108 protein-coding genes, 1 tRNA gene and 2 pseudogenes (1 of these 111 cut by a window edge) are annotated in these 112,823 nt (G+C 70.7%); 47 read left to right on the forward strand and 64 right to left on the reverse strand.

What is annotated here, in order from left to right; all coding sequences use genetic code 11:
• Positions 1-158: 158 nt before the first annotated feature.
• Positions 159-692: a YbhB/YbcL family Raf kinase inhibitor-like protein gene (locus HHX41_RS06140; protein ID WP_182905120.1), complete on the reverse strand. Its 534-nt coding sequence runs from the start codon at positions 690-692 to the stop codon at positions 159-161.
• 135 nt (positions 693-827) lie between these two features.
• Here HHX41_RS06140 and HHX41_RS06145 point away from each other — a divergent pair, with 135 nt between their 5' ends.
• On the forward strand, positions 828-1,526 hold the full coding sequence (locus HHX41_RS06145) for a GntR family transcriptional regulator (protein WP_182905121.1): 699 nt from the start codon (positions 828-830) through the stop codon (positions 1,524-1,526).
• A gap of 98 nt (positions 1,527-1,624) precedes the next feature.
• Here the strand turns inward: HHX41_RS06145 and HHX41_RS06150 are convergent, their stop codons facing one another.
• Positions 1,625-2,212 carry a hypothetical protein gene (locus tag HHX41_RS06150; RefSeq protein WP_182905122.1) on the reverse strand — a complete coding sequence of 196 codons (588 nt, stop codon included), beginning with the start codon at positions 2,210-2,212 and terminating at the stop codon, positions 1,625-1,627.
• 92 nt (positions 2,213-2,304) lie between these two features.
• On the opposite strand from HHX41_RS06150, the gene HHX41_RS06155 reads away from it, so the two are divergent.
• Positions 2,305-3,078, forward strand: coding sequence for an SDR family NAD(P)-dependent oxidoreductase (locus tag HHX41_RS06155; RefSeq protein ID WP_182905123.1), 774 nt, complete (start codon positions 2,305-2,307; stop codon positions 3,076-3,078).
• Between the two features lie 7 nt (positions 3,079-3,085).
• Here HHX41_RS06155 and HHX41_RS06160 read toward each other — a convergent pair whose 3' ends face one another.
• Positions 3,086-3,742 carry a response regulator transcription factor gene (locus HHX41_RS06160; protein WP_182905124.1) on the reverse strand — a complete coding sequence of 219 codons (657 nt, stop codon included), beginning with the start codon at positions 3,740-3,742 and terminating at the stop codon, positions 3,086-3,088.
• Positions 3,732-5,804 carry a histidine kinase gene (locus HHX41_RS41600; protein WP_182905125.1) on the reverse strand — a complete coding sequence of 691 codons (2,073 nt, stop codon included), beginning with the start codon at positions 5,802-5,804 and terminating at the stop codon, positions 3,732-3,734. The genes HHX41_RS06160 and HHX41_RS41600 overlap by 11 nt, the downstream gene beginning before the upstream one ends.
• A gap of 233 nt (positions 5,805-6,037) precedes the next feature.
• Here HHX41_RS41600 and HHX41_RS06170 point away from each other — a divergent pair, with 233 nt between their 5' ends.
• Positions 6,038-6,667 carry a hypothetical protein gene (locus HHX41_RS06170; RefSeq protein ID WP_182905126.1) on the forward strand — a complete coding sequence of 210 codons (630 nt, stop codon included), beginning with the start codon at positions 6,038-6,040 and terminating at the stop codon, positions 6,665-6,667.
• Positions 6,668-6,680: 13 nt separating this feature from the next.
• Here HHX41_RS06170 and HHX41_RS06175 read toward each other — a convergent pair whose 3' ends face one another.
• The gene (locus tag HHX41_RS06175; protein ID WP_182905127.1) at positions 6,681-7,541 is read right to left on the reverse strand and encodes a helix-turn-helix domain-containing protein; all 861 of its coding nucleotides are present in this window, start codon (positions 7,539-7,541) and stop codon (positions 6,681-6,683) included.
• 102 nt (positions 7,542-7,643) lie between these two features.
• Between HHX41_RS06175 and HHX41_RS06180 the strand changes: the two genes are divergently transcribed.
• Both HHX41_RS06180 and HHX41_RS06185 read left to right on the forward strand, forming a co-directional pair.
• Positions 7,644-8,339: an SDR family NAD(P)-dependent oxidoreductase gene (locus tag HHX41_RS06180; protein WP_182905128.1), complete on the forward strand. Its 696-nt coding sequence runs from the start codon at positions 7,644-7,646 to the stop codon at positions 8,337-8,339.
• 323 nt (positions 8,340-8,662) lie between these two features.
• Positions 8,663-8,986 (forward strand): beta-Ig-H3/fasciclin, encoded by a 324-nt coding sequence (locus tag HHX41_RS06185; protein ID WP_182905129.1) that lies wholly within the window; start codon positions 8,663-8,665, stop codon positions 8,984-8,986.
• Between the two features lie 127 nt (positions 8,987-9,113).
• Here the strand turns inward: HHX41_RS06185 and HHX41_RS06190 are convergent, their stop codons facing one another.
• Together HHX41_RS06190 and HHX41_RS41605 are read right to left on the reverse strand one after the other, a co-directional pair.
• Positions 9,114-9,482, reverse strand: a complete 369-nt coding sequence (locus tag HHX41_RS06190; RefSeq protein WP_182905130.1) for a barstar family protein — start codon at positions 9,480-9,482, stop codon at positions 9,114-9,116.
• Positions 9,483-9,490: 8 nt separating this feature from the next.
• Positions 9,491-9,904, reverse strand: coding sequence for a ribonuclease domain-containing protein (locus tag HHX41_RS41605; RefSeq protein WP_182905131.1), 414 nt, complete (start codon positions 9,902-9,904; stop codon positions 9,491-9,493).
• Between the two features lie 152 nt (positions 9,905-10,056).
• Here HHX41_RS41605 and HHX41_RS06200 point away from each other — a divergent pair, with 152 nt between their 5' ends.
• Positions 10,057-10,875 carry a glycoside hydrolase family 16 protein gene (locus HHX41_RS06200; RefSeq protein ID WP_182905132.1) on the forward strand — a complete coding sequence of 273 codons (819 nt, stop codon included), beginning with the start codon at positions 10,057-10,059 and terminating at the stop codon, positions 10,873-10,875.
• Between the two features lie 110 nt (positions 10,876-10,985).
• Complete coding sequence (locus HHX41_RS06205; RefSeq protein WP_182905133.1) at positions 10,986-11,501, forward strand: DUF4142 domain-containing protein; 516 nt, start codon at positions 10,986-10,988, stop codon at positions 11,499-11,501.
• Between the two features lie 54 nt (positions 11,502-11,555).
• On the opposite strand, the gene HHX41_RS40225 is transcribed toward HHX41_RS06205, so the two are convergent.
• Positions 11,556-11,678, reverse strand: coding sequence for a hypothetical protein (locus HHX41_RS40225; RefSeq protein WP_259400651.1), 123 nt, complete (start codon positions 11,676-11,678; stop codon positions 11,556-11,558).
• A gap of 198 nt (positions 11,679-11,876) precedes the next feature.
• Here HHX41_RS40225 and HHX41_RS06210 point away from each other — a divergent pair, with 198 nt between their 5' ends.
• The gene (locus HHX41_RS06210; RefSeq protein ID WP_169984078.1) at positions 11,877-12,335 is read left to right on the forward strand and encodes a MaoC family dehydratase; all 459 of its coding nucleotides are present in this window, start codon (positions 11,877-11,879) and stop codon (positions 12,333-12,335) included.
• A gap of 139 nt (positions 12,336-12,474) precedes the next feature.
• A tRNA-Arg gene (locus HHX41_RS06215) sits at positions 12,475-12,547 on the forward strand.
• Here the strand turns inward: HHX41_RS06215 and HHX41_RS06220 are convergent.
• Positions 12,513-12,824: pseudogene (locus HHX41_RS06220) on the reverse strand (tyrosine-type recombinase/integrase); the annotation flags it as partial. The gene HHX41_RS06215 and the pseudogene HHX41_RS06220 overlap by 35 nt on opposite strands.
• A 599-nt stretch (positions 12,825-13,423) precedes the next feature.
• Positions 13,424-14,179: a hypothetical protein gene (locus tag HHX41_RS06225; RefSeq protein ID WP_182905134.1), complete on the reverse strand. Its 756-nt coding sequence runs from the start codon at positions 14,177-14,179 to the stop codon at positions 13,424-13,426.
• Between the two features lie 170 nt (positions 14,180-14,349).
• On the opposite strand from HHX41_RS06225, the gene HHX41_RS06230 reads away from it, so the two are divergent.
• Both HHX41_RS06230 and HHX41_RS06235 read left to right on the forward strand, forming a co-directional pair.
• A complete protein-coding gene (locus tag HHX41_RS06230; RefSeq protein WP_182905135.1) occupies positions 14,350-16,125 on the forward strand; it encodes a sensor histidine kinase in 1,776 nt (591 codons plus the stop codon).
• Entirely contained in the window at positions 16,122-16,799 is a 678-nt protein-coding gene (locus HHX41_RS06235) for a response regulator transcription factor (protein WP_182905136.1), read from the forward strand. The genes HHX41_RS06230 and HHX41_RS06235 overlap by 4 nt, the downstream gene beginning before the upstream one ends.
• A gap of 310 nt (positions 16,800-17,109) precedes the next feature.
• Here HHX41_RS06235 and HHX41_RS06240 read toward each other — a convergent pair whose 3' ends face one another.
• Positions 17,110-17,580 (reverse strand): hypothetical protein, encoded by a 471-nt coding sequence (locus tag HHX41_RS06240; RefSeq protein WP_182905137.1) that lies wholly within the window; start codon positions 17,578-17,580, stop codon positions 17,110-17,112.
• A 513-nt stretch (positions 17,581-18,093) separates the two neighbouring features.
• On the opposite strand from HHX41_RS06240, the gene HHX41_RS06245 reads away from it, so the two are divergent.
• Both HHX41_RS06245 and HHX41_RS06250 read left to right on the forward strand, forming a co-directional pair.
• Entirely contained in the window at positions 18,094-18,345 is a 252-nt protein-coding gene (locus HHX41_RS06245; protein WP_182905138.1) for a hypothetical protein, read from the forward strand.
• Positions 18,346-18,479: 134 nt separating this feature from the next.
• Positions 18,480-19,136, forward strand: a pseudogene (locus HHX41_RS06250) (transposase family protein); the annotation flags it as partial.
• 278 nt (positions 19,137-19,414) lie between these two features.
• On the opposite strand, the gene HHX41_RS40230 reads toward HHX41_RS06250, so the two are convergent.
• Positions 19,415-20,215 (reverse strand): DUF3631 domain-containing protein, encoded by an 801-nt coding sequence (locus HHX41_RS40230; protein WP_259400652.1) that lies wholly within the window; start codon positions 20,213-20,215, stop codon positions 19,415-19,417.
• 13 nt (positions 20,216-20,228) lie between these two features.
• Between HHX41_RS40230 and HHX41_RS40235 the strand changes: the two genes are divergently transcribed.
• Entirely contained in the window at positions 20,229-20,564 is a 336-nt protein-coding gene (locus HHX41_RS40235) for a response regulator transcription factor (RefSeq protein ID WP_396794098.1), read from the forward strand.
• A 76-nt stretch (positions 20,565-20,640) separates the two neighbouring features.
• Here HHX41_RS40235 and HHX41_RS06260 read toward each other — a convergent pair whose 3' ends face one another.
• Positions 20,641-21,114 (reverse strand): MarR family winged helix-turn-helix transcriptional regulator, encoded by a 474-nt coding sequence (locus tag HHX41_RS06260; RefSeq protein ID WP_182905141.1) that lies wholly within the window; start codon positions 21,112-21,114, stop codon positions 20,641-20,643.
• A gap of 78 nt (positions 21,115-21,192) precedes the next feature.
• Here HHX41_RS06260 and HHX41_RS06265 point away from each other — a divergent pair, with 78 nt between their 5' ends.
• From HHX41_RS06265 to HHX41_RS06280, 4 genes are all read left to right on the forward strand, one after another.
• Positions 21,193-21,627 carry a DoxX family protein gene (locus tag HHX41_RS06265; protein WP_182905142.1) on the forward strand — a complete coding sequence of 145 codons (435 nt, stop codon included), beginning with the start codon at positions 21,193-21,195 and terminating at the stop codon, positions 21,625-21,627.
• Positions 21,628-22,114: 487 nt separating this feature from the next.
• Entirely contained in the window at positions 22,115-22,960 is an 846-nt protein-coding gene (locus HHX41_RS06270; RefSeq protein ID WP_182905143.1) for a peptidoglycan-binding protein, read from the forward strand.
• Between the two features lie 41 nt (positions 22,961-23,001).
• Entirely contained in the window at positions 23,002-23,898 is an 897-nt protein-coding gene (locus tag HHX41_RS06275) for a peptidase inhibitor family I36 protein (protein WP_182905144.1), read from the forward strand.
• A gap of 33 nt (positions 23,899-23,931) precedes the next feature.
• Positions 23,932-24,882: a SpoIID/LytB domain-containing protein gene (locus HHX41_RS06280; RefSeq protein ID WP_182905145.1), complete on the forward strand. Its 951-nt coding sequence runs from the start codon at positions 23,932-23,934 to the stop codon at positions 24,880-24,882.
• Between the two features lie 59 nt (positions 24,883-24,941).
• Here the strand turns inward: HHX41_RS06280 and HHX41_RS06285 are convergent, their stop codons facing one another.
• The 6 genes from HHX41_RS06285 to HHX41_RS06310 form a co-directional block, all read right to left on the reverse strand.
• Positions 24,942-25,982, reverse strand: coding sequence for an NBR1-Ig-like domain-containing protein (locus HHX41_RS06285; protein ID WP_259400738.1), 1,041 nt, complete (start codon positions 25,980-25,982; stop codon positions 24,942-24,944).
• A 165-nt stretch (positions 25,983-26,147) separates the two neighbouring features.
• Complete coding sequence (locus HHX41_RS06290) at positions 26,148-27,365, reverse strand: serine hydrolase (protein ID WP_182905147.1); 1,218 nt, start codon at positions 27,363-27,365, stop codon at positions 26,148-26,150.
• Positions 27,366-27,459: 94 nt separating this feature from the next.
• A complete protein-coding gene (locus tag HHX41_RS06295) occupies positions 27,460-28,314 on the reverse strand; it encodes an ABC transporter permease (RefSeq protein WP_182905148.1) in 855 nt (284 codons plus the stop codon).
• Positions 28,314-29,309 carry an ATP-binding cassette domain-containing protein gene (locus tag HHX41_RS06300; RefSeq protein ID WP_182905149.1) on the reverse strand — a complete coding sequence of 332 codons (996 nt, stop codon included), beginning with the start codon at positions 29,307-29,309 and terminating at the stop codon, positions 28,314-28,316. Before HHX41_RS06300 ends, HHX41_RS06295 begins: the two co-directional genes overlap by 1 nt.
• Positions 29,310-29,369: 60 nt before the next feature.
• Positions 29,370-32,582: a type 2 lanthipeptide synthetase LanM family protein gene (locus HHX41_RS06305; RefSeq protein ID WP_182905150.1), complete on the reverse strand. Its 3,213-nt coding sequence runs from the start codon at positions 32,580-32,582 to the stop codon at positions 29,370-29,372.
• A gap of 273 nt (positions 32,583-32,855) precedes the next feature.
• A complete protein-coding gene (locus HHX41_RS06310; RefSeq protein ID WP_169985488.1) occupies positions 32,856-33,083 on the reverse strand; it encodes a cinnamycin family lantibiotic in 228 nt (75 codons plus the stop codon).
• A gap of 445 nt (positions 33,084-33,528) precedes the next feature.
• On the opposite strand from HHX41_RS06310, the gene HHX41_RS06315 reads away from it, so the two are divergent.
• Positions 33,529-34,578 (forward strand): serine hydrolase domain-containing protein, encoded by a 1,050-nt coding sequence (locus HHX41_RS06315; protein ID WP_310741800.1) that lies wholly within the window; start codon positions 33,529-33,531, stop codon positions 34,576-34,578.
• 91 nt (positions 34,579-34,669) lie between these two features.
• On the opposite strand, the gene HHX41_RS06320 is transcribed toward HHX41_RS06315, so the two are convergent.
• The 4 genes from HHX41_RS06320 to HHX41_RS06335 all read right to left on the reverse strand — a co-directional run bounded on the left by HHX41_RS06320 (position 34,670) and on the right by HHX41_RS06335 (position 38,549).
• The gene (locus HHX41_RS06320) at positions 34,670-36,205 is read right to left on the reverse strand and encodes a S8 family serine peptidase (RefSeq protein ID WP_182905151.1); all 1,536 of its coding nucleotides are present in this window, start codon (positions 36,203-36,205) and stop codon (positions 34,670-34,672) included.
• A 251-nt stretch (positions 36,206-36,456) separates the two neighbouring features.
• Positions 36,457-37,389, reverse strand: a complete 933-nt coding sequence (locus tag HHX41_RS06325; protein ID WP_169985491.1) for a phosphatidate cytidylyltransferase — start codon at positions 37,387-37,389, stop codon at positions 36,457-36,459.
• Position 37,390: 1 nt separating this feature from the next.
• Positions 37,391-37,999 carry a 1-acyl-sn-glycerol-3-phosphate acyltransferase gene (locus HHX41_RS06330; RefSeq protein WP_169985493.1) on the reverse strand — a complete coding sequence of 203 codons (609 nt, stop codon included), beginning with the start codon at positions 37,997-37,999 and terminating at the stop codon, positions 37,391-37,393.
• A complete protein-coding gene (locus tag HHX41_RS06335) occupies positions 37,992-38,549 on the reverse strand; it encodes a CDP-alcohol phosphatidyltransferase family protein (protein WP_220503757.1) in 558 nt (185 codons plus the stop codon). The genes HHX41_RS06330 and HHX41_RS06335 overlap by 8 nt, the downstream gene beginning before the upstream one ends.
• 264 nt (positions 38,550-38,813) lie before the next feature.
• Here HHX41_RS06335 and HHX41_RS06340 point away from each other — a divergent pair, with 264 nt between their 5' ends.
• A complete protein-coding gene (locus HHX41_RS06340) occupies positions 38,814-39,374 on the forward strand; it encodes a nuclear transport factor 2 family protein (RefSeq protein ID WP_182905153.1) in 561 nt (186 codons plus the stop codon).
• Positions 39,375-39,405: 31 nt separating this feature from the next.
• On the opposite strand, the gene HHX41_RS06345 is transcribed toward HHX41_RS06340, so the two are convergent.
• From HHX41_RS06345 to HHX41_RS06355, 3 genes are all read right to left on the reverse strand, one after another.
• Entirely contained in the window at positions 39,406-40,107 is a 702-nt protein-coding gene (locus HHX41_RS06345; protein ID WP_182905356.1) for a helix-turn-helix domain-containing protein, read from the reverse strand.
• A 16-nt stretch (positions 40,108-40,123) separates the two neighbouring features.
• Complete coding sequence (locus HHX41_RS06350) at positions 40,124-40,462, reverse strand: hypothetical protein (RefSeq protein ID WP_182905154.1); 339 nt, start codon at positions 40,460-40,462, stop codon at positions 40,124-40,126.
• Between the two features lie 331 nt (positions 40,463-40,793).
• Positions 40,794-41,252: an Lrp/AsnC family transcriptional regulator gene (locus HHX41_RS06355; protein ID WP_182905155.1), complete on the reverse strand. Its 459-nt coding sequence runs from the start codon at positions 41,250-41,252 to the stop codon at positions 40,794-40,796.
• 110 nt (positions 41,253-41,362) lie between these two features.
• Between HHX41_RS06355 and HHX41_RS06360 the strand changes: the two genes are divergently transcribed.
• A complete protein-coding gene (locus HHX41_RS06360) occupies positions 41,363-41,848 on the forward strand; it encodes a DUF2000 domain-containing protein (protein ID WP_182905156.1) in 486 nt (161 codons plus the stop codon).
• 19 nt (positions 41,849-41,867) lie between these two features.
• Here the strand turns inward: HHX41_RS06360 and HHX41_RS06365 are convergent, their stop codons facing one another.
• From HHX41_RS06365 to HHX41_RS06395, 7 genes are all read right to left on the reverse strand, one after another.
• Positions 41,868-42,263, reverse strand: a complete 396-nt coding sequence (locus tag HHX41_RS06365) for an ACT domain-containing protein (RefSeq protein ID WP_182905157.1) — start codon at positions 42,261-42,263, stop codon at positions 41,868-41,870.
• A 34-nt stretch (positions 42,264-42,297) separates the two neighbouring features.
• Positions 42,298-42,948: a DUF6461 domain-containing protein gene (locus HHX41_RS06370; protein ID WP_182905158.1), complete on the reverse strand. Its 651-nt coding sequence runs from the start codon at positions 42,946-42,948 to the stop codon at positions 42,298-42,300.
• Positions 42,949-43,110: 162 nt separating this feature from the next.
• Positions 43,111-44,703: a histidine kinase gene (locus HHX41_RS06375; protein WP_182905159.1), complete on the reverse strand. Its 1,593-nt coding sequence runs from the start codon at positions 44,701-44,703 to the stop codon at positions 43,111-43,113.
• A gap of 4 nt (positions 44,704-44,707) precedes the next feature.
• Complete coding sequence (locus tag HHX41_RS06380; RefSeq protein ID WP_169985505.1) at positions 44,708-45,403, reverse strand: response regulator transcription factor; 696 nt, start codon at positions 45,401-45,403, stop codon at positions 44,708-44,710.
• A complete protein-coding gene (locus HHX41_RS06385) occupies positions 45,400-46,908 on the reverse strand; it encodes a serine hydrolase (RefSeq protein ID WP_220503759.1) in 1,509 nt (502 codons plus the stop codon). The genes HHX41_RS06380 and HHX41_RS06385 overlap by 4 nt, the downstream gene beginning before the upstream one ends.
• Before the next feature lie 127 nt (positions 46,909-47,035).
• Complete coding sequence (locus HHX41_RS06390) at positions 47,036-47,518, reverse strand: DUF1992 domain-containing protein (RefSeq protein ID WP_182905160.1); 483 nt, start codon at positions 47,516-47,518, stop codon at positions 47,036-47,038.
• Positions 47,519-47,683: 165 nt separating this feature from the next.
• The gene (locus tag HHX41_RS06395) at positions 47,684-48,556 is read right to left on the reverse strand and encodes an NAD(P)-dependent oxidoreductase (protein ID WP_182905161.1); all 873 of its coding nucleotides are present in this window, start codon (positions 48,554-48,556) and stop codon (positions 47,684-47,686) included.
• Between the two features lie 97 nt (positions 48,557-48,653).
• Between HHX41_RS06395 and HHX41_RS06400 the strand changes: the two genes are divergently transcribed.
• Complete coding sequence (locus HHX41_RS06400) at positions 48,654-49,049, forward strand: helix-turn-helix domain-containing protein (protein ID WP_182905162.1); 396 nt, start codon at positions 48,654-48,656, stop codon at positions 49,047-49,049.
• Positions 49,050-49,117: 68 nt separating this feature from the next.
• Here HHX41_RS06400 and HHX41_RS06405 read toward each other — a convergent pair whose 3' ends face one another.
• The 3 genes from HHX41_RS06405 to HHX41_RS06415 all read right to left on the reverse strand — a co-directional run bounded on the left by HHX41_RS06405 (position 49,118) and on the right by HHX41_RS06415 (position 51,349).
• Positions 49,118-49,564 carry a hypothetical protein gene (locus tag HHX41_RS06405; RefSeq protein WP_169985513.1) on the reverse strand — a complete coding sequence of 149 codons (447 nt, stop codon included), beginning with the start codon at positions 49,562-49,564 and terminating at the stop codon, positions 49,118-49,120.
• 59 nt (positions 49,565-49,623) lie between these two features.
• Complete coding sequence (locus tag HHX41_RS06410) at positions 49,624-50,463, reverse strand: CDP-alcohol phosphatidyltransferase family protein (protein WP_310741801.1); 840 nt, start codon at positions 50,461-50,463, stop codon at positions 49,624-49,626.
• A 400-nt stretch (positions 50,464-50,863) separates the two neighbouring features.
• Entirely contained in the window at positions 50,864-51,349 is a 486-nt protein-coding gene (locus HHX41_RS06415) for an SRPBCC family protein (RefSeq protein ID WP_182905164.1), read from the reverse strand.
• Positions 51,350-51,534: 185 nt separating this feature from the next.
• Here HHX41_RS06415 and HHX41_RS06420 point away from each other — a divergent pair, with 185 nt between their 5' ends.
• On the forward strand, positions 51,535-52,020 hold the full coding sequence (locus tag HHX41_RS06420) for a DUF5946 family protein (RefSeq protein WP_182905165.1): 486 nt from the start codon (positions 51,535-51,537) through the stop codon (positions 52,018-52,020).
• A gap of 66 nt (positions 52,021-52,086) precedes the next feature.
• On the opposite strand, the gene HHX41_RS06425 is transcribed toward HHX41_RS06420, so the two are convergent.
• A complete protein-coding gene (locus tag HHX41_RS06425) occupies positions 52,087-53,187 on the reverse strand; it encodes a L,D-transpeptidase (protein WP_182905166.1) in 1,101 nt (366 codons plus the stop codon).
• 147 nt (positions 53,188-53,334) lie between these two features.
• Between HHX41_RS06425 and HHX41_RS06430 the strand changes: the two genes are divergently transcribed.
• The 5 genes from HHX41_RS06430 to HHX41_RS06450 all read left to right on the forward strand — a co-directional run bounded on the left by HHX41_RS06430 (position 53,335) and on the right by HHX41_RS06450 (position 58,136).
• Positions 53,335-53,949, forward strand: coding sequence for a pentapeptide repeat-containing protein (locus HHX41_RS06430; protein ID WP_182905167.1), 615 nt, complete (start codon positions 53,335-53,337; stop codon positions 53,947-53,949).
• A gap of 84 nt (positions 53,950-54,033) precedes the next feature.
• The gene (locus HHX41_RS06435) at positions 54,034-54,642 is read left to right on the forward strand and encodes a cupin domain-containing protein (RefSeq protein WP_169985728.1); all 609 of its coding nucleotides are present in this window, start codon (positions 54,034-54,036) and stop codon (positions 54,640-54,642) included.
• Between the two features lie 99 nt (positions 54,643-54,741).
• Positions 54,742-56,172, forward strand: coding sequence for an aldehyde dehydrogenase (locus HHX41_RS06440; RefSeq protein WP_220503761.1), 1,431 nt, complete (start codon positions 54,742-54,744; stop codon positions 56,170-56,172).
• Between the two features lie 152 nt (positions 56,173-56,324).
• Positions 56,325-56,891, forward strand: coding sequence for a hypothetical protein (locus HHX41_RS06445; RefSeq protein WP_182905168.1), 567 nt, complete (start codon positions 56,325-56,327; stop codon positions 56,889-56,891).
• A gap of 105 nt (positions 56,892-56,996) precedes the next feature.
• Positions 56,997-58,136 (forward strand): glutamate--cysteine ligase, encoded by a 1,140-nt coding sequence (locus tag HHX41_RS06450; protein WP_182905169.1) that lies wholly within the window; start codon positions 56,997-56,999, stop codon positions 58,134-58,136.
• Positions 58,137-58,145: 9 nt separating this feature from the next.
• Here HHX41_RS06450 and HHX41_RS06455 read toward each other — a convergent pair whose 3' ends face one another.
• Together HHX41_RS06455 and HHX41_RS06460 are read right to left on the reverse strand one after the other, a co-directional pair.
• Positions 58,146-59,699, reverse strand: coding sequence for an NAD(P)-binding domain-containing protein (locus HHX41_RS06455; protein WP_182905170.1), 1,554 nt, complete (start codon positions 59,697-59,699; stop codon positions 58,146-58,148).
• Positions 59,699-60,253: a carboxymuconolactone decarboxylase family protein gene (locus HHX41_RS06460; RefSeq protein ID WP_182905171.1), complete on the reverse strand. Its 555-nt coding sequence runs from the start codon at positions 60,251-60,253 to the stop codon at positions 59,699-59,701. Before HHX41_RS06460 ends, HHX41_RS06455 begins: the two co-directional genes overlap by 1 nt.
• Before the next feature lie 332 nt (positions 60,254-60,585).
• Here HHX41_RS06460 and HHX41_RS06465 point away from each other — a divergent pair, with 332 nt between their 5' ends.
• On the forward strand, positions 60,586-60,981 hold the full coding sequence (locus HHX41_RS06465) for a nuclear transport factor 2 family protein (RefSeq protein ID WP_169985533.1): 396 nt from the start codon (positions 60,586-60,588) through the stop codon (positions 60,979-60,981).
• A 61-nt stretch (positions 60,982-61,042) separates the two neighbouring features.
• Here HHX41_RS06465 and HHX41_RS06470 read toward each other — a convergent pair whose 3' ends face one another.
• A complete protein-coding gene (locus HHX41_RS06470) occupies positions 61,043-61,717 on the reverse strand; it encodes a carboxymuconolactone decarboxylase family protein (protein ID WP_169985535.1) in 675 nt (224 codons plus the stop codon).
• 209 nt (positions 61,718-61,926) lie between these two features.
• On the reverse strand, positions 61,927-62,403 hold the full coding sequence (locus tag HHX41_RS06475; protein WP_211592709.1) for a MarR family transcriptional regulator: 477 nt from the start codon (positions 62,401-62,403) through the stop codon (positions 61,927-61,929).
• Between the two features lie 86 nt (positions 62,404-62,489).
• Between HHX41_RS06475 and HHX41_RS06480 the strand changes: the two genes are divergently transcribed.
• The gene (locus HHX41_RS06480; RefSeq protein WP_182905172.1) at positions 62,490-64,589 is read left to right on the forward strand and encodes an MMPL family transporter; all 2,100 of its coding nucleotides are present in this window, start codon (positions 62,490-62,492) and stop codon (positions 64,587-64,589) included.
• A gap of 54 nt (positions 64,590-64,643) precedes the next feature.
• Here the strand turns inward: HHX41_RS06480 and HHX41_RS06485 are convergent, their stop codons facing one another.
• The 4 genes from HHX41_RS06485 to HHX41_RS06500 all read right to left on the reverse strand — a co-directional run bounded on the left by HHX41_RS06485 (position 64,644) and on the right by HHX41_RS06500 (position 71,445).
• A complete protein-coding gene (locus HHX41_RS06485; RefSeq protein ID WP_182905173.1) occupies positions 64,644-69,041 on the reverse strand; it encodes an HAD-IC family P-type ATPase in 4,398 nt (1,465 codons plus the stop codon).
• 231 nt (positions 69,042-69,272) lie between these two features.
• A complete protein-coding gene (locus HHX41_RS06490) occupies positions 69,273-69,623 on the reverse strand; it encodes an STAS domain-containing protein (RefSeq protein ID WP_182905174.1) in 351 nt (116 codons plus the stop codon).
• A 200-nt stretch (positions 69,624-69,823) separates the two neighbouring features.
• On the reverse strand, positions 69,824-70,681 hold the full coding sequence (locus tag HHX41_RS06495; RefSeq protein WP_182905175.1) for an SAM-dependent methyltransferase: 858 nt from the start codon (positions 70,679-70,681) through the stop codon (positions 69,824-69,826).
• Positions 70,682-70,941: 260 nt separating this feature from the next.
• Complete coding sequence (locus tag HHX41_RS06500) at positions 70,942-71,445, reverse strand: VOC family protein (protein ID WP_169985544.1); 504 nt, start codon at positions 71,443-71,445, stop codon at positions 70,942-70,944.
• Between the two features lie 196 nt (positions 71,446-71,641).
• Between HHX41_RS06500 and HHX41_RS06505 the strand changes: the two genes are divergently transcribed.
• Positions 71,642-71,854, forward strand: coding sequence for a hypothetical protein (locus tag HHX41_RS06505; RefSeq protein WP_169985546.1), 213 nt, complete (start codon positions 71,642-71,644; stop codon positions 71,852-71,854).
• 179 nt (positions 71,855-72,033) lie between these two features.
• Here the strand turns inward: HHX41_RS06505 and HHX41_RS06510 are convergent, their stop codons facing one another.
• Positions 72,034-73,611: an ROK family transcriptional regulator gene (locus HHX41_RS06510; RefSeq protein WP_182905176.1), complete on the reverse strand. Its 1,578-nt coding sequence runs from the start codon at positions 73,609-73,611 to the stop codon at positions 72,034-72,036.
• Between the two features lie 202 nt (positions 73,612-73,813).
• Here HHX41_RS06510 and xylA point away from each other — a divergent pair, with 202 nt between their 5' ends.
• From xylA to HHX41_RS06525, 3 genes are all read left to right on the forward strand, one after another.
• A complete protein-coding gene (gene xylA, locus HHX41_RS06515; protein WP_169985550.1) occupies positions 73,814-74,959 on the forward strand; it encodes a xylose isomerase in 1,146 nt (381 codons plus the stop codon).
• 28 nt (positions 74,960-74,987) lie between these two features.
• The gene (gene xylB, locus HHX41_RS06520) at positions 74,988-76,358 is read left to right on the forward strand and encodes a xylulokinase (RefSeq protein ID WP_169985552.1); all 1,371 of its coding nucleotides are present in this window, start codon (positions 74,988-74,990) and stop codon (positions 76,356-76,358) included.
• A 126-nt stretch (positions 76,359-76,484) separates the two neighbouring features.
• Positions 76,485-77,132, forward strand: coding sequence for a DUF998 domain-containing protein (locus HHX41_RS06525; protein ID WP_259400654.1), 648 nt, complete (start codon positions 76,485-76,487; stop codon positions 77,130-77,132).
• Positions 77,133-77,232: 100 nt separating this feature from the next.
• Here the strand turns inward: HHX41_RS06525 and HHX41_RS06530 are convergent, their stop codons facing one another.
• Genes HHX41_RS06530 through HHX41_RS06550 form a run of 5 tightly spaced genes read right to left on the reverse strand, consistent with a single transcriptional unit; the run spans position 77,233 to position 82,219 of the window.
• A complete protein-coding gene (locus HHX41_RS06530; protein ID WP_182905177.1) occupies positions 77,233-78,258 on the reverse strand; it encodes a PLP-dependent cysteine synthase family protein in 1,026 nt (341 codons plus the stop codon).
• 27 nt (positions 78,259-78,285) lie between these two features.
• A complete protein-coding gene (locus tag HHX41_RS06535; protein WP_139573805.1) occupies positions 78,286-78,861 on the reverse strand; it encodes an ATP/GTP-binding protein in 576 nt (191 codons plus the stop codon).
• On the reverse strand, positions 78,842-79,189 hold the full coding sequence (locus HHX41_RS06540) for a DUF742 domain-containing protein (protein WP_259400655.1): 348 nt from the start codon (positions 79,187-79,189) through the stop codon (positions 78,842-78,844). The genes HHX41_RS06535 and HHX41_RS06540 overlap by 20 nt, the downstream gene beginning before the upstream one ends.
• 31 nt (positions 79,190-79,220) lie before the next feature.
• Positions 79,221-79,628, reverse strand: a complete 408-nt coding sequence (locus tag HHX41_RS06545; protein WP_169949728.1) for a roadblock/LC7 domain-containing protein — start codon at positions 79,626-79,628, stop codon at positions 79,221-79,223.
• Positions 79,625-82,219 (reverse strand): nitrate- and nitrite sensing domain-containing protein, encoded by a 2,595-nt coding sequence (locus HHX41_RS06550; RefSeq protein WP_182905178.1) that lies wholly within the window; start codon positions 82,217-82,219, stop codon positions 79,625-79,627. The genes HHX41_RS06545 and HHX41_RS06550 overlap by 4 nt, the downstream gene beginning before the upstream one ends.
• A gap of 267 nt (positions 82,220-82,486) precedes the next feature.
• Here HHX41_RS06550 and HHX41_RS06555 point away from each other — a divergent pair, with 267 nt between their 5' ends.
• The 4 genes from HHX41_RS06555 to HHX41_RS06570 all read left to right on the forward strand — a co-directional run bounded on the left by HHX41_RS06555 (position 82,487) and on the right by HHX41_RS06570 (position 86,344).
• The gene (locus HHX41_RS06555; RefSeq protein WP_182905179.1) at positions 82,487-83,299 is read left to right on the forward strand and encodes an SDR family NAD(P)-dependent oxidoreductase; all 813 of its coding nucleotides are present in this window, start codon (positions 82,487-82,489) and stop codon (positions 83,297-83,299) included.
• Positions 83,300-83,377: 78 nt separating this feature from the next.
• The gene (locus tag HHX41_RS06560) at positions 83,378-84,421 is read left to right on the forward strand and encodes an acyltransferase family protein (protein WP_182905180.1); all 1,044 of its coding nucleotides are present in this window, start codon (positions 83,378-83,380) and stop codon (positions 84,419-84,421) included.
• A gap of 172 nt (positions 84,422-84,593) precedes the next feature.
• Positions 84,594-84,794, forward strand: coding sequence for a hypothetical protein (locus HHX41_RS06565; RefSeq protein ID WP_169985563.1), 201 nt, complete (start codon positions 84,594-84,596; stop codon positions 84,792-84,794).
• 44 nt (positions 84,795-84,838) lie between these two features.
• Entirely contained in the window at positions 84,839-86,344 is a 1,506-nt protein-coding gene (locus tag HHX41_RS06570; RefSeq protein WP_182905181.1) for a flotillin family protein, read from the forward strand.
• Positions 86,345-86,347: 3 nt separating this feature from the next.
• On the opposite strand, the gene HHX41_RS06575 is transcribed toward HHX41_RS06570, so the two are convergent.
• The 7 genes from HHX41_RS06575 to wecB all read right to left on the reverse strand — a co-directional run bounded on the left by HHX41_RS06575 (position 86,348) and on the right by wecB (position 95,451).
• Positions 86,348-86,551, reverse strand: coding sequence for a hypothetical protein (locus HHX41_RS06575; RefSeq protein WP_182905182.1), 204 nt, complete (start codon positions 86,549-86,551; stop codon positions 86,348-86,350).
• Positions 86,552-87,311: 760 nt separating this feature from the next.
• Positions 87,312-88,832, reverse strand: coding sequence for an MDR family MFS transporter (locus HHX41_RS06580; protein WP_220503762.1), 1,521 nt, complete (start codon positions 88,830-88,832; stop codon positions 87,312-87,314).
• Between the two features lie 127 nt (positions 88,833-88,959).
• Positions 88,960-89,619 (reverse strand): response regulator transcription factor, encoded by a 660-nt coding sequence (locus HHX41_RS06585; protein WP_182905183.1) that lies wholly within the window; start codon positions 89,617-89,619, stop codon positions 88,960-88,962.
• Positions 89,607-90,890 carry a sensor histidine kinase gene (locus HHX41_RS06590; RefSeq protein WP_182905184.1) on the reverse strand — a complete coding sequence of 428 codons (1,284 nt, stop codon included), beginning with the start codon at positions 90,888-90,890 and terminating at the stop codon, positions 89,607-89,609. Before HHX41_RS06590 ends, HHX41_RS06585 begins: the two co-directional genes overlap by 13 nt.
• Positions 90,891-90,944: 54 nt before the next feature.
• On the reverse strand, positions 90,945-91,874 hold the full coding sequence (locus HHX41_RS06595) for a CPBP family intramembrane glutamic endopeptidase (RefSeq protein WP_182905185.1): 930 nt from the start codon (positions 91,872-91,874) through the stop codon (positions 90,945-90,947).
• A gap of 214 nt (positions 91,875-92,088) precedes the next feature.
• Positions 92,089-94,167: a glycosyltransferase gene (locus tag HHX41_RS06600; RefSeq protein ID WP_182905186.1), complete on the reverse strand. Its 2,079-nt coding sequence runs from the start codon at positions 94,165-94,167 to the stop codon at positions 92,089-92,091.
• A gap of 150 nt (positions 94,168-94,317) precedes the next feature.
• Positions 94,318-95,451 (reverse strand): non-hydrolyzing UDP-N-acetylglucosamine 2-epimerase, encoded by a 1,134-nt coding sequence (gene wecB, locus HHX41_RS06605; protein ID WP_182905187.1) that lies wholly within the window; start codon positions 95,449-95,451, stop codon positions 94,318-94,320.
• A gap of 62 nt (positions 95,452-95,513) precedes the next feature.
• On the opposite strand from wecB, the gene HHX41_RS06610 reads away from it, so the two are divergent.
• The 7 genes from HHX41_RS06610 to HHX41_RS06640 all read left to right on the forward strand — a co-directional run bounded on the left by HHX41_RS06610 (position 95,514) and on the right by HHX41_RS06640 (position 104,577).
• Complete coding sequence (locus HHX41_RS06610; RefSeq protein ID WP_182905188.1) at positions 95,514-97,181, forward strand: glycosyltransferase family 4 protein; 1,668 nt, start codon at positions 95,514-95,516, stop codon at positions 97,179-97,181.
• Between the two features lie 98 nt (positions 97,182-97,279).
• Positions 97,280-98,542, forward strand: a complete 1,263-nt coding sequence (locus tag HHX41_RS06615; RefSeq protein ID WP_182905189.1) for a nucleotide sugar dehydrogenase — start codon at positions 97,280-97,282, stop codon at positions 98,540-98,542.
• Positions 98,543-98,556: 14 nt separating this feature from the next.
• A complete protein-coding gene (locus HHX41_RS06620; protein ID WP_182905190.1) occupies positions 98,557-99,645 on the forward strand; it encodes a glycosyltransferase in 1,089 nt (362 codons plus the stop codon).
• A gap of 113 nt (positions 99,646-99,758) precedes the next feature.
• Complete coding sequence (locus HHX41_RS06625; protein ID WP_182905191.1) at positions 99,759-101,585, forward strand: DUF4434 domain-containing protein; 1,827 nt, start codon at positions 99,759-99,761, stop codon at positions 101,583-101,585.
• 245 nt (positions 101,586-101,830) lie between these two features.
• Entirely contained in the window at positions 101,831-102,412 is a 582-nt protein-coding gene (locus HHX41_RS06630) for a hypothetical protein (protein WP_169985588.1), read from the forward strand.
• Between the two features lie 178 nt (positions 102,413-102,590).
• Positions 102,591-103,247: an NrtR DNA-binding winged helix domain-containing protein gene (locus tag HHX41_RS06635; protein ID WP_079314646.1), complete on the forward strand. Its 657-nt coding sequence runs from the start codon at positions 102,591-102,593 to the stop codon at positions 103,245-103,247.
• 115 nt (positions 103,248-103,362) lie between these two features.
• On the forward strand, positions 103,363-104,577 hold the full coding sequence (locus tag HHX41_RS06640) for an acyltransferase (RefSeq protein WP_182905192.1): 1,215 nt from the start codon (positions 103,363-103,365) through the stop codon (positions 104,575-104,577).
• Here HHX41_RS06640 and HHX41_RS06645 read toward each other — a convergent pair.
• A complete protein-coding gene (locus tag HHX41_RS06645; protein ID WP_169985591.1) occupies positions 104,556-105,281 on the reverse strand; it encodes a polysaccharide deacetylase family protein in 726 nt (241 codons plus the stop codon). The genes HHX41_RS06640 and HHX41_RS06645 overlap by 22 nt on opposite strands.
• A gap of 84 nt (positions 105,282-105,365) precedes the next feature.
• The gene (locus HHX41_RS06650) at positions 105,366-107,522 is read right to left on the reverse strand and encodes a glycoside hydrolase family 6 protein (protein WP_182905193.1); all 2,157 of its coding nucleotides are present in this window, start codon (positions 107,520-107,522) and stop codon (positions 105,366-105,368) included.
• Between the two features lie 141 nt (positions 107,523-107,663).
• On the opposite strand from HHX41_RS06650, the gene HHX41_RS06655 reads away from it, so the two are divergent.
• Positions 107,664-108,140, forward strand: coding sequence for a hypothetical protein (locus HHX41_RS06655; protein WP_182905194.1), 477 nt, complete (start codon positions 107,664-107,666; stop codon positions 108,138-108,140).
• A 70-nt stretch (positions 108,141-108,210) separates the two neighbouring features.
• A complete protein-coding gene (gene hisC, locus HHX41_RS06660; RefSeq protein ID WP_182905195.1) occupies positions 108,211-109,269 on the forward strand; it encodes a histidinol-phosphate transaminase in 1,059 nt (352 codons plus the stop codon).
• 111 nt (positions 109,270-109,380) lie between these two features.
• Here the strand turns inward: hisC and HHX41_RS06665 are convergent, their stop codons facing one another.
• The 4 genes from HHX41_RS06665 to murA all read right to left on the reverse strand — a co-directional run.
• The gene (locus HHX41_RS06665; RefSeq protein WP_182905196.1) at positions 109,381-109,851 is read right to left on the reverse strand and encodes a Clp protease N-terminal domain-containing protein; all 471 of its coding nucleotides are present in this window, start codon (positions 109,849-109,851) and stop codon (positions 109,381-109,383) included.
• Positions 109,852-109,992: 141 nt separating this feature from the next.
• Entirely contained in the window at positions 109,993-110,958 is a 966-nt protein-coding gene (locus HHX41_RS06670; protein ID WP_182905197.1) for an EamA family transporter, read from the reverse strand.
• 36 nt (positions 110,959-110,994) lie between these two features.
• Complete coding sequence (locus HHX41_RS06675; protein WP_169985738.1) at positions 110,995-112,239, reverse strand: transcriptional regulator; 1,245 nt, start codon at positions 112,237-112,239, stop codon at positions 110,995-110,997.
• Between the two features lie 262 nt (positions 112,240-112,501).
• Positions 112,502-112,823, reverse strand: the 3' end of a protein-coding gene (gene murA, locus HHX41_RS06680; RefSeq protein ID WP_182905198.1) for a UDP-N-acetylglucosamine 1-carboxyvinyltransferase. The gene runs 956 nt beyond the window's last position; only the last 322 of its 1,278 coding nucleotides appear in the window; its start codon lies off the right edge, out of view; it ends in the stop codon at positions 112,502-112,504.

Genomic DNA, 112,823 nt, shown 5'->3' on the forward strand with positions numbered 1-112,823 from the left:
GCTTTTGCTCTTCGTCGTGGGCGCGCGCCTCAGCGGGTGGCCCTCATGCGTCAGACGCTCAGCCGCCCCTGTCGCGGGGCCGTCGTGGGTTGCCACGACGTGGGTGGCCCGTGACCACGAGGCCAAGGGTCACCCGACGAGTCCGGACTCGCTGTTCGTCAGGCGGAGGTTTCGGCGGTAGCGATGAGGACCGCGCGGCCGAGGGTATGGCCGGCCATGGTGAAGCCGAGGAGGGCCGGGGTGGCATCGGCCGGGACGCCGATGGTCTCGACATCGAGGGCGTGCACCACGACGAAGTAGCGGTGAGGGCCGTGTCCGGCCGGCGGCGCGGCGCCGATGAAGCGGGCCACGCGGACGTCGTTGGGCAGTTGGAAAGCGCCCTCTGGCAGGCCCGAGCCGATGTCGTCGCCGGCCCCCTCGGGTAGTTCTGTGACGGTGGCGGGGATGTCGGCGACCGCCCAGTGCCAGAACCCGGACCCGGTGGGGGCGTCGGGATCGTAGACGGTCACGGCGTAGCTCTTGGTGCCTTCCGGGGCGCCGCTCCAGGACAGCTGCGGGGAGATGTCCTTCCCACCGGGGACCCCGGAGGAGAACTGCTCGGGCGGCCAGGCGGCACGGTCGGTGACGGTGGTGCTGGTGACGGTGAAGGAAGCCGCCTCGGGGAGGCGGGCGAAGGGGTCGTTGGCGGTCATCGCGTCGTTCCTTTCAGGTCGTGCTGCGGGGTGGCGGAGAGCCCGGGGTTCGCGGAGAGGTACACCGGCGTCTTGCATCGTAATCGACGATAACATAGATAATCGATTATTTGCTGAATCGTCTATGCTGACCGCATGACCCGTACGGCCCACCCCTCGAACTTCCCGGCCAAGCAGATGCTTTCCGAGCGGGTCTACGCGCATCTGCGGGACGCCATCATGCGCGGGGACCACGCCCCCGGTGACGCCCTCAAGCCGCAGGACATCGCCAAGGAGCAGGGCGTGAGCCTGGCCGTCGTGCGCGAGGCGCTCGTACGGGTGGTCGGCGAGGGCCTCGCCGACCGGCTGCCCAACCGCGGCTTCGCCGTCCCGTCCTTCTCCGACCGCCGCTGGCAGGAGATCGCGGAGGCCCGCCGGAGCATCGAACCGGTCGTGCTGCGCATGTCGATCGAGCGTGGCGACGTCGACTGGGAGGCGCGCGTACGAGCCGCCCACCACCGGCTGGCCCGTACGCCGGCGTTCGTGCCCGAGGAAGGCGAGTACTACAGCAGTGCATGGTCCGAGGCCCACCGGGTCTTCCACCGCACCTTGCTGGAGGGCTGCGGCAACCTCGTCCTGCTGGATACCTTCGACCGGTTGTGGACCGCGAGCGAGCTGGCTCGCCGCTTTTCGGCGCACCGCGACCCCGACCGGGATCACGTTGGCGAGCACCGCCGGCTGGAGGAGGCGGCGCTGGCCCGCGACGCCGACACCGCGGCCGAGGTGCTGGTCCGGCACCTCACCCAGACCGCGGCCGCCCTGACGGGCTGTGCTCCCCAGACCACGGAAGCCTGATACGCGCCTCGCCCCAAGGCGTCGCGCACCGGCCGCCCGCGCGGGCCACGGCCGGCGCCCGTGACCGAGCACCGTCGAGGGGCCGAAAAGACCGTGAGCTAACTCTTCCAGGTGGCGTTCTGCAGCACGGTGGCGAGTCCGGGAGTGGCCCACTGGTCGACGACCAGGAGCCTCTCCTTCGGCAGGTACCACTCGCGCTGCTTGAACGTCGACTTCTCCGTCGCGTCGTCGTTCGTGACGCAGCGCCCCGGCCATACGCGGTAGTGCGCCTTGTGGCCCTCCCCGATGTTCCGGTGACCGACGGCGATCGCCTTGCCGAGGACATGGCCGAGCTTGGGGTCGGTCGGGCAGGGAGCCACGTCGACGGCGGGATAGAACGGTCCATCGACAGGGTTGTAGCGCCGGAAGCCCTCGCCCCCGGTCTTGAGCGTCTTCGCTCCCATCACCCAGAAGCCGCGGCACCTGGGCTCGAAATAGTGACCCTTGGGCTTGGCGCAGGCGCCGGTCACCACGTGCACCTGGTCGGCGCTCCGGTAGACCCGCCAGGCGCGGGGGATCTCCAGGGTCAGCCCGCCGGACAGCCGCAGAGACGTGGTGGAGGAGGCGGAGGCACGGTCGGCGCCGGTCACGGCGACGGTCCCGATGACGGCACCGGCAGCGGCGGCCACCGAGATCATTTTTCTCATCACGGCGCAAATAGTAGTGATGATCTATATATGGGTCATTAGGGTACGTCGTTCGTCGGCCACGTAGATCTTGATCCACGAGAGGGGCAGACGTGGGCTCTTCGTACGTTGTCACCGGGGGTGGCCGTGGCGTCGGACGCGCGCTCGTCGAACGACTCCTTCACGACGCCGACAGTGTCGTCGTGATCGAATTCGACCCGTCGGCGCTCGAATGGACCCGCACCCACCCGGCAGGTTCCCGGATCATCGCGGTGGCCGGCGACGCCGCCGACGAGGCCGTCGCGGAGCGGGCCGCCGACCTGGCGCAGGCAGCGGGCCCGCTCGCCGGCTGGGTCAACAACGCCGCCGTGTTCCGCGAGGCCTCACTGGACTCCCCGTCGGCGCGCGAGGTCCTGGATCTCATAGGGGCGAACTTCAATCCGGCGGTCGTCGGATGCATGACCGCGATCCGCCGCTTCCTGAGCGCCGGCACGGGCGGGGCGATCGTCAACGTCTCCTCCCACCAGGCGCGGCGGCCGGTGCGCGGCTCCCTGCCGTACGCGACGGCCAAGGCCGCCGTCGAAGGACTCACCCGGGCACTCGCCGTCGACTACGGCCCGCGCGGCGTCCGGGTCAACGCCGTCGCCCTCGGCTCGATCAGCACCGAACGCTACGAGGCGTTCCTGCGCGGCCAGGAACCCGCGGAGGCCGCACGGATCGAGCGTGAGATGGGCCTGTTGCATCCGGCCGGCAGGGTGGGACGCCCGGAGGAGGTGGCCGCCGCCGTCGCCTACCTGCTGTCCGACGAGGCGAGCTTCGTCAACGGCGCGACCGTGCCGGTCGACGGAGGCCGCTCGATCCTCGGACGCGACCCCGAAGAGGCCTGACGGGCGGTCAGCGGCCGAGGCCGGCGTCCCGGGCGCGGATGATCGCCTCCGCCCGGTCGGCGGCCTGGAGCTTGGTGAGCACCGCGTGCACGTGGTTGCGTACGGTCTTCTGGGACAGGAAGAGCCGCGCGGCGATCTGGCTGTTCGACAGGCCGGCGGCCACCAGGTCGAGCACCTCGTGTTCCCGGGCGGTCAGGGCCGGGAACGGCGTGCCGCCACCGGCCTGCGGCCTCGGGGCGAGGAAGCCGGCGATGCGCGAGGCTAGGACCGCGCCGAACACGACGCCGCCGCCCGCCACCGTGGTGATCGCGCGGACGACCTCGTCCGGCTCGGCGCCCTTCAGCAGATAACCGCGGGCACCGGCACGGAGCGCGTCGAAGATGGTGCCGTCCTCCTCGGACATCGTGAGCACCACGATGCCGATCTCCGGGTGCTTCTCGAGAATGCGACGGGTGGCCTCGATGCCGTCCATGTCCGGCATCTGCACATCCATGACCACCACGTCGGGTTCCCGCTCGGCGGCCTGCCGCAAAGCCTCGACGCCGGTCGAGGCCGTCCCCGTGACCTCGACCTCGTCGATGCTGCTCAGCAGTGCCGCGAAGCCTTCGCGGAACACCGGGTGGTCGTCCACCACGAGGACCCTCACCGGCCGCTTACCGGTCATCTGCCACCTCTCCTGCAGTAGCGAGCGCGGGCGTCCGCCCGGGCGACGTCACGGGCAGGCGCGCCCGCACCCGCGTACCGGCCGGCTCCGCGGCGGTCACGGTGCACGACCCGCCGAGTTCGGCGGCCCGTTCGCGCAACGACACCAGTCCCACCCCGGCGACCGTCTCCGGGGCGAGGCCGACTCCGTCGTCGACGACCACCACGTCGAGGTGCCCGCCGTCGACGTCGCGGATCAGCGACACCACGCATTCGCCGGCCTTCGCGTGCCGCACCACATTGGTGATCGCCTCCGACGCGATCCGGTACGCCGCCACCTCCACGGCGGCCGGCAGACCGGTGAGGTCGCCCCGCTCCTCCACCCGGACGGTCAGGCCCGGGGCGCGCAGCCGCTCCGCCTGCTGGCGGATCGCGCCGACCAGGCCGACGTCGTCGAGCGCGGGCGGGCGCAGGCCGTGCACCAGCCGCCGTACCTCGGCGAGCATCCCGGTGAGCTCCTGACGGGCCGTGCCGAGGATCCGGTCCGCGTCCTCGCCCGAACGGCGGGCGGTGATCCGGGCGGTGTCGATCCGGGACGCGACCGCCGCCAGGGCGGGACCGAGGCCGTCGTGGAGTTCGCGGCGCAGGCGGCGCCGCTCGTCCTCGACGGCGGAGACGATGCCCTCACGGCTGCGCTGCAGCTCCTCCGCGAGGCGTACGGCGCGGGCCGCCGCGGCGGCCTGGCGGATCAGGTCGGCCAGCAGCCGTTCGTCGCCGGCGGTGAGCCGGCGGCGGGCGGCCCGGCGCGGCAGCAGCAGCCGCCCGATGCGCTCGCCCCGATAGGTGATGGGGAGCGCCTGCGTCTCGGCGGGACGCTCGCCGTCCTCGACGAGCAGCACTTCGCCGCTGACCTGGGTGATCTCCACGCCCACGTAGGGCGTACGGAAGGCCTGGGCCACCGTACGGGCCAGCGTGACGAGTTGCGCCTCCGAGTCGTCGGTCCGCTCCAGCCGCTCGGCGAGCCCGGACATCACGTGGTAGGGGTCGTCCCGATCCCCGATGATCCAGCGGCGCACCAGGCGCCACAGCCGGTGCCGGAGCTGGGCGTACAGGATGGCGACCGCGAAGACGGCGATGACCAGCCGCTCCCCCTCGTTGAGGCGCGGCCCGAGCAGCCGGCCCGCACCGCCGAGGACCAGCAGGTCGAGGACGAACGTCAGGGCGAGCAGGAGGCCGTAGACCAGCGTCCCGCCGAGCAGCCGGTCCACGTCGACGAGGTCGGGGCGCACGATCCCGATCGCGACCGACCCTGCCGTGAGGAGCACGGCGACGGTCAGGCCGGCGGCGCCGAACCAGTTGGGCAGCAGCCGGAACGTCAGCATGACCAGGAGGTCGACCACGGCCGCCCACAGCAGCCAGCGCATCCGGGCGCGGCCGGCGCCGGTCAGCGTGCGGTAGCGCCGTACCACCACGACGAAGGGGGCGATCAGGCTCAGCGGGAGGCCCAGCTGAGCCACCAGCAGCACACCGGTCCAGACGGCGTCCGGCAGCGGGAGGTAGAGCGCCTCGAGGTTCAGCTCGCGTAGCGGCGCGGGCAGCGGGGAGGACTCCGAGGTGGCCTGGGCGATGGCGGACGGCGCCGCGAGCAGGGCCAGCGGGAGCAGGCTCGTGAGCCCCAGGCTGAGCAGCGAGGCGCCCCGCCACCACCCGGAGGGCAGCTTCCCGTCCGGGAACAGCAGCAGCACCAGGGGGAGCAGCAGCACCAGGCCCGCTCCGAGCCGCTGGTAGACGACGAAGGCCGCGGACGCCCCCGGGAGCGCGGGATGGTGCGTGGTGGCGTACGCGAGCCACGACGACGCCACCCCGTCCAGTGCCCACCAGGCGCCGAAGGCCGACATCAGGCGGCCGAGGGTGTGGCGCGGATACCGGCGGAGCACCACCATGCCGGCCGCGGCGAGTGCGACACCCGCTATCGAGTCGACTCCGCCCGGCTGCAGCTCGAGCACGGCGCGATGGGCCTGCGGCACCCGCAGGTCGATCAGCGCCGCCACCGGTGTGGCGGTCACGGCGATCGCGAGGAGCACAGGCCCGAGGCCCAGGCGCGAAAACCGACGAACCGTCCCAATCTGCACCAGGAAAGTGTGCCTCAGCAGGTGTCCGATGTCCCTAGGACGCGCGTCCCATGTGTCGTGGGACGCGAGAGATGTCGGGAATCGGGACGCGATGCCCTGACGACCTGGGCCGGTGCTTCGTGAGGATCGTCCTCGTTGCCGCGGCGACCGCCGCCATCGAGACACCCTCCGTAGAAGGAACGACCATGACCGTTCACGCCCAGCCCAGCACCCACGCCGCCGGCGCGTCCTCGTCCGCGCCGCTCGCCGAGACGACCGTACGACGGCTGGCGCTGGGCCTTTCCACCGGCGCACTGGCCTGGTCCGCCGTCAGCTTCCTCTATGGCTTCAACCCCGCCACCGAGACGGGAATCAAGATCACAGATCTGGGCAGCCTGGCGTTCCAGTTCGGCGCCATGTCCCTCCTCGCGATCATGGTCCGTACGAGGGCGACCGGGGTGAGCCGCGTGGCCCGCGCCATGCTGCAGGTCGAGCGGGTGCTGCTGGCTCTGGCGATGGTGTGGAGCGTCTTCCACGCCTTCCTGCCCGCCGAACGGGACAGCGTCTGGCTGGGGATCCTCGACGCGTTCTGGCCGCTGTCGATGCTGGGCATGTTCGTGATCGGCGTCAAGGTCGCCGTCGCCGGGCGGTGGCGCGGGGCGGCCCGCTTCTGGCCGCTCGTCGCCGAGAGCTGGGTGGTCGTCACCCTCCCGACCATGGCGATCCTCGGCACGTCCGTGTCGGACGTCGTCGGCGCGGCCCACCTGCTCGTGGGCTACACCACGCTCGGCCTCATCATCGCGTTCCGTCCCGAGCTCGTACGCGGCGCGAACTGAACGCCGCACCGGCTCAGCGAGCCGGGGCCGTGACACCGGTGACGCGGACGAGATCGAGCTTGGTCTCGTCCTCGCTGCCGGGAACGGCCGTGTAGACGACGATCTTCAGGTCGGTGTCGGAGTCGCAGAGCACGTCGCAGTCGACGGTGACGTCCCCCACCGCCGGATGCCGGATCGTCTTGCGATCCTCCGCGTGCCCGCCGACGGCGCCGGAGTGCCACAGCTCGGCGAAGCGGGGGTTCCCGCCCAGCGTCCGGCGGATCAGCTCGCTCAGGCGCGCGTCCTCCGGGTAGCGGCCGGACGCGCGCCGCAGGTCGGCGACGATCGCCCGGTCGGTCGCGTCCGCGTTCTCGGACACGACGGGCCAGGCCGCCAGGCGCGTGCGATCGGATGCCGCCGGGAAGCGCGAACGCACCAGGTTCCGCTCCTCCGGCGGGACCACGGAGGGGTCGCCGAGGAGCGCCGCCCAGCCGCGGTTCCACCACAGCAGCCGCCAGTCGGCGGCGAACACGGCGACCGGCGCGTCCCCGAGCCGGGCGAGCACCCGCTGCATCCCGGGCGGGATGTGGTCGCTGATCACGCCGTCCCGGGGTGGTTGCAGCCCGGCGAGCCGGTAGAGGTGGTCGCGCTCGGCGCGGCTGAGCTGGAGCGCCCGTGCCAGCGCTGCGGCGACCTGCGCCGACGGCGTGGTGGCCCGGCCCTGCTCCAGCCGTACGACGTAGTCCACCGAGACGCCCGCGAGGTCGGCGAGCTCCTCGCGGCGCAGCCCGGCCGCACGGCGTACGCGGCCCGCGGGCAGGCCGACCGCCGCGGGGGAGAGCCGGTCGCGCCACGCGCGGATCGTCGAGCCCAGGCTCGTCTCGTCTGTGGTCACATGCCAATTCTGCGTGGGCCACGGAACGCCAGGGTGGTACTGCCTGTCCTACCGGAGCGCTCTCCCTGGTTGTCCGCGCCCGGCCCGGCGAAGCTTTGAGCCATGACGATCACCTTCATCACCGGGGCCAACAAGGGCCTCGGGTTCGAGACCGCCCGCCGCCTCATCGACCTCGGCCACACCGTCATCCTGGGCGCCCGGGATCCCGAGCGCGGACAGGTGGCGGCCGGCAAGCTCGGCGCACGTTTCGTGCGGATCGACGTCGCCGACGACGCGTCCGCCGCCGCCGCCGCGGCCGACGTCGCCGCGCACGAGGGCCGCGTCGACGTACTGATCAACAACGCCGGGATCCTCGGCCCGCACGTGCCCGCCGAGGAGCTGACCGCGGACCACGCCCTCGAGGTCTACCAGACGAACGTCGTGGGCATCGTCCGCGTGACGAGCGCCTTCCTGCCCCTGCTGCGGCGGTCGGAGCACCCGGCGATCGTCAACGTCAGCAGCGGCACGGGGTCGTTCGCGCTGACCCACGACCCCGGCCGGGTGGAGTCCAAGGTCGTGGGGCCGCTCTACACGTCCTCGAAGTCCGCGGTGACCATGCTCACGACGCAGTACGCGAAGGCGCTGCCCGGCATCCGGATCAACGCCGCAGACCCCGGCTACACCGCGACCGACCTGAACGGGCACAGCGGCACCCAGACCGTGGCGGAGGGCACCGACGCGATCGTGACGCTCGCGACCGAGGGGCCGGACGGCGGAACGGGCCGGTTCGTCGACCGGTTCGGGCCCGTGCCCTGGTGACGGCAGGGCCGCGACGGTGGAGCGGCCGCGCGGTGTCCGGCCGGCCGGTCCGCCAGAGCAGTGACCACGGCATGTACGGCCCGCACCCGCATGGCCGCTGCAGGGCATTCCGGACCTGACGACACATTGCCATTTGCAGGAGTTGACACTCCTTGCAGCCTTTGGTTTCCTTCAAAAAAAGAGAATACTTTCGTCAATATCGATTCGGACCACCGCCTCTCTTGGCCGAATTCGTGGCGATGCAGTAAAAGCCGGGACATAAGTGGCAGGCTGACGAGATTCGGATGACTCGGGCAAGTCCCCCATTCCCTGGAAGGAGGCAAATGATCACGCGCAGTCGGATCACGGTCCTGGCGCTGGCGGTGACATTCGCCGTGCCGCTGGTCTCTCTTTCCCCGTCCGCCGCTCAGGCGGGTACGAGTGGCGCGACGGCCACCATCGCGCCCGCGTGTGTCAACCGCACTGTGTACGGCACGCCGACCGGATTCGACGTGTATCTCCAGAACAAGTGCGGCGGCACGATGTCCGTGAAGGTCATCGTGAAACAGGGAGGGGACAGCCCTTGTTACGTCATGAGCAAGGGCACAAGCAAAATCTTCGCGTACGAGGGAATCTTCGGAAAGTATGACAAAACGGTTCTGTGCTGAAACCGCCGAACGCCCTCTCCGTATCGTGCGGGCGGTACGCCTGTTCCGGACCGCAGTGACTGCCACTCCCCTGACGAGGCGGTGCAGCCAGGTCTGGGCGCAGATCCCCGCCGAGTCGTACGGGCGATCAGGGCAGGGCGTCGATCACCCGGCGGCGGAGCAGGGGCTCGTGACCGGGGTCGGCGTGGAGCGTCAGGGTCAGCCCGGACTCGGCGGCGCCGGCCAGGACGGCCAGCAGCGTGGCGAACTGCCCGGGAGGCTCGGCGTCGAGCAGTTCCTCGGCGTGCCCCACGACCAGACGGGCCGGCCCGAGGTCGCGCAGGGCGTCGGTGAGGGCGTCCCAGTTGCGGCCGAAGTACGCGGGGAGGCGCAGAACCCGTGCCACCTCCTCGAAGAAGGCGGCACGGGTCCGGCAGGCCCGGCCGTCGACGACCGCCGGGGCCGGGTCGGTGGTCACCGTGAGCCACGGAGGCAGCGGGCGTGCGGCGGAGGCCATGACAGGTCCTAGAGCCGGTAGAAGTCGGTGTAGTGGTTGGGCGAGAACCAGGTCACGCCTGTGCTGCGGTTGACGACGATCCGATACGCGTCACGCGCGGCGCCACGCGCTCGGGAGTAGACGTCGTACTCGTAGTAGGTGGCGCCGCCGGGAAGCTGGCCCTCCCGGTTGTAGAAGCGGCCGCCGGTGTAGTTGTACTTGCCGTCGGGCCAGGAGTACCAGCCGCTACTAGTGGGATACCCCTTCCCGGCCCAGATCGCGTTCGCCGAGCGGGCGTCGGCGCAGCGGGAGATCGAGCAGGAGCCGTAGACCGACGCGTGGGCGGTGACGGCGCCGGTCACTCCGGTGAGGGACACGACGGCGGTGATCACGACGGTGAGCCGTACCGCCCAGGACGGCCGGAAGCGTCGGGGAGTCCGCACGAGACCTCCTTGTGGGGGCGAGGGGACAGACACTCGCCAGCATCACCTCGAAACCGGGCCGGACCAAGGTCGGCGCAGTGAACTTTCGCCGTCTTCTCCCGTATGCCCCGGTGTGAGCCTCGGTCCCCCATGAGTCGCGCCAGGATTGCCGTATGAGCGAAGCCGTGGACAGAACGTACGCGCCGGACCCGGTGACGAAGGCCGGCTATGTGCTGGAGTTCGAGGACACCTTCGAGGGCAACGCGCTCGACGAGAGCCGCTGGATCCCGCGCTACCTGCCCCAATGGACCACACGCGCCGCCTCCACGGCCCGATACCGCGTGGGCGACGGCTGCCTGCGTCTGCTGATCGAGGAGGACCAGCCGCCGTGGTCGCCGGAGACGGAGGGCCGGATGCGCGTGTCCTCACTGCAGACGGGCGTGTTCTCCGGGCCGGTGGGCAGCGGCGTCGGTCAGCACGGGCGGGGCCGGGCCGTCGTCCGCGAAGCGCAGGAGGAGGCCCGGCTCTACACCCCCCACTACGGCCTGATCGAGATGCGCGCCAGGGCCGGCGACGATCCGCGCGCCATGGTCGCGCTGTGGATGATCGGTTTCGAGGACGCGCCCGAGCGGTCCGCGGAGATCTGCGTCTGTGAGATCTTCGGGCGTGACGTACGGCCGGACGCCGCGGCGGTCGGCATGGGCGTCCACCCGTTCGGCGACCCCGCGATCAGCGACGACTTCGCCGCCGAGGTCCTCCCCATCGACGCACGGGAGTTCCACGTGTACGCGGCCGAATGGACCCCGGACCGGGTGACGTTCCTCGTGGACGGCCGGCACGTCAAGAGCATCCGGCAGTCCCCGGACTATCCGATGCAGCTCATGCTCGGGATCTACGAGTTTCCCGACGCCGAGGGGCCGGACCGGGTGGGGCCGTACCCCAAGGAGTTCGTGGTCGACTACGTGCGGGGCTACCGGCCCGTGACGCGTTGAGCCGTACCGCGGGCGCGGCTGATGGGTATGAGGCATGTGAAGCGTCATGCCCGGATGGTCGAAGCCGATCAGCCGGCGCTCGGCCGTCCGGTGAAGGATCGGGGGATCTCATGCTGAGATGGCTCATCGTCCTGGTCGCGGCCATGGCCGCCGCACTGTCAGGGGTCACCGCGGGCTACGCGGCGCCGCCGGGTGTCAGCGACAAGGACAAGGCGTTCCTGGTCGCTGCGCATCAGGACAACCTCACGGAGATCCAGGGCGGGCAGACCGCCGAGCGGCAGGCCGCCAAGCAGTCGGTCAAGGACGCCGGCAGGAAGTTCGTGGAGGACCACACCTCCCTCGACGCCCAGCTCAAGCGGGTGGCCGAGAAGCTGAATGTCGACCTGCCGAGCCAGCCGAGCGAGAAGCAGCAGGCCGAGCTGCGCCAGCTCGCGGCCAAGAGCGGTGCCGCGTTCGACCGCGCCTGGATCGACGCACAGGTCAGGGACCACCGCAAGACCCTGCTCGCCCTGGACGAGCAGGTGTCGAGCGGAACTTCGGAGGAAGTGAAGAACCTGGCCCGGGCCGCCAAGCCGGTGGTCCAGGAGCACCTCAACCTGGTCGAGACCATCCAGAGCGGCGAGTGACGACCGGTGCCGGCCGGGGTGGGTCTCCGGCCGGCACGTCCCCTGCCCGCGGGCTCACCCGAACAGCTTGACCAGCAGCAGGATGATGAGCGCCCAGCAGACGAGACCCGCGACCACGACCGCGACGAGGCCGCGAAGCCGATATCGCTTGCCGGGTGGGCCGGGCTGCTCGTCCACGTCTCCTCCACGCCGGGGTGTGTTCCGGCGGTGTGCTGATACCCCGCAGGTCACGAGCGGCCCGTCACTGAGGGAGATGTGTTTGTTGCTGATCGTGACATGGCTCGCCAGGTCCCCGATGGAACCAGTGTGAGCGGCGCAGGGCTCCGAGTCCCCCGATTCCCGCCGAGCGCCGGCGCGCTTGCGTAGGGTGCGATCATGCGGATCTTCGCGAATCTCGCCGAACTCAAGGCGGCCAAGGGCGAGCATCTCGGATACAGCGACTGGCGGGAGATCAGTCAGGAGAGGGTGGATCTCTTCGCCGACGCGACGGACGACCACCAGTGGATCCATGTGGACCCGGAGCGGGCGAAGGACGGCCCGTTCGGCGGCACCATCGGGCACGGGTACCTCACGCTCTCGCTGCTGCCGTCGCTGGTGAGCGAGTTGTATCGGGTCGACGGCCTGCGCATGGCGATCAACTACGGGCTCAACAAGGTGCGCTTCCCCCGGCCGGTCCCCGTCGGGTCCCGCGTACGGGCCGGGGCCGAGATCGCCGACGTCAAGGGCACCCCGTCGGGCACTCTCGTGAACCTGCGCGTCACGATCGAGGTCGAGGGGGTCGACAGGCCGGCCTGTGTCGCCGACACGCTCACGCTCTTCGTTCCCCAGGAGTGACCCCTCGCGCCCTCGGTAGGGCTTCAATGGTACGGGGGCGGCTTGACCGGGGGTGGAGCGATTTATTGGCGCAAGCAGGGGTGAGGGGTCTGGTAGAGTTAAGCCCGTTGCCGGGCACCGCAGGTGAACAGGCAGCAAAGCGGCCGTAGCTCAATGGATAGAGCATCTGACTACGGATCAGAAGGTTAGGGGTTCGAGTCCTCTCGGCCGCGCATATGCGAAAGGCCCGCTACCAGGCACATTCTGGAGCGGGCCTTCTTGTTTGGCAGGACAATCTCGGGATCTTGCTAACAGGGCTGCTGACATCGGGTCCCTGTCGTTGATCGAGCGAGCGAAGATGCCCGCCGCCGAGGCTTCCGCTGAGCGGATCACGTGGGCGTAGACGAGGGTGATCGAGGGGTCTGCGTGGCCGAGCCGGGCCGCGACGACGTGGACGGGAACGCAGGCCAGGAGGAGCGTGGTCGCGTGGATATGGCGCAGGTCGTGGAGCCGGGCATGCGGGCGGTAGCGGGTCGTCCTGGTGGGTCTTGTTGTAGCGCTTGATGAGGATCGAGAAGAGCGAGCTGAGCGTGTCCGGGGTGGACGGGCTCACCCAGCCGGTCGTGAACACGTAGTCGTCGCCGCCGTCAGCCGGTCAACGCCCGCATCAGGAGGGCGGTCAAGGCTCGCGGGCACTTCCCAACGAGCAGGCCGTGCTCAAGTGCGTCTACATGGCGATCATCAGCCTGGTGCGACCGGCAAGGGCCGCAAACGCTGGATCACCCGCTGGAAAGCGGCTCTCAATGCCTTCGCGGCCGGTGGTGCTCGCCCCTCCGACACGAACTCCCATCCGCCGAGCGCCGCTCCCGCGTCGCTGCCACGCCCCCGGGCGGGACCTCATGGCCTATGCCGGATCTGCCGTTTGGCCCGCAGGCGCAACACGAAGGCGCGAATGTAATGCACGGTGCGCGCTGCTGCGAGGCTGGTGGTGACCAATAATCGTCATTCCGGTGAGCCGCCCGAACTCGGCCTGTGCGGGTCGAGGAGCGGCGCGTGCGCCGCGTCTCGAGACCCGGCCGTCGGTTTCGATACGCGACCCACGCAGCGCGTCAGCCGAGCGCGAGCGACACCCCTGCCACGACGGTGTACGCCGTCACCGCGGCCAGGATGATCGCGAGCGTGCGCCAGCTCTCGCGGGCGCGGACGCACTGCACCCCGCCGAGCGCGAACGCGAGGCCGAACAGCACGAAGCCGATGACGTCGTCCTCGCGCGGGTTCTCGATGATGCCGCCGGCGAGCCGCCAGACGATCGCGCCGACCGCGATGAGGGCTCCCGCGACGACGAGCGCCCAGAGCGCCGCGAGGAGCAGCCCGCGCGGTCGGTCCTCCGACGCGACACCGCCTGCGGGCAGGCTGCGGCGGTCGGGCGCGAGGAGCACGGTCGGCACGACGAGCAGCGCGAGCCATCCGACCGCGAAGATCGCGGCGCCGACGAGGTCCTGACCCTGGATGACCGACGAGACCACGCTGGTGATGCCCATCGCCGCGACCATCGCGACGAACCAGGCGGTGAGCGCCGACCGCCGGCGCGGCAGCACGGCGAGGACGATGCCCGCGGCGCCGACCGCGCCCATGACCGCGGCGCTCACGGTGTCGGCCGTCCGGTGCAGTTCCGGCGTGCGGGTCCAGCCGTGGTCTGTGGTGTCGGCGAAGCTCACCCACGGCGTGAGGATCGACAGCCACACGCCGAATCCGACAATGAGCAGCAGCGCGATCGCGGCGACGATGATGCGGAACGCGATGTGGCGACGGACTCGCGTGGGTGACGCGGGCGCGGACGGAAACGCTTCGGCGGACAGGGACATGGGATCTCCTTCGGATCATGAACTGGTGGACCGGGTCGTGCTCGACCAGCGTCGCGGCGCGGGGGCGCCCCGGGACAGGGCGAGGGAACCCGTCGACTCGGGCGATGTGCCCGGCCGAACGGGACACTGGCCCCGTGGCCTCTCGGGCGCGCGGGCTCCAGACTGATCCCATGTGGATCCCGAGAGCCGCCGTCGGTGCAGTCGCCGTGCTCGTCGGCGTGGCCGGCCTGGCGGGCGCGGCGGGCGAGGGGTTCGCCGCGGCCGCCTACGGCGCACGGCTCCCCCTCACGCTCGCGCTGGCCGGCACGCTGGTCGGTGTCGGATGGTCCGTCGCCGGCGCTCTCCTCGCCTGGCTCCGCCCCGCCAACGCGATCGGCTGGCTCCTCCTCGTCGTCGGGACCATGACCCAGCTCTCGCTGACCGAGGAGGCGTTCGCCGCGGCCGGATGGCTCGGTCCCGCAGCGGCCGCGGGCGACTGGATGGCACGCGCTCCCGGGCTGGTCCTCACCCTGGTCGGCGGATGGAGCATCATGGCGATGCTGGGCACGCTGCCCGCGTTCTTCCCCACCGGGCGCCCGCCCGGACGTACCTGGTGGTGGCCGGTGGGCGTCGTCGCCCTCGGCGCGGTGCTCATCCAGCTGCACTGGCTCGCGGGGCAGCCGTCGGACGGCCCGCTCGGCGCGGTGTCTTTCGTCGTGTACCTGGCCGGTGCGGCGACGATCTGGGTGCTCGCGATCGTCAGGTTGGCCAGGTCGGCCGCGCCGCGACGCCAGCAGCTCGCGTGGCTGCTCGGCAGCGTCATCCTCATCATCGTGGCGAACTTGCTCGGCGACAGCCTGGTCGCCCAGATCGCCCAGGTCACGAGCCTGTACCTACTGCCGACGGCGATCGCGATCGCGGTGCTGCGCTATCGCCTGCTGGGCATCGACGCGTCACCACGGGCGGATCCGGTGCGGATCGTAGCCGAGATCGGCACGCACGTCGGCGCGCCGGCCGACACCGACGGTGAACTGCTCACCGCGGTACTCGCCGCCGTACGGCGGTCGGTCGACGCCCCCGGCGCCCGGATCCGCGACGCCTCCCGATCGGTGATCGCGTGCAGCGGCGACCTGCAGCCCGACGCCGAGCTTCCCGCCACGGCGTTCAGCGCCACCCTGGCGGTCGGCGACATGCCGCTCGGCGTGCTCGAGGTCGCGCCGAGATGGCAGGAGGAGGGGTTCGCACGGCGCGAGGAACGGATGCTCGCCGCGCTGGCCGCGCAGGTGGCCGCCGTGCTCCACGCGCGGGGCCTGGCCGAACAGCTGGAAGCGCAGCGGGATGCCGAGATGGACGCCCGCACGCGGGAGCGCGAACGGCTCCGCCACGAGCTGCACGACGGGCTCGGGCCCGCCCTGACGGGGATGGGACTGGGGCTTGCCGGACTGGAGGACGCGATCCGGGCGTCCAGTGCGACGACCGCGCTGCAGATCACGGGGGTGCTCCGAGCTGAGGTGGCCGGGACCGTGTCGGAGGTGCGTCGCATCCTCGACGACCTGCAGCCGGCGGCGCTCGAGGAGCGCGGCTTCGCCGAGGCGATCCGGCGCGGGGTCGTCTCGGTGGCCGCGACCCTGCCGGTCAGCGTGGAGGTCGGTCCGCTGCCCGCGCTGCCGCCGAGGGTGGAGCAGACGGCCTACCGGGTCGTGGCCGAGGCGGTGACCAACGCCGTCCGCCACGCCGGCGCCACGCAACTCGACGTGTGCGTGCGCGGCGACGAGGGCGACAACCTCGTCATCGAGGTGCGCGACGACGGTGCAGGTTTCGACCCGTCCCGGCCGCCGCGCGGCGGGATCGGCCTGGCCTCGATGCGGGCACGCGCCCGCGAGCTTGGCGGCGAGGTCGCGATCAGCTCGTCGGACGCGGGCACCACGGTGACGCTGAGGGTGCCGACGGCGGTGCGGATCGCATGAGCGCGTGGGTCGATGCATCCGCCCCCGTGCGTCTGGTCGTCGCCGACGACCACCCGATGTTTCGCTTCGGCCTGCGCGTGGCGCTGACCTCCTCACCCGACGTCGAAGTCGTCGGCGAGGCCGCTGACGGCGCGGAGCTGGTCCGTCTCGTGGAGGAACTGTCGCCCGAGGTCGCGCTCACCGACCTTGAGATGCCCGGGGTCGACGGGCTCAGCGCCCTCGCCATGCTGACCGCCCGCTTCCCCGACCTCGGGGTGGTCGTGCTGACGATGCACGCCGACGACGAGCGGCTGCTCGCCGCGGTCCGCGCCGGCGCCCGCGGCTACCTGCTCAAGGGCGCGGAGCGCGAAGAGATCACCGGCGCCGTCCTCGTGGTCGCCGCTGGCGGCACCGTATTCGGCGGAGAGGTCGGCCGCCGGATCGCCGCGTACGCGACACGGCCGCTCACCGCCGCGGACAAGGTCTTCCCAGAGCTCACCGATCGCGAGCACGAGGTGCTCGGCCTCGTGGCGGCGGGGCTCGGCAACCACGAGATCGCGGCCAGGCTCGTCCTCTCCGAGAAGACCGTGCGCAACCACGTCGCCGCCATCCTCGCCAAGCTCCAGGCGCGCGACCGTGCGGCGCTCGTCGCGCGCGCCCGCGACCGCGGACTCGGGCAGCATCCGGTCGAGTGACGATCGGTCACCATGGCTGAGGTGACAGTCGTGCCGACGGGAGCATTTTGCGCTGGCCGATCTTGCTAACGGCGTCGCTAACAACGACTTTGAACGATCATGGACGGAGGTGGATTGGGATCGCGCGGTAGAGGCCCGTGGCCAGCATGTCGAAGTACTTGCGGGCAGCTATCGACGATCAAAGTTCTTGCTACGGATCAGAAGGTTAGGGGTTCGAGTCCTCTCGGCCGCGCTCAGCTCAAGGGCCCATTCCGATCATCGGGGTGGGCCTTTTTGATCTCTGTACAGCAGCGTGATACCGCAACTGCATCTACTGGCGATCCCAGAGATCCCGACCGTCGCGGCCTGAGGGGTCCATGGTGAGTAGGTCCTCGTGAAGATGCCGGACTGCTCTGCCTGTTAGTCCACCCGATGCTGTGGTCTCCATCAGTCGCCAGCCAGGGGAATCGTCTGGTGCTTCGCCGTCGCGGCCAGCGGCGGTGAGGTTGTAGAGCAGCCCGAATACCGCCTCATAGGCGGTAACTCGCGCGAGCTGGGCAAGATCGCTGCGGTTCGCACCGTGTGCGAGTAGTCGGGCCGCTGCCGGGATGTTTTCCAAGGCACCTGGAGCAGCCCAACTGTCGATCAGCTCCGGCCAGATGCGTCGTAGCGCTAGAAAGCGAGCCAGTTGAGGGATGTCTTCCGATATCTCCGAGAGAGCCCAACTGTCGGGATCCGCCGCACCCAGTGCCGCGAAGCTATCCCGCAAGGCGAGCAGTGCGGCGCGATCTTCATCATTCATTTTGATATTTCAACACAACCCGACATGAGGAAGGCCTTGCGGGTCATCCCAGGGCCCTACCTGCATTCGTGTCAGTTGGACGTTGTCTGCCGATCGCAGGCCCATTGGGGGCAAGATGGTGCCCGAGCGGTAGGACGATCGCTTCAGAATGATTTCGCCCTCGGTGACGGCGAAGGCACCCGTCTTCCCGACGAACCCAAGCCAGTGGAACGGCTGGCTGGGAACTGATGAGGGTAAGTCGTCCATCTGTAGCCGTCCGTCCTCGCAGCGCTTCAGCACGAGAGCGCCGCGTCTGTGGGCAATCGTGAGTCTGCTATCGATGAGGAAGACATCGGTCGACATGGTGCTGACGCCATGTTCCTGCAGGTCAACGGCCTCCCCTGGAGACCGTGAAGGCTTGGGGCCCTCATACTCTCCGGAGAGCCTCCCCTGACCTGGGCGATCAACCCGGTTGATGACGGGTGGCACGCTCGTTGATGGCCCCCTGTCCAGTCAGGTTTTAGTGATTCACAAGTGGCCACCAAGGGCAGCCGGAAATCCTTTCGTATGTCTGACGACGAAGGGATGACCTGCATGAACAAGACACGCAAGGCCGTAATGGTTATGGCCGCGCTCTTCTCGGTTGGCGCCGCAAGCCTGATCAGCGCCGGTCCCGCCGCGGCCATGGCGCCGACGCCCCGCGCTGCCGAGGACCTCTACAACGGGATGTACCCCTACGATATCTGCGATCTAGACCGCAACGCCTCAGGGTGTCGTGAGTACTGAACCCATTTCATCCGCTGGCGCAGGACTCCTGATCACAGCGTGATCGTGAATCACGGGTTTCGGCTGTGATGTAGAAAGACCCCTGGTAGACGGGTTGATCACCACAATCTGCCCGCCACCACCAGGGGTCTCGGATGCTGTTCAACCGTGCTGCGGTCGATCTGTCGCGTTCAACGCTGAACTACGTGGCCGGGATCAACCGGCGGCACCGCAAGGCGATCGGGTCGCCATGGCGGCGGCTAACCCCGGCCAGCAGGCCCTGCTCGTGCTGGTCTACCTGCGCAAGGGCGAGACATTTGCCGAGATCGGCGCCGGCTTCGGCGTCTCGGCGACAACCGGCTGGCGGTACGTGCAGGAGACGGTGATGCTGCTGCCGGCCCGCTCGCCCAAGCTCACCCAGGCCCTACGCAAGGCGGCCAAGGACGGGCTGACGCACCTCATCCTCGACGGCACGCTCATCCACACCGACCGGGTGAAAGCCGATCGGCCCTTCTTCTCCGGCAAGCATCGTGTACACGGTATGAACATCCAGGTCATCGCCGGTCCGGACGCAACGATTTTGTGGACCTCTGGCGCGCTGCCCGGCAAGACACATGACCTTACTGCAGCCCGCGTCTGGGGCATCCTGCGCGAGTTGGAGAAGGCGGGCATCCTCACCCTGGCCGACATGCCTACCAGGGCGCCGAGGCCACCGTCGTGAGCACGCCGTACAAGGACAGGCATAAGCCCGCCTCGCAGAAGCGAGCAACCGCGCCCACGCCGGCGGCCCAGGGGAACGCGCGAACGCGCAGCCTTCCGGCAGTGGGCATCTAAGGCTCGGTTGAAGTTTCGCGGCTCGATGGGTGTGCCGTACTTAACACGACGCAGACCATGTCGTCACCGACGTGCTCCAGGCGATGGAGATTCTGCACGGCGAGGCTGATGGCGGGCTCCGCCGCACCTGACGGCAACTGCTGTACAGCAGCGGCGTACAGCAACAGCCCCTTACGCGGTCACACTCCACAGGCCCGCACCTACCGCCGGAGCAGGGAGGCAAGCCATCAGCCAGGGATCTGCTTTTCCCTACGGATCAGAAGGTTAGGGATTCGAGTCCTCTCGGCCGCGCCACACGGAAGCCCGGATCATCAGCCGATGACCTGGGCTTTTCTGCGTTTGGATCAGTTGAGAGTGTCCGGCTGTGTCCGGCCGTCAGCCGTTGTCTACGGGTGATCCTTCCCAATACCTTCCCGCGGCAAGGGCCCCTGACCTCGCCGGTTCGCGGCGACGGAGTCGAGCATGCCGAAGGTAGCCATCGTGAGCGCGTACGCGATGCCGGCGCGATGCTTGGTGGATGCGGATGTGCGGTTTGGAGGGGGTGAGCCGTACCAGCCGTACCAGCCTCGTTTTTGCTGGTGTTGATGCTGGTACGGCTGGTACGGCTTCCCCTCCCAATCGGGACCACGGCGGCCTCGGGGAGGGGTTCGGCGGTGGGGCAGTAGCGTTCCCAGGCGTTGGCGAAATTGCCGCGGTGGTAGCCCTTGGCCTGCCCGCTTGCGAATCGGATCGTGGCCGGACGGATGTCGTACTCACGTCGGATCGTGCCGAGCTTCATGGGGGTCAGACCGGTGGGTCCGAAGTCGGCCCAGCCGCTTTCGGGGTCGGCCTTGAGCCGTTCGAGCAGTACGGCGGCGGGTAGGGCGGTGTCAGCGCCGAAGGCGGTACGGCAGTCGGCCAACAGGCGGATACGGGTGGAGGTCTGTCCGTTGTCGTCGGCCTCGGCGGTCAGAGCCAGGGCGGCGGCGCGGGCACGGTCGCTCCAGTGGGCGCCAGCGTGGTCAGCGGCGATGACCAGGGGTTCCCAGGTGTCGGCGGCGCGGTCTTCCAGCGGCATCGGGGGTTCGGCTTTGCTGCTCTCACCGGAGATCACCCGCCGCCTGATCGACCGCTACACCGCGATGGCTCCGCCGGTCAACGCCCCCGGCCTGGCTCACCTGACCGGCAGGGAGGCCGAGGTGCTGCGATTGATGGCTCGGGGGCTGTCCAACCGCGAGATCGCCGGGGAACTCTTTCTCGGCGAGGCGACCGTGAAGACGCACGTCAACCGCATCCTGGCCAAGCTCGGTGTGCGGGATCGCGTGCAGGCGGTGGTGCTCGCCTACGAGGCCGGCGTGGTGCGGGCCTCGACGCGAGGCCCGCACATAAGGATCCTGCTGACGACGGCCCTGGACGACCATCGCTGAGGCCGGACCCCGATCCGGTGAAGTACTGGTGACAGGCCGTCGTCCCAGTCTCGTCAACTCCGGCCAGGCGTGACGTTCAGTGGCCGGTGTGCTCGTGATGGCCGTGGGCATGGCGTACCTTGGCCATTGCGCGGGCGATCACCGCCAACTCGTCGGGGTCCAGAACGTCGATCAGGTTCTGGCGTACGACCTTGACGTGGCCGGGTGCCGTGCTCTTCAGGCAGGCCATGCCCTTGTCGGTGAGTGCGGCGAGGATGCCCCTGTCGTCAGAGTCGCAGCGTCTGCGCTCGACGAGCCCGCGCTTCTCCAGCCGACCGATCTGATAGGTCAGTCCGCTCTTGGTGATGACGACCCGGCGGGCCAGTTCGGACATGCGAAGCTGCCAGTCGGGGGCGTCGGCGAGGTGGACGAGGATCTCGTACTGCGGATGGGTGAGGTCGGAGGCCTCTTTGAGCTGTTCTTCGATGAGTCGTTCGAGCAGGTGGCTGGCTGAGACGAACTCGAGCCAGGCCGCCATCTCGCTCTCGTTCAGCCATCGCACGTCCGTCATCTCCCCAGGATATGTTCAAAACTGAACGACCAGGCTAGTCTGGCCTGTGTCGTTCAAGTTTGAATGAATCGGGGTTTCATGATCCACAAGTTTCGGCCGGTTGCGCTGCTGCTCGCCCGGGTCGCCGTGGGCGTCATCTTCATCGCATACGGCTGGCAGAAGCTCTTCGTCAACGGCGTCGCCGGGACGACCCAGTTCTTCGAGTCGATCGGTGCGCCCATCCCCGCCGTGACGGCTCCGCTCGTTGGGCTACTGGAGGCGGTCGGGGGAGCGGCCCTGGTGCTTGGGGCGCTGTTGCCGGTGGCAGGCACGCTGCTGGCGCTCAACATGATCGGAGCGATCATCCTGGTTCACGGGGCCAACGGCCTGTACGTGGACAAGGGCGGCTACGAGTTCGTCCTGGCGCTCGCCGCGGCGGCCCTGGCCATCGGCTTCACGGGCGGCGGCATGCTGGCCGTCGACGACCTGTGGAAGCGCCGTGGTTCGGAGAAGCTCGCCGCCACGGCTCACTGAGAGCGGCACGCCCCTCTCGCCGGTTTCGGCGAGAGGGGCTTTTTCGATCTATCCCTGATCTGGTGTCCCTTCATCTGGGCGCCATCTGGACGCCTGGCACGCGGGAAGGACGCCGCTGCGGGTTAACGCCGCAGTCGCAGCCGGCGGAGGCCGAAAACGATCGACGCGAGCAGCGGCCACAGCATCCAGGTGTAGAGACCGGCGAGCCATGCGGTGTCGAAGAACGCCGATGCACGAGCAGCCCGATCACGCTGCTCAGGCCGATCGCGCGCTTCGGTCGGCCCAGTAGAGCGCTCGCAATGGCCTCCGTCGCCGCTCGCTTATCGCCCTCCACGAGGTGCGGTGGTTGTCAGGCGGCGCGTAAGCCTGTACGGGGAGCCTGTCGGGACAGGCTGACAACACGATCTCCTTGTGGACGGCGTGAGCGATCCGAAACCGTGGATCCGCTGCAGGAATCACCTGCCGGCGTTCGACACCAGGAGAAACGATGAAGCTGCCTGCATGCGCCGCCGCCCTCGGGGCGGCCGCCCTGCTCGCTTGCTTGACCGGAGCGTTCGGGATGTCGGCGGCACAGGCAGCCGACGCCAGGGCCCTTCCGAGCGTGAACATGGAAGCCACTGTCAAGGCGGCCCAGATCGACCCGCGGCGGTCTGACGACACGCTGACCCCGGGCGCCAAGGCCAGCGTGCTCCTCGTCGAGCGGGCGTTGCGTGACCGGCACCTGCTCGACGCGAAGTGGGTGGACGGTTACTTCGGCACCACGACGGTCGTCGCCTTCGCGAAGTTCCAGAGGTCGCTCGGCCTCACTGGTCTCGCCGCCAACGGCCTTCCGGGCAGGGCGTCGCTCACCAGGCTCGGAGCCGGCCGTTTCACGGTCACCCACATTATCGGGGCGGGTGCACGGGTATCCGCCGGCGGCGTCGTCATCGACACCCGCACGCGGAGCATGCTGGTCGAGGCGAAGCGGCTGCTCGGCCGCGACCTCGTGCTGCTGCAGGGGTCGTACAACCGCGGCGGCGACCCCACGTCCGCGGGCACCCACGACGGCGGCGGCGTCGTCGACATCTCGGTCAAGGGGATGAATTCCGTCACCCGGATCGCCGTTGTCCGTGCGTTGCGACGTGTCGGCTTCGCGGCATGGCTGCGTAGCCCCGATCAAGCCGACTGGCCATGGCACATCCATGCCGCCGCCATCAACGACACCGACCTCTCCAGCCAGGCCCAGCATCAGATCGGTGACTACTACCTCGGTCTGAACGGGCTCGCCGGCCGTGGCCCGGACGACGGCCCGAAGGTGACCACCCGCACCTGGGAGGAGTACCAGCGCCGCTGAGCATCCGACACCCAGGCTGCACAGACACGAAGGAGAACACCATGGGAACGCTTGACAAGATCCTCGCCACGGCGGCCGCCGCGATGGTGCTCGGCGGGGCGGTGCTCGCCACCGCCTCGCCCGCCTCGGCGGCCACCCGCAACGGCGTGTGCGAGACCGGCGAGTTCTGTTACTACTTCAACAGCAACAACCAGGGGTCGCTCTCCGACTTCACCGGATCCGTCGGCGGCTACGGCACCGAGCAGCCATCCTGCTTCGACTTCAAGGGACCCGGCACCGGCAAGGGCAAGTGCGTCAAGAACGCCGCCGCCTCGGTCTGGAACCGCAGTGGTAAGACCGTCCGGGTCTACTTCAACAGCAACTACGGCGGCAGCGTCTACCAGGACTTCGCGCCCGGCGCCAAGGGCAACCTCAAGCCCGGCCTCAAGAACCAGAACGCCTCCCACCAGTTCGGCCCGTCGTCATCGGCGCGCGTCAACATGTCGTACGCGCTGTACCAGACCGGCGGCGGCTACATCAGCTGCGGTTTCGACGGTTACGTCCACACCTCTGGCCGGCACGAGGGTATCGACATCAAGCGCAGCGAGGGTTCGGATGTCCACGCCCTGGTCAGCGGTCAGATCATCAACGTCGTGCACGGGCGCAACGGCGGCTCCGGGCTCTCCACGATCGCCATCTACAACGCCTCGCTGAACAAGACGATCATCTACCTGCACTCCGCTCCGCTGTCCTCGCTGCGTGTGGGCCAGCAGATCGCGCGCGGCCAGATCATCGCGGACGAGGCGTGGCACGGCGTGTCGTCCCGCAGCGCCGCGCACACCCACGTCGAGATGCGTCCTGGACGGCAGAAGCTCGCCGCCAAGAGCGTCCGCGACCCGAATCTGAGCAACCCGAACCCGAACTCGTTCTGGAACTCCCAGGGCTACAACGTCCGCTAGCGCACCGCGGCCCCCAAGAAGAGGAAGGCGACTGTGTCTCCACGAACTGCACGGCTGATCTCGCGGCCCGCCGCGGCGGCCGCCGCGCTGGTGGTCGGCGCGGCGGTGCTCGCCACCGCTTCGCCCGCCTCGGCGGCCACCCGCAACGGCGTGTGTGAGACCGGCGAGTTCTGTTACTACTTCAACAGCAACAACCAGGGATCGGTCTCGGACTTCACCGGATCGGTCGGCGACTACGGCACCCGGCAGCCCTCCTGTTACGACTTCAAGGGACCGGGCACCGGCAAGGGCAAGTGCGTCAAGAACGCCGCGGCCTCGGTCTGGAACCGTAGCGGCAAGACCGTCCGGGTCTACTTCAACAGCAACTACGGCGGCAGCGTCTACCAGGACTTCGCGCCCGGCGCCAAGGGCAATCTCAAGCCCGGCCTCAAGAACCAGAACGCCTCCCACCGGTTCCTGAGCTCCGCGCCGCCGACCGGGTGCAAGACCGACGGCACGGACAGCAGGCTGCCCACGACGATCCTCGTCTACCGGGAATCCCTCAACCGCGTGGACCGGGTGGAGTTCAAGACCTACATCAAGAACGTCCTGCCGAACGAGTGGCGGTCGCACTGGCCGAGGGAGTCTCTCCGGGCCGGGGCGATCGCGGTCAAGAACTTCGGCTGGTACTGGGCGCTGAGGTCGGCGAGCAAGACGCCCAGCGGCCAGTGCTACGACGTCACCGACCACACGTCCAGCCAGATGTACAAGCCGGGTTCGGCGACGGCGGCGACGAACGCCGCGGTGGACGCGACCTGGGGCATCCGGATGACGCGCAACGGGAAGATCTTCAAGGCGCAGTACTGCTCCACGACGACGGCCTGCCGCCACTGGGTGACCGGCGACTGGATGTCGCAGAACGGCTCTCGCGACAAGGCCGAGGCGGGCTGGAGCTACTCCAGGATCCTCAGGTACTACTACAAGGGGATCGCTCTCACGTCCTGAGCAGCGGGAGGCGGTCCGCCCCTGTTCCCCGCCGTGTCGTGCACGGCGGGGAACAGTCGTCAGCCGACGATGACCTGGAAGTTGAGTGGCCGGCCTCCGGGGAACGCGACCCGTCCCGAGCCCTCCATCATCTTGAACCGCACATAGCACAGGCCTGGCTTCGTCGGCGTGGTGATGTCGGTCCGGATGTCGACCATCTCTCCGGGGCGCGTGTCCTTTATCGGTATGTCGGGGACGGTCTGGCATTGATCGGGTTGCTGCGGGAGGTCGATGCGATGCAGCGAATATCCCTTCCACGGCACGGTCCCAGCGTTCTTGAGCCGCCATACCTTGGTCACGGTCTGACGGGGGCCGACGCGCGTGCAGTCGGGCAGCGTGATGTCTCCGATGAACTTCGCCGAATCACCCTCGTGCACAGGCGGGCTCCACGGCGGGTTGGTGGCGCGCACCGGGCAGTCGGCTGCCGACAGCCCGGTCTTCGATGCGCTCTCGGACGGGTTCACGTTGTGCCCGTCGGTCCCGGAGCCACGATTGACGGCGACCGCGATGAGAACCACTGCCGCCACACCGGCGGCCGCTACCGCGAGCGCGGCCGCGGCCGGGCGGGTTGGCCGGAATCGCCCTCGGCCCCCCGGCACGGAGGGGACTGGCTGGACGTCGCCCGCAATCTCATGGGGCGGCGGCGTAGGCGGAGATGCCGGGGCCACACCAGCCGGCCGCGGGGCTTGCGGCCCGGTGGCGCCGGGCACGGCACGATCTTCCGCGATGTCCGTGGCGGAGGCTTCGAGTCCATCAGGCGGACCGGCCCGCAAGGTGCCCGCGCGGCTTGAAGGATCTCCGGCGCTCGCCGATCTGACCGCTAAATTCGCCCTCTCCCAGCGTTCACGGTACGCGGCCGAGTCTGCGCCGCACGCCTTGACGAACTCGACGGTGGTCTCCCAACTCGGGAGCCGGTTACCCTTCGTGGCTTCGTGCAGCGTCGTGTGGGAGATCGCCCCCGACCGGCCAGACATTTCTCGGAAAGGTGGGTTGCCGACCGATTTGCGAAGTTCTCGCAGTGCCGCCGCGAAGTCCTCGATCGCCTCCGCCCGTGCGGGCATGTCGTCCACCGGGTGAAGCTAACAGCGCCCACGGTATCCACTCAAGCTTACGGAGCATCTCGCATACGTCCTCCTGCGCCTCGCTCGCCGCGGCAGGGTTGGGAGTGGCCTGCACCCAGATCGTCTCCGTCGACGTAGCTTCGGCCAGCTCCACGCCCGGCTGGATCAGCTCGAAGAAGATCGCCAGACAGCCGCACGTCCAGGCCGGAACGAGCTCTCGGCTGGTGGGCGTGGGATCGAGCCGGTTCCGCAGAGTGCGTGGTCGATCAGCGTGGAGGCCGCTCCAATTTGACGCAGGGAGCGGTCCTCGGAGTTCGCGTTCTCGGTGGACACCGAGACGACGACGCCCCGCCGGCCGTCCTCGGTGAAGCCGTTCCTCGTCATGAATCCGACGATGTCTCCGCCATGGCCCCAGTAGTTTCCGCCGCACGACAGCGGGATGGAGAACAACCCGAGGCCGTACCGCGCTCCGGGAAAGGCTTGTCGCACCTCCGCGTCGGTGGCGACGGTCCGTTTCATCTGGTCGAGTTCCGCCGGGCGCAGCAGCCTGCCGCTGAGGAGAGCGCGATAGAACCGGTCGAGGTCGGCGGTGGTCGAGATGATGGCTCCGGCGGCGTCGGCGGTGTAGGGCGCACGGGTTCGGGTGACGTCGATGAGCGTGCCGTCAGGGTACCGGTCGTAACCCTCGGAATGCGGGTCCGGAACGTCCGGGGAGAGGCCCGGCACACTGGTGTTCCGCAGACCGAGCGGACGAAGGATGCGCCGGTCGACCTCCTCGGACCACGGGCGGCCGGTCACCCGTTTGATGATCATCCCGAGCAGGACGTACCCGGCGTTGCAGTACCTCCATGACATCCCGGGCGCGAAGTCGGGCCGGTGCCGCATGGCCTCTTTCACCAACGCGTCCGGCGGGACGATGTCGAACCGGTGCCGGTAGTAGTCGGCCGGTGTCTCCTGTCCTTCGTCGCCTTCATGGATACCACTCGTGTGCTGGAGCAGCTGACGAACAGTGATCTTGCTGCCGTCGTTGCCGTTGCCGTGCACCACGCCGGGCAGCCGACGTTCGACCGTGTCGTCCAACGACAGCTTCCCTTCCCCCGCCAACTGCAGGACGACCGTCGCAACGAACGTCTTGGTGGAGCTGCCGATCCGGAAATGATCGTCCGGCTTGACCGGGCGCCTGGTGCCGGTGTCGCCGAAACCACTGGTGGCCACCAGGTTGTGGCTGTCACGGGTCGCACGCGCCTGGACCCCTGTCGCCCCGGTCGCGGTGATCGCATCGGCGTCGCGCTGCAACCGGCTCTGGTCGTACGGCTGTGGCGCGGCCGTACGCGTCGCGGCCGGCCCGCATGCCGCTGCCCCGAGCACACTCGCCAGGATCATTACCGACGCCACAAGGCGCGCCCGGGGCCCACGCGGCTTCGGCGCTCTCACGTACCGTGATGTCCCCCTGACCGTGGGATCCATGTGTGACCGATCAGCCGAGCCGGGAGAAACGCCGGGCGGCCACGACCAGTGTGATCACGGTGAGAGCGGCGACGACGGCCATTTCGGCAGGCGGCGACAGACGCAGGTCGCCCCAGCTGAGCGGCTGGGACAGCATCGCCCGTCCGCGCGGGAACCGAACGATTCCGGTGGTGTGGCGCATGGCGTCCACGGCATAGGTCAGCGGGTCGAGGCGGGACAGCCACGCCAGCCAGCCCGGCAGCGCGCTGATCGGGAACATCGTCCCGGACAGGAACATCAGGGGGGCCATCAGGACACTGAGCACAGTGGTCAGCGTGCGGGGTCGCCGGACGAAAACCGCGACCGCCGCGGCCAGGACCGTCAGCGCGAACGACGTCAGCGCCAGTTCGGCGGCGAGCATCGCGAACGCCGCGGGCCGGTACGGGACGTGGAGCAGCCCGGCACTGGCCAGGATCACCATGCCGTGGCAGGTCGCGACCGTCATGCCGCCGAGGCATTTGCCGATCAGCAGGGTGCTCCGCGACACGGGGGCGACGAGCATCTCACGGAGGAAACCGTCCTCCCGCTCCCAGACGATCGACGCGCCCACGGACATCGCGGCGGGTTGCGCGGCCATCACCAGCACACCGGGGAAGAAGAACGTCAGATAGTCCGACGCGGACCCCGCGCCGGAGGCGGCGAAGAGCCCTCCCAGACCGATGCCGAGGATGAAGAGGAACATCAGGGACTCCACCAGGGACACCAGCGTGCCGACCCGATCGCGGAGGAAGTGCAGCATCTCCCGCCGCCACACCATGCGCGCGGCGACGAGTTCGGCGGCGAGGCCGCGGCCGTACGCGGCGCGTGGCACAGTGCCGCCGGCCATCAGCGGCCTCCCCCGGGCTCGTCCCGGATGTGGTGCCCGGTGTGATGGAGGAAGACGTCGTCGAGGCTGGGCCTCGTGACTGTCAGCTCGTGGACCGGGACGTCCAGGCCCGCGCACAGCCGGGGTACGAGGCGGGCTCCGTTCTCCGCCTGGACGCGCAGGCCTCGCGGTCCGGCGACGGCCTCGATCCCGAAGCGTTCGCGCAGCGTCGCGGCCGCCGCCACGTCGTCACCGGTGCGCAGGTCGATGCGGTCGGCGGCGAGCGTCGACTTCAACTCGGCGGGCGTGCCCTGGGCGACGATCCGTCCGTCGTCGACGATGGCGATGCGGTCGCACCGCTCGGCCTCGTCGAGGTAGTGCGTCGTGAGGAAGATCGTGATCGTCTCACGTTCACGCACCTCGCACAGGTGTGCCCAGAGCCGGTCGCGTGCCTGCGGGTCCAAACCGATGGTGGGTTCGTCCAGGAACAGCACCCGTGGCCGGTGCAGCAGGCCACGGGCGATCTCCAGACGGCGGCGCATCCCGCCGGAGAAGGTCCGTACGAGGTGGTCACGCCGTGCCGTGAGCCCGGCCAGGTCGAGCATCGCGTCGATCCGGGCGGCCAGCCCGGCCTTGGGCATGGCATACAGGTCGGCGTGGAAGCGGAGGTTCTCTGCGGCGGTGAGCTCCCCGTCGAGCGTGCTCTCCTGGAAGACGATTCCGAGACTTCGCCGCACCGGGCCGGGCGCGGTCCGGGTGTCGTGACCGGCCACCTCGATGCGGCCCGCGGTGGGCACGGCAAGTGTGCACAGCATCGCGATGATCGTGCTCTTGCCCGCGCCGTTCGGGCCGAGGAGGCCGAACGTCTCGCCCTGCTCGACCGTGAGGTCGACGCCACGCACGGCGTCCACGTCCGGATAGGACTTGTGGAGGCCGGTCGCCCGTATCGCGGGAACGCCCTGGCACCGGCGTGCGGTGGGCGGCGCCTGGGCGCTCCGATGGCCGGTTCCGAACACGGTTCCTCCCTCAGGCCTTCCTCCGCATGCGGCGCGATGACGGCGTCGTGCCCACTTCTTTCATCCGCCGGGTACTGGATCGAGGAGCAGGGGGGACGGGACCCGGTCGGGGTGGGCCAGGCGCAGGAAGTGCATGCCGAGGCCGGATCTCCCGATCATGAGTCCGGGGAAGAAACCCGCTGTGTCCTGGATGAGACCGTTCTGGGTGTCATCGAAGTGCCGCCATTGCTCGTGCGCCTGGACGTTCGCCTCCAACCGGAAGGTCGGCTCGTCGTGCAGCCTGGCGAAACGCAGGAACAGTTCGGCGTTCCCCGACCGGCCGTGGCAGAGCGTGTCGTTCCGCAGCCGGGGGAAGTTCCGTAGCGTCGCCGTGAGGGCGTGGTGCGTGTCCCGCAGCAGCGACTCGTCGTCGCCGTCGAGGAGCGCCCAGCTCGCGATGCGGCTCAGGCCGATGCCGGCGGCGCCGTTGCACCAGGCGTTGGCGTAGTAGCGGCCGTCCTGCAGTACGCCGCCGGGGCTGGTGCGCAGGTCGTACCAGTCGTTCGTGGTCTCGTCGAAGTGCCGGGCCTCATAGGCCAGGGCACGGCGTCCGGCGATCACGTACTCCGTCCGGTCCGTCAGCCGCCCGAGCCGGATCAGCGCCCATCCGATACCGGCCGCTCCGTGGGCGAAGCCCGTCAGATTGGCCGGGGCGATGCGAGGATCGGGCGGCGGCCAGCTCAGCGTGCCGGCGTCCGCGACGGCGCGGCGCAGCAACACTCTCGCGCACAGATGCGCCTGGTCGACGCCCTCGCCGTCCGCCTCGGAGGCGAGCCCGAGCAGCACCGGGATGAGGCCGGCGGCACCGCTGAAGACGTCCAGTGCCGTGTCGGCCTCGATCCGGGATCGGAGGTCCTCGCTCAGGCGCACGGCGAGCCCGAGCAGTTCGCGGTCCCGCCAGAGGCGGTGCAGGTGAGTGAGCAGGTAGATCAGGCCGCCGACGCCTGTGAAAGCGCCGATCTGCCGGCGATCGGTGGCCGCGACGGCGTGGGACAGGGCCCGTTCGGCCGCCCGCCGGAACTCCGGTCGCGGAACGATCTGGTCGAGGTAGGCGAGGAACAGTGCGATGCCCGCCGCCCCGTCGTACAGGTCGCCGCCGATGTCGACCCGTACGGGCCCGTCCGGGCTGATCTCGTACGACGTCCACGGTGCGGGCTCCGACGGCTCGCGGAGCATGGCGCACAGGCGCTCGCCGACCCGGCTCGCCTGTTCGGCGGCGGCGGACACGAAGGCCGGGCTGGCGACCTCACTCGTGCGCAGGCCGGCCGCGATGTAGCGGCGTTGCCGCTCGCGGTTGTCCACGGACAGCGACCGGATCCGCTGCGCGGCGCAGCCGAGCGGAGAGGTGTCGAGGTCGATCGCCAGCGGCGTCGTGTGGTCGTGGATGAGCGGCCCGCCGCGGGCGTCCATGGTGAAGATCGGTATGTCGAGCCGCCACATCGACTCGACCTCCCGCTCCGCGAGCCGGCCGTCCCGGTCCCAGCTCTGCAGGAAGGTACGAACCGTGCCGAGGGTCAGGTCGACCTCCAGGGGGTCGACCAGGCACCTGGGGTGCCGGGCGTGCTGCAACAGGTTGACGTAGAGCTGGGTGGCCCAGTTGACGAACCGGACGGAGACGCCGCCGAACATCTCCGTCACCGCGCGTACCGCCGCGTCAGGCCGGCGCTCGAACCATTCGTGCACCCGGCCGAACCCCTCCATGATCGCTTCGGTGAAGTCCTCCGGTCGTACGACCGTGTCGCCGACCAACACCCGGTTATGAGTCCCCGGCTCGACGCGCACGCCGGTCATGTGCGTCACCGACGTCCGGAAGCTGTCGCGCCGCTCTTCGAGGCAGGGCACGGGCATCGGGAGCTCGTACGCCTCGCCTCCGGAGTAGCCGCTGGCCCGCATCAGGTCACCGGAGCCCGCCGCGCGCGGCCACTCGAGCAGTCCGGTTCTGAACACCGAGTCCAGGAGGGTGCCCGGCGGTCGTGCCTGACCACGTAAGAGCACGCTGAGGGCGGTCTCGCAATCGCAGACGTGGGCGTGACCGTCGGCGACCAGAACATTCTCCAAATGCAGGTCGTCTCCGCCCAGTACGTAGAAGATCCCCAGGTGACCGCCGAGTTCCCGGTAAAGCCGCTCGACCTCCTCACGGGTCGTCACATGGTTACGGCCCGGGGGGATCCGCTCCTCATAGCCGTACCCCGGCCGTGGCAGGACGGCATACGGCGCGAAATCGAGCACTCCGTCGTCGCGTAGCCGCGCGAGCAGTTTCTGCATCGTCGCCTCGGCGGCGATCGAGCGCGGCTTGTAGACGAACGAACCGGTCGCCCCGCTCACCAGCCGAGCCTCGACAAGGGCGACGGTGCGGGCTCCGGCGTGGTGATCGGAGATCCCCGGCCGCAGTGACAGGAACGATGAGATGTCCTCCCCGAAGATCGTCTGGCCGATCGCCGCGGCATCCGCCTCGAGGCGCTCGACGAGCTCGCATCCGAAGTCCGCCAGCAAGGCGGTGATGTGCGCCAGCCAGCGTCCCAGGACCGGGAACCCGAGATGGAAGCGGTGGTGGTCGGCCGCCTCGGCGAATGTGGCGTCGAGGTACGCCCGGAAGTCCTCACGGGTCGCCCGTGCCCTGTCGATGCCCGCCTCGGCGCAGTGAACCTTCGCGTCGGCCTCCACGGCCCACGCGAGTGACAGCTCGAAACGCTCGAAAAGATGCCGCTGCAGATCGTCGGTCATGCGACGGCTGAATCGGCCCGGATGGCAGGCCCGGGCGGCGTCCATCCGGCGGCCGAGTTCGAGGAGGAACGGCTCGCAGGCGATGGCGAGCCGACCGTAGTAGATCTCGGGGCGCCGCCAACTCGCGTCCTGCGCATCCTGGGCGGAGCGGTCGAACCCGCCGAGTGCGGCCTGGTAGGTCGGCAGCCAGGAGCGCTGCACCTCGGCGAACACCGCCTTGGTGTCGTCGTCGGCATCGCGCAGGCCGAGCTCGTGATGCCGGAAGGCGGTAAGCGCCCGCCGGAGGTCGTCCCGCCCGGGGGCCGCCGGCGCGGACGGGTCCGGTGCCCTGACGTCCGTCTTCACGGCCAGCCGCTGGGAGATCCGGTCGATCTTCCAGGCGTCGAATCGGGGAAGCGGGTCAGCGAACGTCGCCGGTCCGGTGGCCTCCAGTCCGGCCAGGATTCGCAGACGTTCGGCGAGGTTCGCGGCAGCGGCGGCGATGTCGACAAAGGAGTGGTGGTCGCCCAACGGTCGGACTCCTTTTGGTACGCGACGGACGGCTGGCCGGCCGTGGCCGGTTAACTGTGCGACTTGCCGTGTTTTCCCGTTCGCACCTAGTGCGACATGACGCGAATATGAAGGCCATGCCGTAGGGGCAGGCGTTTGTTCTTGATGAACAGATCTCGGTCCGCGACGGCCACCTACATCCCGTGTTCATTCGGCATGGGATGGCTGCCGGTCGGCGGCGGCGCGGACGACGGTGGCCGGCCGCGCCGATGTCGGCGTCCTCTTGCCCGGCGCCTAATAGGTCTTACGACAGACGTGGGTGTGGATGCAATGATGGGTGGCCGGACAGGCGTAGATTTCGCTGGCGGCGCCCGTCGTCCAGGATCTCAGCGACTCCTGGTCGGGCTGCTCGATCGGGTCGGGTAACGCGGAAACCTCAGTATCGAAGGCGATTGGATCCGTCATGAGTTCGGCGCGGAACTCATCGTCGACGGTGGCCTGAAGTGCCATCATCCTGTCCATTGCATCTCCTTGATCGAGCTTCGGAGAAATGATCGTCCGGGCTGGGTCGAATATTCGCATCCGGCTTGCCCTCTCGTATTTTCAGTATCACCTCCGGTGCTACATGTGTTGCAACCGGGACGTAAACTTGTCGGCAAGATGGCGGCAGTGTTCAGCTCTTTGTTCCGAGGCCTTTAACTTTGTTTACGCGTTTCTTGTTTGATTGGCAATCGTGGCGGTATTGAATGGTCGCGTGCAGGTGCCAGGGGAGGTCCGCTCCGCGGTGACGGGCGGATAAGCCGGGCCGGCACGGGGTCAGGGAGGGCGGATGAAGCGCACACCGCTTCGCGCGCAGGCCTCTCGCCGGGCGGTCATGGCGGTGGCAACCCTCGCCGTGGCGCTTCTCGGCCCCCCGGCGTCTCCCCTCCCGGTTCCGGACAAGGACGGAGACTCCGCCCTGCGCGCGGTGCTGGCCGAGGCGGTGCGCCAGAACCACTATCCGGGGGCGTTGGCGCAGGCATGGAGTCGGGAGCGGACCTCCGACGTGGCGATCGGGGTCGGCGACGTCCGGAACGGCACGGCGCCGCGGCCTGATGCGCGATTCAGGGCCGGGAGCATCACGAAGACCTTCGTCGCCACCGCGGTCCTGCAACTGGTCGCCGAGGATCGGCTCCGACTGGACGACACCGTCGAGCACTGGTTGCCGGGCCTGGTCGACGGCAAGGGCAACGACGGCCGGCGGATCACCCTGCGGATGCTGCTGAACCACACGAGCGGCCTTTTCGACTACACCACCGACAAGGAACTGGGCCAGGCCTATGAGCGTGACCCGTCCCGCCGTCTTGTGCCGCGCGCGTTGGTCCGCGTCGCGGTCTCACATCCCCCGCTGTTCCCGCCCGGGGCGGCCTGGAACTACTCCGACACCGACTACGTCCTGCTCGGGATGGTCATTCAGCGGGTCACCGGCCGGCCGTACACGGAAGAGATCACGCGGCGGATCATCCGGCCTCTGGGCCTGCGCTCGACCTACTTCCCCGGCGGATCCTCGTCCATCGCCCCTCCCTACCTGCACGGCTACACGATGTCGGACTCCGGTGCCGTCAAGGACGCGACCGTGCTCAACACGAGCTTCGCGCCCGGATCCGGCGACCTGATCTCGACCGTCGGAGATCTGAACCGTTTCGCCTCGGCCCTGCTGGCGGGGCGTCTGCTGCCACAGCCTGTCCTGCGTCAGATGCTGACACCGGTTCCCGGATCCCGCGCGGGCTCGGATATCGACGAATACGGCCTCGGCGTGATCATCACGAAGCTCCCCTGTGGGATCACCGTGTACGGCCACGGCGGCACCCTCGATGGTTATCTCACCGGCGTGACCGGGCGGTCGGGCGGTACCCACACGCTCGCCTGGGTGATCAATGGCAGTTGGGGAGTGGAGAACCAGATCGCGCTGATGGACAAGGCCTACATCGCCGAGTTCTGCGGCAGCCGTCAGCCGCCGCGCCGGGTGTGGGAATGACATGCCTCGTCGCCGTACGGCACTGGGCCCGCACCGTCGTGACGATGCGGGCCCAGCGTGGTGGTCTCACTCAGGTGACACCGGGGTCAGTTCACTTGACGACCGCGAGGGTGTCGACGACACCGGCGCCGAAGAAGCTGTTGTCGTCGACGGTGCCGGTGCAGGCCGCGGTGTTCTGCGGGCACGGCTTGGGCACGGCCCGCGCCTTGAGCTCGTTGATCATCTCGGCCGGCGACCAGGACGGGTGCGCCGACTTCATCTGCGCCATGACGCCGGCGACGTGCGGGCTCGCCATCGACGTACCGCTCTTGGTGCCGTAGCCATCCACCCCCGTCCGGGTGTTCCACGTCGTCGAGTAGATCGACGAGCCGGGAGCCGCGACGTCGATCTTGCCGAGGCCGTAGTTGGAGAAGGACGACCGGACGCTGTCCAGCGTGGTGCCCACGCGCTGCAGGGACGCGACCGTCACGACGCCGTCGAGCTCGGCCGGGATGTCGTTGCAGCCGCTGTTGATCGTGCGCACGGTCGGCTTCGGCGCGTCGTTGGGGCTGCCCTTGTCCACGGTCTTGTTGGCCATGTCGTAGTTGGAGTTGCCCGCCGCGGCGACGTTGACGACGCCCTGCTCGGTGGCCCACCGCACGGCGCGCCGGACGGCCTCCTTGCTGGCGGCCTGGTCGGGCTGGTCGTCACACCAGAACTCGAACGGGTCGACGTAGTAGGAGTTGTTCGTGACGTCCATGTGCTTCAGGCCCGCCCACATGAAGCCGCAGACGGCGTACTCCGGGTAGATGAAGCCGTCGTCGTTGACGACCTTGACGGACGCCATGCGCACGTTCGGCGCGACACCGACGATGCCGATGTTGTTGCGGGCGGCGGCGATGGTGCCGGCGACGTGCGTACCGTGGTCGCTCGTCGTCGGACGCCAAGCCAGCGGCGTCTGGTCCGGACGGCCGACGTTGCTGCAGTTGACCGAGTTCGCGACGTCGATGTTGGCCTTGAGGTCCGGGTGTGTCGGCGAGATGCCGCTGTCGAGCACCCCGACGAGGACGTTGCGGTTGCCGTCGGAGATCGCCTGCGCCTGCGGAGCCTTGATCATCTGCATGTCCCACTGGACCCCCTCGTTGGGGTCGAGGCTCTCGCCGGGCTGTGGGTCGGACGGGATGTCGCCGTTGTCCGGCTTCTTGGCACCCTTCTTGTACCCGTTGGCGCCGGGGCCCCACGGCGCGGCCAGGTCGGCCGGCGTCCCCTCGGAGACCCCGGCCGTGCGGGTGGCGCCGACGGAGGCGACCGCGTTGCCACCCTTGGCGGTCACGTTCACGCGGAAGGCCGCACGGTCGGAGTGGGCGACGACCACGCCGATCTCGGGCCAGGACTGGACGACGACACCTCCGGCGGCCTCGACGGCGCGCTCGACGAGACGAGTCTGGCCGGGGTTGGCGATCCGGGCGTTGACGACGTAGCTCATGAGCATCCCGTCGGGGATGTCCACGTTGACCGGTGTAGACGTCGGCTCGTCGGTGGTGGCCGCGCTGGCCGAGCCGGTCGCGCCTCCGAGGAAGGCGGCACCCACCATGGCGAACGCCGCGGCGGTGGCCGCGAGGCGTCGCTTGGGCAGGGCATGCTGCATGGGTTGCTCCTAGAACGGTGAGACCGCGGCACCATCGCCGTGGTCTGGCTGGCTTCGGCGCCGAAAGTCCGAAATCGTCCTGAAACCAGCTTTTAGAGTTGGTTGGTGACGGTAACAGCTCGATCGTGAATTGTTCAAGAGTTCACCAGAGCGTAACGGCACCTGCCGGGCCCGGCAGCGGCCCATCCGGGCACGCCGCCGCACAGCGGCACGTACGGCGACGCCGTCCGGCGCGCGGGGGCCGGCGCGGGTCATGGGACGAAGAAGTACCGGGTCAGGTGGAAGAACAGCGGTGCGGCGAAGCACAGTGAGTCCACCCGGTCGAGCATTCCGCCGTGCCCGGCCAGCATCTCGCCCCAGTCCTTGGCGCCGAGCGAGCGCTTCACCGCCGACAGCACGAGGCCGCCGATCACTCCGGCCGCCACGATCGCGAGCGACATCAGCGCGGCCTGCCAGGGGGTGAACGGCGTCAGCCCGTGCAGCAGGACGCCGAGCAGCACCGCCGCCAGACCGCCCCCGACGAGCCCTTCGACGGTCTTGGACGGGCTCACCTTCGGCGACAGCGGCGTGCGGCCCCAGAGCTTGCCGCACACGTACTGGAAGACGTCGCTCGACTGCACGACCAGCAGGAAGAACAGCAGAAGCGGGCCGTTTCCGGAGTAGTAGCCGGGAATCTCCAGCATCAGCAGCGCGGGGGCGTGGCTCAGGCCGTAGACGCACACCATCAGCGCCCACTGGATCTTGGCATTGCGTTCGAGGAAGTCGGAGGTGTCCTGCGACAGCGCGGCGGCGGCCGAGACGACGAAGAACACGTAGACCGGAATGAAAATCGAGAAAAGCCCGTACCAGCGGAACCCGAGCAGCGCGAACTGGACCGGAAGCGCGACGTAGAACGCCAGCAGCAGCGACCAGTAGTCGCCGTCCTTGGTCGGGGTCAGCGTGACGAACTCGCGGAGCGCGAAGAACGAGCACAGCGCGAACAGCACGATCGTCGCGTGACTCCCCGCGACGATCGCGGTGCCGGCGACCGCGATCATGACCCACCAGGCGTTGATCCGCTGGTTGAGGTTCAGCACCGTCGTGTTCCCCGGGCCGGCGCGACGCGCCAGGACCGTTCCCACCGTTGTCGCCGCGGTGAGCACTGTCACCATTCCGGCGATCGTCATCCAGAAGACGTGCGGCATGTCAGGTTTTTCCGATCGTGATCACCGCGCCCCGAGCGCGTTCCAGGAAAGCGTCCTTCTCCTCGCCGGGCACCCGCTCGAGTGGCGCGCCGAACCCCACCCGGCACAGGAGGGGAACGGGGATCACCTTTCCCTTGGGCATGACGCGATTGAGGTTGGACAGACTCACGGGGACGAGCTCGACGTCGGGGAATTCCCGTGAGAGCCGGAATATGCCGCTCCGGAACGGCCCGGGCTCCGGCCCCGCGCCCCGGGTCCCCTCAGGGAAGATCACCAGAGAGGCCCCCTCCCGCAGCGCCTCCCGCAGCGGATCGAGCGGGTCACCCGTCCCCTGCCGCTGTCGTTCGACGAAGACGACGTCGAGCACGCGCCGCGCGACGAAGCTTCTGAGCGGTGAGGAGTCCCAGTAGTCGCGCGCCGCCACCGGCCGGACGCTTTCGCGGAGCCGTGCGGGAAGCGCGGCGAGGATCGCCATCGTGTCGACGTGGCTGGTGTGGTTCGAGAAATAGATCCGCTGGCGGCCGGTCGCCAGGGCGGACAGGTATCGGGGGTGGGCGCCGACGACGATCCGGACCAGCCAGACCAGCGCCACCCTGAGGAGACTAGACATCGGCAGCCCGCAATCTCCTGGCGATGGCGCGACCGCGGGTCCAGCACGTGACGGCCGAGCCGACGGCCACGACCACTGTCGCCGCCTTGAGCGAGTACTGCGTCGCGGTCAGGAGGGACTCGACCGCGCCCATCAGGCAGCCGGCCGACAGGACGGCCATCCGGTGCTGCTTCGCCATCGGGCCGAGGAACTCCTGCTCGAAGCCGAGCGCGCCCCCGAACACCCGGACATACGCGGTGGTCACGGCGAGAAGCGCGGCGAGCCACCCGACCTCCGGCAGCCCCGCGCCGTATCCCGCCCCGATGATGACGAGCGAGTCGGCGACGCGATCCGGGAACTCGTTGTACAGCGCGCCGGTCGGGGACTTCTTCCCTCCTTCGACCGCGACGAGGCCGTCCAGCACGTTGCACAGCAGCCTCAACTGGATGAGCACCGTCGCGGCGAGGCATCCGGCCCATCCCGGAGCCCCCGACAGCACCCATCCCGCCAGACCCGCGAACACCACACTGGCGCAGGAGATCTGGTTCGGCGTGACGGAGGTGCCGGACATCCATGAGGCGACACCCCGGACAGCGCCATTGGACCGGGATCTGACAGGCCGGCGTTGCAGCGTCATATCCGTCCTTCGCTGATTCGTTCGGAACCGGCGAGCGCATCGCCGGACAACTCTCTCGTCACTGGGCCAGCCGTATCCGTGCACTGCTGGAGGGCGGCTCATCGCCCTGCCGGACAAGACCCGTGAACTCGGTGATCATTAGTAGTTCCGGGCGCTTGACGACTGCTTGAATCCCGGTTACCAGCGGTAACCGAAGGAATGGCGGCGTCTCGGATCCATCTCGACTCCACACTTGTTGACCGTGAATTCTCCATCGGTCTACGTTTGTTGAGCGACATTCGCGGCGATGAAGGGGACAGCGTGCTCGCGACTCCACGGCAGCTGCTCGACTGTTTCCATCAGGCGATGCTGGACTTCTCGCCCGACTCGCTTGCCGATCTGTTCGCCGACGAGGCGACCTATGAGTTCGTGTTCTGGACGCCGCATCGCGGTCCGTCGCAGCGGTACGACGGGCGCGAGGAGATCCGTGCAGGCTTCAGGGCGGCCTGGGGGTCGGTGTCCGAGCCGCCGCTGACCGGATTTCGCGAGATGTGCGTTCACGAGACGTCCGACGCCGACGTGGTCATCTCCGAGGGCGAGATGGACGGCGTCAACCCGGCGACCGGGCAGCCGTTCTCTTCCCGGTTCGTGCTCGTCCTGCGAGCCCGCGACGGCCGTATCGTCCACCTGCGCGACTACTCCGACGTGCTGCGGACCGCGGCAGGGCTCGGGCGTCTGAATCAGCTCTTCGAGCAGGTGCGGGCCGAGTCCGCGCCGTGAATTCCGGTGCTGTGGCCCGGCGGGCGAGCGGTCAGGGCGTGTAGAGGAGTGACAGCGGCTGCGCCGGATTCCGCTCGCTCAACTGGGTGGCGGTGCGCCCGATGTATCGGCTCAGGGACCGTGCCAGGTGCGGCTGGTCGAAGTAGCCGAGACGGTGGATCACGTCGTGGACCGGCACGCCCTCCTGGATCAGGACCGCGGCCCGCCGGGCGCGGTCGATCTGCCGCACGGTGCCGCGGGTGAGCCCGGTCGCCGTCACGAAGCGCCGCTGCACGGTGCGTTCGGACACGTCCGGCGACGCGCCGCCGAGCACCGCGGCGACGAGCGGGTCGCGCTCCACGACACCCTCGCGCACCAGCCGCTCGACGAAGGCCTCGGCGTTGTCGTAGTCGGGCAGGTGCCACGTGGAACCCTTCAGCCAGAAGGACCCGCGCGTCACATCGGGGATCTCCGCCGAACCGTCCACGAGCCGGCTGACCGGAAGGTGGGGCATCGACGTGCCGAGAGAGAAGCTGATCCCGAAGAACGCGGCCTCCTCGGGAACGGGGGCCGAGCTCGCCTTCGACTCCGGCCCCTGGACGGACGCGCTGACCTGGCCGCGATGCTCCCAGAAGACCAGATCCCAATGCGCCGTCGCGACCGCCGTCATCTGCTCGACGTCGCGGCTGCTGCTCCGCCACACCCGCTCGATGTACGGCGAGTCGGACGACCGGCTCTCGATGTCCAGGCCCATCCGGGTCACACCCCCCTCAATCGCCCGTGCGCGCCGAACCTCGCGGAAGACCGGCCCAGATCATTTTCCCTGAGCCGGGCAAGGGCGCGACCTCACCGGTCTCACGGTCGCCGCGGGCACGGAACACCTGTTCGGTGGGGTCCGGTGCCCCGTCGTCCCGAAGGCGATCGGTGAGAAGGAAGTCGTCCAGTCCGAACTCGCCGGCGTGTTCGCTCTCGCTCAGGAAGAAGGTCCCGCCGGCGAGGTCGGGATCCCAGCCATGCGTCAAGGCGTAGTCGACGACTCTCCGCACATCCTTCGGAGTCGGGTAGGCGCAGTCGGTCGCGCACCCCCACGGCAGCACGGCCGTGGACAACAGATCCGCCTGGAGCACGCGGCCGTTCTTCCCGGCACCCCAGACGCGAAGGCGGACGCATCGGTGACAGTCACGCTCGCCTGCCACGTGATTGATCTGCGCCGTCCACGCGAACTCCCGGCCGCCTGCGTGCAGCCTCCGCAACCTCGTCCGCACGCTGATCACCCCACCTCGTCGATTTCATCCGATATCGCCGTACGGATGACCAACAGGAGTATTCGCAGCCCCCGAGGTGACTGGCAATCGGATTTCCGGACGGGTGGCAGATCGGACCGGAGTCAGAGGGCACCCGCCGGGACCCACACCGTCACCGGCGCCGCTGAGGGACGGATCACGGACCGCTCGGGCCGATCCGGGTGTTGCGGAGGTGCTCGTAGACGATCGACGTGCGGACGTCGGCGACTTCGGGCCGTTCGGTGAGCTTGTCGATCACGAACGCGTACAGGCTGGCATTGTCCGGCACCGCGACGTGCACGATGAAGTCCTCCGTGCCCGTCGTCACGTAGACGCCCAGGGTGTCGGGGAGCGCGCTGACCCAGTTGCGGAAGCCCTCGATGTTGCGCCGCGAGGGGGGACGTACGCGGATGGCGATGAGGGCCTGGACCGGACGCCCGATCGCCGCGAGGTCGACGTCGAGGATCGCTCCCCGAATGACGCCGCGCTGCCGGAGCGCCCGCGTACGGTCGAGTGCCGTGGTCGGCGAGACCCCGACCGCGGCGGCGACGTCACGGTTGGTCTTCCGTGCATCCGACTGCAGTTCCGCCAGGATCGCCTTATCAAGTTCGTCCATGCCCGCCTCTACGCCCCTTCTTCCGATATAAGTACGGATTCCTTGCAGTCCAATCGTATGGGTGCCTAGCATTTTCGCCGTACTGCCGGATGGATGAATAGGAGGCCGGGATGACGGCCGATGAAGGTGCGACCACGGGTGTCGGGTTCGCCCCCGAAGAGATCGACCCGGCCCTCCCGACCCGGGCGGCTCGCCTCAAGTGGGTGATCGTGGTCGACGGCGACCTTCCCGCGGGCCGTGCCGTGAACGCCGCCGTCTGCGTGGCCGCGGCGACCTCTACGGCGGTGACCGGGCTCCTCGGTGACGACGCGGTGGACGCCGACGGCGGTGCGCACCCGGGCCTGCCCTGGGCGGGGTGTTCGGTGCTGGCCGCGGACACCGCCACGCTTCGTGCCATCCGCACCAAGGCCGCGGCGTCCGCCGGCTGCTTCGTGGCGGACATGCCCGCCGCGGCCCAGCGGACGCGGGTCTACGCCGACTATCTCGCCACGATGAAGGAGACCGCGGCCGGCGACGTCGAGTATTACGCGGTCAGCGTGGTCGGGCCGCGCAACCGGGTGGACAAGATCGTGGGAAAACTGCCCCTGATGCCGTGACCCGGCATCCCGGCGACGGTCAGGAGCCGGGCGAGCGCAGGTGGCGGGTGTCCACCCGGTGCCCCGCATCCTCCAGTACGGCGACCGCCTCCTTGATCCTCGGCTCGGGCACGAGGACCAGGTCGGCGTGGAACGTCGAGGCGACGAACACCGGGACGGCCGCATCGGCCAGCGGGCCCACGATGGCCGCCAGCATGCCCGGGACGTCCAGGTGGTGTCCCGTTTCCCCGCCGTACAGGCCGATCCAGCGGTCGCCGGACCCCGTCGGCCAGGCCTCGCGGATCACGGTGAGGCCCTCCGGGGCGCGTACGAGCGCGATCCAGTCGTCGTCCTCGGGGAACGTCGCCTGCGGCAGGTGCTGGACGGCGAACACGGACGGCACGATGCCGAGCCGCTGGGCGGCGGGTGAGGTCATAAGGCGTGTGTAGCAGAGCCCTCCGACAACACACCTAGACCTGGGACCACTCGGTGACGGAGGCGACCAGCAGCGGCCCGGCGAAGGAGTCCGCGGCGAGGGTCACCCCGGTGATCCTGGCGGCGAGCGCGAACGCCTTCGGGAGCGCGTCGTCCCACCGCACGTCCCAGGCCGCCTTACCGGCCGTGGCGGTCAGCGGCAGCCCGACCCTGCGCATCGGCTCCTTCAGCCGATCGGGGTCGCTGCCCCGGCGGTTGACCGACGCGTGCGGCGTGAACGCGGTGACGATCTCGCCGTCCACGGCGTACAGGAAGCTGTGCTCGGCGTAGTCGTGGCGTCCGACGGCCACCGCCTCGCAGCCCTGCGAGAGGCGTGCCAGGTTCTCGCCCAGGGTGGTGTGCCAGCCGCACAACTCGACCATCACGCTCCACTCGCCGATCCGGGTGACGCCGACGTGTCCGCCGCCGTAGCCGCCGTCGGTCCCCTCGATGAACTCCGTGACCGCGTCGTCGAGTTCGCCGAGAGTCATCGAACCCACCGGTGCTCCGGCGGGATCGATACGGGCCGCGACCTCGGCCGGCTCCAGCCCGTGGAAGAACGACACGCAGAAGACGTCGCCCAGCGGGTTGTCCGCGGCTCCGGGCGGGGCCGCCAGCCACCGGAAACGGGCGAGAGCATCGGGCACGTGAGCCCCCTTGGTCATCTCGCGACGTCGTGGCGACCACCGCCCGCAGAACCGGGGCCGAGGCCGTTCGTCGCGTTCCTGTCCGCCGACGGCGGATGCCGTCTGCGTCAAGAGGATGGCGGCACGGTCCTGGAACCGGCTTGGATCTTGCTTAACGCCATGTCACGGCCCGGGGACGACCGCCTTCGAGAAGAGCCGGCCGCGGGCGAAGCACAGACGGTAGGCGCGGGCGGGATCGGCCTCCACGGTGTAGTAGGCACAGTCCTGGCCCTGTGGCGGGGCGGGGGCGCCGTCCGGCGGGCCGTCCCTGGTGAACGCGGGGAGCCGGGACCGCACGTCGTCGCGTGGTTCGCCCACCTTCAGCCGATCGTAGGCCGCGGAATCGAGGACGGAGAACGACGAGCTGACGAAGTGGAGGGGGATCAGGAGCACGAAGATCCCGGCCAGCACGGCCACGGGGACCACGACCGCCTGAGCCAGCCGCCGCCGCACCCGCCGGCGGGCGAGGTCGAGCTCCCGGGCCGACGCGGTCACGGGCATGCCGGGGCCCGCCGCCCGCGGGGGTCCGTCGTCCGCGCGCACGCCGTCGACGGGCAGTTGGGCGGCGACCTCGAAACCCCCGCCGGGGGCCGGGCCCGCCCGCAGGACGCCGCCGGCCAGCCGCACGCGTTCCGCCAGCCCGACGAGCCCCGAACCACCCGAGGCGAGGTCCGGCGGGGCGGCCACCGGGGCGGCGTCGTTGACCACGCGGAGCGTGACGACGCCGTCATCGGACGCGAGAGCGACGCGTACGGTCGCGCCGGGAGCGTGCTTGGCGGCGTTGGTCAGGGCCTCCTGGAGCACGCGGCGCACGGCGAGCGAGGTCATCGGAGCCAGGTCGCCGGTGCCGCCCAGGTGCTCGACGACGATCGGCACGCCGGAGTCTCGGGCGCGCTCGACGAGCGTCTCCACGCTCTCCTCACGCGGTGGCATCGCGTCGAAGGGCGGGGTGCCCTCGTCGTCCGCGCGCAGCACGCCGATGATCTCGCGGAGCCGCTCGGTGGCGGCCGCGGCGGCCTCGCGCAGTTCGCGTACGGCCGCCTGCTGCCGGGGGTCGAGACCGGGGTCGAGTTCCAGCGCGCCGGCGCGCACCGCGAGCAGCGTCAGATCGTGGCCGAGCGAGTCGTGCATGTCGCCCGCGATGCGCGCCCTCTCCCGCAGGCGGGCGCGGTCGGCGACGGCCTGCTGCTCACGCTCCAGCCGGTCGGCGAGCCGCCAGCCCGTGCGGACCAGTTCGGTGTGCTGGCGGCGCCACCGGCCGAGCAGCCAGGGTGAGACGACCGCGAGCAGCAGCGTGGCGAGCTGTGCGGGCCAGCCCCACAGGTCGCGCAGGACGAGCGCGGACAGCGGCAGCCCGGCGAGGGCGACGACGGCGAAGAACCACAGCGCCGGGCGGGCGCTCGCCATCCGGTGCCCGGCCAGGTAGCCGAAGATCACCAGCGCCGCCCACGTCCAGGACAGGGGGCCGACCATCTGCACGTCCAGGGCCAGGCTCACCGCCACCGGTACGGCCAGCGCCGCCAGCGGCCACCTGCGGCTCACCGCCGTCGCGGCCGCGAACAGCGGAACGGCCACGGCCGCCGCCACCCGCCGCGCGTCGACGTCCACGAGGACGCCGTCGCCGATGCCGTCGAGGATGCCGTCGACGACCGACGCGACCGGCGGCGCGGACACGGCCAGCCAGACACCGAGGTCGAGGAGACGGTACGTCCGCACCGCCTCACGCCCTCCGGTCGAGCGGAGCCTCGGGCACGAGACCCGCCTCGTACGCGAGGATCGCGGCCTGGACGCGGTTGCGGAGGCCGAGACGGGCGAGGATCTGGCTGACGTACCCCTTGACCGTGCCCTCGACGAGGTGCAGGCGCCGGGCGATCTCGGCGTTGGACAGGGCGGCCCCGACCAGCGCGAGCACCTCCCGCTCCCGCTCGCCGAGCTCGGCCACCAGGGCGCGGGCGGCGGCCTCCGTGCCGAGCGGGCGCGCACGGAGACGGGTGATGACCCGCCGCGTGACGGCGGGGGAGAGATAGGCGCCGCCGGCGGCGACCGCGCGGACCCCCGCGATCAGTTCGCGTGGATCCCCCGATTTGAGGAGGAAGCCGGCCGCGCCGGAGCCGAGCGCGCTCGTCACGTAGTCGTCCTCGTTGAACGTCGTGAGCATCACGACGGCGACCTCGGGCAGGACGCGGCGCAGCTCGGCGGCGGCCGCCAGCCCGTCGAGGCGCGGCATCCGGACGTCGAGCAGGCAGATGGCGGGACGGTGGCGCAGGGCGAGGTCGACGGCCTCGTGCCCGTCGCCCGCCTCGGCGACGACCTCGATGTCGCCGGCCGTCGCCAGGATGCCCGCGATACCGGCCCGGATCAGCGCCTCGTCGTCCGCCAGCAGGACGCGGATCGTTCCCGGCTCACCGCTGCTCATGCCGGGACGTTACCAACGGCCCGCCGCCGGGAGCGTACGGCGTGGGCGAGACGGGCGGCCACGACGGCGACGGCGGCCAGCGCTCCGGTGGCGGCCCAGACGTACAGCGCGAGCCAGACGTAGGTGAGCTGGTCCAGCGTGCCCACCCGGTTGAGCACCACCGCGGCCAGCGCCGGCAGCCCGAGGTAGAAGGCGACGGGCAGCGCGTACGGCGCCAGCCGCGCGATAATCCGCCACGCGGGCCGGCGGGCGCGACGCCGGGTCCAGCGGGGGGCGCGTACGACCCCGGCCACGCCGAGGCCCAGGTTGAGCAGCGACAGCGCGCCCAGCCAGGGGTCCACCGACGTCGTGAAGGGCGCGGCGCCCGCGCCGGGCCGTCCCTCGATCAGGTCGACCAGGCCGTCGCTGATGATCAGTGCGTCGTCACCCGAGATCATCCCCGTGTTGGTGACGACCGCGATGCCGTACCCGCTGCCGGGCAGGACGGTCTGCGCGGAGTTGTGCGTGAGCAGCCAGCCGGTGTGCCGCAGCATCGGTGCTCCTCCGGGGGTCCGCTGGGCCGACCAGCCCATGCCGTACGTGCTGCCGCCCACACCGGACGGGGTCTGGGTGGCCTCGACGAGGCCCCGGGGGATGACGTGGCCGGCGCCGGTCTGCGTGGCGAGCCACTTGGCCAGGTCGTCCGCCGTGCTGACGACGCCATAGGAGCCGTTGACGAACCACTTCGGGTGCGCGCGCTCGATCACCCGGCCGTACGCGCGGATGTAGCCGGCGCCCGCGCCGGGCAGGTCCTCGGTGGTGTCCACCGTGCGGGTGGACGCCATGCCGAGCGGAGTGAACACCGTGGCGGTCATGAGATCGGCGAACGGCAGGCCCGACACCACCTCGGCCAGCCGAGCCGCGACCGCGTAGTTGGGGTTGTGGTACGCCATCCGGGTGCCCGGCGCCGCCGCCAGCGGAGCCGTCCCGAGCATCGCGACGGCGCCCTTGAGGTCGTCCGGCGCGGGGAGCGTCATATCGGGGAAGGTCCGGTCGCTCATGCCCGAGGTCTGCTGGAGCAGCTGCCGTACGGTGATCCGCCGAGCCCGGGGATCGGCCATGGTGAACTCCGGCAGATACCGGCGGACCGGGGCGTCGAGGTCGATCCTGCCCTCGTCGGCCAGGCGCAGCACCGCGAGGGCCGTGAACGACTTGGACAGCGAGGCGAGCGGCATCGGGGTGTCCGCGGTGATCGCCTCGCCGCCGGCCGTGTGGCCGTGACCGGCGGCGTACACGACCCGGTCGCCCTTGACGACCGTCACCACGGCGCCGGGCAGGTCCGTGCGGCGGATGTAGTCGCGTACGTACCGGTCGACGGACTCCGCGGTCAGACCGGCCTGCCCGGCCGCGCCTGTCGTCCGCGTCGCGGCGCCCGCCGCCGTCGTCCCCGTCGCGGCGTTCGCCGTCGTCCCCGACATGAGCAGCAGCACACCGGCCAGGCCGGCGGTCGCGGCGATCCTGCGCATCCGCACCGTGTTTCCCCTCCGAGCTTTCCGTTCGCAGGTCACGTACGGTAGGAGCGGCCGGAGGGGCGGCACAGCGGGCGATCGGGAGGTCCTCATCTGACTTTCGTCAGGTCGGGGACCGGGCGGATCAGCGGCGGCCGAACCACCTGAGGAACGAGCGCCTCGGACGCTTCTCGGGAGCGGCCGCGGGGGCGGGCTTCCTCTCGGCGACCGGATGCAGGGCCCGCCACTCGGCGGCGATCTCGTCCACGTCGATGAGCGGCTGCACGACGGGCGGACCGGACAGGGGCCTGCGGTAGCTGTCGCGGATCCTGCCGTTCATCTCCTCGGCGATCCGGCGCGCCTCGGCCTCGGTACGCGCGCCGAGCGCCTCCGCCCTCGCCTCCTCGGCCTCCTTGCGCAGCGCCAGCGTCCCCGGCAGCGGGAACGACAGGTTCTCCGCGCGCAGCTTCTGCTTGATCCACCACATGTCGTCGTGCGGCTTGCCCTGGCCGGGGATGGGCTTGCCGGCGCCCGGCAGATCGTCGAACTCGCCACGCTCGGTGGCCTCGCGGATCTGCCGGTCGATCCACGACTCGAAGCTCACGCCAAGGGGCTTGCGTTCGGTCACGGCCTCACCTCGCAACGACGCGATCGGCATCCTCCTGCGAGGATAACTTTCCGGCGTGGGCGGCCAGGGCGACGGGACAGGCCAGGGCGAGGGGACAGGGACAGGCCAGGGCTGGGGGACAGGGACAGGCCAGGGCTGGGGGACAGCTCAGGGCTTGGGGAGAGTTCAGGGCGCCCGCAGCAGGTCGACCACCCCCGTGGTGCCCTCGTCGGCATGGCCGTCCGCGAGCCGCCGCTCCATCAGGGTCATGAACGGCGTGAGCAGTTCGGGGCTGACCTTCTGCTCCTCGGCCGTCCGCAGCAGGGTCGCGTTGCCCCCGACCATCATCGCCAGGTTGGAGGTGACGTTCTTCGTGTAGTCGCCGCTGTCCAGCTGGTCGGCGACGCCGTACGCGTACGGGGCCATCGCCCTCAGCCAGCCCACGACGAGGTCGGCGAAGCCCTTCGGGGGGATCTCCTCGCGGACGAGCGCGAAGGCGTGCGCCACCCCCGCGAACATGCCCGTCATCGCGCTCAGCAGCGCCACGTCGTGGAGGGCGGCGAGCCCGGGGTCCTCGCCGGTGTAGACGGTGCCGGCGGGTACGGCCAGCGTGCCCGCGTGGGCCTCGAACACCGCCCGGGAGCCGCTGTAGAAGACGTAGGCGCCGGAGCCGGCCACGCCGATCATGGGCGGAACCGCCATGACACCGCCGTCCAGGAAGCGGGCGCCGCGCGCCTCGGCCCACCGCGCGTGGGCCCGGGCCTCCTCCGGGGTGCCGGTGGTCAGGTCGACCAGGTCCTTGCCGGCCAGGTCGGCGTCGGCGAGGGCCTCGCCGACCGAGGTGTGGTCGAGCAGGCAGACGACCACGAGATCGCTCGCCGCCACGGCCTCGGCGGCGGTCGCGGCGACGCGGGCGCCCTCCAGGGCCTCGGCCCTCTCCGGGGTGCGGTTCCAGACGGTCAGGGGATGCCCGGCGGCGAGCCAGGCGCGGGCGAGCGCGCCGCCCATCGCGCCCAGCCCGAGGAGGGACAGCGGAGACTTCTCAGCGTTGTGGGTCATGCCGATTAGGCTGGTCACGAGCCCCGAGTCGATCAAGTACGCACTTCCAAGTGGGTGCTTACCCCGGGGTGAGCGAGCAGCCAGGAGGGGGTGGGGCATGCGGACCGCACGGCGTCCCGGAGCGTCCGGATGCGGGATCGACGCCGCGATGGAGGTGATCGGCGGGAAGTGGAAGAGCTCGATCCTCTGGGCGCTGAACGAGCGCGCGTGCCGTTTCGGCGAGCTGCGCAGGATGCTCCCCGGCGTGACCGAGAAGGTGCTCGCCTCGCACCTGCGGGAGATGGAGGCCGACGGCATCGTGCACCGCGAGGTGTACGACGAGGTGCCGCCGCGCGTCGAATACTCGCTGACCCCGCTCGGCGTCACGCTGAACGAGGCGCTGGCGCCGCTCGGCGAGTGGGGACGGGAGCACCTCCTCGGCGGACGGGACGATCACCACGTCGCCGCCACCGGAGACCGGGTCTCCGGGATGAGTCCCACCGCCCCGAGGTGAGGTGTCACGGCCGGGCCGCGCTCTCGGAGCCGTCCCCGCGGCGTATGTCCCGATGAGCGGCCCGGGTCTCAGGGCCCGGTCTCGTGGCCGGGCTGTCCGGGCGTGCGCCGCTGTTGCTTCAGCTCGGCCTCGTAGAGGTGGCGGCGCCCCCCGGCGAGCTCGTTGCAGGCCTGACGTTCCAGCTCCTGGAAGGTCGCGTAGTAGCCGTCGTCGTACTCCTCGACGATCTGGAAGGTCCAGCGGCCCTGGATGACGTTGCGGCCGATCAGTTCGCGCTCGATCCGGTCGGCCCACTTGTCGTGGCCGGCCTGCCGCAGCAGCCGTACGGCGTTGTCCAGCTCGAAGTCCGCCGTCCCGGTGAGCTGGTGGAAGGCGTACAGATGACCTCTGACCCGGTGGATGGTCTCCAGCGCCTTGCTGAGCCTGCCCAGCGCGTCGACGGTGACGTCGTCCAGCCCTTCGGGACGGCGGTGATCGGGATCGGGCAGGCCCGCGGATTCCTCGCGTTCGGTCATGTCCCCACCGCTACCCCGGGCGAGGGCACCTCTACCGGCGCGGACACGGCTGGGGACGCTCAACCGGCGGGGCTGCCCGAGACGGACGGTTCGGCGGACGAGCGGATCGTGGCCAGTGCGCGGTTGAGGTCCCGCGACGACAGCACGAGCTTGTACATGATGGCGGCCTCGAAGAGGAGCAGCAGGGTGGCCGCGCCGACCGTGACCGGGATGACCGCGCCGGTCAGCGGGCCGATGATGAACACGGCCATCTGGAACTCGATGCCGCTGACCAGGTGTGTGCGGATCCGGTGCTCACGCAGCCACTCGCGCAGAGTCGGGTACCAGGAGAAGCGGGCGCGGAACTCCTTCTGCAGGTCCACGGCGTCCGTCAGGCGGATCCTGATCTCGTCGGGGTCGTTGTCGAGGTCGTCGCGCGACAGGGACGGCGGCAGTGCGACCGGACCGCCGCCCGCCGACTCCTCGTAGGCCTGTCGCAGCGCCCGGCGCATCTGGCGGCGCACCTTCGCGATCTGCAGGGCGTCGACGTAACGCAGCATGTCGAGGAACACCACGGCGATGCCGAGGACCAGGTAGACGTCCTGCTCCGTCGCGTCGTACTGCCCCCACATCAGGGCGGCGGTGCAGGCGAGCACGCGGACGCGGTCGAAGACGTAGTCGAGCCAGCCGCCGAGGACCGTCCCCGTCCCCTTGAGGCGCGCGACCTTCCCGTCCATGCAGTCGAGAACGAAGCTCACGTGATAGAGGACGGCCCCGGCGACCAGCCACGGCCACTCGGCCCGCAGGAAGCACCAGGCCGAGCCCAGACCGAGCACGAAGGCGCCCCAGGTGATCTGGTTCGGGGTGACGGACGTGCGGTTGGCGGTCGTCACCACCAGCCTGCCCGCCAGGGGATCCACCAGGAAAACGGTCCACCAGGCGTCGCGTGCCTTATATGTCCGAGAGCGTACGTCATGCAGTGTGAACGTCATTTGGGGGCTTTCTCATTTGTGGAAGATTTGCGGGAAAACGTCAGAAGTCGTCATCCAGATCTTCCGTTTCGTCCGAGTCGTCATCCTGGTCGAGCGCATGTGAGTCGTCGCCCAGATGCAGATCATCGGCGTCGAGCAGCGTCGCCATGTGCTGGAGAAGCATCTTAAGCATTTGTATGCCCTTTGCCCGGCGTTTGTTGTGCCACTGCTCATCAAAGCATCGCCCGGCATCGCCCGTCGACTTTTTCCACAGGCCATCGGCACATGTGGAAGTAGCCGGAAAAATCAAATTCCGGCTTTTTCGGTATATCTACGTTCGCCGTACGGCTCAGGCGACGGCGCGGGCGAGATCCGAGAGCCACCGCTCGTGGTTGGCCCTGAGCATGGGCTCCCGGTAGAAGAGCGGCAGCAGCGGACCGGCGAGCGACTCCTCCACGGTGATCCTGGTGCCCCCGCCCTCCATCGGTACCAGGACGTGCCGGTCCACCGCCCTGTAGCGACCGAGGAAGGTGCCCGTCCACGTGAGTTCCCGGGCCGGTTCGACCACGGCGAACCGCGACCGCAGGGGCATGCCGTTCAGCCTCCACCGGAAGGACGCGCCGGGACGCACCTCGCCCAGTTCGGTCATCCGGATGCCGGAGGCCCATGACGGCCATGTCCGCAGGTCGGCCATGACCTCCCAGACGCGGTCCACGGCCGCGTCCACGACCAGGTGGGAGGAGGAGATCAGCTGTGCGCCGGGGTCGACGCGGCCCTGTGCGGCGTACTCCTCGTGCAGGACGGCCAGGGACGGGCCCGAATAGAGCAGCGACATGAACGTCTCCAATCGAGATAGGTGCTCTTTATCGAGAGCAATGCTCTCTCCACTGTGTGGGCATGTCAAGAGCAGTGCTCTCTGGGACGTGACGCGGGGAGGACGCGGGCGTCGGAGCCATCGCCGGCGGAGCTCCGGAGGAAATGCCGTCGACGTGGCCGTCGCCGGCCGCCTATGGTGCGGCCATGACGGACAGCCCCGGTACGGGCCGGTGTGACTGCGGCGCGGCCGCGGGTCCGCTGGGCGAGTGCGTGGACTACTACTACGCGATCCTTGCCGAGGAGCAGACCGATCCTCAGATGTACAGGTGGCACACGACCGTGGTCTGCGCGTATCTCCTGCAGCATCCTGCCCGGGCCCACGAGAAGTACCTCGACACGCAGTTCCGCCTGCTGCAGCTCTATCTGGACAAGGGCCTCGACGCGCTGCTGCGCGTGGCGGCGCATCAGGTGGCGCGCAACAGGCACGGGGTGCGGTCGGGCTACGACATGGCGCCCCTCGCGGAGTACGACCCGCTCCCGTCCGGGTCCCCCGGGCCCTTCCGCGCGGGCTTCTCCGGAATGCCGTTCAGCGACGGCAGCTTCGTGACCGACGGGCACGCGGCGTACGGCCGGCGCATACAGACCATCGCCGAAGCGACCGTGGAGTCCTGGAGAACCCGCACAGCCTGAAAGCACGCGGCGCTCCCACCCGGGGTCGTACGGACCGGGGGTGGGAGCGCCGTGAAGAACGGACGGTTATCCCTGCAGGGCGTCCTCGTCGGCGGACGGGGAGGCCGAGGGCGAGGGCGAAGCGGAGGCCGACGCCGAGCCGGCGGGCAGCGCGCTGCCGCGCTTCCACTGGTTCCAGCTCAGCTGCCAGTAGCTCCAGCCGTTGCGCCAGTCGAGCTTGCGCTTGGTGCCGGTGACCTCGATGACGTCACCGCGCTGGCTGATGCCGTAGAACCACTTGGCCCCCGCGGGGGTGGCGCGCACGCAACCGTGGCTCTGGTTCGACCTGCCCAGGAACTGGTAGTCGCCCGCGCTCTGGTGGACGTACTCGCCGCTGTCGGAGATCCGGACCGCCCAGGGGATCTCCAGCTTGTAGTAGAGCGGGTCCTTGGGGTCGGTGACGCCGAGCCAGGACGAGGTCATCGTCTCGACCCGCTTCTTGCCCATCGCGAGGTGCACGCCGGTGGTCGTGAGGTAGACGTCGACGCCGCCCCGCCGCAGGCCGCCGCGGCCCGCGCTGATCGGGATGGTCTTGGTCAGCTTCCCGTCGCGGCGCACCTTCATCACGTGCCTCCTGGTGTCGACCACGGAGATGTTGGCGGTGCCGACGGCGAACCGGCGCGAGACGTCCTTGGCGGCCTCGTTGCCGGGGATCTGGCTCAGCCTGGCGGTGAACAGGACCTTCTGGTGCGGCTTCCAGTAGGTCCTGGTGCGATAGATGACCTTGCGGTCGGAGACCCAGCGCCACGCGCCCTCGGCCGGCTTCTCGGCCTGGACCTGCAGCACCGCTTCGGCGGCCGCCCGGTCGCGGACCGTCCGGTCGAAGGTGACGATGATCGGGAAACCGACGCCGACCCGCTCGACCTTCTCACCCATGGGGGTGATGTCGGCGATGCCGAGCTTCGGCTTTCCCGCCTTGCGTGTCGTCCTGGACGCGGCGTGCGGGGCGCTCGCCGCCGTCGCCTTGGACGCGTCCCGGGCCTGAGTGGCCGGAGCCTGAGTGGCCGTACCGGCCGCACCAGTGACTGATGCGGCGGGAGTGGTTGTGCCTCCCGCCGAGCAGGCCGTAGCGACGGCGATGGCGGCGACGGAGAGTGTGACGTGGGCCGCCCGCCGGAGGGTATTCACGGTCTACTCCTCATAGGGGGTGTTTCACAGCGGTTTGCACTGACTTGGAACGTGTGAAACCGCTGTTTTGTGCGACCGATTCCGTAACGATCAAGTAACGCCGGGGTGAGCGATACTGTCGGCGCATGCGTTCTCATCGAGGCAGCCGTGGCTGACCGTCCGCACGCGAGGCCCGCCGCGCCGACCGACAGCACGATCGACTCCGAGGACTGGGACGGCCGCGACCTGTCGGGGGAAAGCCACCGCAACGTCGCCTTCGTCCAGGTGGACATGACCGAGGCGTCGGGCCGGGGCGCGGAGTTCTTCGAGTGCACCTTCCGCGACGTCCGGTTCAACGTCTCGGAGCACACCGACTCCGCGTTCGTGAACTGCACGTTCGTCAGGTGCTCGTTCTTCGACGCCGTCTTCACCGGGTGCAAGCTCGTCGGCAGCATGTTCGACGGCTGCACCTACGACCTGCTCAAGGTGGAGGGCGGCGACTGGTCGTTCACCGGCCTGCCGGGGGCCGACCTGCGCCGCGCCTCGTTCGTGGACGTGCGCATGCGGGAGTCCGACCTGACCGGCGCGCGGTGCGCGGGAGCGACGATCCGCGGGACCGACCTGTCCGGCGCCTGGCTGCACCGGGCCGACTTCTCCCGCTGCGACCTGCGCGGCAGCGACCTGTCCTCGCTCGACCCGCGTACGGCCGAGGTCGCGGGCGCGGTCATCGACGTGCCGCAGGCCGTCACGATCGCCACCGCGCTCGGCCTCGACGTCCGGTAGCCGGCGCTGTGCCGGCGGGCCCTCGGCGCCTGCCTTCGGGACTCGCCGCGGCGCCCCTGCCCTACGATCGGCCGCGTGCTGCTGATGACGCTGGACGCCTACCCCGGCGGACCGGGACTTTCCGCGCGGGACGAGGAGGAGGCGCTGCGGCTCGCCGCCGCGGCCTTCCCCGGCGCGGATCCCGTCGTGGCGGTGGACGAGGAGAACCCCGGCGCGCCTCTCCGGTTCCTGCGCAGGGACGTCACCGGGGCGTTCGTGGCGGTCCAGGCGCGTCCCCCGGTCGCCGAGGCGCTCGGACTGCTGCCGCACCCCGAGGGCGGGTGGTATCGCGAGACGTGGCGGGCGGCGGCCTCCGTCGAACCTCCCGGGTACGGCGGCGCGCGGGCGACCGCGACGGGCATCTACTTCCTGCTGGAGCCGGGCGAGGAGTCCGTCTGGCACGCCGTGCGGTCGGACGAGGTGTGGCTGTGGCACCGGGGCGGGCCGCTGACGCTCGTGCTCGGCGGCGCCGGTGAGCGGCCCGGCCACAAGGACGTGGTCGTCCTGGGGCCGGATGTGGAGAACGGGCAGGTCCCTCAGGCGGTGGTGCCCGCGGGCACCTGGCAGGCGGCCCGTCCGGCGGGAACGGAGGGCGTGCTGGTGAGCTGCGTCGTGTCCCCCGGCTTCGACTTCGCCGACTTCACCGCCCTCTGAACAGCCGTCGGATACCGGGAGTGTAAGGAACGAGGTGATAACCGTACGCGCCGGGGGGTAGGGCGCATCAGGGCCGGACGCGTGCGGGAGGAGACCGGGGTGCGGGACAGGGATCGCTGGGTGCTGACCGACGGGGAGTGGACGGCGAGCGCGAGCGAGCGGGACCGCACGGTCGCCGATCCGGCGACGGGGGAGCCGGTGGGCGACTTCCCCGCGGGGTGCGTCGAGGACGTCGAACGGGCGGTCGGCTCGGCCCGCCGCGCCCAGCCCGCCTGGGCCCGTACGGCTCCCGCCGAGCGGGCGGCCCGCCTGCACCGCATGGCCGACCGGATCGAGGCCCGCGCGGACGAGCTGGCCGCGCTGGTGACCAGGGAGATGGGCAAGCCGATCGGCGACAGCCGCGGCGGCGTGGCGGCGGGGATCGGCACGCTCCGGCAGTACGCCGAGGTGGGGCCGCTGCACCGGGGGCGCAGCCTGCAGGGCGGCTGGGACGCCACCGACCTGATGGTGTACGAGCCGCGCGGGGTCGTCGCGGTGATCACGCCGTGGAACGACCCGGTGGCCATCGCCTGCGGGCTCGTCGGCGCGGCCGTGGTGACCGGCAACACGGTCGTGCACAAGCCGTCGGAGCGTACGCCGCACACCGGGGCGCTGCTCGCGGAGCTCATGGCCGCTGAGCTGCCGCCGGGCGTGCTGACCATGGTGCCGGGCGACCGGCATCCGGGCGAGGCCCTGGCCGCGAACCCGGGCGTCGACCTCGTCGCGCACGTCGGCTCGACCGCGGCCGGCCGGGCCATCGCCGCCGTGGCCGCGCGCACCGGCGCCAGGACCCTGCTGGAGAACGGCGGCAAGGACCCGCTGATCGTGGACGCCGGGGTGGACGTGAAGTGGGCCGCCGGCCAGGCCGCGACCGGCTGCTTCGCCAACGCCGGGCAGATCTGCACCTCGGCCGAGCGCGTCTACGTCCACCGCGACGTGGCCGAGGGGTTCCTCGCCGCGCTCGTCCAGCGGGCGGAGGAGCTGCGCATGGGGCCCGGCACGGACGAGGAGACCACGCTCGGGCCGCTGGTGGACCGGGCGCAGCGCGACGTCGTGGACCGGCACGTACGCGGCGCGATCGAGGCGGGGGCGCGGCTGCTGACCGGCGGATACGTGCCCGAGGGGCCGGGAGCCTTCTATCCGCCGACCGTGCTGGCCGACTGCACGGAGAACATGGACGTCATGCGCGAGGAGACGTTCGGGCCGGTCGCGGCGGTGCGGGTGGCCGAGTCGTTCGACGAGGCGCTGGAGCTGGCCCGCGAGTCGCGGTACGGCCTGGCCGCCACCGTGCTCACCCCGTCGATGGCCAACGCCCAGCGCGCGTGGCGTGAGCTTCCGGTGGGCACGGTGAAGATCAACGCCGTCTTCGGCGGGGCGCCCGGCGGCGCGGCGCAGCCGGTGCGCGCCAGCGGGCACGGCTTCGGGTACGGCCCCGAGCTGCTCGACGAGATGACGCACACCAAGGTCGTCCACCTGAGCCCGCTGCCCTGACGTGCCGTGCCGGGACTCGTCGCCCCGGCCCGCCGATGACCATGAATGGACGAGTTCCAGCTTTGACCCGACATTGGGCGCCGCCCGCGTGATCGGCGCTGTTCGGCTGCCTAGCGTCTTCCTCGTACGATCCGTGACCTCGGGGGAGACTCATGATCACCTGCATGGCCGCCGCGGCCCTCGCCGCGGCCCTGATCGCCGGACCGGCCGCGTCCGCCGACCCCGCGCCGCCCGCCGGCCCGTCCGGGGGCGGCGCGCCGCCGATCGCGGCGCCGCCCGACACGGTGGTCCGGAACCCCGCTGACGGCCCCACCGGCTCTGGCGACGGCCCGGATGACGGGTCCGAAGACGGGCCCGACGACGGGCCCCGGTACGCGCCCGTGGCCATGCCCGTAGCCGCCGGTCCCGCGGCCATGCCCGGCGCCGCCGGTCCCGCTCCCCTCGTGCGGCCGGCCGGCGAGCCGAAGCAGGCCGTCTACCACCTGAAGGGCAAGGACGGCGTGCGGCACGACGTGGTGGTCGTCCCGATCTCGGACGACCCCTCCAAGCCGATCGCGCTGCCCGACTTCGGGTTCCAGAAGTTCAAGGTGACGGACAAGCCGTACAACCCCAAGGCGAAGCAGCACCGGGGGAAGCAGCACTGGGGGAAGCAGCATCGGGTGAAGAAGCACCGCCACGGCGGCAAGGCGCACCACCGCCGTGCGCTCCGTCACCGCTGACGGGCGCCTCATCGGGAAAGGCCGCTTGCCCCACGGAGCGGGATCCGCTCGGTACGGTTTCCTCATGATCGCCGTACTGGACAGCCGAGTCTCCGGAGAGCGCGGATGACGGCCCCGACGACCGAGACGACCGGGCCGGCGCCGTTCGACCCGGCCCGTCCGCTGATGGGTGTGGAGGAGGAGTACGTCGTCGTCGATCCCGCCACCCGGGCGGCGGCGCCGCGGGCGAGAGAGGTGGTCAGACGGGCCGCGGGGGCGCTGGGTGAGCGGACGAACACCGAGATCACCCTGTTCCAGGTGGAGGCCAAGACCGACCCGCATGCCGGGGTGGCCGGGCTGGAGGAGGACCTGCGCCGCATGCGTGAGGCGGTGGCGGCGGCCGCCCACGAGGAGGGGCTGGCCGTGGTGGCGTCGGGCACGCCGGTGCTGGGCGACGTCGTCCCGCCGCCGATCATCGACGGTGCCCGGTACCGGGTGGGCATCGAGAACTACCGCGCTCTGCACGACGAGCAGAGCATCTGCGCCGGTCACGTCCACGTCCACCTGCCGGACCGGGAACGCGCCGTGCTGGTGGGCAACCACCTGCGGCCGTGGCTGCCGGTGCTGATCGCCCTGATGGCCAACTCGCCGTTCTGGGCGGGGCGGGACACCGGGTACGCGAGCTGGCGCACGCTGTGCTGGACCAAGTGGCCGGTGGCGGGCCCTCCGCCCTACTTCGCCTCTCTCGAGGAGTACGAGCGGCTGACCGGCGCGCTGGCCGAGGCGGGGGTGCTCGTGGACCCCGGGACGATCTTCTGGGACGTCCGCCCCTCGGCCAGGCTGCCGACGATCGAGGTCAGGGTGACCGACGTGCCCGCCACCGCGGCCGAGACCGCGCTGCTCGCGATGGTCGTACGGGGACTGGTGGTGACCGCGCTGGAACGGGTGGAGCGTGGCGACCCCGGACCCGAGCCGTCGGCCGAACTGCTGCGCGCCGCGTACTGGCAGTCGGCCAGGGACGGCCTCGACGGCCACGGCATCGACCCGCTCACCGGCGTGCGCCGGCCGGCCCGCGACCTCGCCGACGCGTTGCTGCGGCACGTCACCCCGGCCCTGGAGGAGACCGGCGACCTCGCCGAGGTGACCGCGCGGCTGAAGGTCCTGTACGCGGCCGGCACGGGGGCGGCCCGGCAGTGGGCCGCCCACGCCCGGCGGGGCCGCACCGAGGACGTGGTGGACCACCTCGTCGCGCAGCTGCTGGCCTGACGGAGGTGCCTAAGCGCCGGGAAGCAGAGATGCCAGGAACGCGCGCAGCGGCTCCACGTGGCGGACGGGATCGCGCCACTGGGCCAGGAGGTCCTCCAGCAGGTGGCGCTCGGCGATCTGCTCGCGTCCCCGCCACGCCCGTACGACCGGGTGCAGGAAGGCGCTCTCGTGCGCCCGCTCGGGCACCGGATGCCGCTTGATGGCGAACACGTCGGCGTGGGCGTCCCTGGGGCCCCAGCGCAGGGTGACGGTGAAGGCGAGCGGAGCGTCCCCGAAGCGGTCGACGGCGTAGTCCTCGGGCAGGTCGGCGTAGTGCGTGACCCGGCCGTCCGCCACGACGTAGACGTCGCACAGGTACTCGAACTGGGTCCACAGCGCCGAGCTGTAGTTGACCCGCTCCAGCATCGCCGAGGTGAGCTGGCCGGCGTCCACCGGCAGCATCCGGTGCTCCAGCTCCGCGCCCTCGTACCGCTCGGCCAGCAGGGCCGCGAGCGTGCGCAGGTTGTAGCGGAACCCGTCGACGAACGCCGACGAGGCGCGTTTGAAGTCGCGCGCCTGCATGAGCGTGCCGGCGAAGTAGAGCCCGTCGACGTTCGCCGACTGGAAGTCCGGCCGGATGGCGGGCATCCGCCCGCTCGGCACGAGATCGGGCAGGCAGGACGGCCCGAAGATCGACCGGTCCATGGTGAAGCCGGTGCAGCGCAGGACGGTGTCGTATTCGAGCACCGTACGCTCGTCCTCGGCCAGCGTGTAGGTGATCGCCGCCTTGATCCGCTCGCCCTCGCGCCACAGCCGGTCGACCCGGCACTCCAGCACGCCGTGCAGGGTCTTGAACCAGTAGCTGTCCAGCAGCGCGCCGTACTGGCCGCGCACGTGGCCCGGGTGCTTGCTCGTCCAGGCGAGCTGTACGGGGCTGGGACTGGCGAGGTGGATCACGGCGGCGTGGCCGAGCATGGCCTGGGCGGTCTCGAACGCCGAGTTGCCCTTGCCGATGATCAGCACCCGCTGGTCGGTGAACTCCTCCCCCCGGACCGGCATGTCCTCGTAGCCCTGGGCCAGCTCGATGCCGGGGATGTCCGGCACGTACGGCCCGCCCCAGCCGGCCGCCACGATGACGCACTCGGCGTGGAGCACCTCGCCGGCCGTGTGCACGGCGAACAGCCCGTCCGCCTTCTCGATCCGTTCCACGGGTGTGGAGAACCGCACGTTGAGGCCGTGCTCGCGCTGGAAGTCGGTGAGATAGCGCACGAGGTCGTCGGCGTGCGGGAAGTACTCCTGCGAATAGCGGGGGAACTGCAGGTCCGGGGAGTCGTTGAGCAGGGAGTTCCAGTCCCAGCGCAGCGCGATCTCGGGGTCCTTCTCGCTGATGTGCACCTTGTTGAGCGAGATCAGCCGGCGGTGGCGGGGGTAGCGCCGGAAGAAGGCCGCCGGCGCCGTCTCGCGCTCCAGCACGAGGTAGTCGGCGCCCGCGCGGTGCAGGAAGTAGGCGAGTTGCAGGCCCCCGGGACCCGCGCCGACGATCAGGTAACGGTGCGCCCGTCCGTCCGGGCCTGTGTCCGCCATCAGTTCCGGGACTCCGCCGCGCCGTCGGCGTAGCCGGCCGCGACGATCTTCTCCGCCATCGCCGCATACGCCGCCGGGTCCTCGGGAGCGACCGTGCCGAGGCCGTCGACGTACCGGTTGAACATGCAGAAGGCGGCGGCGATGAGGACGGTGTCGTGGATTTCCAGGTCGGTGGCGCCCTCGATGCGGGCGGCGGCGACCTGTTCCTCGGTCACCTCCCTGCCGCCGCGCTGTACGGAGGCCGCGATGCGCAGCAGCGCCCGCATCTTGGGCGTCACCGGCGCGGTGTCGAGGTCGGCGCGCACCTGCTCGACCAGGTCCATCCCCTCGGGGAGCTGCGCGGCGGCGAAGGCGGCGTGGGAGGAGGCGCAGAACCGGCACTGGTTGAGCGACGAGACGTAGGCGGCGATCAGCTCGCGCTCTCCCCTGGTCAGCGTGTTGGCCGCGCGCAGCAGCACCTCCGCCAGCGCGTTCATCGGCGTCGCGGTCTCGGGCCGGTAGCCGAACAGGCCGATGATGCCGGGCTCCTCGGTGGGCAGGGTGATGTGGGGCATCCTCACTCCTCGGACTGGCGGACGGGCGGGAAGCGACGGACAGGGACGGCGGGGATCGGGATGCTTCCGGGCCGGTCGAATAGCGATTTCCGGCGGTCTTGCGCGATGAAACGGGCCGCCGAATGCTCATGATCCTTACTCCTCCGCTTCGATGTCAACGGCCGATTCGGGTGTGTCGATGAATCGCCAGGTCCGGGCCGTTTTCCTGATGGGGTTAGCGCAATCTGGCCTTGTGGTAAGTCCGTTCTCACCGCGATGTTCGCTGACACTGATCGAGGCACGGCGCCGGCACAATCACCCGAATAGGACAACCCCAATACGGAGGGTGCGTAATGTCGGAACACCCCAATGTGATCGTGGTGCGGGAGAGCTACGACGCCCTGGCCAAGGGAGACCTCGATTACCTCAGGGGTACCCTGCTCGCCGACGACGTGGTATTCCACGTCCCGGGCCGCGGCGCCCTGGCCGGGGCATATCGCGGAAAGGACGAGGTGGTGAACTATCTCGCCCGGCTCGGTGAATTGTCCGGAAACACGCTGGGATACGAGCCGGAATCATTCCTCGTCGGAGACGACAGGGTCGCCGCGATGGTCCGTGTCCGGGGCGAGCGCGGCGACCGCCGCCTCGACGACCACGGCGTCCAGGTGTTCCGCGTGGCCGACGGGAAGATCACCGAGCGCTGGAGCTACCCCTACGACCCCTATCTCTTCGACGAGTTCTCCGCCTGACGCCGGCTCGTGATGGAACGGCCGGGCCGGGTGGAATCCGCCCGGCCCGGCCGCCCCACCCTCATCCCGCCGCCAGGGCCTCGGCCAGCACCGCCACGTATCCCTGCGTGAGCCTGGCCCGTTCGAGATAGTGCTCCGGGTCGTCGGAGGCCACCGTGCCGAGGCCGTCGACGTACCGGTTGAACATGCAGAAGGCGGCGGCGATGAGGACGGTGTCGTGGATTTCCAGGTCCGTGGCGCCCTCGGTACGGGCGGCGGCGACCTGTTCCTCGGTAACCTCCCTGCCGCCGCGCTGTACGGAGGCCGCGATGCGCAGCAGCGCCCGCATCTTGGGCGTCACCGGCGCGGTGTCGAGGTCGGCGCGCACCTGCTCGACCAGGTCCATCCCCTCGGGCAGTCGTACGGCGGCGAACGCGGCATGGGTGTGGAAACAGAATCGGCAGCGGTTCAGCGCGGAAACGTAGGTGGCGATCAATTCGCGTTCTCCGCGGCCGAGCGTGCCGTCCCCGCGTAACAGGACGTCCACCAGCTGGTTCATCGGCAGCGCGGCCTCCGGACGGAACCGGAAAAGGCCGCGAACTCCGGGCTCGTCGGTGGCGAGTGCGATATACGGCCGGGTGGACCCGCGGTGATTGGTGTGCTGCGGTCCGGTCCGCCCGCCCTGTCGTGGAGAAGGCACGATGGACAGTTCCGTGGCGACGTTGGGGCGTGCCGCGGGCGTGACTGTGTGTGTCATTTCCCTGACTTTCTCCTCGTGGTTTTTTCTCCCACCATCAACAGTGCGAAGAGAAAGGCGGGACAACCAGGCGGACGCGGCTCAGCAAGATGTCCGCCGCTGGCATTGTTCTGTCAATTCCCGAACTTGACGCGGGTCGAGTAGCCGCGAATCCGGCGATTCCCGGCGACCGGTCACGGGTGGCTATGGCCACGATGACCGCTACGCCGTCACGCGTCCTCGCCGGTCGTCTCCTGTCCGGCCGCGATGGTGGCCTCGATGCTCCGGGCGAGGAAACGCCCGATGACGCGGCGCTCCGCCGGGGTGAACTCGTCGAGCGCCGCCGACATCCGACGTCCGAGCGGCGCGAAGAAGCGGCTCGCGAGGGCCGCCGCCTGCTCGTGCATGGCGAGTTCCACCTTGCGCCGGTCGCCGGTGCTCCGGTGCCGCGTGAGATGGCCGGCCTGCTCAAGCCGGTTGATCAGGGCGCTGGTGGCGGGCGCGCTCAGGTTGAGCGCCGCGCCCAGGGCCCCCGGGGTCAGTGGCCGCCCCTCACGCGAGGCGTCCATGATCACGGTGAGCGCGTCGAGGTCCGTGCGGTGCAGCCCGTGGCCGACCGCGAACTGTTCGGCGAACCGGTCCACCTCGACGTTGAGGCGTCGCATCAGGTTCATCAGCTCGAAGGGATCCACGGTCTCCTCGGCCACACGCACCACCTCCCGCGTTGCCAATCACCTCCGGCGCACCTAATCTTTCCACGGTAGAACTATTCCACCATGGAAAGAGTTGGCGGATGAGGCGAGCAGAGCATAGTGGAACGGCCGCGCTCTCGGGTCCCCGGGGCAAGTGGGTCGCGGTCGTCCTGGCGATCATCGTCTCCGGTCTGGCCCTGGCGTTCGGGGGCGCGTCGAAGGTGAACAGCGACCCCGCCGCCGCGCTGCCCAGGGGCGCGGAGTCGGCCACGGTGGCCCGGCTGCAGCAGCGGCTGCCGAGCGGCCAGCTCGCGCCGGCCCTGGTCGTCTACAGCCGTGACGGCGGCCTGTCACCGCAGGACCGGGCGTCGATCGACGCGGACACGCGGCAACTGGCGGCCCTGGCGGCGGGCGGGCGGGTGCCGCCGCCCGTCTACTCGGAGAAAGGTGACGTGGCGCTGCTGAGCGTGCCGCTGCGCGGCGCACTGCCGCTCGCGGATCTCACCGACGCCGTACGGAAGATCCGCGAGGAGGCCGCGGCCGGCTTGCCCGCGGGGGCGCGGGCGCAGGTCACCGGCCCGGCCGGGTTCAAGGTCGACCTCGCGGCGGTGTTCGACGGCGCGAACCTCACCCTCCTGGCGGTCACCGCGTCGGTCGTCGCGCTCCTGCTGTTGATCACCTATCGCAGCCCGTGGCTGTGGCTGGTTCCCCTCGGCGTCATCGGCGTCGCCGACCAGGTCGCGGCAAAGATCGTCGCGCTGCTCACCCGCACGGCCGGGCTGACCGTGGACGACTCGACCCTCGGCATCACCTCCGTGCTGGTGTTCGGCGCGGGCACCAACTACGCGTTGCTGCTCATCGCCCGCTACCGGGAGCAGCTTCGCGTCCACGACGACCGGCACAGGGCCATGGCGCGGGCCGTCCGCTCGGCGGCCCCGGCCATCCTGGCCAGTTCGGCGACGGTCACGCTCGCCCTGGTGACGCTGGTCCTCGCGGACTCGCCGGCGGTACGCGGTATCGGTCTGGCCGGGGCGATCGGCATCGTGACCGCCGTCTGCTACGCCCTGCTGGTCCTTCCCGCCACGCTCGTGCTGTTCGGCCGGGGGCTGTTCTGGCCGTTCGCCCCGAGGACGGGGCAGCCGGACCCGGCCCGCGGCGGCGTGTGGGCGCGCGTGGGCGGCGCGGTGTCGCGGCGGCCCACGCTGATGACCGCGGTGAGCGTGGCGGTGCTGGCCGTGCTGGCTCTGGGCGCCGCCGGGCTGAAGGTCGGCCTGTCGCAGACGGAGCAGTTCCGGGAGAGGGTCGAGGCCATCGCGGGGCAGGAGACGCTCAGCCGCGCCTTCCCGGCCGGGAGCTCGCAGCCGCTCATCCTGATCTCCCGCGCCTCCGCGGCCGAACAGGTCGAGGCCGCGGCCTCGCGGGTTCCCGGGGTCGTGCGGGTCACGCCGGGCGACCGGACCGCCGAGTACGCCCGGGCCGACGTGGTGTTGCGGGCGGAACCGGGCACGGAAGCCGCGTTCTCGGCGGTCCGCGCGCTGCGCGCGGCGGTGCACGCCGTGCCCGAAGCACAGGCCGTCGTCGGCGGGCAGCCGGCCGTCGACCTGGACGAACGCGACGCGGCCGCGCGCGACCAGAAGCTGATCATGCCGCTCGTGCTGGGAGTGGTCCTGCTCGTCCTGCTCGCCCTGCTCCGCTCGGTGGTCGCGGCGGTGACGCTGGTGCTGACCGTGATCGCGAGCTTCGGGGCGAGCTTCGGCGCGGGGTGGTTCGCCTTCAGGCACCTGTTCGGCTTCCCCGCGCTCGACCTCGACGTCCCGCTGCTGAGTTTCCTGTTCCTCGTGGCGCTGGGGATCGACTACAACATCTTCCTCGCCACCCGGGCCAGGGAGGAGGCGGCGGAACAGGGCACCCGCGACGGTGTGGTCACCGCTCTCGCGGTGACCGGCGGTGTCATCACGAGCGCCGGGGTCCTGCTCGCGGCCGTGTTCTCCGTGCTCGGCGTGCTGCCGCTGATCACACTCACCCAGATCGGGGTGATCGTCGGGTTCGGCGTGCTGCTCGACACGGTCCTCGTGCGCAGCGTGCTCGTCCCCGCGCTGGTCACGCTGCTGGGCGACCGTTTCTGGTGGCCCGGCGAGCCCGCGGCCGGGGCGCCGCTCACGCGCGGGTCCGCACAGCCCGCGGAGGCGGCTCGTCCCTGACCGCCCCTGACCGCCGTACGCACGGTCCGGCGGCGCGGCCGGCGGGTGGCCCGGTCAGGCGGGGACGGGCACGTGGGCCGCGCTCCGGCGGCGCTCGGCCTCGGCGCGGGTCGTCGCCTCCCTGACCGGGCGCCGCACGAGAATCCCCACCAGCGTCGCGGCGGCCGCGCTGCCCAGCCCGATGACCCAGCCCGCCGGGCCGAGCGGCCGGCAGCCGAAGACCGTGCTGACTCCCGGCACCGTGACGATGAGCCACAGGACGGCCAGCGACGCCAGCGACGCGAGCACGACGATCCTGTCCCGGCCGCCCGCGAGCGTCTGCAGCAGTTGCGCGGACACGAGCGCGACCAGGCCGATGGTGTTCGCGCGCACACGGGTGCCGGTCATGCGGCCCAGGATCCACGCGGCCGTCGCCGCCGCCGTCGTGACCGCCGCGCGCAGGTAGATGTCGCGGGTCAGCGACTCGCCCAGCGACGCCTCCGGGCCCTCGGCGAGGAGCTTGTCCGGGTCGGTCGAGGCGGGCGGCCGTACGGCGACCGCCATGGCCGGCACCATGTCGGTGAGCAGGTTGACCAGCAGGAGCTGCCGGGCGTTGAGCGCGCTGCCGCCCGCCAGCAGGTTGGACCCCACGGTGAAGGCGATCTCGCCGATGTTGCCGCCGAGGAGGATGCTCAGCGCGTCGCGCACCGAGGTCCACATCGCCCTGCCCTCGACTATGGCGTCCACGATCGTCTCGATGCGGTCGTCGGTGACGACGAGGTCGGCGGCGGCCCGTGCGGCGGGCGTCGCCCGCGAGCCGAGTGCGATGCCCACGTCGGCCGTGCGGATGGCGGGCGCGTCGTTGGCGCCGTCCCCGGTGACGGCGACGACCTCCCCCGCCCGGCGCAGGCACGTGACGATCCTGGCCTTGTGCGCGGGTGTGGTCCTGGCGAAGACCGCCACGTCGGGCAGCACCTTGGTCAGCGTCTCGTCGTCCAGTTCGTCCAGCTCGGGGCCGGTCATGACGCGCTGGCCGTTCAAGGCGTTGAGCTCGACGGCGATCGCCTCGGCGGTGCTGGGGTGGTCGCCGGTGACCATGACGATCCGCACCCCGGCCCGCATGAGGCGCCTGACGCTCTCCGCGGCCGTGGACCTGACCGGGTCGGCCAGGCCGAGGAAACCGAGGAAGCACAGCTCCTCGATGCGCGACTCGTCGAGGTCGCTCCGGTCGGAGGCGGGCCGCTGCGCGACGGCGAGCACGCGGTACCCCTGCCGGGCCAGCCGTTCCACCTCCTGCTCCAGCTCCCCGCGTACGGTCTCGTCGCAGGGGACCGGCCCGGTGTCGCGGTGCACGGTGGTGCAGTGGGTGAGCACGATCTCGGGGGCGCCCTTCACACTGAGCAGGTGCCCGTGCTCGGTGCGGCCGAGCACCGCGTGGTAACCCCGGCCCGGCTCGAACGGCATCTCGTCGACGCGCTCCCAGCTCTCGAACCCTTCGCCCGGCGTGACGTCCAGCCGATGGGCGCCGTCGAGCACGGCGCGGTCGGTCGGGTGAGCGATCACCCGTCCCACGCCGGACTTGGGGCTGGCCCGTACGGCCGCGGCGAGGACGCGCCGCAGCCCGGCGTCCGCCTCCTCGACCGGACGGCCCGCGCGCCCGTCCGACACGTGCCGCAGGCTGATGCGGCCCTCGGTGAGCGTGCCCGTCTTGTCGAAGCACAGCACGTTGACCCGTCCCAGGGCCTCGATCGTGGACGGGTTGCGCACCAGCGCGGCACGCCTGGACAACCGCCGCGCGGCGGCCAGCTCCGCCACGGTGGCGATGAACGGGAGCCCCTCGGGCACGGCGGCGACCGTCAGGCTCACGGCCGGCGTGAGCGCCGCGGCCAGCGGCCGTCCGCGCAGGAGGTCGATGACGAGCAGCGCCACCCCGGAGGCGATCGAGATCGGCAGGATGCGGCGGCTCAGCTCCCGCAGGCGCAGCTCCACCCCGGTGGGCGGGCTCGGCTCGCCGGCGAGCCTGGTGCTGCGCCCCGACTCGGTCATGTCGCCCGTCGCGACGACCACCGCCCGTCCGCTGCCCGCCGCGATCGACGTGCCCAGGTAGACCATCGAGCTGCGGTCGGCGATGGCCGCCGCCACGGTCGGCGCGGCGGTCTTGGCGACGAGCTGGGACTCTCCGGTGAGCGTGGACTCGTCCACTTCCAGCCCGACGGCGTTGATGACGCGGGCGTCGGCGGGCACGGCGTCCCCGGCGCGCAGCTCGATGACGTCACCGGGCGCGAGTTCGTCCCTCGTCGTCTCGACGACGCCCTCGGGGCGGCGCAGCCGTACGAGGATCTCGGTCGACTCGGTCAGGCGGTGCAGCGCCCGGTCGGCCTTGAACCGCTGCACGCCCCCGAGGAACGCGTTGATGACCATGACGCCGCTGATGAGCACGGCGTCGAGGGCCGAGCCGACGAGGGCCGATATCCCCGCGCCGGTGGCCAGGGCGGGCGTGAGCGGGTTCGCGAGCTCCTCCACCGTGGCCCGCGCCAGCGAGTGAGGGCCCTCCACCTTCTCCGGCGCGGCCTCGGCACGGCGCCTGCCCGCCTCCTGCTCGGCGATGCCCTGCGTCGAGGAGCGGAGCCGGGACAACACCTCCCGCGCGGACATTGCGTGCCACGGGGTGATGTCGGCGCGAGGCGGGGTGGGGACGCGACCCGCGTTCTGCCCGGACCATTCGCCGAGCACGATGGCGGCCAGCGAGACGGCGGCGCTGGCGAGCTGCGCCCGGCGCAGGGAGGTGGCGGCCGGGCCCGCGGCGGCCAGCAGGGTGCCGACGCACGCGCCCGCCGCGCCGAGTTTCACGCCGTTCCCGCTGTTGCCGCGCGCCCGGGGCAGGCAGCGCAGGAACAGGTGGACGCCGTGCAGTTCGCCCGCGATGTCGGCGTCCCACGGCACCATGCGTCCGGGCTCGACGGCCTCGGGATCGACCACCCCGAGGCCGATGTCGGCCTGGGCGAGCGAGTGCCAGGCCCCCTTGGACACGACGACCACGCAGTGGCCCGCCGCCTGCAGGTCGTGCACGTGCTCGGCTAGCTCCGGGCCTCCGGGCAGCGTCCGGCCGATCGCGAGGCGCTGTGCCAGGCCCTCGTCGCCGCCCGCGAGGAAGACGGCGCCGGCCGCCTTAGCCGCGCCGACGACGGGCACGGCCAGGGCGTCGATCCCCCGGGCGAGCCCGGCGACGGCGATCCGGGTGCCGTTCCTGGACACCTCCACCACCCGCAGCCCGCGCGACCGCCACAGGGCGGCGTCCGCGACCAGTCCTTCGGGGTCGGGCAGCGGCCGGGCCGACCAGCCCTCCAGGGTCCGGGCACGCCCGGGGTCGGAGAAGTCGATGAGGGTGTAGAGCCGCGAGTACAGCTCGTCGGTGTCCTGCCCTTCGAGCAGCGGCTCGACGCGGTCGATCGTCCACGAGCCGGTCGTCAGCGCGTCGGCGTGCAGGACGACGGTGTCGACGCGGTCCATCGTGCGCAGGCAGCCGGCGTCGAAGACGACCGTGTCGTGCTTGCCGAGCGCGCGGCTGATCGCGCCCGCGAACGCCTCCCGGCTGAGGTCGGCGACCCGGGGGGTGGCGGAGATGAGGACGGACGCGGCCCGTTCGCCCCGCGTGAGCACCCGGGTCACCGCGTACGCGGCGGCGCTGATCGGGGCGACCACGTCCGCGTAACGTTCGACCGGGCCGTGCGGCAGGTGGGTCGGCCGCCGCCGGGCCTCGGCCCTGATGTGGTGATAGGCACCCGGGCGGGTGGCCAGCCGCTCCTCCAGTCCCTCCCAGGCGTACCGGCTGGCCCTGGTCTCGATGTAGCGGCCCACGTTCGCGACGGCCTGCACGAACAGCGCGGTGGGGCGGAGCGTGAGGGTCTGCGTGACGAGGTTGGCGGTGGTGAACAGAGCGTCGGTGGGACGGCGTCCCAGCCGGCGGTCGAGCTGCTCGCGGATCGCGGGCGTGGCGTTGACCAGTTGCACCACCGCGGGGACGACCGCCGGGAGCTGGGGGGCCCGGATTACCTTGCCGAGGAAGATCAGCCCGATTCCGGTGACGCCGGCCGTCAGCCGCACGGTCGCCCGCAGGTGCTCCTCCACGAGGTGGACGGGGCTCTCGTGAGCGTGCTCCTCCTGCTCGTCGAGCTCCGCGGCGACGGCCAGTAGCTTGTCCTGGTCGACCTGGTCCGGGTTACAGGCGACGAAGACGGCGCCGATGCGGCCGTTGACCTCGGCGCGCTCGACGCCGGGGACGGTCTCCAGCCGCTCCTCCAGCCGGCCGGCCGCCGCTTCGGAGCCGGGCCGGCCGATCCCGTGCAGGTTGATGCGCAACCCGCCGGGGGAGACGCGCACCTCACGAGGGCACGGAAGCAGATCTCGGAACGGCTCGGACAGCACGCCGCGCAGCAGGGCCACGGACGTGTTGAGCACCCGGTTCAGGATCACATCACCCCTCCTCGCGAGAGTCGGGGGGAACTCACGGATGAATCCCGCCTGAACCTGGATAAAGGCTCAGGCGCTGGTCATAACGGTCGTACGACCGTCGTCGGATACCTTCCTCCATCGGGAGCAGGAGAAACGCGGGAGACGGGAAACCCGGAGGACGAGAAAACCGGGAGAACGGCGGACGCGCCGCCCGCGATCGGCGCGGCCGAGGGGCCCGAGTGGACCGCGGGGTCAGCCGATGGTGAAGGCGGGCCAGTTGAGGAGGGCGAGCAGCCTCCGCAGCGCCGGCGTGGCGTTGTGCAGCCGGATCGGCCGGCCCAGGGGCATGTCGGACAGCAGGGCCAGGGCGCGCAGGCCGTAGAGGTCGATGAACTGGAGTTCGGCGACGTCCACGGTTCCCGTTCCGGGCCTCGTCCACTGCCTGTGGAGGGTGTCGGCGATCGCGTCGCCGTTGGTGAGATCGATCTGCCCGATCAGCCGTACGGAGCCGTCGTCGGAGGTGCGTACGACCAGTTGCTTGTCGAGATAGAGCAGGTTCTTCTTGTGCAGCGCGGATTCGAACGACCCATTGATGGTCATCATGTCGGAGCCGCCTTCCTGTAGAGGGGCAGCCACCTCCGAGCATCACCGTCGCTGCTCGCCCATGTCAACCGAAGCGGGGTCCCCCCACCTACCCCGCCGATCACCGGCCCGCCGTCGCACGGCCCGCGGCCTGCGCCGATGCCTGTCGGGCCGTACGGCGGGGCAGTGACGTATCTCACGTTTATCGCCCGGGCGACATTTCAGGGCTTGTGGGCGACGGCACCGACGAACGTGTGGTAGGTGATGCCGCGATCGACGAACTCGCCGGGATCCGGCCGCCACTCGGCGAGCGGCACCAGACCGGGTTCGAGGAGCGGCAGGTCGCCGAAGTAGGCGAGGATCTCGTCGCGGGTGCGCCACCGGCCCGTGCCGAGGTTCTCGTTGAACAGCTTCTCGGCCGACGTGGCCTGCGCCGACACCTCGGGCATCGCGGGCCCCGGGTTGTGGAAATGGGACAGCGCCAGATAGCTGCCGGAGGGCAGGGCCGAGCGGAAGCGGGCGGCGATGCCCTGGGGGTCCTCGTGGTCGTTGACGTGATGCAGGATCGCGAACAGCAGCAGGGCCACGGGCTGGTCGAAGTCGATGAGCGCCCCGACCGAGGGGTGGTTCAGGATCGACTCCGGGTCGCGGATGTCGGCCTCGACGACCGTGGTGCTCCCGTTCGTGGCGAGCAGCGCCCGGCCGTGCGCGAGCACGATCGGGTCGTTGTCGACGTAGACGACCCGCGCCTCCGGGGCGACCTCCTGGGCCACCTCGTGGACGTTGCCCTGGGTCGGCAGACCCGAGCCGATGTCGAGGAACTGCCGGATGCCCGCCTCGGCCGCGAGATAGCGGACGACGCGCCGGAGGAAGGCGCGGTTCGCGCGGCCCGCCGCGGGAGCGTCCGGCGCGATCTTCAACGTCGCCTCGCCCACCTGCCGGTCGATGGCGAAGTTGTCCTTCCCGCCGAGGAAGAAGTCGTAGACACGGGCGATGCTCGGTTTGCTCGTGTCGATCCTGGTCCCCGCCTGCTCGTTGTCCGCCGGGGCACCGCTCACGTGCTGGTCGTCGTCAGCCATGATCCGTCCTGCTCCCTCGCTGTACCGGTCCCAGATCGCGATCATGGTAAGGCCGTCGAGGGCCGAGAGGGAGATGTTTGCGATAACTGGCATGAACAGGTCGGTCAACGGACGAGGCCGGGCGCATCGGGCCGGCCGGGTGTCGGCAGGGTCGGCAAGGATCGGCAGGGGTGGGTCAGCCCGGGTCGATTGGGTCGGTCGGGTTGGCCGGGTCGGCCGCCGGGCGGCCGTCGAGAGGACGGCCGCCCGCGATCGCCGGATCAGACGCTGACGCCGACCCCGCCGCGTGTCTGCGCGCCGTACCGCTCCAGCTCCTTGGCCAGGTCCAGCGGCCTGATCTGGGTGCGCCCTGCCAGGGTCTCCTCGGTGAGCAGGTGCGCGGGCACCAGCCAGGAGACCTCGAACTCCAGCCCGTCCGGGTCCTTCGCGTAGAGGGCCTTGGTGGTGGAGTGGTCGGAGGCGCCGACCAGGGCGTTCATCTCCGTCAGCGTGGTCGCGATCCGCTGCAGCTCGGCGAGCGTGTCCACCTCCCACGCGAGGTGGTAGAGGCCGACCGTCGCGCGCCCGGCGGACGACGGCCCCGCCTGCGTCCCGATCTGGAACAGCCCGAGGTCGTGGTCGTTCGTGGACCCCTCGGCCTGCAGGAACGCGGCCCCCGGGAACGCCTGCACGACGCGGAACCCGAGGGCTTCCTGGTAGAAGGCCACGCTGCGGGAGACGTCCCGCACGTACAGCACGGCGTGGTTGAGTCGCTGGACCGGCATTACGCCCTCCCGAAAAGTTGAACTCTCAAGTAATTGTACCTCGCCGGGTCTCCCGGAAACTGTCGGTGCCAGGTCGTACGGTGGCGAGCGGGCAGAGCCGCCAGGGGGTGGCGAGCCGCCCGCCGGCGTTCCGTACGGCGCCGGAGTGGGCGGTCAGGTAGCGGTGCCGGCGTCGAGGCCGGCGAAGGGGGGCGTCATGATCGTCGACAGGGCGACGCGGGAGCGTGAGGACAACCTGGTCCTGTTCCGGGCGGTGCACGAGGTAGCCGTCCGTCATGCCGGTGCGCCCTACCACCAGGTGATCGCGGCGCTGACCTCCAATCTGCCCGGCACGCCCCGGCTGGCGGCCGACGAACTGCGGCGCATCGCCGAGGAGATCAGCCTCGGCCGCGACCCCTCGGGCCTGTGACCCTCCGACCGCCCGGATGGAGGTCACCGGTACGACCGTCATCTGGAGCGGTTTTCACGACGGTTGTCGGACGGCCGGTGGGATCTGAGCGCGCTCGGGCCCTGCGTCTTCGAGCGCGGGCAGTACGAGGCCGCGCTGCGGGCCACTCAGCGGGCCACTCAGCGGGACGGTGGCGCTCACTAGCCCTGCAGAAGGGCTGCGGGGTCGGCCATGACCTGCTCGATCACCTGGCCGGCCGCGCCGAGGGCGGCGGCCTCGGCGCCGAGCCGTGAGACGACCACGGGCGGTATGGCGCCGCGCATCTGCCCGAGGTGGGCCTTCAGCGTGTCGGCGACCGTGTGGCCGATCCAGGGGAAGAGCGGTGCGTAGATCCCGCCGAGGACGATCGCGTCGGGGTCCACCAGGTTGACCGCCGACGACAGGGCCACGCCGAGCGCCCACGCCGCCCGCTCGCACGCGGCGCGCGCGTTCTCGTCGCCCTCCCGGAGCCGGGAAAGCACCCATGACAGGCCCTGCTGCGCGGGAAGGAGCATCTCCGGCGAGGGCGACGCGGACGTCATCGCCGCCTCCGCCCAGGTCGTACGGCCAAGGTGCGCCGGCGGCCCGTCGTCGTCCGTGACCCCTGCCCCGCCGCCGTCCGGCACGCCGCCCATCGCGCCCGGTTCGCTGTCGGTGGGCACGGCGGAGGTCGCGCCTGCCTCGCCGTCCACCGGGGCACCTGCTTTGGCATCGTCCGGCACGTCGGGCATTGCCCCGGCTTCGGCGTCGTCCGGCACGCCGGGCGTTGCCCCGGCTCCGCCGTCGGGCGGCACGGGGGACGGCGCGTGCTCCTCACCGGTCGCGTGGTCCGTGCCTTCGCGCGGCTCTTCGGCCCGCACCTCCCCGGACGCCCCCGCCTGACGCGTGCCGGCGGCGGGACCGATCGACGCGGCGGCGCCGCGGACGGCGGTCAGGAGGGCGTCCTGCCCGGCGTACTGTTCGAGGCAGCCGCGGCCACCGCAGCGGCACGGCGGGCCGCCGGGGGAGACGACGACGTGCCCGAGCTCGCCGGCCAGGCCGTGCGCCCCCCGGAAGAGCCGGCCGCGGACCACGAGACCGGCTCCGATGCCGATCTCTCCCGACACGTGCAGGAAATCGGGCAGCCCGGATCCGAACCACAGCTCGCCGAGCGCGGCCAGGTTGGCCTCGTTCTCCACGCGTACGGGGAAGGGGAACCGCAGGAGCGAGGCCAGCGGCACGTCGCGCCAGCCGAGGTTCGGCGCGTTGTGGACGACCCCGCTGGTCATGTCTACAGGACCCGGGACCGCCAGCACGCCGCCGACCACCCGCAGGCCTTTCTCCACAGCTTCGTCCACAATCGTGGCGGCCAAATCCCCAAGTCGCGCGATCACGTCCACAGGGGCCGCGGCCCGGTTGTCCACAGCCTGTGTACGGCGCAGCCGTACCGTCCGGGCGAGATCGACCACGCACACCGCGAGGTAGTCGACGTTGACCTCGAGCCCGAGGGCGGCGACGCGCTGCCCGCTGATCCGGATCTCGACCCCGGGCCTGCCGCGCTCTCCGTCGCGCACGGTCCCGGTCTCCACCACGAGCCCGCCCTCGATGAGGTCGCCGACGAGCTTGGACACCGTCGTCTTGGTCAGGCCGGTGATCTCGGCCAGGGCGGCGCGCGTCACCGACCCCCGGGCGCCGACCGCGCCGAGGACGAGCGCCAGGTTCCGGGCGCGCATCGCGTCATGCCGCAGGGCCTGCGTCATCGCACCTCCTCGCCCGTGTTCCGCCCCACCCGCAACGCGGGTGTCATCGCGCTCCATCACGTGTGTCCCGTCTCACACCCTGTGGCCCGCGCCATCACATCCTCCACTGCGGGACGTTGATAACACCGACACACCCTCTTGACCGTACGGCTTGTCACGTCCGATATTTAGTCCACAACATAGACTAATTCGGAGGCGATTCATGTACACCCCCACTCCCGAGGACCGATTCACGTTCGGGCTGTGGACCGTCGGCTGGCAGGCGCGCGACCAGTTCGGCGACGCGTCCCGGGCCCCGCTGGACCCGGTCGAGAGCGTCCACCGCCTGGCCGAGCTCGGCGCGTACGGTGTGACCTTCCACGACGACGACCTCCTCGCGGTGGAGCCGGACCGGGCCAAGGCGATCGAGAACCTCAAGAAGGCGCTGGCCGACACCGGCATGAAGGTGCCGATGGCCACCACCAACCTGTTCACCCACCCGATCTTCAAGGACGGCGGGTTCACCAGCAACGACCGCGAGGTCCGGCGCTACGCGCTGCGCAAGGTGATGCGCAACATCGACCTCGCCGCCGAGCTTGGCGCGAAGACGTACGTGTGCTGGGGCGGCCGTGAGGGCGCCGAGTCCGAGGCCGCCAAGGACGTGCGGGTCGCGCTCGACCGCTACAAGGAGGGCTTCGACCTCCTCTGCCAGTACGTGATCGACAAGGGCTACGACATCCGCTTCGCCGTCGAGCCCAAGCCGAACGAGCCGCGCGGCGACATCCTGCTCCCGACGATCGGGCACGCCCTGGCGTTCATCAACTCGCTGGAGCACCCCGAGATGGTGGGCCTCAACCCCGAGACCGGCCACGAGCAGATGGCCGGGATGAACTTCGTGCACGGCATCGCCCAGGCGCTGTGGCACGGCAAGCTGTTCCACATCGACCTCAACGGCCAGCACGGCCCGCGGTTCGACCAGGACCTCATCTTCGGCCACGGCGACGTGAAGAACGCGTTCTTCCTCGTCGACCTGCTGGAGAACGGCGGCTACGACGGCCCGCGCCACTTCGACTACAAGCCGCTGCGCACCGAGGACAAGGAGGACGTCTGGGACTCGGCCGCGGCCAACATGCGGACCTACCTCATCTTCAAGGAGAAGTCGAAGGCCTACCGCGCCGACCCCGAGGTGCAGGCGGCGCTGGAGGCCAGCAAGTGCAACGAGCTGGCCCAGCCGACCCTCGCCGCGGGCGAGACCTACGAGGACATCCTCGCCGAGTCGATCGACGTGGACGCGGTGGCGGAGCGCGGCTACCACTTCACCCGGCTGAACCAGCTCGCGATTGAGCACCTCCTCGGCGTCCGCGGCTGAGCGGTTCAGTGAGAGCGGAGTAACGACTGTGACGCTGGTCGCGGGGGTCGACTCGTCGACCCAGAGCTGCAAGGTCGTCATCCGGGACGCGGAGAGCGGGGCCCTCGTGCGCGAGGGCCGCGCTCCCCACCCCGACGGCACGGAGGTCCATCCTGACCACTGGTGGAGCGCGCTGCAGAGCGCGATCGAGCAGGCGGGAGGCCTGGCGGACGTCGCCGCCGTCAGCGTGGGCGCGCAGCAGCACGGCATGGTCTGCCTCGACGAGGACGGCGAGGTGGTCCGGCCCGCACTGCTGTGGAACGACACCCGCTCGGCCGGGGCGGCGGCCGACCTGGTCGCCGAGCTGGGCGGCCCGAAGGTGTGGGCCGAGGCCGTCGGCAGCGTCCCGGTGGCGTCCTTCACGGTGACCAAGCTCCGCTGGCTCGCCCGGAACGAGCCCGACAACGCGCGCCGTACGCGGTCGGTGTGCCTGCCGCACGACTGGCTCACCTGGCGGCTGGCCGGCCGGCCCGGCACGATCACGACGGACCGGGGCGACGCCTCCGGCACCGGTTACTGGTCGCCCGCGACCGGGGAGTACCGCACGGACCTGCTCGAACTCGCCATGGGCAGGGTGCCGGAACTGCCCCGCGTGCTCGGTCCCGCCGAACAGGCGGGGACGGCCGAGCAGGGCGGCGCGCTGCTCGCGCCCGGCACGGGCGACAACATGGCGGCGGCGCTCGGCGTCGGCATGCGGCCCGGTGACGTGGTCGTGTCCATCGGCACCTCGGGCACGGCATTCGCCGTCGCCGAGGCGCCGTCCGCCGACCCCTCCGGGGCGGTCGCCGGGTTCGCGGACGCCACCGGGCACTACCTCCCGCTGGTCTGCACGCTGAACGCGGCGCGGGTGCTGGACGCGGCGGCCCGGATGCTCCGGGTCACGCCCCAGGAGCTGAGCGACCTGGCTCTGCGGGCCCCTGCCGGTGCGGACGGGCTGGTCCTCGTGCCGTACCTGGAAGGGGAGCGCACCCCGAACCGGCCCGACGCCACCGGTTCGCTGCACGGCCTGCGCCTGGGCAACTCCACCCCGGAGCACCTGGCCCGGGCCGCGGTGGAGGGCATGCTCTGCGGGCTCGCCGACGCGCTGGACGCCCTCGGCCTCGAACCGCGGCGCGTGCTGCTCATCGGCGGCGGCGCCCGCTCGGAGGCCGTGCGCCGCATCGCGCCGACCGTCTTCGGGCGTCCGGTGCTCGTGCCCACCCCCGGCGAGTACGTCGCGGACGGCGCGGCCAAGCAGGCCGCCTGGCTGCTGTCCGGGGAACCGGAACCGCCGGTGTGGGACACCGGTGCCACCGAGCGGTACGAGGCCGACCCCACCTCCGGCCTGCGTGAGCGATACCACGAGGCCGCGCAGGAGTGACGTCCAGGGTGGGGTCCCCGGGGAGACCCCGGGGACCCCACCCTGAGACGACCCTGACCCCTTCTCGGGGGGATCTACGCGTTGTCCCGGATGTTAGGAACGGGCCGCACGCGGGATTCTCTCCTTATGGTCAAGAGGCTTTACCCCCTGCTCGCCGGCGGCGGCATCCTGCTCGCGGTCGTCACCGTGGTGACGGCGCAGGTGGGCGGGGATGCCTCCCTGAACCCCGTCTCCATGACGATCAGCCAGTACGCCGCCCGCGACGAGGGCGGCGCCATCGAGACGGCCATGGCCGTTCTCGGGCTGGCCTCGCTCGCACTGCTGGCCGGGATGCGCGCGCTCGGCGCGCCGGTGGACGGCTGGCCCGCCCGCCTGATCGGCCTGTGGAGCGTCTCGCTCATCGGCGCCGCCGTGGTCCCGTCGGGCACGGCCTGGCAGGGGGACGTCCACGGCGTCCTGTCGGCGGTGGCCTTCGTGAGTGTGCCCGCCGCCGCGATCCAGTTGGTGGGCCGCCTGGGACAGGACGAGCGGTGGAAGGCCGCCGCCCGGCCGCTGGAGTGGCTGGCGCTCGCCTCCGGCCTCGGCCTGGCGGTCATCACGTACGTCGCGCTGCCCGGCCACGGCGTCATGATCGGCCTGGTGGAGCGCCTGCTCCTGACCGCCGAGGTGGCCGTCCTCGGAGTGCTCGCCGTACGGCTCGCGCAGCTCGCCTGGGGGCCGTGGCTGAGAGAGCGCGCCGCCGGTCGGCGCGCCGGCTTCCTCGTCCACCGCTGACGGATGGGGAGGGACACACCGGGCCGCGCGGGCGCGGGGGCGCCGCGCGGCCCGGTGTTGTGCTGCCTGGTGCGGCTCGGGGTTGTGGAAGCAGGGCAGGTCAGGGCTCGCCGAGCAGGTCGCGCAGGCGCTCGGCGTACGGCCGCCAGCCGAGGCCCTTGCCCGCCGCCCAGGCGTCGTCGTGGCAGGTCGCGAGATGACGCTCGCCCGCGTCGCCGATCACGCTGACCACCTCGCCGCGCTCGCCCCGGTCGCGCATCCGGGTGATCAGTTCGAGGGCCGCCCACAGGTTCGTCCCCGTGGCGGGGCCGACCGCGAGCCCGGTCACCTGCCGGACGTAGCGGGCGGCGGCCACGCTCGCCGCGTCGGGCACGGGGACGACCAGGTCGACGAGCGCGGGGTCGAAGGCGGGCTCCATCCGCGGCCGGCCGACGCCCTCGATGCGGCTGGGCATGCCCGTGGCGTAGTCCGGGGCGCCGGTGGCCCAGCCGGGGAAGTAGGCGGAGTTCTCCGGATCGGCCACGGCCAGCCTCCCCGGCAGGTCGTGACCCCGCAGGCGCCGGCCGATCGCGGCGGACGTGGCGCCGGTGCCCGCCCCGACCACGATCCAGCGGGGGCAGCCGTCCAGCTGCCCGAACAGCTCGTCGGCCAGGCTCGCGCCACGCCAGTCGACCACGGCGGCCGAGCGGTAGTGATCGAGGTAGTGACCGCCGATCTCGTCGGACAGGCGGGCGGCCTCCTCGTACACGGCGAGCGGAGGATCGACGTACCGGCAGGTGCCGCCCAGCCGCTCGACACCGGCCCCGGACGACTTCTTCGGCATCACCGCGATGTACGGCAGGCCGAGCAGCCGGGCGAACCAGGCCTCGGCGACCGCCATGGGACCGCCGGTGGCGTCAACCACGGTCGTCCCCTCGGTGATCCGCCCGGAGGTGATCGCCTGGGCGAACAGTGCGCGGGCCAGCCGGTGCTTGAGACCCCCGGTGGGCTGCGCCGACTCGTCCTTCAGCCGCAGCCGCACTTCCCACTCCGAGGGCGTCGGGAGCTCGCGGAGCGGCGTCGTGCCCGCCTGAACCCGCTCCCGGTCGAGGAGCGCGACGGCTTCGGCCGCCCACCTGCTGATCATGTTCGCACTCCCGGCCCGCCGGGCTGATCAGCGTTGTGCGGCCGTCAGCATCTTGAGCGCGTGCTCCACGAGCGTGACGAGCACGACCTTGGCCGAGGCGCGGCGCCGTACGTCGCAGAGCAGGACGGGGACCTCGGGATCGAGGTCGAGGGCGATCCGCACGTCGTCGGGCTCGTGGCGATCGGCGCCGTCGAAGCAGTTCACGGCGACGATGAACGGCGTGCCGCGCTGCTCGAAGTAGTCGATCGACGGGAAGCAGTCGGTCAGCCTGCGGGTGTCGGCCAGCACGACCGCCCCGAGCGCGCCGTAGGACAACTCGTCCCACATGAACCAGAAGCGCTCCTGTCCGGGGGTGCCGAACAGGTAGACCACGAGCCCTTCCCTGATGGTGATGCGGCCGAAGTCCATGGCCACGGTCGTGGTCGTCTTGCCTTCCACGCCGTCGGTGTCGTCGACGCCGACGCCGCGATCGGACAGCACCTCCTCGGTGCGCAGGGGGCGAATCTCGCTGATCGCGCCGACCAGCGTGGTCTTGCCGACGCCGAAGCCGCCGGCCACCAATATCTTGAGGGCGACCGGCTCCTCAGAGGGCGCGAAGGCCATTGATCACTTCCTTGAGAATGCGCTCGCTTGGCAGCGGCGCCACCTTGCCCGGAGCCCGTACGTCGACGAGCCCGAGGTCGTGCAGATCCCCGATCAGAACCCGGACCACGCCCAGGGGCAGATCGATGTCGGACGCGATGTCCGCCACCGACGCGCCGCGGCGCGCGAGCTCAAGGATCCGCCGCTGCTCGGGGCCCATGCCGGGGACGTCCCTCGGTGAGCCCGAGGTGGTCACCATGGTGATCAGGTCGAGCTTGGCCCCGGAGTGCCGTGCCCGGCCCCCCGTCAGCGCGTAGGGCCGGACCAACGGTCCGGCCTCCTCGTCCATCCACTGGGGTCCCGTCATGTGGCCGCCAATCTCATGGGGCAATTCGCCGCGGGTTGGTGGAAATGTGCTGCCCCACCCGCTTGACCAGCATCGCCATCTCGTACGCGATGTGCCCCACGTCGGCGTCGGAGGCGGCCAGGACGGCGAGGCAGGTGCCCTGTCCCGCGGCCGTGACGAACAGGAACGCGGCCTCCATCTCCACGATGGTCTGCCTGACCTCGCCCCCGCCGAAGTGCCGTCCGGCGCCCCGCGCCAGGCTCTGGAAGCCGGCCGCGACCGCGGACAGGTGTTCCGCGTCCTCCCGGCTCAGCCCCTGGGAGGCTCCCACGACGAGGCCGTCGGTGGAGAGGATCACCGCCTGGCGGACGGCGGCGACCCTGCTGATGAGATCGTCGAGCAGCCAGTTCAGTTCGCCGGTCGACGTCGCTTTGCCGGTCATTCGTCACCCTTTTCGCCGTGCGTGTTGTGTTCGTGGTGGCCGGGTGCGGCCACACCCGGCCGATCGGAGTCCTCCCGGCCCCGCAGCGCACCGCGCTGGAAGGCGCTGAACATCGCCCTCGCCTCCTCGGGCGACCGCTCCTCCACGGTCGGGGCGGACAGCGGCTGCCTCTGCGGGGACTGCGCCTGCTGGGGTTGCTGGGATGGGGCCTGCTGATACTCAGGGCGAAGCTGCGGGGCGATGTTGGCCTGGCGAACCCTGCGCGGCAGGCCGGCGTGGGTGCCGCTGGAGACGGATCCTCCGGACCGCTTCGTGCTCGTCCGCTGCGCCAGGCCGTTCGCCGCCACCCCGGCGGCCGCCGGCTCGGGGGCGGGCGAAAGCGCAGGCGAAACCGCGGGCGGAACAAAGGGCGAGACCGAGGGCGGAACGCTGGGCGCGGCCGGGCGCGGACTCTCGAAGCCGGAGCCGAACGACCGTGGGGAGAGGTCGTCGCGCGTCGCGGAGGGCACGGCCTCGGTCCGCAGGGCGGCCGGCGTGAAGAACGGGGACGGCTCGGACGCGCTCGGACGCTCCTCCCGGTCCTCCGTCTCCCCGCGAAGGTCCTCCGTCTCCCCGCGAAGGTCCTCCGTCTCCCCGCGAAGGCCCACCGTCTCCCCACGGGGACCCACCGGAACGTCCCCGGCGACCTCTCCGGCGATCGTGCGGATCTCCCGGGGGTCGTGGGACGGGCGGCCCAGCCCCAGGTCGGCGTCGAACGTCTCACCGAGCGACACGTCGGTGTCGTCACCACCGGAGGCAAGCGCGAACTTGGCGTGGGCGCCGCGGCCGGCCGGGCCCGCCAGCGCCGCGGGCGAGCCCTCCTCCACCATCAGGGCCCGGGGGATGAGCACGATGGCGGTCGTCCCGCCGTACGGCGAGCCCCGCAGGACCACGCCGATCTCGTGGCGGGCGGCGAGCTGGCCGACGACGAAGAGCCCGAGCCGGTCGCTGTCCGCCAGGTCGAACTCCGGCGGGTCGGCCAGCCGTGCGTTGATCTCGTCGTACTCCTGGGGCAGCAGGCCGAGACCACGGTCCTCGATCTCCACGGCGAGCCCGTTGGCGACGATCTCCCCGCGCACCTCCACCTTCGTCTGCGGGGGCGAGAAGATCGTGGCGTTCTCCACCAGCTCGGCGATCAGGTGCACCACGTCGGCCACGGTCGCGCCGGCGATGGCGGCGTCCGGCATCGGGGCCATCGAGACGCGGGTGTAGTCCTCGACCTCGGAGGTCGCCGCGCGGACCACGTCGATGAGCGGCACCGGCTTGCGCCAGGACCGTCCGGGGGCGGAGCCGGACAGGATGATCAGGCTCTCCGCGTGGCGGCGCATGCGGGTGGTCAGGTGGTCGAGCCGGAACAGGTCCTCCAGGCTCTCGGGGTCCTCGGCGCGGCGCTGCATCGTGTCGAGCAGCGTGAGCTGGCGGTGCAGCAGGGTCTGCTTGCGGCGGGCCAGGTTGAGGAAGACCTGGCTGACGCCGCGGCGGAGGGCGGCCTGGCCGACGGCGGCCTCCACTGCCGTGCGCTGGACGGAGCTGAACGCGTGCGCGACGTCCTCGACCTCGTTGGCCCCCGTCGCCTTGATCGGGGGCGCCTCGGCCTCGACGTCGACGTCCTCGCCCCGCCGCAGCTTCTCGACGACCTGCGGCAGCCGTACGTCGGCGAGTTCGAGCGCGGCGTCGCGCAGGCCGGCGAGGTCGCGGGCGAGACGACGGCCGAAGCGGACGGAGAAGATGATCGTGGCGACGATGACCACGAGCCCGAGGCCGCCGGCGATCAGGATGCGGAGCATGATCGCGGTGGCGACCGACGTGGCGGAGCCGCTGAGCGCGTCCGAGGCCTTGATCCGGGCCGAGTCGAGCCTGACGATCAGCTGGTCGACGGTCGCCGACCACCTCTCGGCGTCCGCGGGCAGCGGCCCGCCGGAACGCACCTGGTCGACGATCTGGTTCTCCAGGGCGGTGAACCGGTCGAACAGCGGCGAGGTGAGCACCTGCTCGTACGGCGCCCGCATCTCCCCGCTGAGGACCGGCCGGTTCTTGCCGTAGAGGAACCGCCGGGTGGCGACCCATTCGCTGAAGGCGTTCTGCTCCTGGGCCGTCATCCTGCCGCTGGCGAGCGCGCCGCGTACGAGGGCGTCCTCACGAGTGATCATCTCGTGCGCGTTGCCCATTCCCTGCATCGCGCTGGCCACCTGGAAGGTGGGCAGGTCGGGCACGGAGACGAGCCGTTCGTACACCGCGAACAGGTCGTCCATGATCGCGTTGTACGACGTGATCGCGGTCAGCCTGTCGACCCTGCCGAGCGTGACGGACTCCCTGACCGACGGCAGGCGGTCGAGGGAGGACAGCAGGTCGTCCAACGGCGCCACGAGCTCGTCGCTCATGGCGTCGCGGGTCGCCCCGTCGTCGGCGGACTTCCTGAACCTGTCCACGGCGGCGGTGGTCTTGGCCTGCTGGGTGGTGAGCGCGGTGGAGCCGGTCTGGCCGCTGCTCAGCACGCCGGCGGTCAGCGCGCGCTCGGCCTGGATCTGGGTGCCGAGGTCGGTGGAGGTCACCCCGATGGTGTCGTACAGCGTCTTCGAGTTGAGGAGGACGAGGCCATCGCCAACCGTGAGCTTTAGGGCAAACCCCCACATAGCACTCAACATGAGCAATGGCAGGAGCAGCAACGAGAAGATCTTGAACCGAATCGACCGGTTTCTTGAACCCATGGCCACTCCTGCAGTGCTGGAGGCTCGCGCCGCATTTATGGGGGAATGCACCTCCGGAAGATCGCACAGAAGGCTAGCACCGATACAGTGCTGGCGCAGTGGGAGGTTTCGATGATTACTGTGATCACTGGGGCCGGTGCCGGAATCGGCGCAGCTTCTGCCCTTGATCTCGCCCGGCGAGGTCATCAAATCGTGCTCGTCGGACGCACCCAGGAGAAGCTCCGCGCCGTCGCCGACCGCGCGGAGCAGGCCGGTGGCAGCCGTCCGGACACGCTCGTCGCGGATTTCTCCTCCCTCGACCAGGTGCGCCGGCTGGCGGCCGAGTTGCTGGCGCGGTACGAGCGCATCGACGTGCTGATCAACAACGCCGGCGTCATGACACCCGACCGCCGCACCACCGTGGACGGCAACGAGTGGATGATGCAGGTCAACCACCTGGCGCCGTTCCTGCTGACGAACCTGCTTCTCGACCGGCTCACGGCGTCGTCCGCCCGTGTCGTCACCACGTCGTCCCGGGCCGCGACCACGGGCCGCCTCGACCCCGCCGACCTGTCCAGGGAGCGGCGGCGCTGGAACGGCTGGCTGCAGTACGGCGACTCCAAGCAGGCCAACGCGCTGTTCACGGTGTCACTCGCCGAGCGCGGCCTGGCCGCCACGTGCCTGCACCCGGGCGTCCTGAAGACCGGCTTCGCGGAGGGCACGTTCTTCATGAAGGTGGTGTGGCATCTGCCCGGAGTGGGCGAGCCGGTCGAGGCCGGGGCGGCGCGGATCGTCCACCTCGCCACCCACCCCGACGGCGTCGATCATCCGGGCCGGTACTTCGTGAAGAACGCTCCCGTACGGGCGCCGGAGAAGATGTCCGACCCCGCCCTCGCCGCCGCCCTGTGGGACGCGAGCCGCGCCGCCACCGGCCTGACTCCCTGAAGGGGCGGCGAAGAGTTCGGGCACTGTTCGCCCGCGGTTGCGCCGACGCTCACGGACGGGTGACTAGGGTCCGGCCGCATGACCGTGACCGCTCCCGCCCGCCCCTCCGGTGTGGCCGTCGCCCGCGACCCGCTGCTGGACAACGCCAAGTTCCTCGCCATCGTGCTCGTCGTTTCCGGGCATCTCATCGAGGAGCTGAGGGACGTCCCGGCGGCGCACGCGCTCTACTTCTTCGTCTATCTCTTCCACATGCCGCTCTTCATCGTCGTCAGCGGCTATTTGTCCCGAAATTTCACGTTTTCTCCTGGTAAGGCGCGCAAGCTCATCAGCGGCCTCGCGGTGCCGTACGTCATCTTCGAAGTGGCCTACTCGCTGCCCCGCTTCTTCCTGTACGGCAAGCTCGAAATCAGCCTGCTCGACCCGTACTACCTGACCTGGTTCTTGATGTCGCTGTTCCTGTGGCGGCTGTCCACGCCGGTCTGGCAGCAGTTGCGGCACCCTCTGGCGGTCGCGGTCGGGCTGTGCCTGCTGTCGGGCACCAGCGCCCTGCCCGACGAGCTGTCGATGAACCGGACGTTCGGCCTGCTGCCCTTCTACGTGCTCGGCCTTATGCTCACGCCCGAGCACCTCGACCGCCTCCGTGGGCGGCGGGCGAGGATCGCGGGCGCGGCCGTGCTCGCGACGGTGCTCGCCGGGGCGTTCGCCGTCCACACGCTCGTGCCGACGGAGTGGATCCGCTGGCGTCACTCCAACCACCAGATCGGCGTGGACGACCTGACCGGCACGCTGATCAGGCTCGGCATGCTGGCGGTGGGCGCACTGCTGGTGACGGCGTTCCTCGCGATCACCCCGAGCCGCCGCACCTGGTTCACGGGCCTCGGCGCCGCCACGATGTACGCCTATCTGCTGCACGGGTTCGCGGTGAAGGTGTCCGAGCGCTTCCATGACGCCCTCGTCAACCCGCTCGGCGTGGCCGCCATGGAGGCCCTCGGAGCCGTCCTCGCGACCCTGCTCTGCACGTCCCCGGTGCGCAGGGCGTTTCGATGGGCGGTGGAGCCCGACGTCTCCTGGGCCTTCACGAGACTGCGCCGGCCGGTGAAGAGGGAGCCCGCCGCGACGTAGTGGAACTTTGCACGACGATCCTCCGTTGGCCGAAGTGATGGTGCAGAGTTGGGCGAATCGCACATCCGGCGGGACGAGCCACCGAAAACGGCTCTGTCACGGCACGGTGATACGGGGTAACGTGCGCATTCGCGGTGCAGCCAGGAGCGGTGGAAACGACGGGGTGACGCGGGTGGTCGGCAGACAGGGCAGGGTCACGGGCAAGATCGGGCCCGGCCTCGTCGGCGAGGTGATGGTGCCCATCCGCGGGGGTGTCGAGGCGTTCTACGCCTATCCGAGCATTCCGGACGAGGAGATCCCGGTGGGATCGATCGTCGTCGTCGTGGAGTATTCGCCCCCGCGCACCGTCTACGTCGCTCGTGCGGTCGTCTGACTCGCTCCCTCGCTCTTATCTCCCCCCACTACACGGAGGCTCCCATGTCCCCGGAGATCCTGGTCGTGGGCGGTGTGGCCGTTGTCGCCCTCATCGTCCTCATCCTCCTGTTCAAGGCCATCTGGCGGGTGGCCGAGCCCAACGAGGCGCTCATCATCTCGGGCCTCGGCGCCCACACGAAGAACGAGCTGGCCGACAGTCTCGGCTTCAAGATCGTGACCGGCAAGGGCACCGCGGTGCTGCCCGGCTTCCAGACCGCCCGGCGGCTGCGGCTCGACAGCCGGGCCACGAACCTGCAGGTCAACTGCGTGACGCAGCAGGGCATCCCGGTCCAGGTGCGCGGCGTCATCATCTACAAGGTGGGTGACGACTTCACCAGCATCGCGAACGCGGCGCGGCGCTTCCTCGACCAGCAGGACTCGATGAACGGCGCCATCCACGAGCTGTTCACCGGTCACCTGCGCTCGATCATCGGCAACCTGACCGTCGAGGACCTCATCCTCAACCGCGAGCGGCTCACCAGCGAGACCCGCAGCTCCGCGGCCGACGAGATGAGCAAGCTCGGCCTGGTGGTCGACTCGCTGCAGATCCAGGAGATCGAGGACGAGACCGGCTACATCACGAACCTCGGCAAGCCGCACGCCGCGAAGATCGCCGCCGCCGCGCGCATCGCCGAGGCGCAGCGCGACCAGGAGGCCACCGAGGCCGAGCAGGTCGCGGCCGCCAAGAAGGCCTCCGCCATCCGCGAGTCGCAGATCCAGCAGGCCGGCTACCAGGCGGAGGTGGACCAGGCGTCGGCCAAGGCCCGGCAGGCCGGCCCGCTGTCGGAGGCCACCGCGCGCCAGGAGGTCGTCGTCCAGGAGACCAGGGCCGCGGAGCTGGAGGCCCAGCTCGCCGAGCAGCGGCTCCAGTCGCAGGTTCGCAAGCCCGCCGACGCCAAGGCGTACGAGACCGTCACGCTGTCCCAGGCGGAGCGCGACGCCCGCATCGCCCAGGCCGAGGCGGAGGCCAGGGAGACCGAGCTGCGCGCCGCGGCCCAGGCGTCCCAGGTGAAGCAGGCGGCGGCGGCCGACGCCGAGTCGGTGCGGCTGCGCGGCGAGGCCGCCGCGTCGGCGACCAAGGCGACCGGTCTGGGCGAGGCGGAGGCCGCCAAGGCGCGGGGTCTCGCGGAGGCCGAGGCGGCCAGGGCGAAGGGTCTCGCGGAGGCGGAGGCCGCCAAGGCCAAGGGTCTGGCCGAGGCCGACGCGATCAGGGCCCGGTCCGAGGCGCTGCGGGAGAACCAGGAGGCCGTCATCGCCCAGCAGCTCGCCGAGAACTGGCCGCAGATCGTGGAGGCCGGCGCGAAGGCCTTCGGCAACGTCGACCACATGGTGGTGCTCAACGGCGCCCAGGGCATCGAGGAGATGCTGGCCAAGGCGCTCACGCTCGGCGGCACCGGCCTCGGCCTGGCCCGCTCCCTGCTGGCCGGCGGCTCCCCGGCCGAGAAGGACGGCGCGAGCGTGAACGGCGCCGAGCCGGCCACGAAGAACGCCATCGACACCACGCCCTGACCCTCACGGCCCGCGTTCGTCCCCGTCCCATCGGACGGGGACGAACGTCTCGCGTACGCCGGGGTCATTCGTCGTAGAGGTCGTCGAGATCCACCAGGTGGACGTCATCCCTACGGTTGCCTCCGCGAGAAGATCGGCCGCGAAGCCGGATTCGCTGAAGACGGCGTACTGCGCGGCGGAGACGTCGATCTTGCTGATGGAGCGCATACGCTCTCTGATCTTCTCCAGTCGTCGCAGATCGTGCCCACTGCGCGGCTCCGCGGTGCATTTGGCCTCGCCCAGGAGCCGGACCGTGATCCGGTCTCCGCGTGGAGAGGACTCAGGGTCCAGCATCGGTGGCTGATCCGAGGGTCCCCTCGCAGCAGCCGGTCATGCTCCTGGAACAGCATGGACGCGGGATTCAGCACGGTTGCGACCACCCACTCGTCCAGGTCGCCCGGAGAGTGGAACCCCGAGGTGGGATACACGGCTTCGGACAGCATCCGGTAACCCGGCACTCCTCCCACTATGGCGTGCAGCCGGAGGGCTGTGGGCCGATGTGTGGCGTTCCAGAACCGGGCGGCGACACGGTGGTCGAAGGGCCGGATCAGCCTGCTGAGCGCTGCTCTTCCATACAGCGGCTTGTCCCCGGAGAGCAGGTTTGCCATCAGGGAGAAGGCGGACCCGCACAACACGATGCGAACGGTGCCACGCCGGTCGCGTTTGTAGCGATCGAAGGTGTTCTGGATGTACGACGACAGGGCGGGCGTTCCGGAGAGCAGGTACGAGTACTCGTCGATGACCATGAGGGCCGGCCTGCCGGTCTCCGTGGAGCGCCGGGTCATCTGCTCCACCGCAGCCTCGATCGCGGACTTCCAGTCCTCGAACCTCAGCGGCACGGCCAGGCCGAGCCATTCGGCCAAAGACGCGGCGAAACTGTCCAACGCCTGGCGGCGCCGCTCGCGGTCAGCGGCGGGATCAGCGGGCGTCAGTCGAACGACAACTCGGTCGTACGGCGGGGCATGAGCAGCAGCGCGGCGACGCTGAGCACGGCCACGATGACGAGCGCGAGGAAGATGTGGTGGACGGCGTCGTACAGCGCGCCCCGGACGAAGGAGGCGGCGGCCGAATGGGCCTGCGCGCCCTGCGCCTTCAGCACCAGGCTCGTGGCGTCGAGGCTGTCCGGCAGTTGTCCCGCGACGCCGGCGGGCGGGTGGGCGAAGCGGTCCGACAGGGTCGCGTTGGAGATGGCGCCGAGCACCGCGGCCCCGACCGTGCTGCCGATCGAGCGGAAGAACATGTTGGTCGCGGTCACCACGCCGCGGCGCTCCCAGCCGACGACCGACTGCACGGCGACCATCGTGGGGCTGGCCGACAGGCCGAGGCCGACGCCGACGACGAAACAGGCGGCCGCGACCTGCCAGATCATCGCGTTCTGCCCGAGCAGCGCGCACAGCACGGTGCCGGCCACCACCACGACGATGCCGATCAGCGCGGTGTCGCGGAACCCGATCCGCATGTAGAAGCGGCCGGAGAACGTCGCCGCGAGAGGCCAGCCGACGGTGAGCGCGGCCAGCGCGAAGCCCGCCACCAGCGCGCCGATGCCCAGCACGCCCTGCGCGTACGTCGGGACGTACGAGGTGAGCCCGATGGTGAGGGCGCCGATGCCGAGGGAGGTCAGGTTGCCACCGGTCAGCGTGCGGCGGCGGAAGACCCACAGCGGCAGCACCGGCTCGGCCGCGCGGCGCTCCACGAGCACGAAGGCGACGATCATGAGCACGCCCGCCGCGAAGATCAGCAGGCTGGGCGCGGAGCCCCAGTCCCAGGCGACGCCGCCCTCCAGCAGGCCGAGGATTAGCAGCGAGGAGCCGCCGGTCAGCAGCGCGGCGCCCGTGTAGTCGATCCGGTGGGAGCCCCGCTTCACCTGCTCCTTGAACCGGCGTGCGAGCATCCAGGCGGCCACCGCGCCGAGCGGCAGGTTGATGAAGAAGATCCAGCGCCAGGAGACGTACTCGGAGAAGACACCGCCGAGCGTCGGGCCGACGACGGCCGACATGCCCCACACGCTGGCGAGGTAGCCCTGGACGCGGGCCCGTTCCTCGACCGTGTAGAGGTCGCCGGCCATCGTCATGCTGATCGGCTGCACCGCCCCGGCGCCGATGCCCTGGATCGCCCGGAAGGCGATCAGCGCGGGCATGCTCCAGGCGATCCCGCACAGCACCGACCCGAGCAGGAACGCCCCGATGCCGAAGAACATCACCGGTTTGCGCCCGAACACGTCGGCGAGCTTGCCGTAGATGGGGACGGTCACGGCCTGCGTGAGCAGGTAGATCGAGAAAAGCCAGGGGAACTGGGAGAACCCGCCGAGGTCGGTGACGACCGAGGGCACCGCGGTCGCGATGATCGTGCTGTCCAGCGCCACCAGAGCGGTGCAGAGCATGATGGCGCCGAGCACGGGACCGCGTTCTGACCGCAGGCCGATGCCCTTCGATGCCGTCGTCGTGGTCACGTGGAAGGCTCCCCTGAACGTTCGTGCACGTACGCGGGACCTTCCCACGTGAGCGGGAAGGTCCCGGAACAGGGCAACTATCGCAAACCGCCCGGCATTCCTTGTCGTCGCCGGGCAGGATCACGCGTCAGCCGCGGCGCTGGGTCTCCTCCAGGTAGCGCAGGACGGCCGTGACCCTGCGGTCCGCCCGGTCGGTGGGCGCCAGGTCGAGTTTGGCGAAGATGCTGCGGATGTGCTTGTGGACGGCGCCTCCACTGATGAACAGCCGCTCGGAGATGGCGGTGTTGCCCAGTCCCTCGGCCATCAGGGCGAGCACGTCGCGTTCCCGGGCGGTCAGCCGTTCCAGCCCGCTGTCGGAGCGGGTGCGCGTGAGCAGCTGTGCCACGACCTCGGGGTCGATGGCCGTGCCCCCGGCGGCCACCCGGTGCAGGGCGTCGAGGAACTCGCCGACGCGGCCGACTCTCTCCTTGAGCAGATATCCGAGCCGGTCGGTTCCGGCGGCGAGCAGTTCGGTGGCGAACGCCTGCTCGACGTAGGCGGACAGCACGAGCACCGCCAGGCCGGGCTGACGGCGCCTGGCCTCCACCGCGGCGGCGATGCCCTCGGCGGTGTGGGTCGGAGGCATCCGGACGTCGACGATGGCCACATCGGGCCGGTGGGCGTCGACGGCCGCCAGGAAGGTGTCCGGGGAGTCGGTCGTGGCCACCACGTCCAGGGACTCCGCGCGCAGCAGCAGCGCGACCCCCTCACGCAGCAGGGGGTCGTCCTCGGCTATCACGATCCGCACGGCAACTCCACGTCGAGGGTGGTCGGCCCACCAGGTGGGCTGGTCAGGGTGAGACGCCCGTCGTGCGCCTCGATCCGGCTGCGCATGCCGGTGAGCCCGGAGCCGTGCCGTTCGTCCGCGCCGCCGACGCCGTCGTCCTCGATCCGCAGGGACAACCGGCCGCCCGCACGCCGTACGGTCACCGTGGCGTGCCGGGCCCGGCTGTGCCTGGAGATGTTGGTGAGCGCCTCGGCGCTCACGAAGTAGGCGGTGGCCTCGATGGACGCGGCGCACCTGCCGAGCGCGTCGACGTCCACCCGGCAGGGCACCCCGCAGTTCGCCGCGAGCCCGGCGAGCGCGTCGGCGAGCCCCCGGTCGGCCAGCACGGGCGGCAGGATGCTGCGCACGACCGTACGGAGCTCCGCCAGCGCCTGCTCGGCGGTCTCCTGGGCGCGTTCGAGCATGTCCTCGGCGCCCGGCCGGTTCTGCGCCAGCGCGCGGCGGGCCGCGCCGAGCAGCACGGTGACGGCGACCAGCCTGTTCTGCGCCCCGTCGTGCAGTGAGCGTTCGATCCGCCGCAACTCCGCGGCGTGGGCGTCCAGCGCCGCCGCGCGGGTGGCCGACAGCTGTGCGATGCGCAGAGACAGGTCCATGTCCGCGGTGGGCGCCAGGAGCCGGCGTCCCGGCCACGCCTGCAACCGGGCCATTCCGGTCCCGAGGGCCAGGAAGCAGACGGCCAGCCCCACGCCGAGGAGCGCGACCGCCCACGCGTCGGCGTCGTCGTGCACGTCCCAGAACACCATGGTCGGGGCGGGGTCCTGCACGGGCAGCGCCCGCCACCACATCGGGTACGTGATGTCCTGCACGGCGTCCACCACCAGGGTCAACGCCGCCAGGCCGAGGAACAGGCCGAGCGTGGCGTGCACGAGGAGCCAGCACAGCTCCCGCCGTACGGCCGGATCGGCGAGGGCGGCGCGTACGCCGGCCGGTGCGGGTCCCAGACCGACGATCTCCGGTCCCCAGCGGGACAACCGGCCGCGCTCCCGCTCGGCTACGGACCGTACGACACGCGGCACGGTGGGCGCCAGGAGCAGGCCCAGACCGATCACGCAGGTGAGCGCGACCAGGACGAGCCACAACAGACCGGCGAGCGCCAGCAGCGCGGTGCCGAGACCGCCGACGAGGTGTTCGAAGGCGTCGAAGAGACCACGGGCGCGTGCGGCGACACCCCTCCGGCCGTCTTGCCGGCCGTCTCGCCGGGTGCCTGCCGGCTTCCGCTGGCGCGCCGCCATGATGCACACCCCCTCGGGCTGACGAGCTTAGATCATCTTTTTCACAGCGGTTGTTCAACGCTGCGGGGCGAGCTCCGGCGCGGGTTCCTCGGCCGGACGGTAACCGAGGCGGCCGCGGGTCGCGATGAGCACCAGGACCGCCGCCGTGGTGGCCGCGAGCAGGGTGACATGGCTCGCGTGCTCGGGGGTGTCGATCGTCGGGAACATGTCCGAGTAGACGATCGACATGAAGTTGTTGACGCTGACGTGCAGCAGCATGACCAGCGGCAGGCTCTGGCCGGTCCGGTTGAACACCCAGGTGACGACCACGCTGAAGACGGTGGCGAAGGCGATGAACTCGCCGATCCTCATCCAGGTGACGTCCGGCCACCCGCCCCACTGGCTCAGGAACAGCGGCAGGTGCCAGACGCCCCACAGCGGGCCGAGGATGGCGGTGGCGCCCAGCGGGCCGAACTTCCGCTGCATGCGGGGCAGGGCGAAGTCACGCCAGCCGGGCTCTTCGGCCAGACCCGTGGTGACCATCTGGAGCACCAGGCTGGGCACGTAGGCGACCAGCGCGGCGACGGGCGGCATGTGGAAGTCTTCGCCGGAGAGCGCGAAACCGGTGACGACGATGGTGGCGGGGACGCCGAGGGCGGTCACGAGGTACCAGGCCCAGCCGACCCGCCACTTGGTCATCCGCTTGACCCACCGGCGGACGCCCTCTCTGCCGTCCGCGACCCTGGTCACGATGTACGCGGCGAAGATGGGGCCGAGGTAGGCGCCGGGGAGGACGCCGGAGAACTGGGTCGTACCCAGCAGCGAGGGGAAGTCGAAGTCCCAGACCCCCAGGCCGTTGTTCGAAAGGACGTAGGGTAACCAGGCCGCCCAGCTCATGAGGTTGGCCAGGACGAAGAAACTGATCAGCGGGCGGCGGCGGATGAAGCCCCGGATCCCGGTCTCGCCCGTGTGGTGCCCGGCCAGCGGCCGGCTGTCGACTGCCATTTCATTCTCTCCTGTGGGAGCGCTCGACTGACAGTGATCAGCACACCAGCCGCGGGCCCTCCCGGTCGCTCCCGCGTGCTGCCCAATGGAGGTACAGCCAGGGGTACCAAGCGGAGAACGACCAGGTCGGAGTGGGGTCGGGAGCATGCCGGAGGAGGTCGTCCAGGGCCGCGACGGGCCCTCGACGACCTCCTCCTCCCACAGGAGCGCGGGTTCAGATGAGAACGTGCGCCTCGGGGTTGCCGGCGAAGCAGAACTGGGCGTTGCGGGTCAGCTTGTAGTCCGCCGCCTGCCAGGTGTGGGCGGTGGCGTCCGAGCCGCGCATGTAGATGAAGTTGTACCGGTCGGACGAGTAGATCCGGACACCCTCCTCCTTGCAGCGCCGTACGAGCCGGGTGTCCTCGCCCGCGTTGACCGCCTCGAACGGGAACGCCCGCAGCAGGTCGGTCTTGGCCAGGATCGTCGCCCCCTGGATGAGGTGGGCGTAGCGGTGCTCCAGCCCGGGCAGGCGGAAGATCGTGACGTCCTGCTCGGGGAAGTACGTGTAGTGGGCGCCCTTGCCGACCATCTCGGCGTCGGCGAAGTCGAAGGAGCGGACCAGGTCGGACAAGTAGTGCTCGCCGTAGATGTTGTCGTCGTCCATCTTGGAGATCAGCTCGCCCTCGGCGTGGGCGATGCCGTGGTTGAGCACCTCGCCGAGCGTCCAGGACGGGTCGGCGGTCAGCACCTTCACGGCCGGGATGCCCGCCGCGAGGGCCTTGTCGCGCACGACCGCCGGGTCCTCCGACAGGCCGTGCATGACCAGCACCAGCTCCAGGTTGCGGTGCCGCTGCCGCGCGACCTGGCTGATCGCGTGTTCGAGCTGGCCCGCGCGGTTGGTCGGCAGCACCACGGAGATCGACCGCGACCGGGGGGCGACCGGCAGGCCGAGGTCGGTGAGGATCTGGTCGACCCGGTGGGAGAACAGGTGCTTGTCGAACACCTCACGCATCGCCAGGTGCCCCTGGCGCGCCCGCAGCTCGGGGCTGTTGATCAGGTAGATCGCCCGGTTGTACGCCTCCTCCTGGGAGTGCGCGACCGGGATGAGCGGCCCGAACGTCTCCTCGATGGCCCGAGACCACCCCGACAGCACCGTGGTCGAGCAGGCCGACAGCTCGAAGACCCGGCGCGCGCACATGGTCGGCGAGTCGATCACCGAGTTCACGTTCAGGAATACCTTGTACATCTTGTACGCGGCCAGCATCTGCTCGTACGGCAGCTCGCCGACGATGTGCGGGCGGTACTCCTCCGGCCAGGCGTACTTGTCGGCCACGGAGGCGTTCCTGGCGTAGATGTGCAGCCCGAGCGGACGTACGGGCGCGAGGATCGTCTCCATCTGCTCGCGCCGCTCGGGGTGCTTGTCGCGGAAGTACATCCCGGCGAAGACGACGTCGTACGGCCGGCCCTGCTTGGTCTGGATCGGGTTGTGGATCCGGGGCTGGGCGGCGAACTGCAGCACACCGACACGGTCATGACCCAGAACCTCGCGATATTTCGGGATCATGTCGCCGTCGCACGTGTACACGTGGTCGAACAGCTTGGCCGTCTCGATGAAGAAGTCGAAGTTGGGCGGGTCCTCCTTGTTCCAGAAGACCGTGGGGATGCCCTCCTCGCGGCACCAGGCGATGAGGTCGCGCAGCTCCTGCTTGGGCGCGTTGGTCCCGGTCATCTGGTAGCGCCAGCGGCCCTGGTTGCCGTGCCAGGCCGACTCGCAGAACAGCATCTCCGGCCGCTTCTCGGCGAAGATCTCCCGCCAGTCCTGCAGGCCGAACTCGATCTGGTCCCACTCGTACCTGAACGCCATGCGGGAGAAGTCGTCGAGGATCACCGCGACGCGCATGTCCGGCCGTACGACCGGGCCGTCGGGCCACTTGAGGCCCGGGATCTTGACCTCGGGGCCGCGCGCCTCGGCCTCTGCGGCGACCTCGATCGCGGACGGCGGCGCCTTCGGCGCCTTCCTGCCGTCCTTCATGGCCTTGCTGAGGTCGCGCGGCAGCCGGACGATCTTCTTGGGCTTCGACGCGTTCGTGAGCACCTGCGCGACCCGGTACGGCTTCTGGGTCTGGGTGGCCTGCAGCCTCCACAGGGCGTAGTCGGCACGGGCCTCCTGGTAGGCGAGCCGGTTCTCCAGGTCGCGGATCCGCTGCTCGTACTGCTCGACGTGCTTGCGCTCCTCGGGCAGCCAGTTCACCGGCCCCAGTCGCTGGAAACGCGGGCCTTCCGAAGCCTCAGGAGTCTCGTCGGTCTCAGCCATGTTTCGCCCCCTTGAGGACCATGAGAGTGAGGAGCTTGACAAAGGCCCAATGGTAGGGCCGTTACCCGTACCTTTGTGTCCTTTTGTCCCCACACCCCCCACAACACCACCAGCGTGATCTTGTAGTGCGTCGGACGGCGTGTCTGCGACCTATCGCGAGCTCACGCGGGACTGGGCGGCGGGGGAGAGGCTGTCGCCGCGGAGCCAGGCCTCGATGACGCGGGCGATCCGCGGCCCGGCCGCGCCGTCCCACAGCGGCGGCAGCTCGCCGCTCGGCGTGGTCGCGCCGTCCGCCAGCGCCTTGGACGCCGCGGCGGGCAGCGAGGCGGGCGTGACGAGCCGGTTGGTGCCGTGGGTCACGGTGATCGGCCGCTCGGTGTTGGGCCGTACGGTCAGGCAGGGGACGCCCAGCATGGTCGTCTCCTCCTGCACGCCGCCCGAGTCGGTCACCACGAGGGCGGCGCCCCTGACCAGGGACAGGAAGTCCACATACCCGAGCGGGTCCACGATCTTCAGATGCGGCCTGTCCACGAGCCCGGCCTCCGCGAGCCGCTGCCGGCCGCGGGGGTGGAGCGGGACGACGACGGGCACCTGCTCGGCCACGCCGAGCACCGCGTCGACCAGCTCGCGGGCCGCCTGCGGGTCGTCGACGTTCGCCGGGCGGTGCAGCGTGGCGACCGCGTACCTGCCCTCGATCCCCAGGCGCTCCTGGACGGGCGCGGGGTCGAGCTTCGGCAGCGCCGCGAACAGGCTGTCGATCATCGGGTTGCCGACGAGGTGCACCTTCGCCGGGTCCACGCCCTCGTTGGAGAGGTGGGAAAGCGCCTCCGGCGAGGTGGCGAACAGCAGGTCCGACAGCGCGTCGGTGACGACCCGGTTGACCTCCTCCGGCATCTCCCGGTCGAAGGAGCGCAGGCCCGCCTCCACGTGCGCGGTCGGCACGTGCAGCTTGGCACAGACGAGGATCGCCGCCAGCGTCGAGTTCACGTCGCCGTACACCACCACGAGCGCCGGGCGGTGTTCGAGCACGACGTCCTCCAGCCCCGTGAGCAGGGCGGCCGTCTGCCGGGCGTGGGTGCCGCTGCCGACGCCGAGGTTCGCGACCGGCTCGGGCAGGCCGAGGTCGGCGAAGAACACGTCCGACATCAGCGCGTCGTAGTGCTGGCCCGTGTGGATGATGCCCTGCCGGATGCCGAGCTCGGCCAACCCCTTGACGACCGGGGCCGCCTTGACGAAGTTGGGCCGTGCGCCCAGTACGTGCAGGACGAGGGGGTTGTCTCTCATCTACCTCGCCTTTCGCCTTTTCTTCGACCTTGGACAAACGTTGCCTATGGTACGGTCGCGCCGTGGAATCCGAGGCCAACAAGCCCGTGAAGGCCGTGTCCGCCGCGTCCGCGAAGGCCGGCCTCGGCGGCTTCCTCCGGGGGTTCGCGAGGAACCCGGTCCTCGTCTCCCGGATCGTCGCGAGCAAGGTCAAGTCCGACCCCATGCGGGTGGCCCAGGCCGCCGCCGACGCGATACCGCCCGGGATGCGTCCGGTCGTCGGCCGCGTCGCCTGGCCCGCGGCCAGGTTCGTGAAGGTCAGGACCCGCAAGATCCTGCAGCGAGCGGCCAAGGGCCCGCTGCGGGACGCCAAGGCCCACTTCGACGACGGCCGGCTCACCGAGGCGGTCCAGGTGCTCCAGCCGCACGCCCGGTGGCCGTTCGTCCGCCGGAGGATGGCCTACTACGTGGGCGAGAAGGCCGCGCTCGGGCCGAACCCGATCCCGCCCAAGGCCAAGATCATCATGGGTGACCGGATGCCCGGCCGGGTGCTCCACATGGTCACCAACGCCCTGCCGTACACGCAGGCGGGCTACACCGTGCGCACCCACCGCATCGTCACCGCGCAGAAGGTGGCGGGGCTCGACCCCCACGTCGTGACGAGCTGGGGCTGGCCCATGCTCCAGGGGCACACCGACGCCGAGCCGTACGAGGAGATCGACGGGATCCCCTACTACCGGCTGCTGCCCAAGGACGAGGTGCCCTTCGAGAGCCAGGGGCGGATGATCCGCGGCGCCGCGGACGTGTCGGAACTGGTCAGGACCCTCCGCCCGCAGGTCCTGCACGCGGCGACCGACCACCGCAACGGCTCGGTCGCGCTCGCCGTGCGCGAGCGGACGAACACGCCCTTCGTGTACGAGGTGCGCGGCTTCCTGGAGGAGACCTGGGTCTCCCGCGACCCCGCCCGAGTCGGCAGCGAGCGGCACAGGATGCAGCGTGACCGCGAGGCGCAGATCATGCGCGAGGCCGACGCGGTCGTCACGCTCGCCGAGACGATGGCCGCCGAGATCGTGGAGCGCGGCGTGCCCAGGGAGCGCATCTTCCTCGCGCCCAACGCCGTGGACGACTCCCTGCTGACGGCCGACTACGACGGCGACACGTTCCGCGAGCGGTTCGGGATCGGCCGGGACGAGATCGTCGTGGGCTCGGTGTCGAGCATCGTCGCCTACGAGGGCTTCGCCACGCTGCTGAGCGCCGCCGCGCTGCTGCACGACTCGGGAACGCCGGTGAAGGTCCTGCTCGTCGGCGACGGGGCCGAACGGCCCGCGCTGCTCGAACAGGTCGAACGGCTCGGCCTGAAGGACGCGATCCTGCCCGGCCGGGTGGGCCCGGACGAGGCCCTGCAGGCCCAGGCGGCCATCGACATCTTCGTCTGCCCGCGTGAGGACCTGCGGGTCTGCCGCCTCGTCACGCCGCTGAAGCCGGTCGAGGCGATGGCGCTCGGCAAGCCGGTCGTGCTGAGCGACCTACCCGCGCTCTCGGAGCTCGTCGGCGGCGAGGGGGCCGGTCTGCTGGTGCCGCCGGGGGACCCGGCCGAGCTGGCGAAGGCGCTGGCCGCCCTGCGCGACGATCCGGAGCGCCGCCGTGCCATGGGTGAGGCCGGCAAGGCCGAGGTCGCGGCGCACCGGACCTGGAGCAGCCTGGCCCGCACCTACCAAGGGATCTACCAGTCCGTGACCGAAGCTCGATGAACAGCAGGAAGTCCGATGTGTTGCATCAGGCATGCTTGGTGCCGAGTTGAGATAACCTTTGCCACCATGAAGTGTTGTTTCCGCCCTCAGGCCACATCGTGACAGCCTTCGATCTGACGATCATCGGGCTGGGGTACGTGGGCATGCCGCTGGCCAAGGAGGCCACGGCGGCGGGCCTGCGGGTGGCCGGTCTGGACGTCGACCCCCGCAAGGTCGACGCGCTCAACGCCGGCCGCTCCTACATCGACGACCTGACCGACGCCGATCTCGACGCGATGCTCTCCGGCGGCTTCACGGCCATGCTGGACGCGTCCGTGCTGTCGCGGTCGCGCACGATCGTCATCTGCGTCCCGACGCCGCTGGACGAGGACCACCGTCCCGACCTGTCGGCCGTCGAGGGCGCCACCAGGACCGTCGCAGAACACCTTCAGGCGGGCACGCTCGTCGTGCTGGAGTCCACCACGTGGCCCGGCACCACCGACGAGCTGGCGCGGCCGATCCTGGAGCAGTCCGGGCTGGTGGCGGGCGAGGACTTCCACCTGGCGTTCTCGCCGGAGCGGATCGACCCGGGCAACCCGAAGTTCGGCCTGCGCAACACTCCCAAGGTCGTCGGCGGCTACACCCCCGCGTGCAAGGAGCGGGCCGTCGCCTTCTACTCCCAGTTCGTCGAGCGGGTCGTGCCGGTCAGCGGCACCCGCGAGGCGGAGATGGCCAAGCTGCTGGAGAACACCTACCGGCACGTGAACATCGCCCTCGTCAACGAGATGGCGATCTTCTGCGACGAGCTCGGCGTGAACCTGTGGGAGGCCATCGAGGCGGCCTCGACCAAGCCGTTCGGCTTCCAGAAGTTCCTGCCCGGCCCCGGCGTCGGCGGGCACTGCATCCCCGTCGACCCGTCGTACCTGTCGTACACGGTGCGCAAGCTCGGCTATCCGTTCCGGTTCGTCGAACTGGCCCAGGAGATCAACGAGCGGATGCCGTCGTACGTGGTGGCCCGCGTGCAGCGGCTGCTCAACCGGGCCCGTAAGCCGGTGAACGGCTCGCGCGTGCTGCTCCTCGGCGTGACGTACAAGCCCGACATCGCCGACGAGCGGGAGACGCCCGCGATCCCGGTGGCCGAGGCGCTGCTGGAGCTGGGCGCCGAGTTGTCGTTCTGCGACCCGTACGTCAAGAAGTGGTCGGTCGAGGGCACGCCGGTCCCCCGCGAGGAGGACCTGGCCGAGGCCGTGGCCGCCGCCGACGTGGTGGTCCTGCTGCAGCAGCATTCGGCCTTCGACCTTGACGTGGTGGAGGAGCGAGCCTCTCTCGTGCTGGACACTCGCGGCGTGCTCGCCACGAGTGAACGCGTCGAGCGGTTGTAGGAAGGGTCCCGCGCGTGCACGTGCTCGTCATGACGGTGGTGCATCACCCCGAGGACGCCCGGATCCTGCACCGGCAGATCCGCGCGCTCGTCGACGCCGGTCATGAGGTCACGTATGCCGCGCCGTACACCGCCCGCGGGGTCGTGCCGCGTTCGTTCGTGACGGGCGTGGACCTGCCCAGGGCCGCCGAGCGGCGCCGCCTGGCGGCGGTGCGGGCGGCCCGCAAGCTGTTCAAGAGCATGCGCGGCAAGGTCGACCTGGCCCTCATCCACGACCCCGAGCTGCTGTTCGCGGTCGCCGGGGTGCGCGGGCGCCCGCCGGTCGTCTGGGACGTCCACGAGGACACCCCCGCGACGCTGTCGCTCAAGCCGTGGCTGCCGGCGTTCCTGCGCCCGCCGACGCGGTTCCTCGCCCGGCTGCTCGAAACCACCGCCGAGCGCCGGCTGCACCTGCTGCTGGCCGAGACGGCGTACGCGGGCCGGTTCAAACAGGAGCACCTCGTGGTGCCGAACGAGACGTGGGTGCCCGACAGGGTCAGCCCGCCCGGAGACGACCGCGTGGTCTATCTCGGCTGGCTGTCGGAGGCCCGGGGCGTCCAGGAGGCCGTCGAGGTGGCCCGACTGCTCCAGCCGCACCGCGTGGCCGTGGAGCTCATCGGCTACGCCGACCCGCAGAGCCGGCCCCTGCTGAACGAGGCCGTCGGCCAGGGCCTGCTGGAATGGCGCGACTTCATGCCGAACGACGAGGCGCTCAAGCGGCTCGACGGCGCGCTCGCGGGGCTCTCGCTGCTGCACGACGAGCCCAACTATCGCCACTCGATGCCCACGAAGATCGTGGAGTACATGGCGCACGGCATCCCGGTCATCACCACCCCCTCGCCGCGGGCCGTGGAGCTCGTCGAGCGCTACCAGTGCGGCCTGGTCGTCCCCTGGCAGGACGCCCAGGCGGTGGCGCGGGCGGTGCTGCAGCTCAGGGACAACCCCTTCGAACGGCACGGGACCGGCGGCCGGGGCTACGCCGCCGCGCGGGCACACCACCACTGGCCCAACTCCGCACGCCGGTTCGTCGCGCAGTTGGAGGCCTGGGCCGGCGTCAAGAGCTGAACACGCGGTGAACACCGCCCCGGGCGGCCGTCGACGGCGACCGGGCAGTGCGACATCCGGGTAGGCTGGGCACCAGCAAGATCATTTGAACGACGGGCGGTAGTGTCCTGAAAGTGCGCTGGCTCACTCTGATCCTCGGCGTGGCGATCCTCGCCGGTGTCGCATCAGTGGTGATCGTCTTCCGCGACGGGAACACCGGGTCCGGCACCGCCAGCGCCGGGCAGACCGCCCCAGCGACCCCGGCGCTCGGGTCGCCGACGCACAGCGAGTTCACCGACCCCTGCGGGACGTTCGAGACCGCGGCGACCACGCCCTACGCCGTGAGCGGCTACTGGCTGATCCCCACCTCCGATCCCTGCACCTGGCGGCGTCAGCTGGAGGCCATCCACCGGCTCGGCGGGGACACGGTCGTACGCCTCGGGTTCGGCCTGTCACCGCGCGAGACCGACGACGCGGGCCAGGTCCTGGAGGCGTCGACCCCCGAGGGGAAGGACCCCAAGCCCGACGGCAGGTACGCCCGCTGCGCCGAGAACGGGCTCACCTGCGTGCAGGCGGCGGACAAGGACATCAAGGCCGCCAATCCCGGCAACGAGATCACCGGGACGTACGTCTACCGCACCGACGAGCGGTTCGGTCCCGGCATCCTCCGCTGCCCGCAGATGGAGCACGAGATCGTCGTGGGGGACGCCGTCTTCTTCCGGCTCCTCGCGCCCGAGGACGGTTCGGACGACCCCACCTGCGACTTCACCACCCAGGGACGCGGCTATCACCTGATCCTCGTCTCCGCGGGCGCCAAGGACAGCCTCACCGAGCTGCTCGGCCTCGGCGACCGGTTCGGCATCAAGGTCTTCCCCGCCCTGCCGCTCGCTCCGCGCGACCCCGAGGAGTCCACCCGGGCCGACCCCCGGCACATCGGCACGCTCACCACGCTGACCCGGCGGATCCTGCAGGACTACGGCGACCGCTTCAACGGCCGCGAGTCGCTGGGCGGCGTCTACCAGCCGTTCGAACTGCAACTGCGGGACTGGCCCGACCCGAGCAAGGTCCAGACGCTCCAGGTGTACGCCGAGCAGCACCTGATCGTCGAGCAGGAACTGCCGGACAAACCGATCCTGGTGAGCCCGTACATCGACAGCCGCAGACGGGTGAAGTACACCTCCACGCCCAGCCAGGTGGCCCAGGGCTTCAAGGCCCTCGCGCGCACCGGGGTGGAGATCATCGCCCCGCAGGACGGCCGGGGCACGGGCAAGGTCGGCCTGTTCTGGCCGAACTGGAAGAACAAGCCGGTGGACGACGCACTCAAGCCGGTCGTCGGCGAGAGCACGTACGCCACGGCCTACTACGGCAGCACCCGGGACTACTACCGGGCGATGTCGCTGGCCAGGCAGGAGCTGGTCCAGGAGGGCGCCCAGGTCGAGCTGTGGGCCAACGTGGAGGCGTTCGAGCCCTCGACCTCGACCGAGACCTGCGGCCGTCAGGGCACTCGCGGGCGCACGGACAAGCCCAGGCTCGACACGCAGGTGACGCTCGCCGCGCCGTACGTGTCGAAGATCATCTCGTACATGTGGAGCGACTTCTTCACCTGCGGCTCGCCGTCGCTGGCGGAGGAGATCGCGGCCGACTGGAACCGCCCGATCCCCATCGAGGCGCAGCGGCACGCGCGGCAGATCCAGGACGGCCTGGAGATCCGCGGCTACCACCTCGGCTCGGCCAAGGTCACGCTGAGCTGGCCGGACCTGGACACCCCCCGGGTCGTCGACTCGGCCACGGTCGGCTGGCACGACGCCACGCCGATCCCGGGGCTGCCGGCGGGCACGGAGCAGATCTGGATCCCGGTCGACTGGGCCACGGTCCCCGAAGACGTGTGGATCCGCGTGGAGGTCACCTCCGCCGACGGCAGGAAGTCCGCCGAGCCGGTCTACTACCACAACACCCGCTGAGCGGTCCTCTCCCGCCGGGCTGCGAACCGGACGTTCCCCGCCCGTTCCCGGGCCCGGCAATGTCGGCGCAAGGAACGGACAATGCCGCGGCGGGGCGTCCGCGCGGCCGGTCCCGCCCGCTGATCTCCTTGCCTGCGCCGCCCGGCGGATCTTGCCGCCCGGGCGGAGCGACCACAGGCCGGTGCACGCCGGCTTCGAGGTGCCCGTCGCATCAGGGCATTGGACGATCGACAAGGAGACCGCCCATGAACCGACTCCGTCACCTGCCCGCCGGTCTCACGGCGGGTGCGCTGGTGGCCGCGATGGCCCTGGCGGCCCCCGCGGCCACAGCCCAGGCCGCGAGCGAGCGTGCGACCGTCGTCACCGCGCTCGGCTACGACAGCACGGGCTGGACGTACCGCCAGGTGCCCGCCACGACCCAGGTGCCGGGCTTCGCCGCACGGGGATTCGACGACAGCGCCTGGCCGACGGGACAGGCGGGCTTCGGCACCACGAACGGCACCTGCTCGTGGAACAACCAGGCCAGTGTCAAGACGCCGTGGGCGGTCAACACGGACCTCCTGGTGCGGCACTGGATTCACCTGCCGCGCGACGCGCAGCAGGTGCGCATCCAGGGCACGGTGGACAACGACGCGCAGGTCTACTTCAACGGTCACCTCCTGCAGAGCGTCACGAGCGGCAGGTGCGCCGCGGGGGCGATCGACGTCGTCGTGCCCGTGACCGATCTGGACTGCTGCAACCTGCTGGCCGTCCGCGCCCACGACGCCGGCGTGGCGGCCTACCTGAACCTCCGGGTGACCTACGTCAAGCCCACACAGGCGCTCTGACGTTCCCGGCGGCACGTCGCCCGGCGCCGCCCGCGCCGCGCCGGGCGACCCGCGGGGACACTCTGGGACGCCCGGGGACGTCAGGGGACGGACATCCCGGTTCAGGGGGCGCACGGCGGTCGTGCCGCGTCCTGGCGGACGGCCCGAGTTGCGGCCCGCGTCCTGTAGCGTGCTGGGCATGATCCCGCGTATCCCCGTCAGCGTGGATCTCGTCGTGCTCACCGTCAGGTCCCAGCAGCTCAGCGCCCTCGTCTGGCGGCGCGACAGGCCACCGTACGAAGGCCGGTGGGCGCTTTCCGGCGGTTTCATCAAGCTGGAGGAGGACCTGCCCGCCGCGGCGGCCCGCGTGCTGGCCGAACGGGCCGGCCTTCCCGGCGCGCCGGTCCACCTGGAGCAACTCCAGACCTACGGCTACCCGGACCGCGATCCGCGCCAGCGGGTCGTCAGCGTGGCCTACCTGGGCCTCGCCCCCGACCTGCCCGCGTCCACCGAGGCCCACATGAGCTGGCAGCCGGTGGCGGAGCTGACCGAGATGGCCTTCGACCACCGCAGGATCATGCTCGACGGCGTGGAGCGGGCCAGGGGCAAGCTCGAGTACACCTCGCTCGGGGCCGCCTTCTGCCCGCCCGAGTTCACCGTCGCGGAGCTGCGCCGCGTCTACGAGATCGTCTGGGGACGGCCGCTGGACCCGCGCAACTTCCACCGTAAGGTCACCAAGACGGAGGGCTTCCTGGTGCCCACCGGGCGCACCACGACCCGGGACGGCGGCCGTCCCGCCATGCTCTACCGTCGCGGCCCGGCCGTGCTGTTGCACCCGCCCATGCTCCGCACCTGACACCTGACACCTGACACCTGACACCGGACGCCTGCGGACGCCGGAAAGCGCTCATATCGGGACGTCAGCGCAGAAGGTGCGCCTCACAGCGATCTTTCAGGATATATTCCGGCCTATGCTGGCTGCGGCCCCCCGCATCCCCGATGCGCCGGCCAACCTCCCCGGACCGTCCCGGCTGCGCGTTCTCGACCTTCTGCGGTTCTGCGCGGCCCTCGGCGTCGTCCTGTTCCACTTCGGCGAGACGCGCGCCTGGGGCACGCCCAACGCCTTCCCCGCGCTGAGCGCGGTGACCATGTTCGGCGTGTACGGCGTGCGCCTGTTCTTCCTGATCAGCGGATTCGTGATCCTGATGAGCGCCTGGGGCCGCACCCCCGGTCACTTCGCGGCGTCGCGCATCGCCCGGCTGTACCCGGCGTACTGGGCGAGCGTGCTCGTCATGGGCGGCCTGGCCGTCGGGGGACTGATCACCGACCACCGGCCGAGCCTCACCGAGCTGCTGGCCAACATGACCATGCTCCAGCACGGCTTCCGCGTACGCGACCTGGAGATCGTCTACTGGACGCTGTGGCAGGAGCTGGTCTTCTACGCCCTCATCGCGTGCCTCGCGGCCGTGGGGATCACCTACCGCCGGTGCCTGGCGTTCATGGGGGCATGGGTGATCCTGCTGGCGATCGCCGACCGGGCGGACGCCGACCTGCTGCAGCAGCTGCTCGTCCCGTTCAGCGCGCCGTACTTCATCGCGGGGATGGCGCTCTATCTCATCCACCGCTTCGGCGGGTCGCTGTTCCCCTGGCTGTTCGTGGCCGTGGGCTGGGCGCTCGGGCTCTACACGGCACTCGACGGGGAACCGACGGCGGTCCGGAGATACGGGCAGGCGCTGGGCTCGGCGCTCGTGGTGGGCGTGATCTCGCTGATCTTCCTGGTGATGATCCTCGTGGCGGTCGGCGTGTTCGACCGGCTCGACTGGCGGTGGCTCACCTTCCTCGGCACGCTGACCTACCCGCTCTACCTCTTCCACCACCACGTCGGGTTCCTGCTGATCCAGTGGCTCCACCCCGCGCTGGGCAACCGCCTCACGCTCCCGCTGGCCGTGGTCGGGGTGCTCGTGGTCGCGTACGGCGTGCACCGGCTGGTCGAGCGGCCCCTGCAATCGCGGATGCGCGCGGCTCTGGACCGCTCGCTCACGGCCGACGCCGCCCGCGTCCCCCTGGCCGAGACGGCGGCGGCCTCTCCCATGCCCCCGATGCCCGCGCCGATGCCCCCGACGATGCCCCCGCCGCCGTACGCGGAGACGGCGCCCGGAGCCGGCTACTTGCCGCGCGGCGGGTAGATCTCGCCGGGACGCAGCTTGCGGCCCTGGAGCAGGGTCGTCAGCGTGACCAACTTGTAGTTCTCCTTCTCCAGCGCGGCGAGCACGCCCGGCATGACCTTGACCGTCTCGGGGACGATGTCGTGCAGCAGGATGACACCGTTGCGCTTGGCGAGCTTCAGCGTGCGTTCGGCGATCACCTTGGTGTCGCGGGCCTGCCAGTCGAGCGTGGACCCCGTCCACAGGATCTGCGGCAGCCCCAGGTCGACCATGAGACCGGAGACCCGGGAGTCGGTCGCGCCGTTCGGCGGGCGCATGTACTCGGGCCTCTTGCCGATCGTCTGGTAGATGACCTCCGAGGTGGTCGAGACCTCGTCGAACACCTCGCCGTCGGACAGCTTGGTGAGCGAGGGGTGGGTCCAGGTGTGGTTGCCGATGTCGTGACCCTCCTCGTAGATCCGCCTGGTGAGCTCGGGCCGGTAGGCCACCTTCCTGCCGAGCAGGAAGAAGGTGGCCTTCGCCTTGTGCTTCTTCAGCGTGTCGAGCAACGCGGGGGTGTAGTGCCACGGACCGTCGTCGAAGGTGAGGGCGATGCACTTGTACCGGGCGCAGTAGGGCTCGGTCTTCGTCTTCGTCTCGGCCTGCTTCGCCTCGGCCCGGGTCACGGCCGCCGTCTTCGTGGTGGCGGCGGTCGCGGATCCGGTCGGGGTGGGGACGACGCTCACGCCGGCTGCGCAGATACCGGCCATTACGATTCTTACTTTCCGCCACATGTCGCGGGATCTTAGTGAAAACCGGCGAGATGGTCATCAAAGCGGCGGAACGGCGTCCTTTGCCCGCTGCAGGGCGAGCTCCGGCCACCACGCGCCGCCGTACGGGGTGACGGTGCCGTACACCGGGTCCTCGGCGCCGCCCTCTCCCCGGGTGCAGCGGTCGTCGGACATGCCGACCGGCCGCACCCACAGGTACGCGTCCACGAGCGGGCTGCCGGTCCGGGTGGTCGGCCGCACGCCGACGCCACGCCCCGGCGGGTTGCACCAGACCTCGGGGTCCTTGTACCTGCCCGCCGGCGGGTTCCACTCGCCCCTGCCGTTCCTGCTGGTGTCGATCACGAAGTGGGGGAGCCCGGCCGTTCCCGCGTCCGTACCGGCGTCGGAGCACGTGGCGGCGCCCGCGGACACGGACTTCACACAGGCGGCCAGGCGGGTGCCGTACGCGATGAGCCGGTCGGTTCTCTGATATCCGGCGGCGTTCAGATAGAAGCCGTCGGCCCCGGCGATCCCGGCCTTCACCAGCCGCGCGGCCGCGACCTCGGGGGACGGCCAGCCGTCCAGGCTGCCGTCGAGGTAGACGGCGGTGTTCGGCAGCGCGCCGAGCCGCTCGACCGCCGAGGCGAGCATGCGCAGTCTGGCTTTCTGATCGTCGGCGTCGCCGAGGGAACAGTCGGGCGAAGCGGGCAACTCGGCGAGGCTGTTGGGCTCCAGCACGAACACCGCGCTCCGGTCGCCGACGGACGACGCGATCGCGTCGATCCACGCGAGATACTCCGCCGAATCCGCCGCGCCGCCCTCGTTGCACGCCCGCAGCGGGATGTGGTCGGTGACGAAGACCGGCACCGCGCCCAGCCGCGCCGCCGCTTCCACCGTGGCACTCGTCGTACTGGCCGCCTGCGCCGCGTCGATCTGTCCCAGCCACACGGCCCTCGGCGCGGCGGCCAGCTTCCGGATCAACGCGGCGTCCGCGGCCCGGCCGGCCGTCTCCAGGGCCGACGCCTGTGTGGCCTCGTCGCCGGTCGGGCTCGCGTAGAGCCGTACGGCCTGCCCCCGGAGCGGATTGCCGCCGGCCGGAGCGCCGGCGGTCGCGGGTGAGACCTGCCCTCCACCCGGCGTCCGCCCTCCGCCCGATGCCTGGTGCCCGCCCGACGAGGCCGACTGGACGGCGACGACGACCCCGGCCGTGACCAGGACGGCCGCGGCGGCGGTCGCGATCCCCAGGCGTGATCCGGACCATCGCCTCGTCCGGGTGTCCGCGCCGGGCGTCCCGGCACCGGCCCGTGTCCCGTCCGGTGCTGCGACCGCGGCCGCCGTGCCCAGCCGCGAGACCTCGGGCGCGGTGCCCCGCCACGCGGCCTCGGGCGCGGGGGTGACGGGCTCGTGACCGGTCAGCATCTCGACCAGCCGCTGCGCGGTGGGGCGGTGGACCGGGTCCTTCGCCAGCGCGAGCTCGACGATCGACCGAAGCCGGGGGTCGAGGCCGGAGATGTGCGGAGGCTCGTGCAGCACCCGGTAGAGGATGCCCGGGATCGACTCCCCGCTGAACGGCGCCCGGCCCGAGGCGGTGTAGGCGACCAGGGCGCCCCAGGCGAAGATGTCGGACGCCGGGGTGAGGCGGTCGCCCTTCGCCTGCTCCGGCGACATGAAGGACGGCGTTCCCGCGACGATGCCGCTGATGTCCGCCGTGGTGTCGGTGACCTGGGCGATGCCGAAGTCGATGACCTTGGGGCCGACCGGCGACAGCAGCACGTTCGACGGCTTGAGGTCGCGGTGGATCACCCCCGCGCTGTGGATCGCCTGCAGCGCCACGGCCACGTTGACCGCCACCGCCTCCAGGCTCGACCCCGACAGCGGCCCTCGCTCCCGCACGACCTCCTGAAGCGTGGGCCCGGGGACGTATTCGGTGGCGAGGTAGGCGGTCTCGCCGTCCAGCCCCGCGCCGAGGACGGCGGCGGTGCAGAAACGCGCCACCCGCTGCGCGGCGGCGACCTCGCGCCGGAACCGGCGGAGGAAGCCGGGGTCGGCCGCCCACTGTGGATGGATCACCTTGACCGCCGCGTCGCGGCCCTCGGCGTCCCGGCCGAGGTAGACCACGCCCATGCCGCCCTGACCGAGCCTGCCGAGGATGCGGAACGGCCCGATTCGCCGGGGATCGCCGTCCCGAGGTCCTTCGCCCTCCGCGCCGCTCGTCATGTTCTCCTCGATCGCCCGGTTACCGCGTGATCCTAACCAGGCGCTCCTTCCGCCGACCAGGCGGCGTACAGCGGGCGTCAAGGGACTTGAAAGCGTCGCGGCGCAGACTGCGTGCAACGACGCAGGAAAGGAACCCCAGCCATGACCCTCACCCGCTCCCTGGCCGGAATCACGCTCGCGGCCGGCATTCTGGCCCTCGCCCCGATCGCCACCGCCACGGCCGCCCAGGCCGCCCCGGCCAAGCCCTGGGGCCCCTACTACGCGGCCGGGTCGAAGGCCAAGACGAGCGGCTCGCTGACCGCCGCGGCCAAGAACGACCCGAGCCTGCCCGCGCCGTACGTGAAGGTCGCCGGCAGCGTCACCAGCCTGAACCGCAAGGCGTCCACCTGCGGCTGGGCCCTGTTCCGCGTCAGCTACTTCGACTCCGCCAACCAGCCGCACCTGGCGTACCGCAACTACCGCACCTGCTCCTACGGAGCGAAGAAGCAGTTCGCCTTCACCATCAAGAACGTCGGCGAGGTCGAGCTCAAGGTCTGCTCCGAGGCCAAGGCCGCCAAGCCGTCCCTCAACTGCCAGTACGCCGGCACCTGGAAGACGCTGTACGCGTACTACAAGTAGGGACGCGTGAGCGGTCCGCAGGGGGCGTACGGGGTGCCGCCGGAACAGGCGAATCTCCTATCGTTAGGGCATGCCTCGATTCCGCTCGATCCTCGACACCATGCCGGCCTACAAGCCCGGCAAGGCCGTGGTCTCCCCGGACGGCCGGTCCTACAAGCTGTCCTCCAACGAGAGCCCCTTCGGGCCCCTGCCGTCGGTGGTGGAGGCGATCGCGCGGGCGGCCACGGAGATCCACCGTTATCCCGACCCCGGTGCGGTCCGGCTTACCGAGACGCTCGCCGAACGGTTCGGGGTGCCCTACGACCACGTCGCGCTCGGCGCCGGATCGGTGGCGGTCGCCCAGCAGATCCTCGAAGCGGTCGGTGAGCCCGGCGCCGACGTGGTCTACGCCTGGCGCTCCTTCGAGGCCTACCCGCTGCTGGTCGGCCTCTCGGGCGCCAACGCCGTCGAGGTGCCGCTGCGCGACGAGACGCACGACCTCGACGCGATGGCCGAGGCCATCACGCCCGAGACGCGCCTGGTCTTCGTGTGCAACCCCAACAACCCGACCGGGACGGCGAACCGGACCGAGGAGCTCGTGCGCTTCCTCGACCGCGTGCCGGAGAACGTCACCGTCGTCCTCGACGAGGCCTACCGGGAGTACGTCAGGGACGTGGACGTGCCCGACGGCCTCACGCTCTACCGCGACCGTCCCAACGTCGCCGTCCTGCGCACGTTCTCCAAGGCGTACGGCCTCGCGGGGCTGCGGGTCGGCTACCTGATCGGGCACGAGCCCGTCGCCGCCGCCGTCCGGAAGACGCTGCTGCCCTTCGCGGTCAACCACCTCGCGCAGGCCGCCGCGATCGCGTCCCTGCAGGCGGAGGACGAGTTGCAGGAGCGGGTCGAGAACGTGGTCAAGGAGCGCGCCCGCGTCCGGGAGACGCTGCTGTCGCAGGGCTGGACCGTCCCGCCCACCGAGGCCAACTTCGTCTGGTTGCGCCTCGGCGAGCGCACGATGGAGTTCGCCGGCGAGTGCGCGGCCGTGGGCGTCGCGGTGCGCCCGTTCGAGGGCGAGGGGGCCCGGATCTCCATCGGCGACCCCGAGTCCAACGACGTCTTCCTCGCCGCCGCCGCGGAGTTCAGGCGCTGACACGGGCGCCGGGCCGCTCACCGGTCTCTACTGCGTCCGCGACCCGGAGAAGCTGTCCCGCATCGGAGCCGAGGCCCGGCTAACCCTGCGCTGAGTCGGTGGGAACGGGTCCTAGCGAGCGGGGTAGTACTGCCGGACGAGCGCGTTCGTGCTCTCCCCTATCTGGTCGAGACCGGCTCCGAGCTCGACCAGGATCCGCGACGCCCCACTCTCGCCGTCGCGGATGAGCCCGAGCAGGATGTGCTCGGTGCCGATGCGGTCGTGGCCGAGCCGTACGGACTCCTGGTTCGCCGACTCGAGGAGCTTGCCACCCGACGGGCTGAACGGAATGGGCTCACCCGGATTCGGAGCCGCCTGGCCTTGCCCGATGATCTCCTTGACCCGCAGGCGCACATCCTCGAGGGTCAGGCCCAGGCCCTTGAGCACCGCGCTCTTGAGTACCTGGGCGCCGATGCCCTCGTCCTCACGGATCAGACCGAGGAGAACGTGCTCGGTGCCGATGGACGGGTGGCTGAACATCCTGGCCTCCTCCTGGGCCAGGATGACGACGCGTCGCGCTCGGTTGGTGAATTTCTCGTACATACCGCCGCTCCTCGCAATGCAGTTCAGTGAACCCATTCGGGTCCGGCGGACGTCGTCCGCCGTGATGACTGAATTGCCCTGTGACGGTAGTGGATCTCGGTAAAACTCGCAGGCGCGCGGCCGGCGGGCGCTATGGGGCGTTCACGGTTCGGAGGCCGGCTGCGCGGCCGGATGGCTCCCGGCACCCGCGGGGGTCTCCTGCTCCGCAGGCCTCCCATCCACCCGGTTGCGGCGCTCGGTGGAGACCACCAGCGCGACCCCCGCGACGATCAGGCCTCCCGCGACGAGCATGGCCGCGGTGACCGGTTCCGACAGGATCGCCGCTCCGAGGATCACCGCCACCACCGGGTTCACGTACGCGTAGGTGGACACGAGCGAGATCGGCGCGTGGCCGAGCAGCCAGATGTACGAGGTGAAGCCGACCAGGGAGCCCACCAGCACCAGGTAGGCCAGGGCCGCCCACGACTGCCCGCTCACCGAGGCGAGATGCAGACGCTCGCCCTGCGCGGCGCCCATGACGAGCAGCGCGGCGCCGCCCACCGCCATCTCGATCGTGCTGGCCACGAACGGGTTGGCCGGCATCGGGATCCGCGGGGACAGGAACGACCCCAGCGACCACGACACCGAGCCCAGCAGCACCACGGTGATGCCTGCCCCGCTGCCCGACGCGTTGCCGCCGTGCAGTGAGAGGAAGGCGACGCCGGCGAAGCCGACCAGCACCCCGGCCAGCGTCAGCACGTGCGGCCGGTCGCGGAAGACCGTCCTGAGCACGATCAGCCACAGCGGGGTCGAGGCGACGAGCAGCGCGGCCAGGCCGCTGGAGATGTGCTGCTCGGCCACGGCGACCATGCCGTTGCCCCCGGCGAGGAGCAGGAGCCCGACGAGCGCGGCGCCGCCGAACTCCTGCCATCTCATCCTGAACGGCACGGCCCTGACGAGCAGGACCCCGCCGAGGACCAGCGCCGCCGCGACGAAACGGAGACCACCGCTCGTCATCGGCGGAAGGGTCCGGATGGCGATGGCGATGCCGAGGTACGTCGAGCCCCACACCACGTACACGGCCGCCAAGGCCAACCACACCCGTACGTCATGACCGTTCCGTTCCATGGGTCATGACGATAGAGCGTCGCTTCCGGACGCTGATTACCGGTTCAGCTTCTCCACGATGAGCCGGTAGAGCTGACGCGGCCGGCCCGGCTGGGGAGTGCGGTTCGGCGGAAGCGGCCACGCGAGTCCCTCGTCAACCAGCGTGCGCAGCAACCGCCTGGCCGTACGCGGGGTCACCCCGAGCATGCGCCCGGCGCCCTCCGCGTCCACGACCGTGTCCCCACCCTCCAGCTTGGCGGCCAGGCGCGCCAGCACCTCGACCCCCTTGGGCTTGATCGGCCCGCCGGGCTGGGGCGGCATCCGGGGCGGCGGCACCAGTGCGCGGCCCTCCCTGTCCACCGCGAAGCCCTGCGGCTGCTTGCCGCCCTGGGTGCGGGCGAGCGCGCCCCTCGCGTGTGTCTCGGCCTCGTGCGTGGTGCGGCCCATCCCCACACCCACCTCGACGGCCAGGCCCAGCTCCTCGCGGATCCTGGCGGCGAACGGCAGGATCCGGAACCCGTCGGTGGCCGCCGCGATCGAGCCCTTGGTGGCCACCACCAGGTAGCTGTGGTCGTCGATCGGCCACACGCTCGCGTTGATCCGGTTGGCCTCCTGCACGAGCAGGCGGTGCAGCGACAGCCGCAGCTCGTCACGCCAGTAGCGCGGCGCGGCCCGCCGAACCGGTTCGCGTAGCGTCGGCACCTCGACCAGCACCACCGTGAGCTGCGACTCCTCCAGCCGGTGGCGTGCGCCGAGCAGCGCCGCCGTGTGCAGCGCCGTGCGTACGGCCGCGGAGGTCGGCCGTATCGGCACCACCGGCACCCCGGCGGATGTCAGCCGGTCGGCCACGCCCTGGACGCAGGTGAGCGCGCCCGTCGTGGCCCCCTGGCGGAGCAGCCGCTCGTGAAAGGCCGTGATCGTGCCGACCGGGCCCGGCTCGTCCCGGCTGTGCACCTCTCCGGAGGAGAGGTTGAGGTCCGCGTACGCCTCGTCGATCTCCGGCCGGCCGAGCACGTCGACGCTCACCCGGCGCGGATCGATTCGCTCATCCAGCGCGGCCCGCGCGATCGCCGCCACGATCGCGGCCCCGCCGAGCTGCACGTGCGTCGCGGGCATCGTCAGCACCCCGGCCCGCCGCGCGAGCTCGAAGGGCACCGGGCTCGCGAACAGACACGCGTCCACACCCGGACCGAGCCGGGTCACCTTGTCCGCCGCCTCCTGCTCGTCTCGGTACGCGGCGGCGACCAGCCGGCAGGGCACCGGGGCAGCCGAGTGCCCCATGAGCATCACCCGCTCGACCAGATCGTGCGACCCCACCACGCCGATGGTGAGGTCGGGTGTCACCGTGCCCAGACGTGACCCGCGCGCAGTGTCTTCCGTGCGCTCGACCAATGTTCGTCCCATCCCACGTCGCCCTCGTTGTTGTGGCTTCTCTTTGGAACGATCGCTGGTTAAGGCCGTAATGTCACGCCCAGATTTACCGGAATACCATTCTGGGTAGTCCCGGCGGTTCCGTAATTCGGAAGGTCTCTCCTGGTCAGGGCATTAGTAAAGGTTTCCGGACTCAGTCCCCGTCCGAAGTGGAAATTTCACGCACCACATCTGCCCCGAGTGCCTGCATACGCTGGGCGAGCGCGGCGTGCCCACGGTCGATGAGATATCCGGACCCGATGGTCGTCTCACCCTCCGCGGCGAGACCGGCGAGCACGAGGGCGATTCCCGACCGCAGGTCGTGGGCCGTCACGTCGGTGCCGCGCAGCGGAGTCGGGCCGTGCACGACCGCCCGGCTGCCCTCGACTTCGACGTTCGCGCTCATCTTGTTCAGCTCGCCCGCCAGTGCGAAGCGGCCGTCGAAGATGCGCTCGTGGATGTAGCTGGAGCCCTCC

This window comes from Microbispora sp. H13382, from assembly GCF_014161445.1.
Lineage (GTDB): Bacteria > Actinomycetota > Actinomycetes > Streptosporangiales > Streptosporangiaceae > Microbispora.

Bases quoted from the DNA above. Each gene is read 5' to 3' on its own strand.
- HHX41_RS06640 (WP_182905192.1), top strand. From the start codon at position 103,363: ATGCTGGCTGCGGCCCCCCGCATCCCCGATGCGCCGGCCAACCTCCCC.
- HHX41_RS06140 (WP_182905120.1), bottom strand. From the start codon at position 692: ATGACCGCCAACGACCCCTTCGCCCGCCTCCCCGAGGCGGCTTCCTTC.
- HHX41_RS06285 (WP_259400738.1), bottom strand. From the start codon at position 25,982: ATGCCCGCACGGGCGGAGGCGATCGAGGACTTCGCGGCGGCACTGCGA.
- HHX41_RS06335 (WP_220503757.1), bottom strand. From the start codon at position 38,549: ATGTCCGGCACCTCCGTCACGCCGAACCAGATCTCCTGCGCCAGTGTG.
- HHX41_RS06200 (WP_182905132.1), top strand. From the start codon at position 10,057: ATGAGCGAAGCCGTGGACAGAACGTACGCGCCGGACCCGGTGACGAAG.
- HHX41_RS06180 (WP_182905128.1), top strand. From the start codon at position 7,644: ATGACGATCACCTTCATCACCGGGGCCAACAAGGGCCTCGGGTTCGAG.
- HHX41_RS06560 (WP_182905180.1), top strand. From the start codon at position 83,378: ATGACCGTGACCGCTCCCGCCCGCCCCTCCGGTGTGGCCGTCGCCCGC.
- HHX41_RS06650 (WP_182905193.1), bottom strand. From the start codon at position 107,522: ATGACGAGCGGCGCGGAGGGCGAAGGACCTCGGGACGGCGATCCCCGG.
- HHX41_RS06590 (WP_182905184.1), bottom strand. From the start codon at position 90,890: ATGGCGGCGCGCCAGCGGAAGCCGGCAGGCACCCGGCGAGACGGCCGG.
- HHX41_RS06385 (WP_220503759.1), bottom strand. From the start codon at position 46,908: ATGCGCAGGATCGCCGCGACCGCCGGCCTGGCCGGTGTGCTGCTGCTC.
- HHX41_RS06500 (WP_169985544.1), bottom strand. From the start codon at position 71,445: ATGCCGGTCCAGCGACTCAACCACGCCGTGCTGTACGTGCGGGACGTC.
- HHX41_RS06445 (WP_182905168.1), top strand. From the start codon at position 56,325: ATGATCACCTGCATGGCCGCCGCGGCCCTCGCCGCGGCCCTGATCGCC.
- HHX41_RS06380 (WP_169985505.1), bottom strand. From the start codon at position 45,403: ATGAGCAGCGGTGAGCCGGGAACGATCCGCGTCCTGCTGGCGGACGAC.
- HHX41_RS06210 (WP_169984078.1), top strand. From the start codon at position 11,877: ATGCGGATCTTCGCGAATCTCGCCGAACTCAAGGCGGCCAAGGGCGAG.
- HHX41_RS06540 (WP_259400655.1), bottom strand. From the start codon at position 79,189: ATGGACGAGGAGGCCGGACCGTTGGTCCGGCCCTACGCGCTGACGGGG.
- HHX41_RS06265 (WP_182905142.1), top strand. From the start codon at position 21,193: ATGATCCACAAGTTTCGGCCGGTTGCGCTGCTGCTCGCCCGGGTCGCC.
- HHX41_RS06490 (WP_182905174.1), bottom strand. From the start codon at position 69,623: ATGATGACCATCAATGGGTCGTTCGAATCCGCGCTGCACAAGAAGAAC.
- HHX41_RS06480 (WP_182905172.1), top strand. From the start codon at position 62,490: ATGAGGCGAGCAGAGCATAGTGGAACGGCCGCGCTCTCGGGTCCCCGG.
- HHX41_RS06670 (WP_182905197.1), bottom strand. From the start codon at position 110,958: ATGGAACGGAACGGTCATGACGTACGGGTGTGGTTGGCCTTGGCGGCC.
- HHX41_RS40230 (WP_259400652.1), bottom strand. From the start codon at position 20,215: ATGCCGCTGGAAGACCGCGCCGCCGACACCTGGGAACCCCTGGTCATC.
- HHX41_RS06240 (WP_182905137.1), bottom strand. From the start codon at position 17,580: ATGAATGATGAAGATCGCGCCGCACTGCTCGCCTTGCGGGATAGCTTC.
- HHX41_RS06190 (WP_182905130.1), bottom strand. From the start codon at position 9,482: ATGGCCTCCGCCGCACGCCCGCTGCCTCCGTGGCTCACGGTGACCACC.
- hisC (WP_182905195.1), top strand. From the start codon at position 108,211: ATGCCTCGATTCCGCTCGATCCTCGACACCATGCCGGCCTACAAGCCC.
- HHX41_RS06150 (WP_182905122.1), bottom strand. From the start codon at position 2,212: ATGAGAAAAATGATCTCGGTGGCCGCCGCTGCCGGTGCCGTCATCGGG.
- HHX41_RS06205 (WP_182905133.1), top strand. From the start codon at position 10,986: ATGCTGAGATGGCTCATCGTCCTGGTCGCGGCCATGGCCGCCGCACTG.
- HHX41_RS06415 (WP_182905164.1), bottom strand. From the start codon at position 51,349: ATGTCGCTGCTCTATTCGGGCCCGTCCCTGGCCGTCCTGCACGAGGAG.
- HHX41_RS06535 (WP_139573805.1), bottom strand. From the start codon at position 78,861: ATGGCCTTCGCGCCCTCTGAGGAGCCGGTCGCCCTCAAGATATTGGTG.
- HHX41_RS06405 (WP_169985513.1), bottom strand. From the start codon at position 49,564: ATGACCGAACGCGAGGAATCCGCGGGCCTGCCCGATCCCGATCACCGC.
- xylA (WP_169985550.1), top strand. From the start codon at position 73,814: ATGTACACCCCCACTCCCGAGGACCGATTCACGTTCGGGCTGTGGACC.
- HHX41_RS06270 (WP_182905143.1), top strand. From the start codon at position 22,115: ATGAAGCTGCCTGCATGCGCCGCCGCCCTCGGGGCGGCCGCCCTGCTC.
- HHX41_RS06495 (WP_182905175.1), bottom strand. From the start codon at position 70,681: ATGGCTGACGACGACCAGCACGTGAGCGGTGCCCCGGCGGACAACGAG.
- HHX41_RS06235 (WP_182905136.1), top strand. From the start codon at position 16,122: ATGAGCGCGTGGGTCGATGCATCCGCCCCCGTGCGTCTGGTCGTCGCC.
- HHX41_RS06630 (WP_169985588.1), top strand. From the start codon at position 101,831: ATGAACCGACTCCGTCACCTGCCCGCCGGTCTCACGGCGGGTGCGCTG.
- HHX41_RS06435 (WP_169985728.1), top strand. From the start codon at position 54,034: ATGACGCTGGACGCCTACCCCGGCGGACCGGGACTTTCCGCGCGGGAC.
- HHX41_RS06275 (WP_182905144.1), top strand. From the start codon at position 23,002: ATGGGAACGCTTGACAAGATCCTCGCCACGGCGGCCGCCGCGATGGTG.
- HHX41_RS06185 (WP_182905129.1), top strand. From the start codon at position 8,663: ATGATCACGCGCAGTCGGATCACGGTCCTGGCGCTGGCGGTGACATTC.
- HHX41_RS06330 (WP_169985493.1), bottom strand. From the start codon at position 37,999: ATGTCTAGTCTCCTCAGGGTGGCGCTGGTCTGGCTGGTCCGGATCGTC.
- HHX41_RS06575 (WP_182905182.1), bottom strand. From the start codon at position 86,551: ATGCGCTCCATCAGCAAGATCGACGTCTCCGCCGCGCAGTACGCCGTC.
- wecB (WP_182905187.1), bottom strand. From the start codon at position 95,451: ATGAGAGACAACCCCCTCGTCCTGCACGTACTGGGCGCACGGCCCAAC.
- HHX41_RS06400 (WP_182905162.1), top strand. From the start codon at position 48,654: ATGCGGACCGCACGGCGTCCCGGAGCGTCCGGATGCGGGATCGACGCC.
- HHX41_RS06320 (WP_182905151.1), bottom strand. From the start codon at position 36,205: ATGCAGCATGCCCTGCCCAAGCGACGCCTCGCGGCCACCGCCGCGGCG.
- HHX41_RS06505 (WP_169985546.1), top strand. From the start codon at position 71,642: ATGATCGTCGACAGGGCGACGCGGGAGCGTGAGGACAACCTGGTCCTG.
- HHX41_RS06290 (WP_182905147.1), bottom strand. From the start codon at position 27,365: ATGATCCTGGCGAGTGTGCTCGGGGCAGCGGCATGCGGGCCGGCCGCG.
- HHX41_RS06460 (WP_182905171.1), bottom strand. From the start codon at position 60,253: ATGCCCCACATCACCCTGCCCACCGAGGAGCCCGGCATCATCGGCCTG.
- HHX41_RS06665 (WP_182905196.1), bottom strand. From the start codon at position 109,851: ATGTACGAGAAATTCACCAACCGAGCGCGACGCGTCGTCATCCTGGCC.
- HHX41_RS06365 (WP_182905157.1), bottom strand. From the start codon at position 42,263: ATGACCTCACCCGCCGCCCAGCGGCTCGGCATCGTGCCGTCCGTGTTC.
- HHX41_RS06345 (WP_182905356.1), bottom strand. From the start codon at position 40,107: ATGGGCCTGGACATCGAGAGCCGGTCGTCCGACTCGCCGTACATCGAG.
- HHX41_RS06170 (WP_182905126.1), top strand. From the start codon at position 6,038: ATGACCGTTCACGCCCAGCCCAGCACCCACGCCGCCGGCGCGTCCTCG.
- HHX41_RS06450 (WP_182905169.1), top strand. From the start codon at position 56,997: ATGACGGCCCCGACGACCGAGACGACCGGGCCGGCGCCGTTCGACCCG.
- HHX41_RS06570 (WP_182905181.1), top strand. From the start codon at position 84,839: ATGTCCCCGGAGATCCTGGTCGTGGGCGGTGTGGCCGTTGTCGCCCTC.
- HHX41_RS06260 (WP_182905141.1), bottom strand. From the start codon at position 21,114: ATGACGGACGTGCGATGGCTGAACGAGAGCGAGATGGCGGCCTGGCTC.
- HHX41_RS06395 (WP_182905161.1), bottom strand. From the start codon at position 48,556: ATGACCCACAACGCTGAGAAGTCTCCGCTGTCCCTCCTCGGGCTGGGC.
- HHX41_RS06600 (WP_182905186.1), bottom strand. From the start codon at position 94,167: ATGGCTGAGACCGACGAGACTCCTGAGGCTTCGGAAGGCCCGCGTTTC.
- HHX41_RS06595 (WP_182905185.1), bottom strand. From the start codon at position 91,874: ATGGCAGTCGACAGCCGGCCGCTGGCCGGGCACCACACGGGCGAGACC.
- HHX41_RS06420 (WP_182905165.1), top strand. From the start codon at position 51,535: ATGACGGACAGCCCCGGTACGGGCCGGTGTGACTGCGGCGCGGCCGCG.
- HHX41_RS06355 (WP_182905155.1), bottom strand. From the start codon at position 41,252: ATGGACGAACTTGATAAGGCGATCCTGGCGGAACTGCAGTCGGATGCA.
- HHX41_RS06525 (WP_259400654.1), top strand. From the start codon at position 76,485: ATGGTCAAGAGGCTTTACCCCCTGCTCGCCGGCGGCGGCATCCTGCTC.
- HHX41_RS06655 (WP_182905194.1), top strand. From the start codon at position 107,664: ATGACCCTCACCCGCTCCCTGGCCGGAATCACGCTCGCGGCCGGCATT.
- HHX41_RS06225 (WP_182905134.1), bottom strand. From the start codon at position 14,179: ATGTCCCTGTCCGCCGAAGCGTTTCCGTCCGCGCCCGCGTCACCCACG.
- HHX41_RS06530 (WP_182905177.1), bottom strand. From the start codon at position 78,258: ATGATCAGCAGGTGGGCGGCCGAAGCCGTCGCGCTCCTCGACCGGGAG.
- HHX41_RS06455 (WP_182905170.1), bottom strand. From the start codon at position 59,699: ATGGCGGACACAGGCCCGGACGGACGGGCGCACCGTTACCTGATCGTC.
- HHX41_RS06545 (WP_169949728.1), bottom strand. From the start codon at position 79,628: ATGACCGGCAAAGCGACGTCGACCGGCGAACTGAACTGGCTGCTCGAC.
- HHX41_RS06555 (WP_182905179.1), top strand. From the start codon at position 82,487: ATGATTACTGTGATCACTGGGGCCGGTGCCGGAATCGGCGCAGCTTCT.
- HHX41_RS06360 (WP_182905156.1), top strand. From the start codon at position 41,363: ATGACGGCCGATGAAGGTGCGACCACGGGTGTCGGGTTCGCCCCCGAA.
- HHX41_RS06145 (WP_182905121.1), top strand. From the start codon at position 828: ATGACCCGTACGGCCCACCCCTCGAACTTCCCGGCCAAGCAGATGCTT.
- HHX41_RS06230 (WP_182905135.1), top strand. From the start codon at position 14,350: ATGTGGATCCCGAGAGCCGCCGTCGGTGCAGTCGCCGTGCTCGTCGGC.
- HHX41_RS06340 (WP_182905153.1), top strand. From the start codon at position 38,814: ATGGCGGCGTCTCGGATCCATCTCGACTCCACACTTGTTGACCGTGAA.
- HHX41_RS06325 (WP_169985491.1), bottom strand. From the start codon at position 37,389: ATGCCGCACGTCTTCTGGATGACGATCGCCGGAATGGTGACAGTGCTC.
- HHX41_RS06160 (WP_182905124.1), bottom strand. From the start codon at position 3,742: ATGACCGGTAAGCGGCCGGTGAGGGTCCTCGTGGTGGACGACCACCCG.
- HHX41_RS06635 (WP_079314646.1), top strand. From the start codon at position 102,591: ATGATCCCGCGTATCCCCGTCAGCGTGGATCTCGTCGTGCTCACCGTC.
- HHX41_RS06310 (WP_169985488.1), bottom strand. From the start codon at position 33,083: ATGGACAGGATGATGGCACTTCAGGCCACCGTCGACGATGAGTTCCGC.
- HHX41_RS06510 (WP_182905176.1), bottom strand. From the start codon at position 73,611: ATGACGCAGGCCCTGCGGCATGACGCGATGCGCGCCCGGAACCTGGCG.
- HHX41_RS06465 (WP_169985533.1), top strand. From the start codon at position 60,586: ATGTCGGAACACCCCAATGTGATCGTGGTGCGGGAGAGCTACGACGCC.
- HHX41_RS06470 (WP_169985535.1), bottom strand. From the start codon at position 61,717: ATGACACACACAGTCACGCCCGCGGCACGCCCCAACGTCGCCACGGAA.
- HHX41_RS06295 (WP_182905148.1), bottom strand. From the start codon at position 28,314: ATGGCCGGCGGCACTGTGCCACGCGCCGCGTACGGCCGCGGCCTCGCC.